At 74.2% G+C, this 110,136-nt stretch carries 97 protein-coding genes and 3 pseudogenes (2 of these 100 only partly in view); 38 read left to right on the top strand and 62 right to left on the bottom strand.

All coding sequences use genetic code 11. The features are described from left to right. The 3 genes from ACZ6I1_RS00995 to ACZ6I1_RS00985 all read right to left on the bottom strand — a co-directional run. A protein-coding gene (locus ACZ6I1_RS00995; RefSeq protein ID WP_469281691.1) for a carbohydrate ABC transporter permease crosses the window boundary here: on the bottom strand, positions 1-394 show its 5' portion. It extends 545 nt beyond the left edge of the window; 394 of the gene's 939 nt are visible here — the first part of the coding sequence; the start codon lies at positions 392-394; the stop codon falls past the left edge of the window. After that, positions 391-1,206: a carbohydrate ABC transporter permease gene (locus ACZ6I1_RS00990; RefSeq protein WP_469282006.1), complete on the bottom strand. Its 816-nt coding sequence runs from the start codon at positions 1,204-1,206 to the stop codon at positions 391-393. The genes ACZ6I1_RS00995 and ACZ6I1_RS00990 overlap by 4 nt, the downstream gene beginning before the upstream one ends. A gap of 246 nt (positions 1,207-1,452) precedes the next feature. Beyond that, positions 1,453-2,781, bottom strand: coding sequence for an ABC transporter substrate-binding protein (locus tag ACZ6I1_RS00985; RefSeq protein ID WP_469281690.1), 1,329 nt, complete (start codon positions 2,779-2,781; stop codon positions 1,453-1,455). Positions 2,782-3,078: 297 nt separating this feature from the next. On the opposite strand from ACZ6I1_RS00985, the gene ACZ6I1_RS00980 reads away from it, so the two are divergent. Together ACZ6I1_RS00980 and ACZ6I1_RS00975 are read left to right on the top strand one after the other, a co-directional pair. Further along, complete coding sequence (locus ACZ6I1_RS00980) at positions 3,079-3,582, top strand: hypothetical protein (protein WP_469281688.1); 504 nt, start codon at positions 3,079-3,081, stop codon at positions 3,580-3,582. A 167-nt stretch (positions 3,583-3,749) separates the two neighbouring features. Further along, positions 3,750-5,033, top strand: coding sequence for a hypothetical protein (locus tag ACZ6I1_RS00975; RefSeq protein WP_469281686.1), 1,284 nt, complete (start codon positions 3,750-3,752; stop codon positions 5,031-5,033). A 55-nt stretch (positions 5,034-5,088) separates the two neighbouring features. Here the strand turns inward: ACZ6I1_RS00975 and ACZ6I1_RS00970 are convergent, their stop codons facing one another. Continuing rightward, positions 5,089-5,388 carry a hypothetical protein gene (locus ACZ6I1_RS00970; RefSeq protein ID WP_469281684.1) on the bottom strand — a complete coding sequence of 100 codons (300 nt, stop codon included), beginning with the start codon at positions 5,386-5,388 and terminating at the stop codon, positions 5,089-5,091. Positions 5,389-6,195: 807 nt separating this feature from the next. Continuing rightward, entirely contained in the window at positions 6,196-6,606 is a 411-nt protein-coding gene (locus ACZ6I1_RS00965; RefSeq protein WP_469282005.1) for a rodlin, read from the bottom strand. 152 nt (positions 6,607-6,758) lie between these two features. Between ACZ6I1_RS00965 and ACZ6I1_RS00960 the strand changes: the two genes are divergently transcribed. Continuing rightward, positions 6,759-8,234, top strand: a complete 1,476-nt coding sequence (locus tag ACZ6I1_RS00960; RefSeq protein WP_469281682.1) for a class I adenylate-forming enzyme family protein — start codon at positions 6,759-6,761, stop codon at positions 8,232-8,234. Between the two features lie 179 nt (positions 8,235-8,413). Further along, positions 8,414-8,749 (top strand): ArsR/SmtB family transcription factor, encoded by a 336-nt coding sequence (locus ACZ6I1_RS00955; protein WP_469281681.1) that lies wholly within the window; start codon positions 8,414-8,416, stop codon positions 8,747-8,749. 58 nt (positions 8,750-8,807) lie between these two features. Here ACZ6I1_RS00955 and ACZ6I1_RS00950 read toward each other — a convergent pair whose 3' ends face one another. The 3 genes from ACZ6I1_RS00950 to ACZ6I1_RS00940 form a co-directional block, all read right to left on the bottom strand. Then, positions 8,808-8,939, bottom strand: coding sequence for a DUF6126 family protein (locus ACZ6I1_RS00950; protein WP_469281679.1), 132 nt, complete (start codon positions 8,937-8,939; stop codon positions 8,808-8,810). Between the two features lie 125 nt (positions 8,940-9,064). After that, a complete protein-coding gene (locus tag ACZ6I1_RS00945) occupies positions 9,065-9,244 on the bottom strand; it encodes a hypothetical protein (RefSeq protein ID WP_469281677.1) in 180 nt (59 codons plus the stop codon). A gap of 71 nt (positions 9,245-9,315) precedes the next feature. Beyond that, a complete protein-coding gene (locus ACZ6I1_RS00940; protein ID WP_469281675.1) occupies positions 9,316-9,756 on the bottom strand; it encodes a YciI family protein in 441 nt (146 codons plus the stop codon). Between the two features lie 200 nt (positions 9,757-9,956). On the opposite strand from ACZ6I1_RS00940, the gene ACZ6I1_RS00935 reads away from it, so the two are divergent. Next, a complete protein-coding gene (locus tag ACZ6I1_RS00935) occupies positions 9,957-10,697 on the top strand; it encodes a hypothetical protein (RefSeq protein WP_469281672.1) in 741 nt (246 codons plus the stop codon). Here ACZ6I1_RS00935 and ACZ6I1_RS00930 read toward each other — a convergent pair. Then, positions 10,633-11,343, bottom strand: a complete 711-nt coding sequence (locus ACZ6I1_RS00930) for a lysophospholipid acyltransferase family protein (protein WP_469281670.1) — start codon at positions 11,341-11,343, stop codon at positions 10,633-10,635. The two genes, ACZ6I1_RS00935 and ACZ6I1_RS00930, sit on opposite strands and share 65 nt — an antisense overlap. A gap of 276 nt (positions 11,344-11,619) precedes the next feature. Between ACZ6I1_RS00930 and ACZ6I1_RS00925 the strand changes: the two genes are divergently transcribed. Further along, positions 11,620-14,268, top strand: coding sequence for a D-alanyl-D-alanine carboxypeptidase family protein (locus tag ACZ6I1_RS00925; protein WP_469281668.1), 2,649 nt, complete (start codon positions 11,620-11,622; stop codon positions 14,266-14,268). 80 nt (positions 14,269-14,348) lie between these two features. Here the strand turns inward: ACZ6I1_RS00925 and ACZ6I1_RS00920 are convergent, their stop codons facing one another. The 4 genes from ACZ6I1_RS00920 to ACZ6I1_RS00905 form a co-directional block, all read right to left on the bottom strand. Continuing rightward, positions 14,349-15,146: a hypothetical protein gene (locus ACZ6I1_RS00920; protein WP_469281667.1), complete on the bottom strand. Its 798-nt coding sequence runs from the start codon at positions 15,144-15,146 to the stop codon at positions 14,349-14,351. Next, positions 15,146-16,423, bottom strand: a complete 1,278-nt coding sequence (locus ACZ6I1_RS00915; protein ID WP_469281665.1) for a VWA domain-containing protein — start codon at positions 16,421-16,423, stop codon at positions 15,146-15,148. The genes ACZ6I1_RS00920 and ACZ6I1_RS00915 overlap by 1 nt, the downstream gene beginning before the upstream one ends. 69 nt (positions 16,424-16,492) lie before the next feature. After that, positions 16,493-18,130, bottom strand: a complete 1,638-nt coding sequence (locus ACZ6I1_RS00910; RefSeq protein ID WP_469281663.1) for an FAD-dependent monooxygenase — start codon at positions 18,128-18,130, stop codon at positions 16,493-16,495. 139 nt (positions 18,131-18,269) lie between these two features. Then, entirely contained in the window at positions 18,270-18,680 is a 411-nt protein-coding gene (locus ACZ6I1_RS00905) for an organic hydroperoxide resistance protein (RefSeq protein ID WP_362301864.1), read from the bottom strand. A gap of 127 nt (positions 18,681-18,807) precedes the next feature. On the opposite strand from ACZ6I1_RS00905, the gene ACZ6I1_RS00900 reads away from it, so the two are divergent. Together ACZ6I1_RS00900 and ACZ6I1_RS00895 are read left to right on the top strand one after the other, a co-directional pair. Then, positions 18,808-19,284, top strand: coding sequence for a MarR family winged helix-turn-helix transcriptional regulator (locus tag ACZ6I1_RS00900; RefSeq protein WP_469281661.1), 477 nt, complete (start codon positions 18,808-18,810; stop codon positions 19,282-19,284). A gap of 47 nt (positions 19,285-19,331) precedes the next feature. After that, complete coding sequence (locus ACZ6I1_RS00895) at positions 19,332-20,366, top strand: PHP domain-containing protein (RefSeq protein ID WP_469282003.1); 1,035 nt, start codon at positions 19,332-19,334, stop codon at positions 20,364-20,366. A 6-nt stretch (positions 20,367-20,372) separates the two neighbouring features. On the opposite strand, the pseudogene ACZ6I1_RS00890 reads toward ACZ6I1_RS00895, so the two are convergent. Then, a pseudogene (locus ACZ6I1_RS00890) lies at positions 20,373-20,636 on the bottom strand (helix-turn-helix domain-containing protein); the annotation flags it as partial. On the opposite strand from ACZ6I1_RS00890, the pseudogene ACZ6I1_RS00885 reads away from it, so the two are divergent. Beyond that, a pseudogene (locus ACZ6I1_RS00885) lies at positions 20,627-20,839 on the top strand (saccharopine dehydrogenase); the annotation flags it as partial. The pseudogenes ACZ6I1_RS00890 and ACZ6I1_RS00885 overlap by 10 nt on opposite strands. A 70-nt stretch (positions 20,840-20,909) precedes the next feature. On the opposite strand, the gene ACZ6I1_RS00880 reads toward ACZ6I1_RS00885, so the two are convergent. Beyond that, positions 20,910-21,806 carry a UbiA family prenyltransferase gene (locus tag ACZ6I1_RS00880; RefSeq protein WP_469281659.1) on the bottom strand — a complete coding sequence of 299 codons (897 nt, stop codon included), beginning with the start codon at positions 21,804-21,806 and terminating at the stop codon, positions 20,910-20,912. A 77-nt stretch (positions 21,807-21,883) separates the two neighbouring features. On the opposite strand from ACZ6I1_RS00880, the gene ACZ6I1_RS00875 reads away from it, so the two are divergent. The 3 genes from ACZ6I1_RS00875 to ACZ6I1_RS00865 all read left to right on the top strand — a co-directional run bounded on the left by ACZ6I1_RS00875 (position 21,884) and on the right by ACZ6I1_RS00865 (position 24,609). After that, positions 21,884-22,945, top strand: a complete 1,062-nt coding sequence (locus tag ACZ6I1_RS00875; protein WP_469281657.1) for a type III polyketide synthase — start codon at positions 21,884-21,886, stop codon at positions 22,943-22,945. A gap of 75 nt (positions 22,946-23,020) precedes the next feature. Then, positions 23,021-23,575, top strand: coding sequence for an isoprenylcysteine carboxyl methyltransferase family protein (locus ACZ6I1_RS00870; protein ID WP_469281655.1), 555 nt, complete (start codon positions 23,021-23,023; stop codon positions 23,573-23,575). Continuing rightward, the gene (locus tag ACZ6I1_RS00865) at positions 23,572-24,609 is read left to right on the top strand and encodes an NAD(P)/FAD-dependent oxidoreductase (RefSeq protein ID WP_469281654.1); all 1,038 of its coding nucleotides are present in this window, start codon (positions 23,572-23,574) and stop codon (positions 24,607-24,609) included. The genes ACZ6I1_RS00870 and ACZ6I1_RS00865 overlap by 4 nt, the downstream gene beginning before the upstream one ends. Positions 24,610-24,770: 161 nt before the next feature. On the opposite strand, the gene ACZ6I1_RS00860 is transcribed toward ACZ6I1_RS00865, so the two are convergent. After that, the gene (locus tag ACZ6I1_RS00860; RefSeq protein ID WP_469281652.1) at positions 24,771-25,766 is read right to left on the bottom strand and encodes a hypothetical protein; all 996 of its coding nucleotides are present in this window, start codon (positions 25,764-25,766) and stop codon (positions 24,771-24,773) included. Between the two features lie 169 nt (positions 25,767-25,935). Between ACZ6I1_RS00860 and ACZ6I1_RS00855 the strand changes: the two genes are divergently transcribed. After that, complete coding sequence (locus tag ACZ6I1_RS00855) at positions 25,936-27,612, top strand: carboxylesterase/lipase family protein (protein ID WP_469281650.1); 1,677 nt, start codon at positions 25,936-25,938, stop codon at positions 27,610-27,612. Here ACZ6I1_RS00855 and ACZ6I1_RS00850 read toward each other — a convergent pair. The 6 genes from ACZ6I1_RS00850 to ACZ6I1_RS00825 all read right to left on the bottom strand — a co-directional run bounded on the left by ACZ6I1_RS00850 (position 27,596) and on the right by ACZ6I1_RS00825 (position 41,394). After that, positions 27,596-28,201: a hypothetical protein gene (locus tag ACZ6I1_RS00850; protein ID WP_469281649.1), complete on the bottom strand. Its 606-nt coding sequence runs from the start codon at positions 28,199-28,201 to the stop codon at positions 27,596-27,598. The two genes, ACZ6I1_RS00855 and ACZ6I1_RS00850, sit on opposite strands and share 17 nt — an antisense overlap. A gap of 109 nt (positions 28,202-28,310) precedes the next feature. After that, complete coding sequence (locus ACZ6I1_RS00845; protein ID WP_469281647.1) at positions 28,311-30,317, bottom strand: hypothetical protein; 2,007 nt, start codon at positions 30,315-30,317, stop codon at positions 28,311-28,313. Continuing rightward, entirely contained in the window at positions 30,314-34,060 is a 3,747-nt protein-coding gene (locus tag ACZ6I1_RS00840; RefSeq protein ID WP_469282001.1) for a vWA domain-containing protein, read from the bottom strand. The genes ACZ6I1_RS00845 and ACZ6I1_RS00840 overlap by 4 nt, the downstream gene beginning before the upstream one ends. Positions 34,061-34,206: 146 nt before the next feature. Continuing rightward, the gene (locus ACZ6I1_RS00835) at positions 34,207-35,361 is read right to left on the bottom strand and encodes an ATP-binding protein (RefSeq protein WP_469281645.1); all 1,155 of its coding nucleotides are present in this window, start codon (positions 35,359-35,361) and stop codon (positions 34,207-34,209) included. Positions 35,362-35,563: 202 nt separating this feature from the next. Beyond that, positions 35,564-40,531 (bottom strand): DNA-binding protein, encoded by a 4,968-nt coding sequence (locus tag ACZ6I1_RS00830; RefSeq protein ID WP_469281643.1) that lies wholly within the window; start codon positions 40,529-40,531, stop codon positions 35,564-35,566. Then, positions 40,528-41,394 (bottom strand): DUF4132 domain-containing protein, encoded by an 867-nt coding sequence (locus tag ACZ6I1_RS00825; RefSeq protein WP_469281641.1) that lies wholly within the window; start codon positions 41,392-41,394, stop codon positions 40,528-40,530. The genes ACZ6I1_RS00830 and ACZ6I1_RS00825 overlap by 4 nt, the downstream gene beginning before the upstream one ends. A 200-nt stretch (positions 41,395-41,594) precedes the next feature. On the opposite strand from ACZ6I1_RS00825, the gene ACZ6I1_RS00820 reads away from it, so the two are divergent. Together ACZ6I1_RS00820 and ACZ6I1_RS00815 are read left to right on the top strand one after the other, a co-directional pair. After that, entirely contained in the window at positions 41,595-42,344 is a 750-nt protein-coding gene (locus tag ACZ6I1_RS00820) for an HNH endonuclease family protein (protein WP_469281639.1), read from the top strand. Continuing rightward, positions 42,341-42,622 carry a hypothetical protein gene (locus ACZ6I1_RS00815; RefSeq protein ID WP_469281637.1) on the top strand — a complete coding sequence of 94 codons (282 nt, stop codon included), beginning with the start codon at positions 42,341-42,343 and terminating at the stop codon, positions 42,620-42,622. The genes ACZ6I1_RS00820 and ACZ6I1_RS00815 overlap by 4 nt, the downstream gene beginning before the upstream one ends. Before the next feature lie 19 nt (positions 42,623-42,641). Here the strand turns inward: ACZ6I1_RS00815 and ACZ6I1_RS00810 are convergent, their stop codons facing one another. Further along, positions 42,642-43,175, bottom strand: a complete 534-nt coding sequence (locus tag ACZ6I1_RS00810) for a GNAT family N-acetyltransferase (protein ID WP_469281635.1) — start codon at positions 43,173-43,175, stop codon at positions 42,642-42,644. Between the two features lie 158 nt (positions 43,176-43,333). On the opposite strand from ACZ6I1_RS00810, the gene ACZ6I1_RS00805 reads away from it, so the two are divergent. Continuing rightward, complete coding sequence (locus tag ACZ6I1_RS00805) at positions 43,334-44,596, top strand: sulfite oxidase (protein ID WP_469281633.1); 1,263 nt, start codon at positions 43,334-43,336, stop codon at positions 44,594-44,596. Positions 44,597-44,638: 42 nt separating this feature from the next. Here the strand turns inward: ACZ6I1_RS00805 and ACZ6I1_RS00800 are convergent, their stop codons facing one another. Both ACZ6I1_RS00800 and ACZ6I1_RS00795 read right to left on the bottom strand, forming a co-directional pair. Then, the gene (locus ACZ6I1_RS00800) at positions 44,639-45,850 is read right to left on the bottom strand and encodes an alpha/beta hydrolase family protein (RefSeq protein WP_469281631.1); all 1,212 of its coding nucleotides are present in this window, start codon (positions 45,848-45,850) and stop codon (positions 44,639-44,641) included. Between the two features lie 81 nt (positions 45,851-45,931). After that, positions 45,932-46,918 carry an isopenicillin N synthase family dioxygenase gene (locus ACZ6I1_RS00795; protein WP_469281630.1) on the bottom strand — a complete coding sequence of 329 codons (987 nt, stop codon included), beginning with the start codon at positions 46,916-46,918 and terminating at the stop codon, positions 45,932-45,934. Between the two features lie 293 nt (positions 46,919-47,211). Here ACZ6I1_RS00795 and ACZ6I1_RS00790 point away from each other — a divergent pair, with 293 nt between their 5' ends. Beyond that, complete coding sequence (locus ACZ6I1_RS00790; RefSeq protein ID WP_469282000.1) at positions 47,212-47,958, top strand: VOC family protein; 747 nt, start codon at positions 47,212-47,214, stop codon at positions 47,956-47,958. 47 nt (positions 47,959-48,005) lie between these two features. Here ACZ6I1_RS00790 and ACZ6I1_RS00785 read toward each other — a convergent pair whose 3' ends face one another. Beyond that, positions 48,006-48,848, bottom strand: coding sequence for a class II glutamine amidotransferase (locus ACZ6I1_RS00785; protein WP_469281998.1), 843 nt, complete (start codon positions 48,846-48,848; stop codon positions 48,006-48,008). A 167-nt stretch (positions 48,849-49,015) separates the two neighbouring features. Here ACZ6I1_RS00785 and ACZ6I1_RS00780 point away from each other — a divergent pair, with 167 nt between their 5' ends. Then, positions 49,016-49,204 carry a DUF6381 family protein gene (locus ACZ6I1_RS00780; protein ID WP_469281628.1) on the top strand — a complete coding sequence of 63 codons (189 nt, stop codon included), beginning with the start codon at positions 49,016-49,018 and terminating at the stop codon, positions 49,202-49,204. 74 nt (positions 49,205-49,278) lie between these two features. Here the strand turns inward: ACZ6I1_RS00780 and ACZ6I1_RS00775 are convergent, their stop codons facing one another. Further along, positions 49,279-50,418, bottom strand: a complete 1,140-nt coding sequence (locus ACZ6I1_RS00775; protein ID WP_469281626.1) for an agmatine deiminase family protein — start codon at positions 50,416-50,418, stop codon at positions 49,279-49,281. Positions 50,419-50,475: 57 nt separating this feature from the next. Beyond that, positions 50,476-51,954, bottom strand: a complete 1,479-nt coding sequence (locus ACZ6I1_RS00770; protein ID WP_469281625.1) for an APC family permease — start codon at positions 51,952-51,954, stop codon at positions 50,476-50,478. Positions 51,955-52,120: 166 nt separating this feature from the next. Between ACZ6I1_RS00770 and ACZ6I1_RS00765 the strand changes: the two genes are divergently transcribed. Next, the gene (locus ACZ6I1_RS00765) at positions 52,121-52,777 is read left to right on the top strand and encodes a TetR/AcrR family transcriptional regulator (RefSeq protein WP_469281624.1); all 657 of its coding nucleotides are present in this window, start codon (positions 52,121-52,123) and stop codon (positions 52,775-52,777) included. 9 nt (positions 52,778-52,786) lie between these two features. Continuing rightward, on the top strand, positions 52,787-53,647 hold the full coding sequence (locus tag ACZ6I1_RS00760; protein ID WP_469281622.1) for a DUF1206 domain-containing protein: 861 nt from the start codon (positions 52,787-52,789) through the stop codon (positions 53,645-53,647). 17 nt (positions 53,648-53,664) lie between these two features. On the opposite strand, the gene ACZ6I1_RS00755 is transcribed toward ACZ6I1_RS00760, so the two are convergent. Then, positions 53,665-55,038 (bottom strand): M64 family metallopeptidase, encoded by a 1,374-nt coding sequence (locus ACZ6I1_RS00755; protein WP_469281621.1) that lies wholly within the window; start codon positions 55,036-55,038, stop codon positions 53,665-53,667. Positions 55,039-55,190: 152 nt separating this feature from the next. Between ACZ6I1_RS00755 and ACZ6I1_RS00750 the strand changes: the two genes are divergently transcribed. Further along, positions 55,191-56,594: a helix-turn-helix domain-containing protein gene (locus tag ACZ6I1_RS00750; RefSeq protein WP_469281617.1), complete on the top strand. Its 1,404-nt coding sequence runs from the start codon at positions 55,191-55,193 to the stop codon at positions 56,592-56,594. On the opposite strand, the gene ACZ6I1_RS00745 is transcribed toward ACZ6I1_RS00750, so the two are convergent. After that, positions 56,557-57,840, bottom strand: coding sequence for an MFS transporter (locus tag ACZ6I1_RS00745; protein ID WP_469281615.1), 1,284 nt, complete (start codon positions 57,838-57,840; stop codon positions 56,557-56,559). The genes ACZ6I1_RS00750 and ACZ6I1_RS00745 overlap by 38 nt on opposite strands. A gap of 466 nt (positions 57,841-58,306) precedes the next feature. Here ACZ6I1_RS00745 and ACZ6I1_RS00740 point away from each other — a divergent pair, with 466 nt between their 5' ends. Continuing rightward, positions 58,307-58,807 carry a DUF6328 family protein gene (locus tag ACZ6I1_RS00740; RefSeq protein WP_469281613.1) on the top strand — a complete coding sequence of 167 codons (501 nt, stop codon included), beginning with the start codon at positions 58,307-58,309 and terminating at the stop codon, positions 58,805-58,807. A gap of 47 nt (positions 58,808-58,854) precedes the next feature. Here ACZ6I1_RS00740 and ACZ6I1_RS00735 read toward each other — a convergent pair whose 3' ends face one another. The 17 genes from ACZ6I1_RS00735 to ACZ6I1_RS00655 form a co-directional block, all read right to left on the bottom strand. Further along, on the bottom strand, positions 58,855-59,115 hold the full coding sequence (locus ACZ6I1_RS00735) for a DUF6158 family protein (RefSeq protein ID WP_469281611.1): 261 nt from the start codon (positions 59,113-59,115) through the stop codon (positions 58,855-58,857). A gap of 80 nt (positions 59,116-59,195) precedes the next feature. After that, entirely contained in the window at positions 59,196-60,185 is a 990-nt protein-coding gene (gene hypE / locus ACZ6I1_RS00730) for a hydrogenase expression/formation protein HypE (RefSeq protein ID WP_469281997.1), read from the bottom strand. 67 nt (positions 60,186-60,252) lie between these two features. Further along, the gene (gene hypD / locus ACZ6I1_RS00725; protein WP_469281609.1) at positions 60,253-61,389 is read right to left on the bottom strand and encodes a hydrogenase formation protein HypD; all 1,137 of its coding nucleotides are present in this window, start codon (positions 61,387-61,389) and stop codon (positions 60,253-60,255) included. Next, positions 61,386-61,721 carry a HypC/HybG/HupF family hydrogenase formation chaperone gene (locus ACZ6I1_RS00720; RefSeq protein WP_469281607.1) on the bottom strand — a complete coding sequence of 112 codons (336 nt, stop codon included), beginning with the start codon at positions 61,719-61,721 and terminating at the stop codon, positions 61,386-61,388. The genes hypD and ACZ6I1_RS00720 overlap by 4 nt, the downstream gene beginning before the upstream one ends. A gap of 14 nt (positions 61,722-61,735) precedes the next feature. Then, positions 61,736-64,114 (bottom strand): carbamoyltransferase HypF, encoded by a 2,379-nt coding sequence (gene hypF, locus ACZ6I1_RS00715; RefSeq protein WP_469281605.1) that lies wholly within the window; start codon positions 64,112-64,114, stop codon positions 61,736-61,738. Then, on the bottom strand, positions 64,114-64,902 hold the full coding sequence (hypB, locus tag ACZ6I1_RS00710; RefSeq protein ID WP_469281603.1) for a hydrogenase nickel incorporation protein HypB: 789 nt from the start codon (positions 64,900-64,902) through the stop codon (positions 64,114-64,116). Before hypB ends, hypF begins: the two co-directional genes overlap by 1 nt. 3 nt (positions 64,903-64,905) lie before the next feature. Further along, complete coding sequence (locus ACZ6I1_RS00705) at positions 64,906-65,310, bottom strand: hydrogenase maturation nickel metallochaperone HypA/HybF (RefSeq protein ID WP_469281601.1); 405 nt, start codon at positions 65,308-65,310, stop codon at positions 64,906-64,908. 112 nt (positions 65,311-65,422) lie between these two features. Beyond that, complete coding sequence (locus ACZ6I1_RS00700; RefSeq protein WP_469281600.1) at positions 65,423-65,527, bottom strand: DUF6893 family small protein; 105 nt, start codon at positions 65,525-65,527, stop codon at positions 65,423-65,425. Next, entirely contained in the window at positions 65,524-66,036 is a 513-nt protein-coding gene (locus ACZ6I1_RS00695; RefSeq protein ID WP_469281598.1) for a hydrogenase maturation protease, read from the bottom strand. The genes ACZ6I1_RS00700 and ACZ6I1_RS00695 overlap by 4 nt, the downstream gene beginning before the upstream one ends. Next, positions 66,033-67,463, bottom strand: coding sequence for a hypothetical protein (locus ACZ6I1_RS00690; protein WP_469281596.1), 1,431 nt, complete (start codon positions 67,461-67,463; stop codon positions 66,033-66,035). The genes ACZ6I1_RS00695 and ACZ6I1_RS00690 overlap by 4 nt, the downstream gene beginning before the upstream one ends. Next, a complete protein-coding gene (locus ACZ6I1_RS00685) occupies positions 67,460-68,197 on the bottom strand; it encodes a DUF6084 family protein (RefSeq protein WP_469281594.1) in 738 nt (245 codons plus the stop codon). The genes ACZ6I1_RS00690 and ACZ6I1_RS00685 overlap by 4 nt, the downstream gene beginning before the upstream one ends. Further along, entirely contained in the window at positions 68,194-68,853 is a 660-nt protein-coding gene (locus ACZ6I1_RS00680) for a DUF5947 family protein (RefSeq protein ID WP_469281593.1), read from the bottom strand. Before ACZ6I1_RS00680 ends, ACZ6I1_RS00685 begins: the two co-directional genes overlap by 4 nt. Next, a complete protein-coding gene (locus ACZ6I1_RS00675) occupies positions 68,850-69,374 on the bottom strand; it encodes a hypothetical protein (RefSeq protein ID WP_469281591.1) in 525 nt (174 codons plus the stop codon). The genes ACZ6I1_RS00680 and ACZ6I1_RS00675 overlap by 4 nt, the downstream gene beginning before the upstream one ends. Next, on the bottom strand, positions 69,371-71,155 hold the full coding sequence (locus ACZ6I1_RS00670; protein ID WP_469281590.1) for a nickel-dependent hydrogenase large subunit: 1,785 nt from the start codon (positions 71,153-71,155) through the stop codon (positions 69,371-69,373). Before ACZ6I1_RS00670 ends, ACZ6I1_RS00675 begins: the two co-directional genes overlap by 4 nt. Before the next feature lie 72 nt (positions 71,156-71,227). Then, on the bottom strand, positions 71,228-72,283 hold the full coding sequence (locus ACZ6I1_RS00665) for an NADH-quinone oxidoreductase subunit B family protein (RefSeq protein WP_469281588.1): 1,056 nt from the start codon (positions 72,281-72,283) through the stop codon (positions 71,228-71,230). Between the two features lie 73 nt (positions 72,284-72,356). Continuing rightward, positions 72,357-74,126 (bottom strand): hydrogenase maturation protein, encoded by a 1,770-nt coding sequence (locus tag ACZ6I1_RS00660; RefSeq protein WP_469281586.1) that lies wholly within the window; start codon positions 74,124-74,126, stop codon positions 72,357-72,359. A 200-nt stretch (positions 74,127-74,326) separates the two neighbouring features. Next, on the bottom strand, positions 74,327-75,232 hold the full coding sequence (locus tag ACZ6I1_RS00655) for a LysR family transcriptional regulator (protein ID WP_469281585.1): 906 nt from the start codon (positions 75,230-75,232) through the stop codon (positions 74,327-74,329). Between the two features lie 182 nt (positions 75,233-75,414). Between ACZ6I1_RS00655 and ACZ6I1_RS00650 the strand changes: the two genes are divergently transcribed. Next, complete coding sequence (locus ACZ6I1_RS00650; protein WP_469281583.1) at positions 75,415-75,945, top strand: DUF6817 domain-containing protein; 531 nt, start codon at positions 75,415-75,417, stop codon at positions 75,943-75,945. Between the two features lie 9 nt (positions 75,946-75,954). Here the strand turns inward: ACZ6I1_RS00650 and ACZ6I1_RS00645 are convergent, their stop codons facing one another. The 5 genes from ACZ6I1_RS00645 to ACZ6I1_RS00625 all read right to left on the bottom strand — a co-directional run bounded on the left by ACZ6I1_RS00645 (position 75,955) and on the right by ACZ6I1_RS00625 (position 83,629). Beyond that, entirely contained in the window at positions 75,955-79,218 is a 3,264-nt protein-coding gene (locus ACZ6I1_RS00645) for a TIM-barrel domain-containing protein (protein ID WP_469281582.1), read from the bottom strand. A 148-nt stretch (positions 79,219-79,366) separates the two neighbouring features. After that, complete coding sequence (locus ACZ6I1_RS00640) at positions 79,367-79,573, bottom strand: hypothetical protein (protein ID WP_469281581.1); 207 nt, start codon at positions 79,571-79,573, stop codon at positions 79,367-79,369. A gap of 201 nt (positions 79,574-79,774) precedes the next feature. Then, on the bottom strand, positions 79,775-81,568 hold the full coding sequence (locus ACZ6I1_RS00635) for an ABC transporter permease/substrate binding protein (protein WP_469281580.1): 1,794 nt from the start codon (positions 81,566-81,568) through the stop codon (positions 79,775-79,777). Then, entirely contained in the window at positions 81,568-82,629 is a 1,062-nt protein-coding gene (locus ACZ6I1_RS00630) for a quaternary amine ABC transporter ATP-binding protein (RefSeq protein WP_469281996.1), read from the bottom strand. Before ACZ6I1_RS00630 ends, ACZ6I1_RS00635 begins: the two co-directional genes overlap by 1 nt. A 172-nt stretch (positions 82,630-82,801) precedes the next feature. Continuing rightward, on the bottom strand, positions 82,802-83,629 hold the full coding sequence (locus ACZ6I1_RS00625) for a SigB/SigF/SigG family RNA polymerase sigma factor (protein WP_469281994.1): 828 nt from the start codon (positions 83,627-83,629) through the stop codon (positions 82,802-82,804). 299 nt (positions 83,630-83,928) lie between these two features. Here ACZ6I1_RS00625 and ACZ6I1_RS00620 point away from each other — a divergent pair, with 299 nt between their 5' ends. After that, positions 83,929-84,318 (top strand): MarR family transcriptional regulator, encoded by a 390-nt coding sequence (locus tag ACZ6I1_RS00620; protein ID WP_469281579.1) that lies wholly within the window; start codon positions 83,929-83,931, stop codon positions 84,316-84,318. 24 nt (positions 84,319-84,342) lie between these two features. Here ACZ6I1_RS00620 and ACZ6I1_RS00615 read toward each other — a convergent pair whose 3' ends face one another. Both ACZ6I1_RS00615 and ACZ6I1_RS00610 read right to left on the bottom strand, forming a co-directional pair. Further along, the gene (locus ACZ6I1_RS00615; RefSeq protein WP_469281577.1) at positions 84,343-85,140 is read right to left on the bottom strand and encodes a GntR family transcriptional regulator; all 798 of its coding nucleotides are present in this window, start codon (positions 85,138-85,140) and stop codon (positions 84,343-84,345) included. A gap of 115 nt (positions 85,141-85,255) precedes the next feature. After that, on the bottom strand, positions 85,256-86,830 hold the full coding sequence (locus tag ACZ6I1_RS00610) for an IucA/IucC family protein (protein WP_469281575.1): 1,575 nt from the start codon (positions 86,828-86,830) through the stop codon (positions 85,256-85,258). Positions 86,831-86,949: 119 nt separating this feature from the next. Here ACZ6I1_RS00610 and ACZ6I1_RS00605 point away from each other — a divergent pair, with 119 nt between their 5' ends. From ACZ6I1_RS00605 to ACZ6I1_RS00585, 5 genes and pseudogenes are all read left to right on the top strand, one after another. Then, on the top strand, positions 86,950-88,473 hold the full coding sequence (locus ACZ6I1_RS00605) for an IucA/IucC family protein (protein ID WP_469281574.1): 1,524 nt from the start codon (positions 86,950-86,952) through the stop codon (positions 88,471-88,473). A gap of 55 nt (positions 88,474-88,528) precedes the next feature. After that, positions 88,529-88,802 (top strand): annotated as a pseudogene (locus ACZ6I1_RS00600) (class I SAM-dependent methyltransferase); the annotation flags it as partial. Positions 88,803-88,865: 63 nt separating this feature from the next. Further along, positions 88,866-90,317 carry an argininosuccinate synthase gene (argG, locus tag ACZ6I1_RS00595; protein ID WP_469281572.1) on the top strand — a complete coding sequence of 484 codons (1,452 nt, stop codon included), beginning with the start codon at positions 88,866-88,868 and terminating at the stop codon, positions 90,315-90,317. A 114-nt stretch (positions 90,318-90,431) separates the two neighbouring features. Further along, positions 90,432-91,943: an FAD-binding oxidoreductase gene (locus ACZ6I1_RS00590; RefSeq protein ID WP_469281571.1), complete on the top strand. Its 1,512-nt coding sequence runs from the start codon at positions 90,432-90,434 to the stop codon at positions 91,941-91,943. A gap of 9 nt (positions 91,944-91,952) precedes the next feature. Beyond that, complete coding sequence (locus tag ACZ6I1_RS00585; RefSeq protein WP_469281569.1) at positions 91,953-93,122, top strand: hypothetical protein; 1,170 nt, start codon at positions 91,953-91,955, stop codon at positions 93,120-93,122. On the opposite strand, the gene ACZ6I1_RS00580 is transcribed toward ACZ6I1_RS00585, so the two are convergent. The 3 genes from ACZ6I1_RS00580 to ACZ6I1_RS00570 all read right to left on the bottom strand — a co-directional run bounded on the left by ACZ6I1_RS00580 (position 93,076) and on the right by ACZ6I1_RS00570 (position 95,065). After that, complete coding sequence (locus ACZ6I1_RS00580) at positions 93,076-93,468, bottom strand: hypothetical protein (RefSeq protein WP_469281568.1); 393 nt, start codon at positions 93,466-93,468, stop codon at positions 93,076-93,078. The genes ACZ6I1_RS00585 and ACZ6I1_RS00580 overlap by 47 nt on opposite strands. A 95-nt stretch (positions 93,469-93,563) precedes the next feature. Then, positions 93,564-94,121: an HXXEE domain-containing protein gene (locus tag ACZ6I1_RS00575; protein ID WP_469281566.1), complete on the bottom strand. Its 558-nt coding sequence runs from the start codon at positions 94,119-94,121 to the stop codon at positions 93,564-93,566. Then, complete coding sequence (locus ACZ6I1_RS00570) at positions 94,121-95,065, bottom strand: AEC family transporter (protein ID WP_469281564.1); 945 nt, start codon at positions 95,063-95,065, stop codon at positions 94,121-94,123. The genes ACZ6I1_RS00575 and ACZ6I1_RS00570 overlap by 1 nt, the downstream gene beginning before the upstream one ends. A gap of 74 nt (positions 95,066-95,139) precedes the next feature. Here ACZ6I1_RS00570 and ACZ6I1_RS00565 point away from each other — a divergent pair, with 74 nt between their 5' ends. After that, the gene (locus tag ACZ6I1_RS00565; protein WP_469281563.1) at positions 95,140-96,498 is read left to right on the top strand and encodes a histidine kinase; all 1,359 of its coding nucleotides are present in this window, start codon (positions 95,140-95,142) and stop codon (positions 96,496-96,498) included. Beyond that, entirely contained in the window at positions 96,495-97,175 is a 681-nt protein-coding gene (locus ACZ6I1_RS00560; protein WP_469281562.1) for a response regulator, read from the top strand. The genes ACZ6I1_RS00565 and ACZ6I1_RS00560 overlap by 4 nt, the downstream gene beginning before the upstream one ends. Before the next feature lie 45 nt (positions 97,176-97,220). On the opposite strand, the gene ACZ6I1_RS00555 is transcribed toward ACZ6I1_RS00560, so the two are convergent. Then, positions 97,221-98,399 (bottom strand): calcium-binding protein, encoded by a 1,179-nt coding sequence (locus ACZ6I1_RS00555; RefSeq protein WP_469281560.1) that lies wholly within the window; start codon positions 98,397-98,399, stop codon positions 97,221-97,223. A 272-nt stretch (positions 98,400-98,671) separates the two neighbouring features. On the opposite strand from ACZ6I1_RS00555, the gene ACZ6I1_RS00550 reads away from it, so the two are divergent. Together ACZ6I1_RS00550 and ACZ6I1_RS00545 are read left to right on the top strand one after the other, a co-directional pair. Next, positions 98,672-99,715 (top strand): alpha/beta hydrolase, encoded by a 1,044-nt coding sequence (locus ACZ6I1_RS00550; RefSeq protein WP_469281558.1) that lies wholly within the window; start codon positions 98,672-98,674, stop codon positions 99,713-99,715. Then, positions 99,712-100,959: an acyltransferase family protein gene (locus tag ACZ6I1_RS00545; RefSeq protein WP_469281557.1), complete on the top strand. Its 1,248-nt coding sequence runs from the start codon at positions 99,712-99,714 to the stop codon at positions 100,957-100,959. The genes ACZ6I1_RS00550 and ACZ6I1_RS00545 overlap by 4 nt, the downstream gene beginning before the upstream one ends. Before the next feature lie 63 nt (positions 100,960-101,022). On the opposite strand, the gene ACZ6I1_RS00540 is transcribed toward ACZ6I1_RS00545, so the two are convergent. Next, complete coding sequence (locus tag ACZ6I1_RS00540; protein WP_469281555.1) at positions 101,023-101,445, bottom strand: DUF350 domain-containing protein; 423 nt, start codon at positions 101,443-101,445, stop codon at positions 101,023-101,025. Between the two features lie 101 nt (positions 101,446-101,546). Here ACZ6I1_RS00540 and ACZ6I1_RS00535 point away from each other — a divergent pair, with 101 nt between their 5' ends. Further along, positions 101,547-103,397 (top strand): GNAT family N-acetyltransferase, encoded by a 1,851-nt coding sequence (locus ACZ6I1_RS00535; protein ID WP_469281992.1) that lies wholly within the window; start codon positions 101,547-101,549, stop codon positions 103,395-103,397. Here the strand turns inward: ACZ6I1_RS00535 and ACZ6I1_RS00530 are convergent. After that, the gene (locus ACZ6I1_RS00530) at positions 103,352-105,382 is read right to left on the bottom strand and encodes an AMP-binding protein (protein ID WP_469281553.1); all 2,031 of its coding nucleotides are present in this window, start codon (positions 105,380-105,382) and stop codon (positions 103,352-103,354) included. The two genes, ACZ6I1_RS00535 and ACZ6I1_RS00530, sit on opposite strands and share 46 nt — an antisense overlap. 137 nt (positions 105,383-105,519) lie before the next feature. Between ACZ6I1_RS00530 and ACZ6I1_RS00525 the strand changes: the two genes are divergently transcribed. Together ACZ6I1_RS00525 and ACZ6I1_RS00520 are read left to right on the top strand one after the other, a co-directional pair. Then, positions 105,520-107,433 (top strand): ABC transporter ATP-binding protein, encoded by a 1,914-nt coding sequence (locus ACZ6I1_RS00525; RefSeq protein ID WP_469281551.1) that lies wholly within the window; start codon positions 105,520-105,522, stop codon positions 107,431-107,433. Between the two features lie 7 nt (positions 107,434-107,440). Then, a complete protein-coding gene (locus ACZ6I1_RS00520) occupies positions 107,441-107,824 on the top strand; it encodes a VOC family protein (protein WP_469281549.1) in 384 nt (127 codons plus the stop codon). Positions 107,825-107,863: 39 nt separating this feature from the next. Here the strand turns inward: ACZ6I1_RS00520 and ACZ6I1_RS00515 are convergent, their stop codons facing one another. Together ACZ6I1_RS00515 and ACZ6I1_RS00510 are read right to left on the bottom strand one after the other, a co-directional pair. Further along, positions 107,864-108,214: a hypothetical protein gene (locus tag ACZ6I1_RS00515; protein WP_469281547.1), complete on the bottom strand. Its 351-nt coding sequence runs from the start codon at positions 108,212-108,214 to the stop codon at positions 107,864-107,866. Positions 108,215-108,328: 114 nt separating this feature from the next. Beyond that, positions 108,329-109,045 (bottom strand): FadR/GntR family transcriptional regulator, encoded by a 717-nt coding sequence (locus ACZ6I1_RS00510; RefSeq protein ID WP_469281545.1) that lies wholly within the window; start codon positions 109,043-109,045, stop codon positions 108,329-108,331. A 107-nt stretch (positions 109,046-109,152) separates the two neighbouring features. On the opposite strand from ACZ6I1_RS00510, the gene ACZ6I1_RS00505 reads away from it, so the two are divergent. After that, positions 109,153-109,713, top strand: coding sequence for a gluconokinase (locus ACZ6I1_RS00505; RefSeq protein WP_469281543.1), 561 nt, complete (start codon positions 109,153-109,155; stop codon positions 109,711-109,713). A 16-nt stretch (positions 109,714-109,729) separates the two neighbouring features. Beyond that, on the top strand, positions 109,730-110,136 hold the start of the coding sequence (locus ACZ6I1_RS00500; protein ID WP_469281541.1) for a GntT/GntP/DsdX family permease. The gene runs 991 nt beyond the window's last position; 407 of the gene's 1,398 nt are visible here — the first part of the coding sequence; the start codon lies at positions 109,730-109,732; its stop codon lies beyond the right edge, outside the window.

Below are 110,136 nucleotides of genomic sequence, written 5' to 3'. Positions count from 1 at the left end.
TGTCGAAGGCGTAGCCGGCGGCGAGGCTCAGCAGGGTCGAGGCGAGCGACCCGAGGACCGAGTAGACGAAGCTGTTGAGCAGCCAGCGTCCGAAGATGCCGTCGCCGTACGTGAACAGGTCGCCGAGGTTCGCGAACAGGCTGAAGTCGCCGAGGGTGAAGCCGGGCTTGCCGAAAAGGTCCGCGTTGTTCTTGGTCGCGGCGAACAGCAGCCAGGTGAGCGGCATCAGGGTGTAGAGGGCGGTCAGGACGAGGAGGCCGTTGACCGCGGCTTTCGAGGCGAGGATGCGGCCGCCGGTGCGCGGGCGGCGGGGCGGGTGCGGGTGGCGGCGGCTGCGGGTGCGGGTGCGGCCGGGCGCTGGGGGCGTGGTCTTGTCCGCGGTGAGGGTGCTCATGCTTCCTTCCAGCGGTTTCCGAGCCTGGTGACGACGAAGGACAGGAGGGCGCCGAGCAGGGCCAGGATGAGGGAGGCCGCGGCGGCGATGCCGTAGTCGTGCTTGGAGAAGGCGGCCTGGTAGATGAACATCGTCGGGGACCACTCGGGCGACAGGGCGGTGGCGTCGTAGCGGAAGGTCTCCGGCTCGGTGAACAGCTGGATGGCGCCGATGCAGGTGAAGAGGGTGGTGAGGACCACCGAGGAGCGGATCATGGGGAGTTTGACGGACAGGGCGGTGCGGAGGGGGCCGGATCCGTCGACGGTGGCGGCCTCCAGCGTTTCGCGGGGGATCGCCTGCAGGGCCGCGTAGAAGATCACCATGTTGTAGCCGATCCACTGCCAGGCGGTGGCGTTGGCCATCGAGAAGAGGATGGCGTCGTCGCCGAAGAAGTCCACCCGGGCGCCGGCCCAGTCGAGGAACTGGTGCACGGGGCTGAGGCCCGGGGTGTAGAGGAACACCCAGATGATCGCGGCGATCAGACCGGGTACCGCGTGCGGCAGGAACGCCGCGAGCTGGAAGAACCGCTTGGCGCGGGCCAGGGACGAGTCGATGAGCAGGGCGAGGGCCAGGGCCCCGCCGATCATGACGGGGATGTAGACGGCGCAGTACGCCGCGATGTTGAGGAAGCCCTTCTGCAGGGCGGGGGCGGTCAGGGCGCGGACGTAGTTGTCGGCACCGCTGAAGAGGGTCTGCGTGCCGCCGAAGCCGAGGCCGGAGGACTGCTCGCGGAAGAGGCTCAGGTAGGCGGCGTACCCGATGGGCACGACCATGACGGCGAGGAAGAGCAGGACGAACGGTCCGATGAGCAGGGCGGCGGCGGTGCGTTGACCGCGCCGGCCGCGGCCTGAGCGCCGCGTGCTGCTGGGGGCGAGTGGTGCTGCCACCGGGGCACCTCCGGGGCCGGGGAAGGACGGGCGGGGGATGGGGCTTGTCGCGAGGGACGGGCGCGGGACGGGGCTTGTCGCGAGGGGCGGGCCCGGCGGCGCGGTGCGCGCGCGCCGGGTCCGGCGGGCGGCCTACTTGGCGAGCTTCAGACCGCGGTCGTTGATCAGCTTCTCGGCCGTGGCCTGCGCCGTGTCGAAGGCGGCGGCGAAGTTGCCGTCCTGGGCCTTGGCCAGGGCGGCGACGAGCTCGACCGAGGTCGCGTTGTGGACCGGGCTCCAGACCCAGCCGGTGGCTATGTGGGGGACCTGCGCGGAGGCGGTGGCGTAGATGTCCTGGCCGCCGTAGAACGTGGTGTCGAAGGAGGCCTTCGCCGTCTCGCGGAGCGTCTCGTCGGCGGGCAGGGCGCTGGAGGTGCCGAGGCTCAGCCGGGCCTTGACGGCCTCGGGGCTCGTGGTGGCCCACTTGATGAACTCGGCGGCGGCCTCGGCCTTCTTGCTGTCCTTGATGACGGCGAAGGAGGAGCCACCGACCATGCCGATCTTGCCGTCACCCCAGCCGGGGAGGGCGACGGAGGCCCACTTGCCCTCCTGCTTGGCCTGCTCGGTCTTCAGGCTGCCCGCGCTCCAGGAGGCGCCGAGGCGGGTGTACACCTTGTTCTCGGAGGCCGCCTTGGTCGACTCGGGGCTCCACGCCTTGTGGTGGAAGACCAGGTCGTTCTTGACGAGGTCGCCCCAGTAGGCGGCGACCTTCTTGGTGGCGGCGTCGTTGATGTTCACCTTCCAGGCGTCGCCCTCGGTGCCGTACCACGTGGCACCGGCCTGCTGGGCCAGGCCCGCCCAGGTCGCCGACTCGTCGCCCCAGAAGGACGTGATGCGCGCCTCGGGGTCGGCCTTCTTGATCTCCTCGGCGGCCGTTCTGAACTCCGCCCAGGTCGTGGGGACGGCGATCTTGTGCTGCTCGAAGAGGTCCTTGCGGTAGTAGAGCATCTGCGGCGCCACGTCGAAGGGAGCGGCCCACTGCTTGCCGCCGAGGGTGACGAGGGCCTGGACCTGCTCGGGCTGCTTCTTGACGGTGGGTCCGAGGAGCTTGGAGGAGTCGGCGAGCAGCCCCTGGGTGACGAGATCGGGGACCGCCTGGTACTCGATGTTCATGACGTCGGGACCGTTGCCGGCCTTCACCGCCGCGGCGAGCTTGTCGTAGCCGCCGGCCAGGCCCGCGGGCACCTCCGCGAACTTGACCTTGATGGTGTCGTGGCTCGCGTTGAACGCCTCGGCCGTCTGCTTCGTGCCCGGCATCCAGGACCAGTACGTGATCTCCACCGGCTGCGCGGCGGTACCGCCGCCCGCGGCCTTGCCGGAACCGTCGCCGTTGCCATCGCCGCAGGCGGTGGCCAGAAGTCCCAGGGCGGCGAGGGAGGCGGTGGCGGCGGCGATGCGGAACGAACGTGAAGTGCGCGACATGGCACGGCTCCTACGGGGCCTCGTACGGAAGGAGTGGGGTGAGCGGCCCCCATCGTTTGTCCGAAACCGATCACAGTCAAGGGTGAACGCACATAACAATCAAACAGACGGGCACTTTCCTTGAGCTATCGATCGAGATGCTCAATACGTTCATTCGCAGCCCAAGGGTCGGCTTCAAGCCAGTAGTTGAGCTGCACCTGACAATTCAAGGTCCTTGTGCCACTCTCCGTGACGCACTCCCGCGAGGCCTCCGGGCTCTCGCATCACCCCCACAAGGACGTGGCAAGGAGGAGCGACATGAGGCACATCCCCACGCTCACAGGACTCGCCGCACTGGCGATCGCGGCAACCGTCGTCGGCACCTCGGCGGCGATCGCGGCGGGACCCGCTGCCGACCAGAAGGTGGACGGGGTCATCGTGGTCGCCGGCAACACCTGCACCTGGACCAACGCGAGCACCAGCGCCGTCCCGCCGAGCGCCCTCACCGTCGACCGCACCACGATCAACAAGCCCGGCGGCAATCTCACCTGCAACGGCGGCATCACCGCCACCCTCAACAACAACCCCGCCTTCACCTTCGACGACGCCGCCGCCGTGGCCAGGACGGACGCCATCGACATCACGGGCCAGCAGAGCTTCATCTCCTGCCGGTACAAGGCGACGAACCTCGTGTGGGACCGGAGCGGGACCACCCGCAAGTACACCAACCGGGCGTTCACGGCCACCAAGACCTCGGGCAGCTTCCTCTGTCCGGGGTCGGTCAACACCGCGGCCGGGGACGCCTCCATGCTGTTCCACTGAGCACCGCCCGCCCGCGTCGGCCCGGCCCCGTCCGCGCACGCGCCGGACGGGGCCGGGTCCGGCTCACGGCTCAGGGGCCCGCGGTAACGCGTCCTCAGCTCTGCTGCGGTGCTCGCCGGTTGGGGAGGTTTGCACGGGTGCATTCGGGCGATCTAGATTCTCGCCCCATGAGCATGTCACGCAGGACGATCATCAAGGGAATGGCCGCCGCTCCGTTCGCCACCGCGGCCGGCGCCGCCCTCGCGCCCGCCACGGCCGAGGCGGCCACCCTCACCCCCGGCCAGTTTACCCTCGCCGAGCGGACCTCCAACGCCTCCGGTCCGTTCGCGGATCACCTCGCGGGTCTGGCACAGCGACTGCCCCGCGCACAGATATCCGACGTACTGGCCGTCGCCAACCGCGAGGCGACCCGCCTCTCGTCGGCCCCCGCGGGGGTGGGCGGCTTCTCGCACGGCTTCACCTGGAACACGGGCGACCAGGACGCGGTCGAGTGGATCCCGCAGGGCATCACCACCAGCGCGGACGCGCTCGGCGCCGGCCTGTGGCCCGCGGGCGGCAAGCGAGTGGTCCTGGTCTCCTGGTACTTCGAGACCGACCCCGACGACAACGGCACCGACGACTTCCCCCTCGACAAGGGCATCCGCGTCAGCTTCGTCGACTACACCTCGGCCGCCGCTCCGGTCTACCGGCACGTACTGCTGGTGGAGCCGGTCCGCGGGGCCGGCGGCACCTTCACCTACGAGCCGGTCCGCAAGCACGCCGGCGGCATCATGTGGTACGGCAACCGGCTGTACGTCGTGGACACCTACAAGGGCCTGCGGGTCTTCGACATGGACAGCATCTTCGAGGTCAGCACCGGCCTCCCGGACGCCTGCGGGCGGCAGGCCGACGGCAGTTACCACGCCTACGACTACCGCTTCGTCCTTCCGCAGTGCGGCGCCTACGACAACACCGGCACGCTGCTGCGCTTCTCGGCGATCGGCCTCGACCGCGCCTCCAGCCCGGACAGCCTCACCGTGAGCGAGTACGCGACCAGCCTCACCAGCCCCGTGGTGGACTACTCGGGGACCGGCTGGAACGGCAACGGCACGAAGGTGGACCTCCCCAAGGTCGTCCGCTGGCCGCTGAACTACACGACCCGCGCGCTCGCCTCCACCACGGCCACCGAGGCCGTCACGGTCAAGCAGGGCAAGATCCAGGGCGTGGTCTCCCGCCAGAGCAGGCACTACCTGTCGCAGAGCAACGGCCCGTCCTCCAACGGCTACCTGAAGACGGTCGTTTCGGGCACCGACGTACCCTCCACCGTCGTCCGCCTGGGTGTCGGCAGCGAGGACCTCAGCTTCCACAGCGGGACCGCCACCGACTGGGCCTACCGCGAGTCCGTGATCTGGAACCTGAGCGAGTACGCGGGCCGGCGCGACGTCTACGCGGTGTTCGCCGACGGCTCCTGAACCGGGTTCCTCCCCCGCCGGTCCGGCGGGGGCCGCCCGGCTGCGCCGGCGGGCCCTACTTCCGCCGTCCGGCCGGCCCCTTGCCGCCCTTCCCCGTCTCGGGGGCGATCAGGGCCGTCATTCCGGGGTCCAGCTCGGCGCCGTCGACGAGTACGGCCTCGACCGTGCGGGTGGCGGGGTCGATGTCGGCCTCCATTCCCTCCCCGACATAGTGCGGGTAACCGGAGGCTCCCTTCTTGCCGGTCGCCGCGACGACCGCCGACCGCAGGGGGTGGTCCGCCTGGGGGGCGCCGGTCCGGTTCTTGACGTGCTCGGGTACCAACAGGATCTCGAAGCGCTGCGGCTCGGTGCTCATGTCCCGACGCTAGCGCCGGGCGCCCCCGGGCGCACGGCCAGCGCCCCGCCAGAGCACCCGGCCCGCGGGCCCGCGGCTACGCGGGGCGGTAGCCCCGGGCCTGCACCAGGCGCCGGACCGGTCCGGTGAAGGCGCGGGCCGCCGCGCTCTCGTACGCGCCCTCCCGGCGCAGCAGCGCGACCGTGCGCGGCGGGAGGGCGGGCCAAGCGGGACGGGCCGCAGGTGCGGATGGTCGTTGGTGACTAGGGGGTGTCTGACGGAGGTCCGCGGCGTCGCGATGCCCGGCACGCACTCTCGCCGCACCGGCCGAAAGCCCAAGTACGTCCAGTACGCGGGCATCCGGCCGGCACGCCGAGAGCACGCACCGGACACCGCTCCTTCACCACGGACCTCCGTCAGACACCCCCTAGTGCCCCGCCGGCGGGCGGGTCGCTCCCACCGGCGCCGCCGGCCGTGACCGGGCCGAGGGTCTCCGTGAACAGCGGGGCCGCGGCGGTGCCCGGCAGGTGCGGCCCGCTCGGCGGCCGCCAGGTCGCGTAGCGCGTCGCGCGCGTGGTGCACGTACGTGGGCCCCGCGTCGCGGCAAGTACCTGCCGACGATGCCCTTCTGACAGGCCCTTCACGCCAGAGAGCCTCTCGCCCGGTCGGCGAGAGGCTCTGTGACGTGAGGACCGGTGCCCGTCCGGCGGTCTCGGGGCCGCCGCACGCCTGTGGAAATTCCGGATCCGCGGATCCGGGTGGAACAAGCCGGGGCCCCGTGGGCACTCGCGCGGGCGTCGGAGGCCCCGGCTCGCAAGGGGAACGGCGTCAGCTGCCGGCCGAGAGGTTGCCCGACAGGATCGGGATGTTGCTGAGGATGTGCGAGAGCGGCTCGTCACCCTTGGCCTGGGTGGAGTTCTCGGTGCACTGCTGGTTCATCGGGTTGGACAGGACGTTGATGTCCTGGACACCGATGTTGAGCGCGGCAAGGATCGACTGGGCGTTGACCTTCGCCGGCAGACCGATGCAGGGCTTGTTCAGCGTGCCCTGAACCAGGCCGAGCTGCGGGCTCAGGTCACCGTGGGTCTTCTGGTTGCCGTAGACCTGCGAGGCACCGTTGCCGTTGACGGTGTTGACGCCGTTGTCGTTGCCAATGGCCATGGCCGGGGCAGCGGCAGCGGCGCCGGCGCCGATCGCGGCGGCGGTGACAGCGGCAGCGGTCATAATCTTCTTGATCATCATGAGGTCCTTCTCTTGCACGAGTGCACGGTGGTGAGCGCCTTGATCAACGTTCGGCCGCACCGCAGGTTGCGCGAGTTCACCCGATCAGCCCCCCGGACGGGGCCAGGAGAGGCAGGTTGAGCAGGGTGGCCGCACGGTATGTCACTGAATTGACGGGCGCGTTGGAGCGGTACGCGGACCGGCCCGCCATCGGTGCCGGGCACGCGGTCATGTCGTACGCGGACGTCCTGGCGGACACCTACCGGCTGGCCGGGGTGCTCGCGGAGGCCGGGGTCGGGCGCGGATCGGGGCTGGCCTGTGTGGCGGGCCGGAACCGGCCCGAGGTCCTGCTGGTGCGGCTGGCCGCGCACCTGCTCGGTGCGCGGCTGACCCAGGTCGTCGCCGGACCGGCGCTGTACGGGCTGGAGTTCATCCTGCGCGACTGCCGGCCCGACCTGGTGCTCCACGACACCCCCGTGCCCCGCACGGGCACGCCCCGGAGGGGACTGGAGGAGGTGCTGCACGCCGCCGCGGGCCGCGAACCGGTGCCGATGGACGTACGCGCGCGGGAGGAGGACGTGGCCCGGGTGACGTACACGGGCGGTACGACGGGACTGCCCAAGGGGGTGGCCTCCACCTTCGGGGCGATGGCCGCGCGCAACACCGTACGGGCGGCGGACTGGGCGGAGCCCGTCTACCTGTCGGTCACCTCGCTGGCGCAGCGCTCCGGCGGGCGTTCCCTGGAGCAGCTGCGGGCCGGGGGGCGGGTGGAGGTCCTCGACCCGTTCACGCCCCGGGAGTTCGCCGCCGCCTGCAAGCGGCTGGGGCGGGTGTCGACGTACCTGACGACCTCGATGGTGTACCGGCTGCTCGACGATCCCGCGACCGCCGCGGGGATCCCGGGGCTGGAGGCGGTGTCGTACGGGGATTCGCCCATTCTCCCCGCCCGGCTGCGCGAGGCGGTGACCCGCTGGGGCGGACGGTGGCAGCAGGGCTACGGCATGAACGAGGCCGCGGTGATCTGCCGCCTCACTCCCGCGGACCACGCCGCGGCGGTGGCCGGCCAGCCGGAGCTGCTGGCCTCCGTGGGGCGGCCCGTGGCCGGGGTGGAGGTCGAGGTGCGCGGGGCGGACGGCACCGCCCTGGCCGCCGGCAGCACGGGGGAGGTCTGGATGCGGTCGGGGGCGATGATGGCCGGGTACTGGGGGCGGCCCGATCTGACGGCGTCGGCGATGCGTGACGGCTGGCTGCGGACGGGGGACCTCGGGCACCTCGGCGCGGACGGCTACCTGTACCTCGACGACCGCGTCAAGGACGTGGTGATGGTCGACGGGGACAACGTCTACTGCGTGCCGGTGGAGGCCGCGCTCGCCCGGCATCCCGCCGTGGCCGAGGCGGTGGTGGTGGGCCGGCACAGCGATCTCACCGGCGAGGAGGTATGCGCCTTCCTGGTGGCGGCGCCGGGGTGCGAGCCGAGCGACGCGATTGCGGACGAGGCCTGTGACCTGGTGGAACGGGAGCTGTCCCGGGCGCACCGGCCGACCGCGGTGTTCTGGGAGCCCGCGATCCCGCTGACCGCCCGGGGCAAGCCGGACAAGCGCCGGCTGCGGGACCTCGCGGCGGGCGCTTCCGGGCCCGCACGGTGACGGGGCGGACCGGTGAGCGTGCGGCGGCCATCCGGACGTCACGGAGGCCGCCCACCGGTCACGCGAGTTGCAGGGATCTGCAATTGTTGAGGTCACAAGGTGTGTGAGGAGGGGCGAACGGCCCCTGTGAAGGAATGGCTCAGGTGGATGAGATGGGCAGTCACGGCAGGGGGACCCAGGTGAGCACACCGCTGTACCAGCTGAAGGCGGAGTTCTTCAAAACGCTGGGACACCCGGTCCGCATCCGCGTCCTGGAACTCCTGTCCGTACGCGAACACGCCGTCGCCGAGATGTTGCCCGTGGTCGGGGTGGAGGCTGCGAGCCTCTCCCAGCAGTTGGCCGTCCTGCGCAAGGCGAATCTGGTGGTCACCCGCCGGGAGGGCTCGAACGTGTACTACAGCCTCACCCACCCGCGGATCGCCGAGCTCCTGCGGGTCGCCCGCGACATCCTCTCCGGCGTCCTGGAGGGCCAGGCCGAACTGCTGGCCGCCCTTCGGGCCAGCCGCCCCGCCTGAACGACGCCCGGCGGGGCCGGGGAGCGAGCACGGTCATGTGGCGCGGCGGGCGGGGAGCTCACTTCTGGGCGTGCTGGCCCAGGTAGAACAGCAGCCAGATGAACCCGGCGAACACGTGCGTGCCGAAGATGTAGAAGAAGGCGCGCAGGGCGACGCCCTTCTCCTTCCACTTCTCCTGGTCCGACGCCACAGCCCACCCTTTCACCGCAGCCAGAACTGCACATTGCATAACTCTGCAAGTCTACTGGTGCCGGCGGACGACCAGCCCGGCGGTCTCCGCCCGCCAGGCCGAACGTTGATTCGGAGGGGCGCGGGCTAGGCGGCGGGTACTACAGAGGCGCGTATCGCCGCGGCCCACTCCGCGAGGAGCATCGCGTGCCGCACCCGCTCGGTGTCGGACAGGCGGCCTTCGGCGCGGGCGAAGAGGCCGCGGATGTCGGCGTTGATCTCGGCGAGGGGACGTTCGGGGGCCGTGTCGTCAGGGGTGGGGCTCACATGATCAAGAATAGGCGGTGCCACTGACAACGGTGACCGCCGTCCGGGATGCGGACGGCGAACGTCCGGGATCAGGACCCGGTGTCCGCCGCCTTCCCCGGCTCCGTCTCCGGGGCTTCGCCCACCGGGTGGACCACGACGGGATAGTTCGGCGCCCCCTCGGGCAACGGGCAGGCGTAAGCGCGCGCGGCGATCTCGGCGGCCCGGGCGAAGTCGGGGACGTCGACGATCCAGTACCCGGCGATGACCGCGCTGGTCTCCCCGTACGGCACGTCCGACACGTGCGGCGTGCCGTCGGCCCCGGCGGTCACCAGGCGGGCCTGGCGCGGTTCGGCCAGCCCCTGGGCGTCGACCCACTCGCCCGACGCGGCCAGCTCGTCGTTCAGCGCTCCCATGTGGTCGAACATCGCCTTGAGGTCGGCCGCCGACCAGGCCGGGCCGTCACCGCCCGCCTTGCCCGCCATGGCGTCGTAATCGGCCTGCTTGCCGAGCACCATCAGCATGTACTTCATGGGGTAGCCACTCCTTCCGCCCGCCGGCAGCGGTCCCTCCCATTCCGACACATCGGCGGGGGCGGCGCGAATCATCGACCTCGGACCCGGCGTCGGGCTCGTGACCGAACCGTCGCCGCCCCGATGCCCGGCCGGCCTCGTCCGACCGGCGCGTGCTTGTTACGTTCCTCCCTCAGCCCACCGGAGGAGAACCGATTCGCATGCCCCCATCCGCCGAACGCCGCCGAGCCCTCACCGCGGCGGCCGCGGCCGCCGTGCTGCTGGCGAGCCTCACCGGCCTGACCGGATGCGGGGACAACGACGGCAGGACCCCGGCCGCCGCCTCCTCCTCCGGATCCGCCCCGGCCTCGGCCTCGGCCTCGGCGGACGCGTCGGCCACGGCGAGCACCCCTGCTTCCCCGTCCGCCTCAGCCACGTCGCCGGTGCCGGGGTCCGCGTCCGCACCGCCGGTCCCGGCCCCTGCCACGGTGCGCGCCACTCCGCCGCCGGTGAGCCCGACCCCGCTGCGGGTGGCGGTCGACACCCGGGGCGGCGGGCTCGCGCTCGTACGGGGCGGCGCCGCCCAGGAGTTCACCGTCACTCTGCGGAACGGAAACTCCACCGCATACCGGCATCTGCTGGTCGCGTTCCAGATGGAGGCCCTCGTGGGCGAACCGGGTGGCCCGCCGGCCATCGGGCCGGGCTTCGTTCTGGAACGCTTCGACGCGGCCTCGGGCACCTGGCGCGCTGCCGAGCTGCGCGTCGCCAACGACCGCATGCCCGAGTCGGTCTACACCGGCGGAGCTGCGCTCGCCCGCGACGGCGTCCGCGTGGAGCGCTACCGGCTGCGGGCGACCGCGGGCGGGCCGGTGGGCAGCAGCCCCCTGATGGTGTCCTTCATCGACACGGACGCCGACCGCCGGGCCGCGGCCCAGGTGCTGCTGCCGCACACCACCCGCTGACGGGCTCGCCCAGGAAGAGCGCCGCGGTGCGCCATGCGGCGGTGACCGCCTGGCGGGCCTGCTCCGTCGCCTCCGGCACCCGGTCGGGGAGGTGGAGCGGCGCGCCGATGTGCACATGGAGGCCGGGCCTGCGCACGGGTGCGGTCAGGGCTCCTGCGAGCTGCTTGGCGAGGCTGCCCGAGCACAGCCGGCGCGCGCCGGCCTGGCCCACGGGTACGACCGGGGCGCCCGTCGCGGCGGCGAGCCGGGCCAGGCCGCTGCGGAAGGGACCCGGTGCGGACTCCCCCGCATCGCGGCGGCCGGGCAGCGCGCCTTCTCCGTAGAGCAGCACGCTGCGGCCCGCGGCGAGGGCGACGGCCGCGGCGTCGAGGGAGTCGGCGGCGCGGTGCGTGCCGCGGTGGACGGCGATGTGCCCTTCGCGCCGCAGCGCGGCCCCGAGCAGCGGCACCCGCCACAGGCCGCCGGTGGCCAGGATGACCGGCTCGATCCCGTACCGGCGGAGCGCGGCGACCACGACCGCGGGATCGGCGAGGGAGGTGTGGTTGGCGACGAGGATGCCGCCCTCGGCGGGCCGCGCCCCGGGGTCGGAGGTGACCGTCAGCGTTCCGAAGGCGGGTACGGCGGCGGCGGCGAATCGGCTGAGCATGGACGGCCCCGTTCGGATGGCGCGGTGGTGTGGTGTCCGGTCCATCGTCGGCCGCTCCCCCGGCACGGTCATGAGTAGCCGTACTCACCGGGCGTAGGCGGCCCGACTCCTCGTCAACACGGCGCGGAATATGACCAAACGGTTACAGGCTGGGCCCGGGGGAACGCGCGGGCCTCCCAGGCCATCTAGCCAGCCGGCGCGGCCCCGCGGTGGGCCGCGCCGGACGTGTTGGCAAGACCGGCGGGAGCCGGGTCCGAGGGGCAAGGCGGGGCTGGGATGAAGGCGACAACGGTGGCGGGCGGTACCCCGGACGATCCGGAGGCCGAGCAGGCCAAGGCCTCGGCACCGGGCCCCGGCCCGGCCGTACCGGCCCCGACGGAAGCGGAGCCGCAGCCCGGCGCCGGCCCCGAGGCGGAGGCCGCCTCTGCGGCCGAGGCCGAACCGGAGGCGGAGGCCGCAGCCCGAGCCGAGAAGGACCCCGCGCCGCAGGCCGAAGCAGAGGCAGGGCCTGAGCCCGAAGCCGATGCCGATGCCTCGGTCGAGCCGGACGTACGAGCAGAGGCCGAAGCCGACGCAGGGGCCGCCCCTGCAACCAAGACCCCGCCGGACCCCAGGACCAAACCCGCCCACGAGACCGACCCCAAGGCCACTGCCGGCCCTGAGGCCGGCCCCAAGGCCGATGCCGGCTCCGAGGCCGGACCCAAGGCCAACGCCGGCTCTGACGCCGGTCCCAAGGCCAACGCCGACTCTGACGCCGGTCTCGAGGCCAATGCCGGGCCTGAGGCCGGGGCCGAACCTGAGGCCGAGGCCGAAACCGGCGCCGGGGCACAGCCCAAGACCGGGACCGAGAACGCCACCGATCCCAAGGCCAACGCCAGGCCCGAGGCCAAAACCGGCTCTGAGACCGGGGCGGAGACCGGCACCGGGGCACAGCCCAAGACCCGGACCGAGAACACGACCGGTCCCAAGGCCAACGCCGGGCCCGAGGCCAAGACCGGCTCTGAGGCCGGGCCTGAGACCGGGGCGGAGACCAGCGCTGGGGCAGGGCCCAAGCCCCGGACCGAGAACACGACCGGTCCCAAGGCCAACGCCGGGCCCGAGGCCAATGGCGCGCCTGAGGCCGGGCCCCAGGCCGACGCCCGGTCTGAGGCCGGGGCCGGTCCCAAGGCCAATGCCGGGTCTGAGGCCGGGGCCACGGCCGATGCCGAGACCGGGGCTGCGGCCAAGAGAGGGACCGGGGCGCAGCCCACTGCCGGGGCCGGGGCCGAATCCGGCGTCGAAGCCGAAGGCAGGAACGCGGCCCTGGCCGACGGCCGGGCCCGGGTAACCAACGGCATCCCCGTGCGCGGCGAGGCCGACGCCGGCGGCGCGGTCGCCGTCGCGTCTGACGGCGAAGGCGCGGCTGCTGCTGGGGCCGGGGCGGAGGGCAAGACCGACGGACCGGCCGGAGCCGAGGTGGGGCGGGCGGGGGCGGCGGGCGCCGGCACGGCCGAGGTCGAGCCCGAGCGGACGAGCCGGTTCGTCGCGCTCAAGCCCCTGGACACCCCGCCACCGGCCCCGGCCCCGGCACCCGTCGCCGAGCCCAACCCGCGCCCGGTCCCGGCCCCCGCATCGGCGGCCCCGGCTCCGCTCGGGCTGCTCGCCGGGCTGACCGACACCGCTCCCCCGCCCGTGACCCCGCGCCGCACCGCCCTGCGCCGCGTCGCGATCTGGACCCCGGTGCTGCTGCTCCTCGCCGGCGGGTTCGCCGGCGCCCAGCTGCTGCGCCCCCTGCCCGCCCCGAAGCTCGTCGCGGCCGCGACCGGCCACACCGTCGACGGGCAGTTCTCCATCCCCTGGCCCGCCAAGGGCCAGGGCGCGGTCCGCGTCGCCGGCTCCGGCGACATCGGCACCTTCGGCGAGCAGAAGCCCGTCCCCACGGCCAGCGTCGCGAAGGTGATGACCGCCTACGTCATCCTCAAGAACCACCCGCTGAAGAAGACGGAGCCCGGCCCCGCGATCAAGGTCGACGCGAAGACCGTGGCGGACGGCACCTCCGAGAACGAGTCCCGCATCACCGGGCTCACCGTCGGGAGCGAGTTCAGCCAGCAGGACATGCTCAAGATGCTGATGATCCCGTCGGGCAACAACGTCGCCCGGCTGCTGGCCCGCTGGGACACCGGCACCGACTCCGAGGCCGCGTTCGTCGAGAAGATGAACGCCGCCGCCAGGGAACTCGGCATGACGAACACGACGTACACCGACCCCAGCGGGCTGGACGCGGGCACCACCAGCACCGCCACCGACCAGCTGAAGCTCGCCGAGGCGGTCATGAAGGACGAGGCGTTCCGCGCGATCGTCGCCTTGCCCAGCGCCACGATCAAGGGGCTGCCCAAGCCGCTCGTCAACAACAACGACCTGCTCACCACCGCCTCGGGCCTGAGCATCAGGGGCATCAAGACGGGCTCCAGCACGCCCGCCGGCGGGGCCCTGATGTGGGCGGCGTACAAGTCGGTCGGCGACGAGACCCCGCTGATCCTCGGCACGCTGATGGAGCAGCGCGTGGACGGCCCGGACCTCAACGCGGAGAAGAGCCTGGAGCTGGTGAAGGCGAACAGCAAGAAGATCATCGAGGCGGTGCGGTCGGCACTGGCGTCGGCGCCGGTCGTCCGCAAGGGCGACACCGTCGGGTACGTGGACGACGGGCTCGGCGGCCGTACGCCGCTGGTCGCCGCCAAGGACCTCAACGTGATCGGTGTCCCGGGCCAGCAGGTGAAGCTCACCCTCGCGGCCGGCGCCCCGGAGCTGCCGCACACCGCCAAGGCCGGCACCGAGGTCGCCGTCCTGACGGCGGGCGAGGGCGCGGGGGCCAGGAGCGTGCCGGTGGCGGTCGGCGGCGAGCTCGCCGAGCCCTCGTTCGGCACCCGGCTCACCCGCCTCGGCTGAGCCGCAACAGTCGGATGACTGAACGGCCGCGGCCCGGGGGATGTCCCGGGCCGCGGCCGTCGGCCGTGGTGGCGCCGCGGTCAGGCGCGCGGCGGCACCCGGGACGGGCGGCCCGAGCCGCGCGTCAGGGAGTGGCCGAGGACGCCCGCGAGGGCGGCCAGTACCCCGCCCGCCGCGGTCCAGATCCAGCGGTCGGACCACCAGCCGCCGGACCAGCCGTCCTCGGGCTCGCGCAGGGAGCCGGTCACGGTGGCGGGGACCAGCGGCGTGGAGAGGGCCCCGTCCACGGCGTGGGCGCCACCGGTCTCCTGGACGGAGGCTTCGACGGCCGCGCGGATCGGCAGACCGAGGTCCTCCTCCGGTACGCCGGCGACGGTCAGGCGTACGTAGTAGCTGCCCGGCAGCGGGTCGTTGGCCCACTGCTCGGCTCCGGCGCGGACCGTGCGCAGGGTGCAGGACAGTTCCACCGAGGCGGCTTCCCGGGCCGCGGCCCGGGTCTGCATGCCGTAGGTGCACGGCTGGCGGCGGCGCAGTCCGTCGTACACGTCGAGCTGCCAGGTGGAGGCGCCGTGCCGGACCTTGGCCTCGGGCAGGGTGACCGTGGCCTTCACGGTCAGGCGCTGCTGCGCGTCCACGGGGAGGACCCAGTAGAGGTAGTCGCCGGTGGACGCGCCCGCCGTGGCCTTCTGGCCGGGGCGGAACGCCGCGGCGGTACGGAAGCCGGTACCCGCCTCGGTCGGGGCGGCCTCGTCCTTGGCGGAGGCCGAGCGGGGGCTCGGGCTCGCCGAGGGGGTGTCGGCCGAGGCCGTCCCGGCCACCACCGTGAGGGCGGCGGCCGCGGCGAGCAGGGCTGCGGTCAGGGTGCGTACGGAACCCATCAGTTGGTCCTCCAGACGGAGATGCGCCAGCGCGAGATCCATCCCCACACCACACCGGCGGCCAGCCCGACGAGGGCCAGGACGGCCAGCAGCCACCAGCCGCGGCCCAGGCCGAAGGCGGCCGCGTCGGACGTCCCGTCCGGTCCGTCCACCACGTCGATGGTCAGCTCGACGGGCATGCCGGGGGTGGTCTTGACGGAGGCGGGGGCGGAGAAGGAATTGCTGACCTGGATGCAGACGGTCTCCGGCGCCTCGTTCGCGGCGTCGTCCGCTCCGTCGATCTCGGCCTTCGGGTAGCGCAGGCCCGTCGAGAGGACGTCGGTGCGGCCGTCACCCGCCTCCGATCCCCGGACGATCTCGCGGCCGTGCACCGTGGTGGCGCGCAGGAGGATGCCGTAGTCGTTGTTGACGGCGCGGTCGGCGGCGATGCTCGCCGAGGCGCGCAGCTCCTGGCCGGGGCGGACCTCGACCCGGTACCAGCGGTGTTCGCCGAAGGTCTCGCGGTCGCTGTAGAGGCCGGGCTTCAGCACGGGCGCGTTCGCGCACTGCTTCGCGCCCTCGGTGGCGACGGGGTTGACGACCGGTTCGGCGGCCCGGTCGACGAGTTGTTTCACCCTGCTGGAGAGTTCGGCGGTGTGCTGCACCGAGGTGTAGGTGCCGCCGGTGGCCTCGGCGATGCAGGTGAGCTGGGCCCGGATCTTGGCGTCCGGGACCAGGCCGAGGGTGTCGATGACCAGGTGGATGCCCTTGGCGGCGATGTCGCGGGCGACTTCACAGGGGTCGAGCGGGGCGCAGGTGTCCTCGCCGTCGGTGATGAGGACGATCCGCTTGGTGCCGTCACCGCCGTCCAGGTCCTGGGCCGCGGCGAGCAGGGCGGGGCCGATGGGGGTCCAGCCGGTGGGGGCGAGGGTCGCGACGGCGGTCTTCGCCTCAGTCCGGTTCAGCGGCCCCACCGGGTACAGCTGCCTGGTGTCCTTGCAGCCGAGCGCCTTGTCCTCGCCGGGGTAGGTGGCGCCCAAGGTGCGTATGCCGAGCCGTACTTCGTCGGGGACCGCGTCGATGACCTCGTTGAAGGCCTGCTTGGCGGCGGCCATCCGGGACTGGCCGTCGATGTCGTTCGCCCGCATCGAGCCGCTGACGTCGAGGACGAGATCGACCTTCGGGGGTTCCTTCGCCGTCGGCCCGTCGGCGGCGGTGGCGCTCGCCGGGAAGAGCCCGACGGCCAGGGCGGCGAGCAGGCCGCACGCCCGGGCCGCAAGCCGTTTTCTTGTGATCATCGCCGGATCGTATTGAGGATCGTCCGGCATTCCAAAACGGGTCGCCGGCCCGGGTCTTCCGGGGTGCGGCTATGGCTGAGGGGGCGGGGCGAAGGTGGTCGCGAGATGGGCGGCGAGCGCTGCGGGGTCGGGTGGGCTGAGGCGGGCGGCGAGGTAGCCGTCCGGGCGGATCACGAAGGCCGTCGGCCCGTCCACCGCGTAGAGGCGGGCGAATTCGCCGCCGGTGTCGCGGTACGCCGGCAGCCCGCTCGGCGCGGAGCCGGCCGGTGCGCCGGGATCGAGGAGCACGCAGGTCTCCATCCGGTCCGCCGAGGACTCCCGTGCCGTCCGCGCCAGTTCGCCGGTCTCCGGCCCGCTGCCGTGGACGAGCAGGACGTGTCCCCGGTCGCGCAGCAGGTCGTACAGGCGCAGCGGGTAGGCGGCGATCTGCCCGGTGAGGCCGCCGCAGTCCGGCGCCCGGTCGCCCGGCCGGGGTCCCGGGCCCTCGCCGGGCGGGTCCACGACCGGGCTGCCCCGGTACGCGACGAGCAGTTGGGCCTCGCGCGACATCACGGTCTGCGGGTCGTCCCGGTCGGCCTGGACGCCCGCGGCGGCGTGCCGCACGGTGCGGCCGACGACCTCCTCGCCGACGGGGCGGCGTTCGGTGTCGTAGCTCGCGAGGAGGCCGGGGTGGGCGCGGCCTTCGACGGCGAGGGCGAGTTTCCAGGCCAGGTTCCAGGCGTCCTGGATGCCGGTGTTCATGCCCTGGGCGCCGGTCGGGGGGTGGATGTGCGCCGCGTCTCCGGCGACGAAGACCCGCCCGTCGGCGTACCGGTCGACGATGCGGTGGCTGATGCGGAACACGGAGGACCAGCGGATGCGGGAAGCGGTGGCCGGTCGCGGCGCCAGCCGGTCCAGGACGGCCTGGACGTCGGGGAGTCCGGGGGCCCGGCCGGCCTGCAGGCCGTGGGCGACGTCGTCGTCGGCGGGGTCGGCCTGCCGGGCGGCCGAGAGTTCGGGCGGTACGAACATCGACATGCGGTAGCGGCCGCGTCCGGGCAGCGGGATGCACACCAGCACGTCGTCGATCGCGCCGTCGGCTCCCCGGTGCATGGCGCGGACGGCGTACTCGTGCGGCAGGTCCCAGTCGGCCTCCACGTCGGCGAGCATGAACTCCTCGGGGAAGGCGCCGCCTTCGTAGCTGAGCCCGAGTCCCTTGCGGACGATGCTGTGCGCGCCGTCGCAGCCCACCAGGAACCGGGTCCGTACCTCTTCCTCCGCGCCGGAGGGGGTGAGCAGCCGGCAGGTCACCCCGTCGGCGTCCTGCGCGAACGACACGAGCTCGGTTCCGCGTTCGACCGCGGTCCCGAAGCGGGCCAGGAACTCGTCGAGGATGCGCTCGGTCTCGTACTGCGGCAGCGCGGCGAACCCGTAGGGCACCTCGGGCGGCAGCCGGAACTCGAGGCGGGGCTGTTCGGCGCCGTCGACGTACGTCAGTTGGCCGCGCAGCGGGACGGCCGCTTCCAGGGCGGAGCGGACCAGTCCCATCCGGTCCCAGAGCTCGAGGGTGCGCGGCTGGATGCCCACCGCCTTGGCGAACGGGAGCCGGGCGGGCAGCCGGTCGACGATCCGGCAGGAGATCCCGCGCCTGCGGAGCTCCACGGCGGCGGTCAGCCCGACCGGGCCGGCGCCCGCGACCAGGACGTCTGTGGTGAAGGTCTGCGCCACTGGCGCCTCCCAGCGTGCGGCCCCCGGCGGGCGGCCCGTGGGGGGCGGGTGCCCCTCCATGGTGGCCGCCCGCCGGGCGTCCGGCATCTTCACCCCGTCGTCGGCCCGACGGGTGCCCGATGCCTCTGCGCGTCTGCGCCTACTCGATGACGAGGTCCACGTCGATGTTGCCGCGCGTGGCACGGGAGTACGGGCAGACCTCGTGCGCCTGCTTGACCAGCAGGGCGCCCGTCTCGCCCGCCAGGGACTCGGGGAGCTCGACGCGCAGGACCGCGGCCAGGCCGAAGCCGGCGCCGTCCTTGCCGATGGAGACCTCGGCCGTGACCGACACCTCGCTGGTGTCGACCTTGGCCTGGCGGCCGACCAGGCCGAGGGCGCTGGCGAAGCAGGCGGCGTAGCCGGCGGCGAAGAGCTGCTCGGGGTTGGTGCCCTGGCCGTTGCCGCCGAGCGCCGGGGGCATGGCGAGGGCGAGGTCGAGCTGTCCGTCGGAGCTGACGGTGCGGCCCTCGCGGCCGTTGGCGGTGGCGACAGCGGTGTACAGCGCGTCCATCGGAGTTCCTCTCGCAGAAATGTCCGTTGCGGCGGCCGCTGGTCGACCGCGCTCCACCATTAGAGCACGCAATTCAGTTGTGCACAATTAAATGCCTTGCACACGCTCCCCGGGTACACTGGCCTCCATGACCGAGAAGCCGACCGCACTCCGCCCCGACCAGGACTTCCTGCGCCTGGACGGCCAGATCTGCTTCGCGCTGAACGCGGCGAGCCGCGCCTTCGGAGGCCTCTACCGGGTGGTCCTCAAGGACCTGGGCCTGACCTACCCCCAGTACCTGGTGATGCTGGTGCTGTGGGAGCACGGCGAACTGCCGGTCAAGGAGATCGGGCAGCACCTGCGCCTGGACTCCGGGACGCTGTCCCCGCTGCTCAAGCGGCTGGAGGCGGCGGGCCTGGTGCGCCGCGAGCGCAGCACCGAGGACGAGCGGTCCGTGCACGCCCACCTCACCGGGGAGGGGGCCGCGCTGCGCGCCCGCGCGGCGGAGGTCCCGCGCCGGATCGCGGCCGCGACCGGCTTCGAGCTGGCGGAGATCGTCGAGCTCCAGACCCGCCTGAACCGCCTCACTGCCGCGCTCGACGCCGCGGTCCCGCAGGAGGCGTAAGCGGGCTCGGCGCCGGACACTGGGTCCGGGAGGCAGGAGGTATGCCGATGGACCCGGTGGCCGCTCTGGACCGGATCGCCTTTCTGCTGGAGCGCGCCCGGGAGCCCACCTACCGGGTCCGGGCCTTCCGCACGGCCGCGGCAGCGGTCGAGCGCATGGGCGAGCGCGAGACGGCCGAACGCGCGGCCGCCGGATCCCTGGAAGCGGTCAAGGGCATCGGTCCCAAGACCGCCCAGGTCGTACGGGAGGCGCTCGGCGGGGCCGTCCCGGGCTATCTGCAAAAGCTCGAGGACGAGGCCGCCGCACACCCCGGGGGCCCGCCGTCCACGCCCGGGGCCGCCGCCCTGCGGGCGGCGCTGCGCGGGGACTGCCACGTGCACTCGGACTGGTCCGACGGAGGCAGCCCGATCGAGGCGATGGGCCGGGCCGCGGCCTCGCTGGGGCACGAGTACGCCGTGCTCACCGACCACTCGCCGCGGCTCACCATCGCCCGGGGGCTGTCCCCGGAGCGGCTGCGCGAACAGCTGCGGGTGGTGGCGGAGCTCAACGAGAGCTGGGCACCGTTCAGGCTGCTGACCGGCATCGAGTGCGACATCCTCGACGACGGTTCGCTCGACCAGGAACCGGACCTCCTCGACCGGCTCGACCTCGTCGTCGGCTCCGTCCACTCGAAGCTGCGGATGGACGCTCCCGCCATGACCCGGCGGATGCTGGCGGCCGTGCGCAACCCCCTCATGGACGTACTGGGCCACTGCACGGGGCGGCTGGTCACCGGCCGGACCAGGCCGCCCTCCCGGTTCGACGCCGAGGCCGTCTTCGCGGCCTGCGCGGAGTCCGGTACCGCGGTGGAGATCAACAGCCGGCCCGAGCGGCTGGACCCGCCCCGGCCGCTGCTGCGCCTCGCCGTGGCCGCCGGGACCTTCTTCGCGATCGACACGGACGCGCACGCCCCCGGTCAGCTGGACTGGCAGCCCCTCGGCTGCGAACGGGCCGTGGAGTGCGGGGTCCCGGCCGAGCGCGTGGTCAACACCTGGACGGCGGACGGGCTCCTGTCCTGGACCCGCACCCGGCAGGCGCCGTAGACGGGATCAGGGGGCGGCTCGCGCGCTGCGGAAGGTGCGGCGGTAGGTGTCCGGGGGTACGCCGACGGTGCGGTTGAAGTGCCGGCGGAGCGTCGTGGCGGTGCCCATGCCGGTCGCCGCCGCGATGGCTTCGACGCTGTCGCCGGTGGCCTCCAGCAGCTCCTGGGCGCGCCGGATCCGCTGGGTCAGCAGCCATTGCAAGGGGGTGGTGCCGGTCACCGACCTGAAGTGGCGGCCGAGGTGGCGTGCGCTCATGTTCTGTGGTCGTGCGTTCCGGCGGGGAGGAGCGGCGCGCCGTGGCGAGCGGCCGGGACATCTACGCCGTCAGCGCGCCCCTCGCGGTGGAGGCGGTCCACCGGGCCCTCACCGGACGGACCAGGACGGTCGGTGTCGCCTCCGCCGGCGCGGCTTTCGACGCGCCCGATTTCCTCCGCGCCCTGTCCGCGCACCTTTCGCTCGACCTGCGCCCGTAAAGCCGCGTCGGCGGCGTGCGGGCGCTCGCTCCCGGCCGGACGCGCGGCCGTCTGCCCGGGTGGCGCACCGTCAGCGGGAGACGGCCGCCTCCCCGCCGAGTTCGACGACCAGCAGCAGGACGTCGGCTCCGGCCACGGCCAGTACGGCCAGGAAGGGCAGCCTCCCGGCCGGACGCAGGCCGGCGAGGAGCAGCGTGGCCGCCGTCCCCGCCAGCAGGGCCCAGCCGTACGCCGTCACCCGTCCCGGCGGCCCCGCCACCAGGGCGGCCGCCGAGCCGAGGACGAGGACCGCGGCCAGCGGACCCGAGCGGCGGGCGCCCAGCCGCTGGGGCAGGCCCACCACCCCGGTGGCCAGGTCGTCGGCGATGTCCGGCAGCACGTTCGCGAAGTGCGCGCCCGCGCCCAGCAGGGCGGCGGCCCCCGTGAGCCAGGCCGGCGGCCATGGCGTGCCGGGCAGGCCGAGGGTGACGAAGGCGGGCAGGAGGCCGAAGGCCAGCGCGTACGGGAGCCAGGACGCGGCCGTGCGCTTCAGCCACAGGTTGTACGCCCAGGCGGCTGCCACCGCGGCGAGATGGACGGCCCCGGCGAGCAGCCCGCAGGCCAGCGAGAGGGGGACGCAGGCCAGCAGGGCCAGGCCCGCCGCGCGGGTCACGGCGGCGGGTGGCACCGCACCCGCCACCAGGGGTTTGTCCCGCCGCCCCACGGCCAGGTCGCGCCGCAGGTCGGCCCGGTCGTTGCACCAGCCGACCGAGAGCTGCCCGGCGGCGACCGCTCCCACCGTGGCGGCCCCTCGCGCGAGGCCGTGCCCCGCGGCGGCCGCGAGCGCCGCGGTGAAGAGGGTGACGGCCGCCGCGGGCAGCGGATGGCAGGCCGCCAGCAGCCCTGCGGCCGCGGCGCCGCGGCTGCGGCGTACGGCGGGGGCGGTCGGCGGGGTGGCGGATCCGGCTTGCGTGGTTCGCGCGGGCACGGCGACACGCTACGCCGCGCCGCGCCCGGTTCGCCTCATTCATTACGATGTGTCAGTTGTTTTCCTATGGTGAACGAATGACGCGTGTCCTGGCAGTGAGCAGCGTGTTCCCGCCCCATCGCCATCCGCAGGCCGAGATCACGGCCGCGCTCGCCCGCTTCCTCCCGCCGGGCTCCGACACCGCCCTGCTGCACCGGGTGCACGCCTCCGTACGCGTGCGCAGCCGGCATCTCGCCCTCCCCCTGGACCGGTACGGGCCGTCGAACGACTTCGGCACGACCAACGCCCTGTTCCTGGACGCGGCCCTCGAGCTCGGCGGCCGGGCCCTCGAGCTGGCCCTCGCCGAGGCCGGTCTGGCGGCGCCGGAGATCGACCTCGTCATGTCGACCACGGTGACCGGGCTCGCGACGCCCTCGCTGGAGGCCCGCCTCGCCACGCGCGCCGGCCTGCGTCCCGACGTACGGCGGGTGCCGCTCTTCGGTCTCGGCTGCGCGGCGGGCGCCGCAGGTGTCGGCCACCTCCACGACCACCTGACGGGCCGGCCCGGCCACGCGGCCCTGCTGCTGTCCACGGAGCTGTGTTCGCTCACCCTGCAGTCCACGGACACCTCGATGGCGAACCTCGTGGCCGGGGCCCTGTTCGGCGACGGGGCGGGCGCGCTCGTCGCGGTGGGCCGCGACCACCCGCTGCACGCCACGGGCGCCGGACCTTCGGTGGTGGCCGCGCGCAGCCGCCTCTACCCGGGCACCGAGCACCTGCTCGGCTGGGACATCGGCCACTGGGGCCTGCGCATGGTCCTGGGCCGCGAACTCCCCGACCTGGTCAGGCTGCACGTGGCCGAGGAGGTGGAGACGTTCCTCGCCGCGCACGACCTCAAGCCCTCGGACGTGGACGCCTGGATCTGCCACCCCGGAGGACCGAAGATCCTCGACGCGCTGGGCGAGGCCCTGACGCTGCCCGAATCGGCCTTCGCGGCGAGCCACCGCTCGCTGGCGGCCGTCGGCAACCTCTCCTCGGCCTCCGTCCTGCACATCCTGGGCGGCATCCAGAGCGCGGGGCCCCCGCCGCCCGGATCGGTCGGGCTGATGCTCGCCTTCGGGCCGGGCTTCGCCTCCGAACTCGTCCTGCTCCGCTGGTGACCCTGCCGCTCAGGCCCCCGCCTCCCTTGATCCCCCACACACCTGGCTGGTGACTCCATGGCCCTCACTCCGTCCATGACCTGGTATCTGCTGCTCATCGGCCTGGTCGCAGCCGAGCGGCTCGCCGAACTGGCCACGGCCCGCCGCCACGCGGCATGGAGCCTGGCCCGGGGCGGCCGCGAGTACGGCCGCGGCCACTACCCCGCGATGGTCGCCCTGCACATCGCGCTGCTGGCGGGCTGCGCGGTGGAACCCTGGGCCGCCGGGCGCCCGTTCCTGCCCGCGCTCGGCTGGACGGCCCTCGCCCTGGCCCTCGCGGCGCAAGCCCTGCGCTGGTGGTGCATCGCGACCCTCGGACCGCGCTGGAACACGCGGGTGCTGGTCGTACCGGGGCTGCCGCTCGTGGCGGCCGGGCCGTACCGGTGGATGCGCCATCCCAACTACGTGGCGGTAGTCGTGGAGGGCGCCGCCCTGCCGCTGGTGCACACCGCCTGGCTGACCGCCCTCGGCTTCACGGCGCTCAACCTGCTGCTCCTGCGCGTGCGGATCGGCTGCGAGGACGCCGCGCTGACGGACGGCGGACGGCTGCGCGCCCCCGCCTCCGTCCCGACGGCCGGCTCCCCCTCGTGATCGACCTGCTGATCGCGGGCGGCGGCCCGGCCGGTCTGGCGACGGCCATCCACGGCGCTCTGGCGGGCCTGGAGGTCGTGGTCGTCGAACCCCGCCCCACTCCCGTCGACAAGGCCTGCGGCGAAGGGCTGATGCCCGGGGCGGTCGCCCGGCTGCGGGAGCTGGGCGTCGGCGTGGCCGGGCAGCCGTTCCACGGCATCCGCTACGTGGACGGCGTGAGCGGGCGGCACGCGGACGGGCTGTTCCACTCCGGTCCCGGTCTCGGCGTCCGGCGGACCGTCCTCCAGGCGGCGCTGGCGGAACGGGCCGCGCAGCTGGGCGTACGGGTGCTCCGGCAGCGCGTCGACGGGGTCAGCCAGGCCGGCGACACCGTCAACGCCGCCGGGCTCACGGCCCGTTACCTCGTCGCCGCGGACGGGCTGCACTCCCCCGTCCGGCGCGCTCTCGGCCTGTCCGTGCCGCCCGCGCCGGGCCGGCCCGCGCGGTACGGCCTGCGCCGCCACTACACCGTCGAACCGTGGAGCGATCTGGTCGAGGTGCACTGGTCGGCGCATTGCGAGGCGTACGTCACCCCGCTCGCGCCCGACCGGATCGGCGTGGCCGTCCTGACCACGGAGCAGGCCCCGTTCGACGTACAGCTCGCCCGGTTCCCGCTGCTGGCGGCGCGGCTGCCCGCCTCCCCCGGGGCGCCGGTGCGCGGCGCCGGGCCGCTGCGCCAAGGGGCCCGCGTACGGGTGGCGGGGCGCGTGCTGTTCGTCGGGGACGCCGCCGGGTACGTGGACGCGCTGACCGGCGAGGGCCTCACCCTGGCCGTGACGGCGGCGGGCGAACTGGTGCGCTGCGTACGGGCGGGGCGGCCACAGGCGTACGAACAGGCCTGGCGGGAGCTGTCGCGCAGCTACCGCACACTCACCGAGTCCCTGCTGTGGGCACGGCACCGGCCGCCGCTCGCCCGGCGGATCGTCCCGCTGGCGGCCCGCCTCCCGCGCGTCTTCACGCGAGCCGTGAACCTGCTGGCGCAACCGGGGCCGTGAACCTGTCGGCGCAACCTGCCGGCGCAACCTGCCGGCGCAACCTGCCTGGCATGAAGCGGCACCCCGTGCGGTGTGCGCACGGGGTGCCGCTCGTCCGACCGCGGCTTACCGCTCGGCGGGTGCCGTTGCCGGGTTGCCGGGTTGCCGGGGTTGCCGCCGGATCAGGCCGGGTTCTCCCGGCTGTTCCTCAGCGCAAGTCCCGCGAGGACGGCGCCGGCCGCCGCACTGAGCATCACGGCGCTGCCCGCCCAGGCGAGGGTCCCGCCGACCGCCCCGGACAGGGGGTCGAAGGCCGCCGCGCCGCCGAACACGTGCAGGGCCACGACACCGACGGCCGTGGCCGCCGCGGCCCGCCACGCCATCGTGGTGTCCCGCACCGCCAGCAGCGCGCCGAAGCCGACGCACAGCAGGGTGACGAGGAGCGGCAGGAAGTCCACGGGCGCCGCCGTCGGCAGCGCCGCCGGGTCGACGGGCAGGTGCAGCGCACCGCTGACCAGCAGGGCGACCGCCACCGGCCAGCGCAGGGCGTGCCGCAGGACCGGCGGGCCGGAGGGGGCCGGTGCGGGGGCCGGTCCGGTGGTCCGGCGCTGCTTCGCGTACGGGGCGTCGTACAGCTCACGGTACGGGGGCTCGAACGGCTCCTCCACGTACGGCTCCTCTGCCGGTTCGGGCCACCCCGGCGGTTCGGCCCGCTCGCCGCCGTCCCTGGACACCGCGGACGGCGTGGACGGCGTGGGCTCTGCGGACCCGTCCGCATCGACGGGTGGTTCGGACGGGGTGGGCTCCTCGGTGCCGAGGATGGTCACCAGCAGGGCCACGTCCTCGATGGGCCGGCCGACGGCGGCGGCGCGCAGCGTGATGTCCGCCGCGTCCACCTCGTGCGGGGGCTCGCCCAGGAGGGCGACCATCTCCCGCACTTCGTGCACGGGACGGGTCACGGCGGCCGTGCGCAGCGCCTCGTGTCCGGGATTGGGCAGCTGGCCGGTGTCCTTCAGGAGGCTCACCAGGGCGGTGACCTCCTCCAGCGGGCGGCAGGTGGCCGCCGTGTCCAGCAGGGTGCGTACGGGCTGGGTGCCCGGCGCGCCCGGAGGGGTGGTGTCGGGGATCTCACGGCGGTCTTCTCGGTCCGTCGCCGCGAGGGTGATGGGGTCATTCATGGAAAGCTCCGTTCGCCGACACGCGGGTCTACACGTCGCGCGCCGGTCATCGTGCGTCATGGGAAGCGCACGCTTTGTTACATTGAGTGCCAGATTCGCCCACTGCGCCATTCGGGGCGCGCAAACGGGGCGCCGGGCGCGCCGCCGCGGCCCCGGGAAAGGCGTGAGCGTGACCTGTGTGCGGAGTTTCTGGCGCCGGTGCGCAAGGCCGCTGACCCTGACCCTGACCCTGCCGGCCGTACTGCTGCTGGCGGGCGCTGCGCCGGATCCGGAGCGGCACGGGCCCGACCGGGCAGTCGCGGACCTGTCCGTTGTGGACCGGCCCGTCGTGGACACCGACCGGGGGCGGGTCCGCGGCCTGGACCACGGGGACCACCGCTCCTTCCAGGGACTCCCGTACGCCGCTCCCCCGACGGGAGCGCTGCGCTGGCGGCTTCCGCAACCCGCGCCCCGATGGGAGGGGGTGCGCGAGGCGGCGGCCCCCGGCTCGCGCTGTGTGCAGCTGCCGGCGCTCGGGCCCGGCGCTCCGATCGGCTCCGAGGACTGCCTGTACGTGAACGTCACCGTGCCCGCGGGCGCCGCCGCCCGCGGCGCGCCGCGGCGGCCGGTCATGGTCTGGTTCCACGGCGGGGGCTTCCTCAACGGCGCGGGGGACCTGTACCGGCCCGAGCGGCTCGCGGTCCGCGGCGGCGTGATCGTGGTGACCGTCAACTACCGGCTGGGCGTCTTCGGCCTGTTCGGCCATCCGGAGCTGGGCGGGGCGCCCGGCTTCGCCCTCGCCGACCAGCAGGCCGCGCTGCGCTGGGTGCGGGAGAACGCCGGGCGGTTCGGCGGCGACCCGGGCAACGTCACGGTGTTCGGGGAGTCGGCCGGCGCCCTCAGCGTCTGTGCGCACCTCACCTCGCCCGCCTCGGACGGCCTCTTCCACCGGGCGGTCGTGCAGAGCGGCTCGTGCTCGGCCACGATCCCGCCGTGGTCGCTGCTGCCCACGCTCGGTACGTACGAACCCTTCGTGCCCGAGCGGCGCACGGTCGCGGACGGCGTCCTGGCGGCGGCCCGGCTCGGCTGCGAGGGCCCCGCCGCAGTCCTGGACTGCCTGCGCCGGCTGGACGTCCGCGAGCTGGCGACCCCGGACCTCATGCAGGCCTTCTCCACGCTGTCCTACGGCGGCGCCCTGTTGCCGGCGGAGCCCCGACGGGCGCTGGAGAACGGGCACTTCGCCCGGGTGCCGGTGATGCAGGGCACCACGCGGGACGAGATGCGGCTGTTCGTCGGAGCGACCCTGGCGGCGTACCCGCTGCCCGACGGGGACGCCTACCGGGCCCGGCTGGCACGGTCGTTCGGGGCTTCGACGGCCCGCGCGGCCGAGGCGGAGTACCCCGTCGCCGCCTACCCGACCCCGGCGACGGCCTGGGCGACCCTGCTGTCCGACGCCGCGTTCATCTGCCCGGCGCTGCGGGACAGCGGTGCGCTGGCCCGTCACGTGCCGACGTACGGCTACCGGTTCTCCGACCGCCAGGCGCCCAACTTCACCGGCGTGCCCGAGGTGCCGGGGCTGCCGTTCGGGGCCTCGCACGGCTTCGAGCTGCCCTACCTCTTCGATCTGGCGCCCCTGCCCGCCGCGCAGCGCGAGCTGTCGGACCGGATGACCGACTACTGGACCGGCTTCGCACGCGGCGGAGTCCCCCGCGCCACGCAAGCCCCACCGTGGCCGCGCTACCGCACCCCGGCCTCGGTCCTGTCCCTGGCGCCCGGGCCGGACGGAATCCACCCGGTCGATGCCCGGACGGAACACCACTGCGCCCTGTGGGACGCCCACTGGCCCGGGGTCACCAGGTCTCGGTGACGACCACTCCGCTGTCGGCGGTGCGGATCTGCACCGTTCCCCCGTCTCCGTAGACCTCGTGCCGCCACGTGGCGAACAGCGTGGCCAGCCGGCGGGCGTCGTCGCCAAGGCCCTTGCCCACGGAGCGGGTCACGAAGCTGATCTGCGCCTCTCCGACTTCGTGTACCTTGCGGACGCGCACTTCCCTGACCGCGTCGGCAAGCATGAAGTGGTCTTCGCTGGTGCGGTGCTCGGTGAAGTAGGCCTGGAAGTCCCGGGTCATGTCGAACCAGTCGGCCGGGCCGCAGGGACCGCCGCCGTTGGTCATCGCGCCGTCGGTCGTCTCGCCGTCGGTCGGCGGACCGGCATGGCCGCCGGTCTCCCCGTCCGTCGGCGGACCCGCGTAGCCGCCCGTCTCCTCGTCCGTCGGCGGACCCGCGTAGCCGCCCGTCTGTTCCTCCGTCGGCACATCGAGCGCGCACTTCTGCGGCGGGAGGCTCGGGACGGGCGCCGGCCCCGCGGCCTGCCCCGCCCCCTTGGTCCCGCATGCCGCGAGGACCGCACACAGCAGCCCCGCCGCCAGCACGCGCCCGACCGTCTTCGTTGTCATGGTCATCACCCTTTTTGGACCTCAAGAGGCGTGGAAACCGGCCCTGGTTCCACCCCGGCGGAAAGAGGTGCGCCACCCGGGTGCGCCCACGCCCGTGCGGATCGGCGGATCAGTCGGCCGGGGACGGCGCCCAGGACGCGGCGACCAGGGCGCGTTCCGCCGCTGCCAGGTGGGTGGCCGCGGACAGCCAGGCGTGGGCGTAGGCCTCGGAGGAGGGATCGGCCAGGCGTCCGAAGGCGTCGCGGGGGCGGCGGTCGGCCTCCGCGGCGAGGGCGGCGGCCAGCTCCGCCGCCCCGGTGAACCCGGCCCGGCGCAACGGGCCGTACGCGGCGAGGGGTTCGGTGCCGCGGGCCGCCTCGGCCACGGCGCGGCGGCCGCCCGCGACCCCCGTCTCCAGGAGGCGGCGTACGCGCCACAGCGGGGAGTCGGCCAGCGGGTCCGGGGCGGCGGGAGCGGGCTCGGGAACGGGCTCGGTGGTGGGCTCGGTGGTGGCCGGCGGCGGGAAATGGGCGCCCTGGAGGCGGTCGTAGCCGAGGTCCGCCCGGCCCAGCCACTCCTCCGGGAGCCGCAGGGTGTATGCCGCGCCGGGCACGGGGCCTACGGCGAGGGGGCGCAGGGTCGCGGCCCGGTCCAGGTCGGGGCGGCCCAGGACACGCATCAGCAGACCGGGGTACGAGCCGAGGCGGCGCAGGTTCGCCGTGTGCGCCAGCTCGGGGTGGGGGTGCGCGGGCCGCAGCCGCAGCAGGGGCGCGCCCGGCCTCGTCTCGCGGACCAGGAGGTGTTCGCCGGCCGAGCCCACGACGGCGACCTCGCAGCCGAGCAGGGCCGGTTCGGCGCCCTCGGGGTCCGCGGGCCGGTCGGCGACCGCCTCGGCCGCGGGCCGGGCGAAGAGCGCCGCGGCGGGCTCCTCGGTCCAGCGGATGCCGCGCAGCGGGGTCGCCTTGACCCCGCCTCCGGCGCCGAGCCGGCCTTCCGGGGAGACGGTCGCACCGACGATGCGCAGGCCGCCGCGGGCCAGCCCGGCGTGGTCGAGGACGGCGCCGCCGAGGGCGACGGAGGCCGAGGCCGCGCCGCGGGCCCGGGCGAGTCCGCCGGGCCGCACGTCGGAGAGCGAGTACGCGGCGCCGTCCGGTGCCAACAGGTGGGTGACCACTCCGCCGTAGCCGGTGGCGGAGAGCACGGGCTCCCGGCACAAGCCGTACACCTGGAGGCTGCCGCCGGGCGTGTAGGCGCGGCGGGCGGTGCCGGTCAGGGCGGGCTCGGAGCGGCCGGCGGCCAGCAGGGCGGCGGTGCGCAGGAGTTCGCGGAAGGCGTCGGTGAGCGCGCCCATGCGCTGCCCGGCCTGCTGCGCCCGGGCGGCGCGCAGGCCTCGTACGACGCGCAGGGCGGCCGCCTCGGCCCGCGGCAGCCCGGCGAGGCGGGCGGTGTGCGCGGCGCGCAGCAACTCGGCCTGGACGACGGCTCCTCCGGCGGTGACCCCGGCGGCGAGGACATCGGCGGCGACCCGCCAGAGCGCGGCCGATGCCCGCAGCTGGGCATCGGTGAGCGGCGCGGGCGGCGCGCCCGCCGGGTCCGGTCCCCCGGCCACGCCCGTGGCCGGGCCCACTCCCCCGGCCATGGTCGGGGCCGTGGCCGCGCCCGTGGCCGTGGCCGTGGTTGTGGCCGTGGCTGTGGCCGTGTCCGCGCTCGGCCCTGCGGCCGGGTCCAGGACCGGGCCCGGGCCGGGGCCCGTGGGGCCCGCGTCGGCGCCCGTGGGGCCCGCGTCGGGGCCCGTACCGGGGCCAGGCGGGGCCGCTTCCGCATCCGGGGCCGTGGCCGGGGGCGGGTCGGCGAGCGGGGCAGCGCCCAGCGCCGCGGCGCGGTGGAGGCAGCGGGGGGCCAGCAGGCAGGTGCAGACCGCCTGGCCGGGCTCGGTGACCGCCCCTCCCGGGCCGGGTCGCAGGGTGACGACGGCGTCCTCACCGAAGCCGAGGACGACGGCGCCGTCCGCCCCGCTCGCGGCGAGCGCACCGCAGCTCGCGATGGCGGCGTCCAGCTTCTTGCGCAGCCGCGCGCTGAGCTGCTCGACGGCTTCGGCGAGCACCTCGGGTGCGACGGGCGGCAGTGAGGTGGTCAACGGGCTTCTCCACGGAGTCGGTCGCCCACCCAGCGGGCGAGGGCGAGCGGGCTGAGGGCGGCCACCGGCATGCCGGCGGCGACGAGTTGCCGGGCCACCGGGACCGAGTACCGCGGCGTGCCCGTGTCGTCGAGCGCGGCGCAGCCCAGCAGGTGGGCGCCGGAGGCGGCGAGCGCGCGGACCTCTCCGAGCAGCCCGCCGACCGGGGCGCCCTCCTCGAAGTCGCTGACCACGACGACGAGGGTGCGGCTCGGGACGGTCATCAGCGTGCGGGCGTGCGCGAGGCCCGCCGCGATGTGCGTACCGCCGCCGACCCGGACCTCCAGCAGCAGCGAGAGCGGGTCCTCGACCCGGTCGGTGAGGTCCAGGACCTGGGTGGAGAAGGCGAGGAAGTGGGTGGACAGGGTCGGTACCCCGCCCAGCACGGCCGCGGTCAGCGCCGACCAGATGACGGAGGCCTCCATCGATCCGGACACGTCGACGACCAGGATCAGCCGCCAGTCGCTCTCGCGGCGGGCCCGGGTGCTGAACACGGGCCGCTCGGGGACCACGGCCACGCTGCCGTCGGGCCGCCGCCGGGCGTGCGCGAGGTTGGCCCGCAGGGTGCGGGCCAGGTCGAGCGTGCCCCCGGGGCGGCGGGTGGGGCGCGGGGTGGCGAGGCCGGACAGGGCCGGGCGCAGCCGGGTGGCCAGCTCCCTGGCCAGTTCGTCGACCAGCCGCCTGACCAGCCGCCTGACCAGCGGCCGCAGCCGGGCGAGTTGGGCCTCGGGCATCCCTCCGGCGAGGGACAGGACGGAGCTCAGCAGCTCCACGGAGGGCCGTACGGACGCCGGGTCGAGCTGGGCGAGGACGTCGGTGCGGCCCGCCTCGGCCGCTCCGCCCAGCACCTCTTCCCGTACCTCGGGGCCGAACAGCGCCTCCAGCTCCTGCGACCACTCCCGGGCGGTGGGAAAGGAGGCGCCCTGGCCACCGCCCTGGCCACCGCCCTGGCCGCCCTGGCCGCCGTCGAGGTCGGCGGAGCCTTCGCCGCGGCCGGCGCCGTACAGCTCGTCGAGGGCGTGGGCGTAGCGGCGGGCCGCCGCGGGGAGCCGGTCGCGTTCGCGGCCGAGCAGCAGCCGCCAGCGGTCGGCGGCAGCGAGCCGCCGCCCGCCGGTCTCGGCGGGCGGGCGCGGGCACGGGGGTGACGCCTCGGCGGTATCCGGCGCCGCGGAGACCACCGGGGCCTGCGGCCCGGCCTGGACCGGAGCCGGTACGGGCGCCCCGGGCAGCGGGAGTTTCGTGAGCGCGGCGCGTCCGGCGGCGTCGGCGGCCGCCCAGAGGGCGAGCAGCGCGGGCGGCGCGTCCAGCGCCACGTCGATCCGGTCGCCGATCCGCTCGCCCACGGTGTCCAGCAGCCGGTCGCGGGCGGCGGGCGACAGGGTGTCGAAGCCGCCCCGCAGGGCGGGGAGGCGGTCGAGGAAGTCCTGGTCGGTGAGGTGCTCGACGCGTTCCAGGAGCGGGGTGAGCGCGGCCGGGGAGGACTGCAGGAGCGGTCCCGCGGCGGTCAGGACTCCGCCGAGCCGGCGGGTCAGGGCGCGGCGGGCGCCGGGAGTGGTCGCGCCGTCGATCCAGCCCGCGGCGCGGTCGCCGAGCCGGGCGGCCGGATCGAGGTCGAGGAGGACCCGTACGGCCAGGGCCGCGCCCTGGATCAGCGGGGAGGCGGAGGCGGCCAGGGCGGCGAGGGCCTCGTCGGTGCGCAGCCCGAGGTGGTGGGCGGCGGCGCGGTCGGCGAGGGACACCAGGGCTGCGGCGTCGGCGGCGTCCTCGCTGCCGGCGAGGCCGGGCAGCGAGCGGACGGCCGCTTCGAGCAGCTCGCCGGTGAGCGCGGCGGCGGTGGCGCGGGACGCGGCACCGGTGCCGGGGAGATGGCCGCGGTGGAGGGCCTCCAGGAGGTCGAGGGCATCGAGGAGTTCGGGCAGGGTCGCGGTCTGCGGCAGGAGGCCGGCCGCCTCCTGGAGGCGTACGTCGACCAGCTCGGGCAGATCGCAGCGCGCGGCGGCGGCCAGCCCGGCGAGGATCTGGGCCGGGGTCGGTCCGCCGTCGGCGGCGGCGCGGCGGGCGGTGTCGCGGAGCGTGCCCGCGGCGGCCTGGGCGGCGGTGACACCGCGCACCCCGGCGAGGTCGAGGCGGGCCGGGACCGAAGGAGTCCAGGACAGCCGCCACTTGGTGCCGAGCGCGGTGCCGTCGCCGGTGGTGGCGACGGTGAGGGGTTCGCCGTAGGAGGCCCCGCAGACCAGGAGCCGCTGGAGGAGTACCTCGCGGCGGCCGTCGAGGGCGGAGCGCAGCGGGTCCAGGCGGACCTCGCGGGAGGCGGGGTCGTCGGGGCCGGGCAGCCGCAGCTCGGCCAGCTCGGCCTCGACGGAGGGGCCGAGGCCGGAGCGGGGGGCGTGCGGGGTGATCCGGCCGCGGGCGGTGCCGACGAGTACCGCCTCGAGCGCGCGGGCCAGCGCCCGGCCGCGGCCGAGCGGTTCGCCCTGGCCGAGGACGGTGCCGACGGCCTCGAGGAGTTCGCCCCGGCCGGGCGCGGGGAGCCCGCGCAGGACGGCCAGGTCGCAGGCGAGCCGCAGGGTCTCGGCGGCCTCGCCGGTCCCGGCGGTGTGCCCGGCGCGGCGCAGTTCCCGGCACAGGCCGGTGACGGCCACGGAGGCCGCCTCCCGGACCAGGCCGGGCTCCCCACCGGCCGCCAGAACGGCCTGCTGCCAGAGCGGATCCCGGATCCCGGCGGGGTAGCCGGAGCGGGAGTCGAGCAGGTCGAAGGAGTAGGGCACGAGCGAGGTGACGGCCTGTGCGCCGGCCGCGCCCGCGGCGGCGTCGTGCACGCGGCGGGCGCCGGGCTCCGCGCCGGACGGGGTGCCGAATGGGGCGCCGGACGGGCTACGGCCTTCCGCCCCTGCCGCGGGGACGGCCCCGGCACCGGCACCGGCCCCGAGCCTGTGCCTGAGCCCAGGCTCCTTCGCCCCGTCCTCGGTGGCTCCGTCGCCCGGAGCGCTCCGTACGCCGGAGTCCGGGATCGTCTCGGCCGCCGTGGCGGAGGGAGCGGTTACGGGGGCTGCGCCCAGGAGGGCCGGGGCGTGGAAGGCGCCGATCACGGCGGCCACGCGGTGGCCTGCGGCGAGGGCGCCCGCGATGACCTCCCGCATGTGGGACTCGCGTGCCAGGTCGGCCGCCGGGACGGTGGCGGCGTCCGCGCGCAGCGCCCAACCGACGCCGAGCGCGGCGCGCCGTACGGCTTCCGGGGAGCAGCCGGGCGCGAGCACCTCGACGGCCCGGTCCCACATGTCCTCCCCGTCCCGTCCGGTCCCGGCGGCAGCGAGCGCGTCGGCGAAGCTGCGTCCGCGCGCAGGGACCGGGTCCGGGGCCGGGGCCGTGCCCGGCTCCCGGTCCGGAGTGGTGTCGGCCGGTGGGGTCCAGGCGGGGGCGGACAGGGGGAGGTCGCAGCACAGGACGGTCGCGCCGCGCGCCGCGGCCCAGCGGATCGCGGCGAGTTCCGGGGAGAAGTCGGCGAAGGGGTAGAAGGCCAGGCGGCCGTCCCGGCCCGTGCCGGCCAGGGCGACGGGGGCGACGGTCTCCGGGTCGGCCAGGTGCTCCAGCCAGGGCTGGAAGTCCGCCGGGAGCTCGACGCAGAGCAGGTCCGCGCCGGAGGCGTCCAGCAGGTCGGGGACCAGCGCCGCCAGGGCGGGGCTGTGGTGGCGTACGCCCAGCAGGTACGGCTCGCGCGACGCGGCGAGCGCCTCGACGGCCGCCCGCGGGTCGACGGCCGCCCGCGGGTCGGCGGACGCGCCCTCGGCCGGACGCCGGGCGGCCCCGGGTTCCTGCGCCGTACCCGGATCGGCGGGTGCCGCGGTCGTGGTCAACGCAGGCTCCCGCGCAGGTCCCAGAGGCGGCGCCACATCGCCGAGCCGTCCTCGGCCCGGCGGCGGACCGGGCCGTCCCAGTAGCCGAGGAGGCGTCCGTGGTCCGCCGGGTCGTCCTTGCGGACCACGCCCAGCAGATGTCCCGGAAGCAGGTCCAGGACGTCTCCGCCCGGCAGGTACGCGGCCGCGACCCCCAGCGAAGCCGCCACCTGCACGGCCTCGGCGGTGGACATGACCGTACCGGGGCGCTCCACGTCCCAGCCCTCGGCGGAACGCCCGGAGCGCAGGTCGCGGAAGACGGTGACGAGCGCGTCGAGCACGGCGTCGTCGACCCCGAAGGCGGCGCCGGCCCGCTGCACGGCGGCGACCGCCTGGCGGCGGATGAGGGTGGCCTCGGCGTCCGCGTCGGCGATGGGGGCGACGGTCTCGAAGTTGAAGCGCCGCTTGAGGGCGGCGGACATCTCGGAGACGCCGCGGTCGCGGAGGTTCGCGGTGGCGATGACGGTGAAGCCGGGGGCCGCGCTGACCACCGCGTCCTGCGTGGCGGTCAGTTCGGGCACGGTGACCCGCCGGTCGGACAGGATCGACACCAGCGCGTCCTGGACCTCCGGCAGACAGCGGGTGATCTCCTCGACGCGTACCACCCGCCCGGTCCGCATGGCGGAGAGCACCGGTGAGTCGACGAGGGCTCCCGCGCTCGGTCCTTGGGCCAGCAGCAGCGCGTAGTTCCAGCCGTACCGGAAGGCGTCCTCGGTGGTTCCGGCCGTGCCCTGGACGGTGAGGGAGCTGGTGCCGCAGACGGCGGCGGCCAGCAGCTCGCTGAGCATGGACTTGGCCGTGCCCGGCTCGCCGGTGAGCAGCAGTCCGCGCTCCCCGGCGAGGGTGACCACGCAGCGCTCCACGAGGGCGCGTTCGCCGACGAACTTGGGGGCGATGACCCGCTTGGCGCCGCCCTGGGGCGGGGCCAGCTCGGCTCCGTCGCTGCCGCAGACGAAGGTGACGACGGCGCGCGGGGTCAGCGCCCAGCCTGGCGGGCGGGGGCCGGGGTCCTGGGCGGCCAGGAACGCGAGTTCGGCGGCGTACCGCTCCTCGGCGGGCTGTACCTGCCGGGCGGGCGCCGGCGCTGCGGCGGCCTGGTCGGTCAGGGTCATGGGAGTCCTCCTGGGTGGTGCGGGAAACGAAGGGGGCGGGCCCGGGATCAGGGGCGGGGTCAGGGCGCGGCCGGGATCAGGGGCCGGGGGCGGGTTCAGGGGGCGCGGCGCGGCCCGCGCCCCCGGCGGACGCGAGCGCGCGGGTGGGAGCGCGAGCGAACGCAGGGGCGGGGGGACGCGCCGCGCCGGGTTCAGCGGGGTGTCATGGCCGGCGGGCGCGGCCGCGCGTGCGCTTCACCTTGAGTTCCTCGAAGCGCGGGACGTCGCCCTCGCGGACCCGCTGCCAGGCCCGGCGGTAGAGGTCCGCGGCCGGTTCGGCCGGCACCAGCGGCCCCCGCAGGGCGGCGCCGTACATCGGGAGCTTCCACTGCTCGACCGGCAGCACCGGGGAGGCCATGTCCGCCCACCCGCCCGGCAGGAAGAGCGAGCGTCCGGCCCGGCTCCGGCCGGCCGACACCACCAGGTCGGTCGCGGCCAGTTCGGCGCGGGCGGCCTTCAGCCTGGCGGGCTTCCAGCCGGTCCAGCGCGCCGTGTTGCGGTCGGTGGGGTCGGGCATGGCGAGCAGCATGAGGTACAGGACCGCCGCGTCCGCGCCGAGTCCGTACGCGTCGGCGGCCTCCGCCACCAGCTCGGGGACCGACCGGCCGGGGTCCTGCGGCCACCAGGTGCCGTCCTTGTCGACGGCGCCCGCCGCCGGGGCGCCCGGGTCGGCGAGCAGGGCGGCGAAACGCGGGTCGTGAGCGGCCCGCAGGGCGGTCTCGACCGCGTTGGGCTGCCGGTCGTCACCGCGCAGGACGGCCAGGTACGGGTCGGATCCGGTGGAGTCCAGCAGCGCCGGGCGCAGCGCGGACCGGGGCCGGTTGTCCTGGGTGGCCATGACCACCGCGCCGTACCGCTCGAAGCCCTCACCGGTCTCGGTGGGTGTGCCGGCCGCCTTCCGGAAGTCGGCGAGGTCGGTGTAGTGCCCGCTGTCGAGCAGGAGTTCGGGGGCGGCGAGCCGCTGCCGTACGGCCGTCAGCGCGGGCGGCAGGGCCGCTCGTACGGGGTCGCCGGCGGGCAGCCGGTGGGCGAGCCAGGCCATCGTGGCCATGGCGGCGGTCAGGACGGCCGAGGTGAACGGGCGGTTGGCCGGCTCGCGGGGCTCCGCGTGGTCGCCGCGTACCGTCCAGGCCACGTCGGCGGACAGCTCCGGGGAGAGGGCCGGGTCGAGGATCGCGGACAGGGCGCGGGGCACGGCCCACCCGGTGCGCAGTGCCCGCGAGGCTTCGGTGAGCAGCCAGTCGGGCACCGGCGTGCGGCGGCCGACGCGCTGGTTCCACACCTCGGCGGCGGCGGCCGCGTCGGGGCCCTCGGTCCACAGGAGTGCGGGGTCGGCGGGCAGCAGCGCGGCGACGACGGCCCGCCGGACCACGACGTCGAGGCTCTTGAGCTCGTCGCGGGCGTGCGCCCCGTCGGTGGCCTTGATGCCGAGGAGGGTGCGCAGGTCGGCGGGCAGGAAGCTGTTCCCCCAGCTCTCCACGGCGGGCATGCCCGCGATGACCAGCCGTGCCAGGGCGCCGGAGACTCCGGTCAGGCGGGCGAACTCCTCGGCGGCTTCGGGGAAGAAGGGCGCGGGGCCCCGGTCGTCGGCCTCGGTGAGGAAGCGGGCCAGCCAGTCCGGGCCGCGCCGGGGGTCGCCCAGCGGGGCGTCGCCGCGCAGGGTGTAGGGCCCCGGGACGGTGAAGCGGCCGGTGGGATCGTGGAGCAGGGCGCCGAACTCGTGGCCGTCGGGGACGGATTCGCTGTGCTCGGTCGTGGCGAGGACGGCTCCGCCGCCGAGCGGGAGCACGGCGCGCCGGTTCGTGTTCCGGTCGGCTCCGTCGGGCGTGCGCAGGTGGCGCTGGTCGAGGTGGACCACGACCCGGCGCCAGTGGGGTGCGGAGCCTTCGGCGGAGGCCAGTCCCAGCGCGTCGATCCCGCGGAGCAGGGTGACGAGGGCGGCGCGCTCCTCGTCGGTGGTCCCGGCGGCGGCCGCCCGGTAGGCGACGGCGGCGGGCTGGTCGATCAGCGGGGTCCAGGGCAGCCCGGAGTAGGGCAGTTCGGGCACGTCGAAGTGCAGCCTGCCCGGTACCGCGGCCGCCGCGCCGTCGCTGCGGGCGGCGGCGATCTGGCGCAGGAAGCGGTGGGCCACGTCGCTTTCGGCGGCCCAGTGGTAGTAGCCGGTGCCGGCGAGTCCGTTCAGCGCCCGGGCGATCAGCTGGTCGGCGGGGCCCTCGGGCTCGGCCTCGGCGGCTTCCGCGTCGGGACGGAGCCGGGCGGCGACCCCGTCGAGGGCCTTCTGCTGCACGAGGGTGAAGCGCAGGACCTCGATGATCCCGCCGATCAGCTCGGGGGCGGTGACCCGGGGCAGGGCCGCGGCCACCAGTGCGGGCAGGTCGTCGGCCTTCTCCGCGGCGGCGGCCGACTTCAGCAGGGCGGCGACGGTTTCCCGGTCGGCGGTGCGCAGCGCGGCCGAACCCTCGGGGTCGCGGGGGCGCAGCGCGTACCAGTGGGATAGCGGGGGCAGGTTCACGCTGCCGGTCGCGAACGGGACCCGGCGCTCGTCGTCGCGCGACGTGGCGGTGATCACCCCGTCGGGGTCGCCGATGCTCAGTTCGCGGTAGCGGTTCGACAGGGTGCGCGGGCGGTCGTCGCCGGGGAAGGTGAGCGCCGCGAGCGGCATGGTGCCGCCTTCGGGGACGGTGACGGTGCGCCCGCCGGTGTCGGCCCCCCGCCAGCCCTGGCCGAGGACGCGGGTGGCGCGCCAGCCGAGCAGGCCGTCGACCGGTGCGCCCAGTACCGAACCCGGCACGGTGGGCGCGGGTCGCAGCCAGCAGGAGTACCCGGCGGAGTTGCCGTGCACCCCGTGCCCGGCCGGGGTGTCGGCGAGGAAGCCGGGCACGGAGAACCGGCCGAGGTCGCCCGTGGCGGGCTGGTATTCGCGCCAGCCCCGCTCGGTGGCCGTGTCGCGCTGCTGCCACACCCAGTACGAGGTGCCGTCGGACAGCAACGCCCGCTCGGCCGGCAGCTTCGTGTCGCCGCGGTGCAGGATGCCGCCGCCGGTGGCGCGGCCGCCGTCCGGGAGCGGCAGGCTGAGGTGTTCGGAGCGCAGCTGCCAGTGCGGGCGGTCGGAGTCCAGGGTGAGCACGGCGCCGGGCGAGGTGTGCCAGTAGCCGTGTGTCTCGTTGGTGCTCCAGGAGTGCCAGAAGACGAGCAACTCGCCGTCGACGTAGTGGAAGCCGTAGCGGTACTGGTTGCCGGTGGGGACCCGCAGGTCGTGCGTGAGGACGGTCGAGTCGGCGTCGATGACCCGGACCTGGGTGGCGTTGGCGACGATCAGGAAGGGCCAGGCCTCGACGACGGTCAGGCCGCGCCGGTCCTGGGCGGGTGCCAGTTCGGCCACGGCGTTCTCCCAGGAGGGCCAGGCCAGCTCCTCGAAGAGGCCGCCGCGCAGGGTGCGGGCGAGGGTTTCGGCGAGGTCGGCGGCGGCCGCTTCGGCCACCTCCTCGGGGGCGAGTGCGAGGGCTTCGACCGGCAGCCAGGTCAGGCGCCGGATGGCGTCGGGCACGCCGGGCAGCCCGGCGGCGGTGGAGGCGCGGGCGACGCCGCGCACCCACTCGGTGAGCACGGGGCGGCCGCCGGGCGCGGCTGCGACGCGCCGGATGATGTCGTGGGAACCGTCGCCGAGGCTGTTCAGCGCACGGTGGAAGGCGGGGTGGAAACGCTGGTCGGCGGCGAGGGCGAGCAGGTCGCGGCGCTGGTCGGCGCGGGCCCAGTCCTCCAGGTTGAGCCGGGCGTTGCGGTACGTGCCGTGCTCGGCGTCGGGGTCGGCGACCGGGATGTCCAGGGTGAGCAGCAGGTCGAGGAAGTCGGCGTCGTGGACACCGACCCGCAGGCCCGCTTCGCGGCCGGGCCGGGCGAGTTCGGCGCGCAGCTGCCGCGCGCAGCGCTCGACGAGGTCGAGGAGCACGGGCGGCGTGGGGCGCGGGCCCCAGCCGGTGTGGCGGGCCGCGTGGAAGCGCTCCAGCCAGCCGGCGGTGCCGTCGGCGCAGCGCTGGTCGGCGGGCAGGTCCTCGGATGCGAGCCCGGCGGTGGCGCCGGATTCCTCCAGGACGTCCAGCCACAGGCCGCTGAGTTCGACGCTGTCGCCGCCGGGCGGGGTCAGCCCGAGGAGCGTGCCGCGGACGGAGGGGACGCGGCGGGCGAGCGCGACGAGGGCGCCGCGGTGGGCCTTCCACCAGCCGACGGGGGCGCGCAGGGTGGCGGGCAGCGGCAGCAGTTCGGCGAGGTAGTCCTGCTCGGGCTCGGTGCCGGGCAGGCCCGCGGCGCGGGCGAGGCGGCGCAGTTCGCCGGCGGCCTGCGCGGAGGGCGGCAGCCCGCCGGCGGTGCGGCGGACGCACAGGCGGCGGAAGCGCCGGTAGGCCTCGGCGGGGCTGACGCGGACGGCGAGCTCCTTGCCGTAGCCGGTGAGGACCTTCACCGGGAGGGCGCCGGCCAGGGCGAATTCGAGGAAGACGGCGTCGAGGCGGTCCTCGTCGACGCGCAGGCCGTGCTGGGCCTCGGCGGTGCGGGCGCGGCCGAACAGCTGGGCGGCGTAGGTGGTGTTCTCGACGGCCAGGAAGGTCCGGGCGGCCTGCTCGAGGAAGACCGGCAGGAAGTGCGGGACGGACGCGGCGAGCCGGCCGGCGAGTTCCGTGCAGGCGTCGAGGGCGGCCTTGGGCTTGGTCTTGGCCTGGCGGGTGATGCGGTCGAGTTCGGGTACGACGGCGAGGGCGTGGTGGCCGTCCTCGGGGTGGTGGACGAGGACCCATTCGGGGAAACCGAGCGACTGCCGGTGGCCGAGGCCGACGACGGGCGGCTCGGCCTCTTCGGGTACGAGGCCCAGGAACCCGGCGGCGAGGTCCTCGGCCGCGCCCAGCTCGGCGGCGGCGAGCCGGACGACGACGCGGTCGTCGCCGAGGGCGGGATGCCGGTAGGAGCGGGCCGTCAGGTCGACGGCGGTGGGGCCCGCGTCGGGGGTGCCGTGCGGCAGTACCGCACCGGCCCTGAGCAGCAGTTCGGCCTCGCTCACGGACGCGCCGTCCTTCCCCGTGGTGTGGGTGTTGGTGTCACTGTGGGTGTTGGTGTTGGTGTTGCCGGCCGTGGTGCTCATGCGTCCCCGCCCTCCTCGATCTTGCGCCCGGCGTACAGTGCCGCGGCCATCCGCATCCCCTCGGACCAGGCCACCGGTCCGACCTCGGTCAGGCGCACCACCCGGCCTTCTCCGTCGTGCCAGGTCAGTGCGCCGGTGGTGGTTTCCGCGTCGTAGTAGGGCTCGCCGATCCACACCGCCGCCTCCGCGGCCCGGCCGGTGTCGCGCACCTTGCAGGTGGCGTAGCCGCCGGAGACCCGGTAGCCGAGGCCGGCCGCCCGCGCGGCGAGGCTGAACCGGGTGGGGAAGACCCCGCCCGCGTAGTCCTTCACCTCGGTGGCGGTGGCGGCGAGCGCGTCGGGCTTCTGCCAGGTGGCCCGGTGGATCTGCTCGACCCGCTGCACGATGCCCAGTTCGGCCGCGAAGTCCCGTACGTCGTCCAGGTCGGGCAGGAGCACGGGGTGCGGCAGGGTCACCGTGCGCGGGGAGAGCCGTACGGTCTCGCCGTCGAGGTTGACCACCTTCAGCTCACCGGACGCGGTGGCGTCCCGCAGGAAGCCCACCTCGTCCGGGTCGTCACCGACGACGGCCAGGTCGCGCAGGGCGCTCTGCCAGGCCTCGTCCGGCCAGACCCGGGCGAGCAGCTCGGTCGGCACGGGCAGCGAGGACACCATCCAGGTGTCGACCTGCGCGACGCACGCCGCCGCGTGCCGGTCGAGCCATTCGGCGAGGCGGCGCAGCCGGTCCACCTCCGGATGGTCCTTCAGCGCCTTGGGCAGGGTCTTCAACTGCCGTCCCGCGGAGCGGCCCGTGACGGACCGCGCCGCCACCCGCCCTTCCACGAGGGAGATCTCGTACCCCTCGCCCGCTGCCACCCATGCCATCAGCCCGTGTCCCTCCGCCTGTGCCGGCCCTGTCCGCGCAGCCCGGACAGGGGGGGTGGAACCCCCCTTGAGCTGCGGTATGCGGGGAGACTAGCGAGCGGCACTGACAACGCCCGCCGGAGGGTGGACGATCGGTTCTTTGTCCGGTTCTGGGTAGTGTTCAGGGGACGTTGACGCGGAGTCGGTTTGGGGTGGGGTCCATGGTTCGTCAGATACGCGTGCCGGGTGCGGTGCTGGCGGCTTCGCTGCTGCTGGTCCTGGCCGGCTGCTCGGCCCCGGCCGCGCCGGGCGCGGGTACGGGCGCGGACAAGGGCGCGGGTACGGGCGCGGAACCCGGGCCTTCGGCCACCCGCGCCGTGCCGCCCGGCCCGGACGGCAAGCCCGCCGGCGGGGACGTACTGCCCGGTATGGTCACCGCGGCCGTGGCCCGGACGCAGTTGGCCGCGCTGAAGGTGGCACCGGTCGGCACCATGGCCGGGTACAGCCGGGAGAAGTTCACGCACTGGGCGCAGCAGGGCGACAAGTGCGACACCCGTGAGGTCGTCCTCGGGCGGGACGGCACCGACGTGAAGCGGGACGCCGAATGCCGGGCCGTGTCCGGCTCGTGGAGGAGCCTCTACGACGGGGTGGCCGTCACCGACGCGGCGAAGATGGACATCGACCACATGGTGCCCCTGGCCGAGGGCTGGCGCTCCGGCGCGGCAGGCTGGGACGCCGCCCAGCGCAAGGCCTTCGCCAACGACCTGGCCAACCCCCAGCTGCTCGCCGTGACCGCCGCCTCGAACCGGTCGAAGGGCGACCAGAGCCCCGACCTGTGGCAGCCGCCGGACAAGTCCAGCTGGTGCCTTTACGGGCGGGCCTGGACCATCGTCAAATCCGCCTACGGACTGACCGTCACCGAACCGGAGAAGAAGATGCTCACGACCATGCTGGACACCTGCGCGTCATGACCGGCGCACAGCAGTGGCAGGACGAGGTGCTCGCCGGACCGGGCGGCGCGATGACCGACGAGGTCGGCGTCATCACCGGCCCTCTCACCCTGCGCACCACGGCGGTGGCCGGGGGCCTGGCCCGGTTCGACATCCAGTACAAGGACGCCGACGAGTGGTACACGCTCACCGGCAGCCCCCGGCCCCACCACGGCGACCCCGCGGCCCTGCACGCGGCGGCCCTCGCCGCCGTCGGCGCGGGGCACGCGGCCCGGGCCCCGGGCAGCGCGCCGGCCTGATCCGCGGCCTGATCCGCTCTCAGGCCTCGTACTCGGTGAGGTCGATGGCGTGGATCCGCAGGAGGTGGCCGTACTCGGGGTGCGTGGTGTCCCGCTCCGCGACCATGCCCAGCTTGCGGATCACGTTCTCGGACTCTTCGTTGCCGACCCGGTTGACGGCGACCACCTTGTCCAGGCCCCGGTCCTGGAGGGCGAACTCCAAGGTCGCGTGGGCCGCCTCGGAGGCATAGCCCTGACCCCAGAACTGGCGGCCGAGGCGCCAGCTGATCTCGACGGCCGGGAGCACCTCGGGCAGGTACTCGGGCACCGAGAGGCCGACGACGCCGATGAGCTCGCCGGATCCGAGGAGCTCGACGGCGAAGAGGCCGAAGCCCTCCTCGTCCCACTCCTCCTCCCAGCGCTCGATGTCCTCGGCGGTCTCCTCCAGGTCACGGACCGATCCGTCGCCGATCCAGCGCATCACCTCCGGATCCCCGTTGATCTCGGAGAGGGGGACGAGGTCGTCGTCGGTCCAGCGGCGCAGGATGAGGCGGGGGGTCATGATCTCGGTCATGCGGCCCATCCTGCCGAACACTGCTGGCCAGCGGTAATCGGGTCCCGGCCATTGCGTCCGTGTCGCGGGTTCGTGGCCATGACGGCGGGTAGCTTCCGGCGGCTCACCGCGGGCCCCTACGGTCCGTGGGAACCACGACCCATAAGGAGTGTCCCCGCATGCCGCTCGACCTGTCGGACGAGAGCCAGTACGACCGGACCCGCCTGCGCCAGTGGGCGGACGGCCGGGCCCGCTCCGCCGGAGTGGACCGCCGCGACCTGCTCAGGCTATTCGCCGCGGGGGCGGCGGCCGGGGCGGTGGGCCTGGGAGCGGCGGGCACGGCGGCCGCCGCCGCACCGCAGGCGGTGCCCGGTACCGTCAAACCGCTGCCGCCCGAGCTGTTCACGATCCGGGGCACCAACGCGGAGACGAACTTCGCCGCGCTGCGCGGGACCGGACCGCTCACCCCCGTCGACCGGTTCTTCGTACGCAACCACACCTCCACCCCGCGGATCGCTGCGGACGACTGGAGGCTCACGGTGTGGGGCGACGGCCTGGCGGGCGCGCCGGTGGAGTTCTCGTACGACCGGCTGCGCGACCTGCCGGCGGTCCGGCGGACGCTGTTCATCGAGTGCGCCGGCAACGGCCGCAGCTTCTACGCCACGCAGCAGGGCGAGCCGGTCAGCGGCACCCCCTGGACCCTGGGCGCGATCGGTGTCGCCCGCTGGCGCGGCGCACGGCTCTCGGACGTACTGCGGCTGGCGGGAGTGACGCCCGGCGCCGTGGACGTCCTGCCCCGGGGGCTGGACGACGAGGTGGTCACGGGCGGGGTGAACCTGGGGCGGGTGCGGCGCCCCCTGCCCGTCTCGAAGGCGCTGGACGACGTCCTGCTCGCCTACGAGATGAACGGGGAGCCGCTGCCGCCCGACCACGGCGGCCCGGTCCGCCTCGTCGTACCCGATTGGATCGGGATCTCCTCGATCAAATGGGTCGGGGACATCGAGGTCAGCGCAGCGCCGCTGTACTCGCCGTGGAACACCGACACGTACCGGCTGTTCGGACCCGGATACGGGGCGCAGGGGGCCCCGCTGGACCGGCAGACCCTCAAGAGCGCCTTCGAGCTCGAGCTGGGGGCCACCCTCCCCGTGCACCGGACGCGGCTGCTGACGGGGCGTTCCTGGTCGGGCGCCGCCCCCGTGGAGCGGGTGGAGGTCAGCACCGACGGCGGTGTCCACTGGCAGCGGGCCCGGCTGCACGACGCGCCGCGCCGGGGCAGCTGGGTGCGGTGGTCTCTGCCGTGGACCCCGCGGGCCACGGGCGCCACCGCACTGCTGGCCCGGGCGACCGACGCCACCGGGCGTACGCAGCCCGCGACGAGCCCCCACAACACGCAGGGCTATCTGTTCGACGCGGTGGTGCGGCACCCGGTGACGGTGGTCTGAGCCGCAGGCGGCCGTTCAGGGAGCTCCAGGAGCGCAGGGAGCTCATGGGGTGTGGAAGCGGGCCTCCGGCGTCTCGGGGGACGGACCGTCCAGGAGGGGCTGGGGCACACCCTTGAGGTGCTGGTCGAAGAAGGCGCCGACGTAGCGCCGGGTCAGCTCGACCGAGCGGGCGCCGGGCAGCGGAGCCTCGGGGTCGGGCAGGCCCAGCTGGTCGGCGATCGCCGGGAAGTCGCTGAAGGTGAAGTGGCCGGAGTCCGCGAAGGTGATCCAGCGCTTCCAGCCGTCGAACGCGGGCCAGTCGCGTTCCCAGGTCGGGCTGCCCCCGGGTCCGCGGTTCTGCGCGCCGAGCAGCATGAAGGGGCGCCCGCCGAGCCCGGCCCCGGGGGCCGGTGTCGCGTGCCCGCCGTCCATGTTGATCCCGGCACGGACCCTCGGGTCGGTCGCCATCGCCGCGAGTGCCGAGGCGCCGCCGATGGAGTGGCCCGCCATGGCGATGCGGCTCTGGTCGATGAGGCCGGCGTGGCGCCAGGCGGGGCGGGGTCCGCCGAGCCGGTCCAGGAGGAAGGACACGTCGCGGGCCCGGTTGTCGCTGACGGCCCGCATGGGGGTGCCCGCTTCGACCTTGTCGCAGGCCAGGCACTCCAGGACGCGCCCGCCGGGGAAGGCGGTGCCCACGCTCTCGTACGCGTGGTCGACCGAGGCGACGACGTATCCGCGGGAGGCGAGGTCCTCGGCGAGCGCGGTGAGGGTGGAGCGGTGGACGGTGAAGCCCGGGGAGAGGACGATCAGCGGGTACCGCCCGGCGAGGGGCCGGGCGTGGGACCGGGAGTACGCGGCCGTGCCGGCCAGGGTCTCGACCGGGATCGCCTGCTCCAGCCCCCGGTCGGCGATCAGCAGCCGGGCCTCCTCGCTCGTGAGGTACCGGACGGGACCGCCGGTCCCGGCCCGCGCCGGATAGCGCATGGTGACCATCAGCTCGCGCGGCCCCGACGGTGCCCACGGATCCGTTCGGCTGCGGTCCACGAGGTGCAGCGTCTCCTGCCCGACGGAGAAGCGGCCGGTGGGGCGCGGGAGTTCCACCGCCGTACGGTGGCTCTCGCCCGCCGCGGACGGAGCACCGGTGACCGCGGACGGGGCACTGGCGACCGCGGACGGGGCGCCGGCGGCCGCGGATGACGTGCCGGCGGCGGCGAGCGGGAGCGGCAGGACGAGGGCGAATAAGGCGGCGGCGGAGGCCGTTCGGCGTCGGTTCATGCCCTCGAAGCTACTGAGCGCCGCCGGTCGGATCGTCACCTCACAGGAGGATGCGCCCTCCCACCCGGGACGGGCTCCGGATCACCCTGAAGTCGCACTCCCGTCGCCGACGCTGATGGCCCGGAGCTTCTCCCGCAGGTACGCGTGGGAGTCGACCGGGTCGTGCACCACGCGCCCGAGGGGCGCGGGCAGGGATTCCACGCGGGTGTGCGGGTCGCATTCGTAGAAGTAGACGAGCGAGATCAGTTCCTCGGCGGGTGCGTCGGCAGGCGGCGGCAGGACGCGGTGGCGGCCCGCGCGCCAGCGGTCACCGGTCCAACGGGCCATCAGGTCGCCGATGTTGACGGTCAGCGCGGCCGGGTCGTACGGGGCGTCCTGCCAGCCCTCGGCGTCGGTGTGGATCTGGAGCCCGCCCGCGCCCTGCTGGCGGTCCAGGACCGTGACCGTACCGAAGTCGGTGTGGGCCCCGATGCGGAACTGACCGGGCAGCGGCGGTCCGACGAGCTCGGCGCCCGGGTACCAGTTGACGTTGAACCCCCAGGTGGGATGCGAGGTGTGGCGGGTGAAGTGGTCCTCGTCGAGGCCGAGTGCGGTGGCCAGCAGCCGCAGCAGGTCGTCGGAGAGGGCCCGCATGAGGCTCAGGTACTCGGTGACCAGCGGGCGCAGCGAGGGCACCTCCGCGGGCCACGCATTGGGCCGGAACCACTCGGCGTCCACGGCGGGCACGCCGGTGGGGTCCTCCGCCGCCCAGGACCACGACTCCTTCAGGTCGGGCGGCGAGGCCTTCCCCTCCGCGTAGCTGTTGGCCTCCGCGCCGGGGCCGAGCCATCCGCGACCGCCGACCGGCACCGCGTACGGCGCCTTGGCGGGGGCCGGCAGCAGGAAGAACTCGCGCGCGGCCGCCCGGATCCGGGCGGGCAGGGCCGGATCCACACCGTGTCCGGTCACCAGCAGGAATCCGGCGGCCCGCAGGGCCTCGTCGACGCGGGCCGCCGTACGCGCCCGGGCGCCGGGACCACCCGACCGCCACGGCTCGAGATCGATGACCGGGACTTGGGAGCTCGCCATGGGAGACCTGCCTTCCGAGCCTGCACGGGTGGTGTCCGGACCACGGGCTTCCGAGGTTATCGCCGCCCGCCGCTCACGGGTAGTGACGGCGTGCTGACGGCATCGACGCCCGCCGGTCGAGAGGTTCCTCCCGGAAAGGACCAGAATGGGACGGTGGGACGGTGAGATGTGGCCGGTGGAGGGTGGCCTGTGGACGGTGGACGGCGGGACCGGCCGGGGGTTCACGAAGGGCGGAGCGAGCGGTGGAGATTTCGACGAAAGAGGTCTTCGGAGCCCCCTGCTGGGTGAGCCTGATGGCCCGCGACCTCGAAACGGCGCAGCACTTCTACGGTGCGGTCGCGGGCTGGACCTTCCGGCGGGCCCGTCTCGGCGAGGCGTTCTCGGTCGCCGAACTGGACCACGTGCCGGTGGCGGGCATCGGAGCGCTCGCCTCCGATCTGGGGGTCGCGGTGGCCTGGACCCCGTACTTCGCCGTCGACGACGCCGACGCCGCGGTGGACCGCATCCGGGAGCGCAGCGGCACCATCGCGGTCGGGCCGGTCTCCTTCGCCACCGGTGGCCGTGCGGCGCTGGTCGCCGACCCCGACGGGGCCGTCTTCGGCATCTGGCAGGGCGCCGTCTCCGCCCACTGGCGGGTGGGCCGGGGGCGGGCGCCGGCCTGGCTGGAGCTGCGGACCAGGAACGCCTTCGACGCGGCGATCTTCTACGGCGGGGTGCTGGAGTGGGCCACCGGCCGCATCGGCTGCTGCGAGGTGTCGTACGAGGAGGACCAGGTCGTCCTGAGGCAGGGCGGCGAGCCCGTCGCGCGTCTCAACAGCGGCCCCGTGGAGCTGGCTTCCTACTCCTCGCACACCCGGCCGCGCTGGCACGTCCACTTCCGCGTCCCGCGGCTGCGGCCGGCGATCGAGGCCGCCGTGGCGCTGGGAGGGCGTACCGTCTCGGACATCACGTCGAACGCCACGGAGCGGTGGGTGGCGCTGCGCGATCCGGACGGGGCCCTCTTCACCCTGACGACCGCGCTGGCGGCGGACATGGGCTAGGGGGTGTCTGGTCCTGCGGACGGGAGGATTTCCGCCCGACCGCAGTCCTAGAGTTCGGGGACGAAGGGCAGGTAATCCTCGCCGGGGGCGGCGGGGACCACCGTGTAGCTGGCTTCCGGCAGTTCGTTCCACACGCCGGGCAGGTAGCCCAGGGGCTCGGAGACCACCAGCCGGGTCGCGTCGGACACCTCCGCGAGGAAGGGCAGCTCGGGGTGGAGGTGGCGCACGGTCTCGGCCGCGCTGCTGTAGAACAGCGTCCTTGACCGGCCCTGGCTGGAGTAGCGGAACGCCCACAGGCGCTCGCCGTCGCTCACCGCGACGGTCATCTGGAGCGGGTCGTTGACACCGTGCTCCTTGCCGAGCCGCTCGACCAGGCCGACCATCCGGGCGACGGCGCCGGGCACGTCCTGGTCGAGGCCGTAGGTGACGGCCAGGTAGAACATCACCTCGGAGTCGGTGGACCCCTCGATGCACGGGAAGAGGGCCGGGTCCACGGCCATGCAGAGGTCCCGCTGCAGCCGCCGGAAGTCGGCGATGGCCCCGTTGTGCATCCACAGCCACCGCCCGTGCCGGAAGGGGTGGCAGTTGGTCTGCTGGATCGCGGATCCGGTGGAGGCGCGGACGTGCGCGAAGAACAGCGGCGAGCGGACGTGCCCGGCCAGCTCCCGCAGGTTGCGGTTGTTCCAGGCCGGTGCGATGTCCTTGAAGACGGCGGGGGTGCCGTCACCGCTGCCGTCGGCGCTGTACCAGCCGATGCCGAACCCGTCCCCGTTGGTCGATTCGACGCCCATCCGCGCGTTCAGGCTCTGGTTGATCAGGGAGTGCTCAGGACGGTAGAGCACCGCGTCGAGCAGCAGCGGTGAACCGGAGTAGGCGAGCCAGCGACACATGAACACCATCCCCTTCTCCGCCTGGTCCGAGCCTAAGCCCGTCGGCGGGGTGCGGCGCGCCCGGACGTCCGGACGGGTCACGCTCGGTGACGGTTCGAGATGCGGGCGCGCAGTGCGGCTGCTTCGCTGGTTCCGCCCGCTCTTCCCCCACTGATCAAGGAGCGATCATGAGCGTTTCAGGCGAGTCCCGCGGCCGGTCCCAGCAGATGCGCGCGAAGGCCCAGGAATTGATGGATGCGGCCGACCGCTCGCAGGACCCCGACGAGCGGCAGCGGCTGCGCGACAAGGCACGCCGCCTCCAGGAGCAGAGCGACCAGGAGGGCCGCATGGACGACCGGGGCATGGATCCCATGTAGCGGTTCCGCCGTTCTCCGCAGCCCGGCCGGTGGCTGCCGCGCTCCCCGTCGCGGCGGCCACCGGCCGTGCGCCGTCAGGAGGAGCCGGCCGGGACGTGCTGGGTGACGCAGTGGACTCCGCCGCCGCCCCAGGCGAGGACGCGCGCCGGGGCGGCGACCACCTCGCGGCCGGGGAAGAGCGCGGCGAACTGCGCGAGGGCGGGGGCGTCCGCCGGTTCGCCCGCGGTGGGTACGACGACGCTGCCCGCGGTCGGGTAGTAGTTCGTGTAGCTGAAGGTCTCCACGGTGCGCCCGCCGTGGCGGAACTGCGGCTGGTGGTGCATCTCCACCACCTGGAAGGGGCGCCCGCGGGCATCGGTCGCGGCGTCGAGGACCGCCTTGTTGGCCGCCATCCGGGCGTGGTTGGGGTGGCCGGGGTCGGGCTGGGTGTGGAGCAGGAGCCGGGCCGGGCCCAGGTAGGCGGCGACGAGATCCACGTGCCCGTTGGTGATGTCGTCGTGGTGGAGTCCGTACGGGAGCCAGATGACCTTGCTCGCTCCGTACGAGGCGAGCAGCGCGGCCTCGATCTGCGCCCGGGTCATGCCGGGGTTCCGGTTGGGGTGCAGCAGGCATTCCTCGGTGGTGACGAGGGTGCCCTGCCCGTCGGTGAGGACGGAGCCGCCTTCGAGGACCATGCCGACGGGGGTGCGGGGCAGGCCCAGATGTGCGCACACGCCGACGGGCAGCAGGTCGTCCTTGTCGTAGGGGAACTTCTCGCCCCATCCGTTGAAGGCGAAGTCGAGGCCGGTCCGGTGGGTGCGCTCCTGGTTCACCGCGAAGACCGGTCCGGTGTCCCGGGTCCAGCAGTCGTTGACGGGGTACTCGATGACCGTCACCGAGCTCCCGCACAGGTCGCGCGCCTGCTGCGCCGTGCCCGGCTCGGCGACCATGAGCACCGGTTCGAAGCGGGCGACGGCCCTGGCGATGCCGGCGATCTCGGCCTGGACGTCGGGGAGCTGGCCGCCCCAGCCGATGGTCCGGTCCCAGGGCCAGGCCATCACACAGCCGGCGTGCGGCTCCCATTCGGCCGGTGCGTGGAGGGGGTCGCCGGAGGCCGAGCGCGTGGCCTCGGGAAGGGGGCGGGCGGCGAAGGCGGGGCTGCCGAGCAGGGGGAGGACGGCGGCCGAGAGGGCGGCGGCGCCGAAGCCGCGCCGCGTCATGCGTGGCAGGTCCATGTCACTACTCCTTCTGTGGGAGGGGGTTGAGAGAGGGAGGAGGGGCGGGGCCGGGAGTCAGGACCGCAGTGCGTTCTGCGGCTTCTTGACCAACAGGTAGACCAGCCCCGCCGTGATCACCGCGCCGGTGCCCAGCAAGCCCGCCCAGACCTGGTACCAAGGGGCTCCGGGCGGAGCCAGGATGGCGCGCGGCCAGCACACGTTGACGACTTCGAAGGCGGTCCACAGCACGGCCAGCACGTTCAGCAAGGTGCCCTTGCGTCCCAGCCGGATATGACCGGAGGGCACCCAGCTGCCGCGCAGCCGGGCGATGAGTGCGGCCAGGGTGACCAGGAAGAACGGCAGGAACGTGGCTGCGGTGCCGAAGGCGATGAGGCTGCCGATCGCCGTGGCGTTCAGCCCGAGCAGCAGGCCGGTGCAGCTGACGAGGGTCGAGGCGACGAGCCCGCCGATCGGTGCCTGCCGGCGGTTGACCCGGCGCACCTGGCGGGAGAAGGGGAACACCCCGTCGCGGGCGAGGGAGTACACCCCGCGCGCGGCCCCGCCCTGGGAGGCCATGGCGCAGGCGAGGAACCCGACCAGGACGACGGCCACGAAGGGCTTGTCGGACCACGAACCGAACGCGGTGACGACGGCGGTGGTCACCGGGTCCAGGTCCTCCCCGGCGACGACGGCCTGCGGCGCGGGGTGGGCGAGGGCGACCGCCATCGCGTTGAGGATGACCACGAGCCCGACGCTGAGCAGGGCCCACCACATGGCGCGCGGTACCTGCCGGCCGGCGTCCTTGGTCTCCTCCGCGGTCGAGACGCAGGCGTCGAAGCCGATGAAGCCCCAGCCGGCGACGGCCAGCACGGCGAGGAAGGCCATCGCGGTCGACCCGCCGGAGAGCTCTTCGGCGCCCAGGGTCTCGGTGAACAGCGCGAACCCGTGTTCACGGAAGAACAGCAGCAGGGCGAAGCCGACCAGCACGGAGGCGATGGCCTCCGCGGCGATGCCCAGTGAGACGAACCAGCTCAGGATCCTGATCCCGTACGCGTTGACCAGCATGCACGCGATCAGGATCCCGGCGGCCACCGCGACCATGGACCCCGGTGTGGGCGTGGCGCCGACGAGGGCGAAGACCCAGGGGGCGGCCAGGTAGGCGACGGTGGTGTTGCCGAACATCACGGCGAACTGCCACACCCAGCCGCTCATCCAGCCGAAGGAGGGGCCGAGCAGCCGCCGGCCCCACTGGTACGGGCCGCCGGCCAGCGGCCACTGCGAGGCCAGCTCGGAGTAGACGTTCACCACCAGGCACTGGCCCAGGAGCACGATCGGCAGCGCCCAGACCCAGGCGGGCCCGCCGATCATCGTGCCGACCATCGAGACCGCGTACAGGGCGACGACGGGCGAGACGACGGCGAAGCCCATCGCGATGTTCCCGAGGATGCCGAGGCTGCGGCTCAGCTCCTGGGTGTAGCCCAGATCGGTCAGCCGGGCGGCGTCGGCGTCGCCGACGCCGTCCGTTTCAGGGCGTGCGGGGGCAAGGTCTGTCATGCGCACCTCTCAGAGGGGGAGGACGCGCCGGGGCGCCCGGCGCGTCCCGAACGTTAAATCTAACGTTGTTAGGTATCGGGAATGCGGGGACCTTAACCCGGCTCGAACCCCTTGGGAAGACCCTGCCAACGGGTAACCTGGCCGCCGGGAACGAGGGGGATCACACGTGGGCCGACCGAACCAGCCGCTGCTCAGCCGGGGGAACATCGCCCGCGCGGCCCTCGAACTCCTCGACGAGGAGGGCCCGCAGGCCCTCAAGATGCGCACGCTCGCCGACCGCCTCGGGGTCAAAGGGGCATCCCTCTACCACCACGTCGCGTCCAAGGAGGACGTCCTCGACGCGGTCTCGGAACTGATCAACGAGGAGATCGACCTGAGCCCGCTCGACGGGCCCGACTGGCGCGAGGGGATCGCCGCGTACGCGCGCGGCTACCGCCGCGTGTACCTGCGCCATCCGAACGCCATCGCCCCGGCCGCCCGGCGCAGGGTCGAGGCGGACCGCGCCCTGCGCGGCTACGACGCACTGCTCGGCGCCCTGATCCGGGCGGGCTGCACCCCGGCGCGGGCGGCCGAGGCCGCCGCCGCCATCGACTACCTGGTCCTGGGCTCCGCACTGGAGACCTTCACCGCGGGCTTCACCCGCGCGGCGGGCGACTACCGCCCCGCCTACCCGGCCCTCGCCGACTCCCTCACCGGTGCCGCGGCCACCGGCGCGGGCCTGGCCGAGCTCGACGACCGCGGGTTCGAGCTGGGCCTCGGCCTCGTCCTCGACGGGATCGCCGCGGGCCCGGCCCGTGGGCATGGAGCGGCCGGCCGCGGGTAGCCGCGTGGCATGACCAGCGGCGACAGCACAGGCACGGGCGCAGGCGCAGGCGCAGGGGTACGGCGCGAGGGGGCGCGGACCGCGGCCCCGGGCGGCACGGGCCGCGAGGTCCTGGCCCGGTGCGGACTGGCGGCACGCGGCGTGCTGTACGTGCTCCTCGGTGTGCTCGCCCTCCGTGTGGCGTTGGGCGACAGCGGCCGGGAGGCGGACCGCAAGGGCGCGCTCGAGGCGCTGACAGAACAGCCCTTCGGCGGCTTCCTCGTCTGGGCGGTCGGCATCGGCCTGGTGTGCATGATGCTGTGGCGGCTGTCCGAGGCGGTGTTCGGTGCCGCGGGCCCGGACGGCGGCAAGGCGGGCAAGCGGCTGGCATCGGCGGCCCGGGCGGTGTTCTACGGGGTCGTCGCCTTCTCGGTGCTGTCCTTCGCCGCCGGGTCCGGCGGGGGCCCGTCCAGCGACGAGCAGTCGCGCGACATGACGGCCCGGGCGATGGAGCTGCCGGGCGGCCCGTGGTGGGTCGGCGCGGCCGGCGCGGCGATCCTCGTCGGGGGCGGCGTGATCGCCGTACGGGCGGCCATGCGCACGTTCTGCAAGGACCTGGCCGTGGAACGGATGTCCGCAGGGGCCCGCAAGGCGGTCGAGTTCCTCGGCGTCACCGGCGGCGTCGCCCGCGGCGCCGTCTTCGCCGCGGCGGGCGCCTTCGTCGTGTACGCGGCGCTGCGCTACGACCCGGCGGAGGCGAAGGGCGTCGACGACACCCTCCGCGCCTTCACCCAGACCCCGGCGGGACCGTGGCTCCTGGTCCTGATCGCCGCCGGGCTCGTGCTGTTCGGGCTGTTCTCCTGGGCGATGGCCGTCTGGCGCCGGGTCTGAGGACCCGGCGCCGCACGTCAGAGCCGGACCGTCCACTCCGCCGAGGAGCGCAGGGTACGGGCGATCCCGGGGTCGCGCACCGAGGCCGTGCGGTCCTCCGCCGTGACCTTGAGGCGGTGCGGGCGGAAGTCGAAGAGCCACAGGTCCGCCACCGCCACTTCGGTCCGGCCCTCGAAACGCTTCAGCTCCCTGCCGTCGAGGTACCACTTGACCACCAGCTGGCGCCCGTCCGCTCCGGCCAGCCGCGGCACGGCCGCCGCCGCCGTGTCGCGCATCCGCAGGGTGCGGTCGGTCGGCGTCAGCGGGGTGACGGTCTTCGCGTGCCGGTGGAATCCGCCGATCATCGCCTCGACACCGGGCAGGTTGAACGGCTTGCCCAGCACCCGCATGAGCGAGTTGTCCGTGGGCCGGTACAGCCCGGTGGTGAAGTAGCCGCCGCCCTCGTACGCGCCGACCGTGCCGCCGTCCGGTGAGGGCTCGCCGAGCCAGCGGTACCACTTGGCCCGCTGGGTGGCCATCCGGTCCTCGGGCAGGGCGGAGCTGTTGGACTCGGCGGGCTCGGGGCCGGTGTACTTCTCGTACTCCGGGACGCCGGAGTAGAAGTACTCGTCGGCGAGCTTGCCGAGCGAGTGGCCGGTCTCGTGGATGGCCACCTGACCGGACTTCGAGTGGCCCGCCGAGGCCGTCGATATCCCCTCGTAACCGAGGGTGGGGCTGGGCTCGTTGTAGCCCGCGCCGCCGTACTTGGCGCTGTTGGCGAGGACGATGACCAGGTCGGCCTCCGGCGCCTTCGCCACGTACGCGTCGACCTTGGGCTGGTCCACGCAGAGCAGCCGCTCGATCTCCTCGCACCAGAAGTACGAGCCGAGGGCGGTGTCGCGGACGGTGGCCGGGGTGGGGTCGCCGGAGACTCCGGACTCCCGGGAGACGGCGTCGACCGTCCACACGTTGAACAGGTTCCGGTAGGTGGTGTACGGCTCGACGGCCGTCACCTCGTCCCATTTCAGGCGGGCGTCGGAACGGAAGCGCTCCAGCTCGGCGGAGGTGTAGCCGTCACCGATGACGACGACGTCGAGGCGGTCGGCGGTGGGCCCGTTGTCGATCATCTTGACGACCTCGCCGTCGGCGGCCCGCTCGGCCGGGGACAGCCCGCCCGGGGTCTTCGCCCGGGCTCCGGTGGCCGGTACCCGGATGTGGCCGGATCCGGCGTCGCCGCCGTGCTCCGGCCCCGGTATCTCGACCTCCACCCCCGCCTCCGCCCCCACTGTGGCCTCCGGCGGCGCGTCGGCCGCCCCCGCCGGTGCGGCCGCCACCAGCACGGCGGCCGCGCAGGCCGCCGCGAGGGCGGCCCGCAGCACCGGACCGCCGGCCCGGCTTCTGACTGGACGCATGAAGTCCTCCCCCTGGAAAGGAAGTCGAGCACGGAAGTTAAGCAAGGAGATAAGCCTGCTGAATCGGTTGCTTAAACTAGGTGGCGCGCGGGGAGTGCGCAATGGCCTGGTCCCCCTGAATACTGGGGAGTTCGAGCAACCAGGGGGATTCCATGGACGAACCGGCCCGGATCGGCAGCAGGGTTCAGCGGATGCGCACCGAACTCGGCTTGACCCAGAGACAGTTGGCGGAGCCCAGCTATACCCCCGCGTACATCTCCACGCTGGAGTCGGGCCGGGTCCGCCCCTCCGAGACCGCGCTGCGCTTCCTCGCCGGGCGCCTGGGCACCTCGTACGAGGAGCTGGCCACCGGCCGCCCCGCCCACCTGGCCACCGAGCTGCGCCTGGCCCTGGCCGACGCGCAGCAGACGCTCGCCACCGGCGCGGCCGACGAGGCCGCCGTGCGCTACCGGCGGCTGCTCGACGAGGCGGAGGAGCTCGCGCTGGTCCCCGAGCAGGCGGAAGCGCTGCTCGGACTGGGCGACTGCGCCCTGGAGGCCGGGGAACTCGACCATGCGATCAGCCGCTTCGAGGCGGCCGAGCGCCTGCTGGCCGATGAGCCGCTCCCCCGCCGGGCCCGCCCCATCCGCGGCCGCGCCGTGGCCCATCTGCTCGCAGGAGAGCTGCGCTACGCCTGCTACCTGCTGGAATCGACCATCGACGAGCTGGGCGCGAGCGGGCTGGCCGATCCCGAGGCGCTGGTCCTGCTGTACGCCGCCGTGATCGGGCCGTACATCGACATGGGCGCACACGCCCGCGCCGCCCACGCGGCGGAACTCGCCCTCGCGCTGGCCCCCCAGGTCAGCGATCCGGCGCTGGTGGCGGGGATGCACCGGCAGGTGGCCCGGACCTTCCTGGCCGAGGGCCGGGTGGCCGACGCCGACGCCTCGCTCGCCAAGGCGCAGGCGATCTACGGGCAGCTGCGGCTGCGGACCGACCTGGCGCACTGCCACTGGATGCGCGGGTACGTACAGGCGCAGAACGGCGAACTCGAGGCTGCGGAGCGGGAGTTGCGGACGGCCCGGGAGATGCTGGCGGCCCGCCGCGCAGCCTTGTACACGGCTCAGGTGGAGGTGGAGCTGGCCGACGTACTGCGCCGGCTCGGCCGGTACGAGGAGGCCGCGGAGCTGCTCTCGGCGCTGCTGGACCTGGGCGACAGCCATGGCGCGGTGCACGCGGGAGGCGCGCACCGGCTCCTCGGCCTGATGGCCGAGGAGCGGGGCGAGCCGGAGACCGCGGAGGAGCACTACGTGCAGGCGCTGGCGCTGCTGGAGCGCAGCGGCGCCACCGGCGACCTCGCGGACCTGTGCCGGATGCTGGGCGATCTGCTGCGCCGGACGGGCCGGACCGAGGCGGCCATGGACGCGTACCGCACGGGCCTGGGGCACCGGGCGGCGCCGGGCACCACCACCCTGGGCCCGGCGCCCGGCGCGCCCTCGTCCGCGGCCGGCTGGGCCGTGTCTTTCGGGCCGGCCCGGATCAGTGGTTCTCGGTGGGCTGGAGATCGCGCGGAATGAGCGCCCAGGAGGTGGCCGCCGCGGCGATCGCGAGGCCGCCGGCCATGAGGAACGCCGGGGTGATCGCGAGGGTGTAGGCGTGCGCGGCGGCGTCGGCCAGGGCCTGGCCGACGGTGCCGCCGAGCCGTTCGGCGATGTGCGCGGCCTCGCCCACGGAGTCCCGGACCGCGGCGGCGCTGGGGCCGTCCAGGTCCAAGGCGGGCAGGTTGCCCCGGTAGAGGGCGGCCGCGGTGGAGCCGAGGACGGCCACGCCCATGGCCGAGCCCAGTTCGTAGCAGGTCTCCTCGATGGCGGCGGCGCTGGAGACCTCGTCGGCGGGCGCCGCGGAGATCAGCGTGACCGAGGCGACCGTCGTGGCGGTGCCGGCGCCGAGGCCCATGACGGTCAGGGCGGCCGCGAAGGCCGGGTAGCCGAGGCCGGTGAACTGCTGGAGGGTCCACGGCAGGGCCATGCCGGCCGCCAGGACGACCAGGCCGGCGCCCAGCACGTGCCGGATCGCGAAGCGGTGCATCAGGGCGGGGGTCACCATCGAGGCGCAGATCAGCGCGAGCGGGGCCGGCAGCAGGCGCAGGCCGGCCTCGAGCGGGGTGTAGCCCTGGCCGTACTGGAACCACTGGGTGACGAGGAAGAGGATCGCGCCCATGCCCACCATGGGCAGGAAGATCGCGGTCGCCGCGACGCTGAAGGCCGGTTTCGCGAACAGCCGTACCTGGAGCAGCGGGTTGTCCCGGCGCAGCTGGCGGCGTACGAAAACGGTCAGTGCGATGGCGGCCACGGCCAGCAGGGCCCACGGCATCGGGTCGGTGACGCCGCTCTTGCCGAGCTGCTTGATGCCGCCCGCGAGCGCGAGCATGCCGACGATGGACTGGCCGACGCCCCACCAGTCCCAGGCGCCGGTGCTGCGCGGGGCGCGGGACTCGGGGAGGTAGCGCAGGCCTGCCGCGACGATGAGGGCGGCGACGGGCAGGTTGAGGAGGAAGGCGGAGTGCCAGCCGTAGTCCTGGACGAGCAGCCCGCCGATGACCGGGCCGAAGGCCATGCCGCCGCCGAAGACGGCCGCCCAGACGGCGAGGGCGAAGGCGCGCTCCTTGGCGTCGGTGAAGACGCTGCGCAGGATCGACAGGGTGGAGGGCATGATGGCCGCGCCGCCCACGCCGAGGAGGGCGCGGGCGGCGATGACGTGCCAGGCCTCGGTGGAGAAGACGGCGATGAGCGAGGCCAGCGAGAAGATCCCGAAGCCCGCCATGAGCAGCCGCTTGCCCCCAGCGGTCGCCGAGCGCGCCCGCCGTGACCAGCAGCCCGGACAGCGCGAGCGCGTAGACGTCGATGATCCACAGTTGCTGGACGGCGCCGGGCCGGAGGTCGCCGACCAGCGAGGGGAAGGCCACGTTGAGGATCGTGGTGTCCATGGAGATCAGCAGGAGGCTGCCGGAGAGGATCGCCAGGACGATCCACCGGCGGGCGTCGGGCGCGGCGGGGTGCATGAGGTTCCGTTCGGGGCTGTGCACGGGTGGAGCGGGCGGGTCTCCGCCAGATCCGTACGGGGGCAGCTCGGGCGCAGCCACGGTGAGCCCCCTTCGCCTCGAATGATACAAATACGTCTCATCCGAGGCAAGCATGCCCCACTCTGCCGCCGCGCGTGCCCTTCGCTACCGTGGGAGGACCATGGACGAGCAGGCCCAGAAGTGACGTGACACTCACCGGGAGACGGCATGCGGGAAGAGGGCGGCGACGCCGAACGGGGTGACGGCCGGAACGAGAGCGAGGAAGAACGCGCGGACCGGCGGTGGCAGGAGCTGGTACAGGAGATCAGGGTCGCCCAGACGGGCGTGCAGATCCTCTTCGGCTTCCTGCTGACCGTCGTGTTCACCCCGCACTTCCAGGGGCTGCCCCAGACGGACAAGACCCTCTACATCGTGACCGTCGTCCTGGGGTCCCTGGCGACCGGCGCGCTCATCGGCCCGGTCGCCTTCCACCGCATCGTCTCGGGCCGCCGGATCAAGCCGCAGGCCGTCGTCTGGGCCTCACGGCTCACCTTCGCGGGGATCGTCCTGCTGCTGGCCACCCTCACCGCCGCGCTCTTCCTGGTGCTGCGGGTGGCCACGCACAACGCCTTCGTGCCGTGGCTGGTGGCGGGCGTGCTGGGGTGGTACCTGCTGTGCTGGTTCGCCCTTCCGCTGTGGGCGCGCACGCGCTACACGCACACGGACTGACCCCGGGCACGTGCCTTCGGGCCCGCCCGGCCCGCGCCGGCGAGCCGCTACTCCGAGCCCTCCGCGGCCTCCGGGCCGGTCCGGGCCCGGGCGCCCGAGCGGGTGCGGCCGGCGGTCTGGGCCCGCTGCGGGTGGCGGCGTACGTATTCGTGCTCCAGCTCGTTCATCCGCTGCGTGTGGGTGACCAGGGCGTCGTCCGACCCGTGCAGCAGGGTCTCGTGGCGCGTGCGGTGGATGGCCTCCAGCTCCTTGAGCAGTCGGCCTTCCTCCAGATTCCGCGCCGACGGACCGCCGTCGTGCTCCGTCATGGCACGCACACCTCCTCCGCGCTCGGTCCGGCCCTCGCAGAAGCGGCCCTCCGCTTCCATCATCTCCTGCCCGGCCCGCGTCAGCAGATGCGCGGCAGTTGCTCCCCGATGGGCAGGTCGACCACCCGGGTGCCGCCGAGGGCGGTGCGGGCCACGACCATGCCGGGGTGGTCGGCGACCGCTTCTCCGATCACCGCCGCCCGGCGCCCCAGCGGGTGGGCGCGCATGGCGTCGAGGACGGCGTCCGCGTGCTGCCGCGGGACGAAGGCGACCAGCTTGCCCTCGTTGGCCACGTACAGCGGGTCGAGGCCGAGGATCGCGCACGCGTTCGCGACGGCGTCGGGGACCGGCACGCGGCCCTCCTGGATGACGACGCCGGTCCCGGAGGCGGCCGCGATCTCGTTGAGGGAGGCCGCCAGCCCGCCGCGGGTGGGGTCGCGCAGGACGTGGAGGTCCGGGGTGACGGCGAGCATGGCCTGGACGAGACCGCCCAGGGCCGCGCAGTCGCTCTGGATGTCCACGCCGAACTCCAGGCCGTCCCGGACGCTCAGGATGGCCACCCCGTGCAGGCCGATCTCGCCGCTGACGATCACCACGTCGCCGGGGACCACCCGCTGGGGACGCAGGTCCACCCCGTCGGGGATCAGCCCGATGCCCGCGGTGTTCACGTACACGCCGTCGCCGTGGCCCGCCTCGACGACCTTGGTGTCGCCGGTCGCCACTTCCACCCCGGCGGCGCGCGCGGCCGCCCCGAGATCCTCGGCCACCCGCGCCACGACGGACATCTCGACGCCCTCCTCGAGGATGAACCCGCAGGAGAGGTAGGCGGCCCGGGCCCCGCTCATGGCCAGGTCGTTGACCGTGCCGTTGACCGCCAGGCCGCCGATGCCGCCCCCGGGGAAGAACAGCGGACGCACGACGTACGAGTCGGTCGAGAAGGCCAGCCGGACACCGCCCAGGGAGAGGGCGGCGGAGTCCCCGAGCTGGGCCAGGGCCTCGCCGCCGAAGGCGGGGGCGAAGAGGTGCTGGACGAGTTCGGCCGAGAGCGCGCCGCCCCCGCCGTGGCCCATCACCACACGGGGACGGTCGCGCAGGGGGGCCGGGCAGGTCCAGCCGGCGATGTCGAGGGGTACGGTCTCAGGCAACGGGGCTCGCCTCCGGCGAAACGGCGGTCCGGGCCGGAGTGAGTTCCAGCCGGCGGTAGAGGTAGTACGCGGCGCACGCGCCCTCGCTGGACACCATCGTGGCGCCGAGCGGGCTGCGCGGGGTGCACAGGGTGCCGAAGGCCTCGCACTCGTGCGGCTTGAGCAGCCCCTGGAGGACTTCACCGCTGCGGCACTCCGCGGGCTCCCGGGTGGCGATGCCGGTCACCGAGAAGCGGTGCTCCGCGTCGTACTCCCGGTAGCGGGACGACAGCCGCCAGCCGCTGTCCGGGATGACTCCGATGCCCCGCCACGCACGGTCGGTGACCTCGAAGACGTCCTCGAGCATGGCGAGGGCGGCCGGGTTGCCCTCCGGGCGCACGGCGCGCGCGTAGGCGTTGTCGACGGTGTGCTCGCCGCGCTCCAGCTGCCGTACGGCCCGGCGCACGCCTTCGAGGATGTCCAGCGGCTCGAAACCGGTCACGACGATCGGTACCCGGTGGCGGGCCGCCAGTTCCGGGTACTCCCCCACGCCCATCACGCTGCACACGTGCCCGGCCGCCAGGAAGCCCTGGACCCGGCAGCTCGGGGAGCGCATGATCGCCTCGATGGCCGGGGGGACGCGGACGTGCGAGACCAGCAGGCTGAAGTTCGGGATGCCCAGCTTCCTGGCCTGGTACACCGTCATGGCGTTGGGCGGCGCCGTGGTCTCGAAGCCGATGCCGAAGAACACCACCTCGCGCCCCGGGTTCTGCTGCGCGATCCGCAGCGCGTCGAGCGGGGAGTAGACCACCCGTACGTCTCCCCCCTCGCTGCGCACCTGGAAGAGGTCGCGGCCGGTGCCCGGCACGCGCAGCATGTCGCCGAAGGAGCAGAAGATCACGTCCGGCCGGGAGGCGATCTCCAGGGCCTTGTCGATGACCTCCAGCGGGGTGACGCACACCGGGCACCCCGGTCCGTGGATCAACTCCACTTGCTCGGGGAGGAGTTGGTCGATGCCGTGCCGGATGATGGTGTGCGTCTGACCCCCGCAGACCTCCATCAGCGCCCAGGGGCGGGTCACGGTGGCATGGATGTCGTCGAGCAGCCTGCGGGCGAGCTCGGGGTCCTGGAACTCGTCGATGTACTTCACTTCCGGGCTTCCTCCTGCGCTGCGGCTTCGTCCGGATCGTCGGTGAAGGGCCACGGGGAGCCGCCCGCCGCCGCGGCCTGTTCCCACGGGTCGCCGAACTCCTCCTGCAACATGCCGAGCTGCGCGAAGAGTTCGAGGGTCTGCCGGGCGGACTCCTCGTCCAGGCGCTGCAGGGCGAATCCCACGTGGACGATGGCGTACTCGCCCACCTGGAGGTCCGGCAGGTACTCCAGGCACACCTCCTTCTGCACGCCGCCGAAGTCGACGGTCGCCATGCGGGTGCCGTCCCGCTCCCCGATGTCGAGCACTCGGCCGGGTACCGCCAGGCACATGGGCTTCTCCTTCGCTAGGGATGGTGATCCGTGGCGCGGACCGCTGCCGCCACCATGAGCTGGCCCAGCGCGAGGCCGCCGTCGTTCGGCGGGATCCCGGCGTGGCGCAGGACGGTGAAGTCCCGTCCGCGCAGGATGCGGGCACAGGCCGAGGAGAGCAGGGTGTTGGCGAAGACCCCGCCGGTCAGGGCGACGGTGTCCAGGCCGTGCCGTTCGCGGGCCAGTTCACAGAGCGCGCCGACCAGTTCGGCCACCGCGGTGTGGAACCGGGCGGCGATCCGGGCCGGCTCCGTGCCCGCGCGCACGTCGGCCGCCACGGCGGCCAGCAGCGGCGCCGGATCGGCGGTCACCGGCCCCTCGGCGCCGTCCGGGGGCGGGCGCAGGGCGAAGGCGTACCCCGGTCCGGATCGGGCGGTCGTGAGGTCGTCCATGTCGGCGAGGTCGGCGAGGGCCGCCGACTCCAGCTCGATCGCGGCCTGCGCCTCGTACCCGGAGCGGTGGCAGATCCCCGCCAGGGAGGACACGGCGTCGAAGAGGCGGCCCATGCTGGAGGTGGGGGCACAGTTCAGGTTCCGCTCCAACTGGGTGCGCAGCACCCGCAGTTCGCCGGAGGGGCAGGCGGCGGCACAGGGCAGGTCCGGGGTCCATTCGATGCCCGCGGCCCACAGCTGCGACAGGGCCATGCGGTACGGGCGGCGTACGGCCGCGTCGCCGCCCGGCAGCGGCACGTACGCGAGGTGGGCGAAGCGCGTGTAGCCGGCGTAGCCGGCCAGGAGGAACTCCCCGCCCCACACCGCGCCGTCGTCGCCGTAGCCGGTGCCGTCGAAGGCGACACCGATCACCGTCCGGCCACCGTCCAGGCCGTGTTCGGCCATCGTGGAGGCGATGTGGGCGTGGTGGTGCTGTACGCGGACCAGCGGCCGGCCGGCGGCGTCGCGCCGGGCCCGCTGCCCGGAGTGGTAGCCGGGGTGCAGGTCGGCCGCGAGGAGGGCGGGGGTGACGCCGGTGACGGCCTCCAGCTGCCGCTGGGCGCGTGCGCAGGCGTACTGGGTGGCGAGGTCGTCCATGTCGCCGATGTGAGCGGACAGCCAGGCCCGGCGTCCTTCGCCGAGGCAGAAGGTGTTCTTCAGGTCTCCCCCGGCGGCGAGGATCCCGGGGACCGGCAGCGGGAGCGTCACGGGCAGCGGGGCGTAACCGCGGGAGCGTCGTACGGTCAGCGGCTCGCCGTCGCAGACGCGCACCACGGAGTCGTCGCAGGGCACGTGGATCGGGCGGTCGTGGGTGAGCCATGCGTCGGCCAGCCGGGCGAGCCGGTCCAGGGCCTCGTCGTCGTCGGTGACGATGGGCTCTCCGGAGAGGTTTCCGCTGGTCATGACGAGCATCCGGGCACCCGGCGGGTCGCCGGGCAGTCCGAGCAGCAGATGGTGCACGGGCGTGTACGGGAGCATCGCGCCCAGGTCGGGGCAGCGCGGGGCGACCCCGTCGGCCACCGCGCCGGCGGCGACCGCGGACCCGAACGCCCGGCGGCGGCGCAGCAGCACGATCGGCCGTGCCGTCCCGGTGAGCAGGGCGCGCTCCTGGGGGCCGATGTGCACGAGGTGTTCGAGGTCGGCGAGGTCGCGTGCCATCAGGGCGAACGGCTTGTCCCCGCGGGCCTTGCGGCGGCGCAGTTCGGCCACCGCCACGGGGTCGGCCGCGTCGCAGGCGAGGTGGTAGCCGCCGATCCCCTTGACGGCGACGATCGCGCCGGCGGCGAGGAGCCGGCGGGCTTCGGCGATCGGGTCCACGTCGGGCACCTCGCGGGGAGGGCGCCCGGCGAGCAGCCGCAGCCGTGGCCCGCAGGCCGGGCAGGCGACGGGCTGTGCGTGGAAGCGGCGGTCGGCGGTGTCGGCGTACTCGCGGGCGCAGTCGGGGCACATCGGGAAGCCCGCCATCGTGGTGTGGGCGCGGTCGTAGGGCAGCCCGGTGACGATGGTGAAGCGCGGTCCGCAGTGCGTGCAGGTGATGAAGGGGTGGCGGTGGCGGCGGTCGGCGGGGTCCGCCAGTTCGGCGAGACAGTCCGCGCAGGTCGCCACGTCCGGGGGGACCAGGGTGCGGGCGGGGCCGCCGGTCCGGGAGGCGACGATGGCGAATCCGGTGCCGCCCGCGACGGGCACCCGCCGGTGGTGGACCGCGTCCACCACCGCCAGCGGGGGCGCGTCCGCCGCGAGCCGCTCGCAGAACTCGGTGACGGCGGCCGGTGCGCCCTCCACCTCCGCGACGACGCCCTCCGGGGTGTTGGTGACGTGCCCGGCCAGGCCGAGGCCGGTGGCGCGGGCGTACACGTAGGGCCGGAAGCCGACACCCTGCACCACGCCCCGGACGATGATCCGGCGCCGCTCGACGGCCTCCATCAGTGCGTCTGCACCACTTCGTGCGACGTCCCGTGCCCGTGGTGCCCAGGCCCGTGGCCGTGCCCAGCCCCGTGGTCGTGGTCGTCCCGCTGCCCGTGGGGCCGGCGCGCCATGACCGGCGTGTGCGCCCCGGCGCCCGCGCCCACCGCCAGCGCCCGGTCCAGCAGCACACCCACGCCCTCACCCGCGCGGGCGGACGTCAGCGCCACCTCCACACCGGGGTTGACCCGCTGGACGTTGGCGCGGAAGGCCGCCTCGTCGAACGCGACGGCCCCCGCGATGTCGGTCTTGGTCACCACCACCAGCTGCGCCAGCCCGAAGGCCGTCGGGTACTTCAGCGGCTTGTCCTCGCCCTCGGTGACCGAGGCCAGGACCACGCGCAGGGTCTCCCCGAGGTCGTAGGAGGCCGGGCAGACCAGGTTGCCCACGTTCTCCACGAAGAGGACCCGGGTGTCCTCGGGAAGCCAGCCGTCCAGGTGCCGGCCCAGCATCCCGGCCTCCAGGTGGCACAGCCCGTCGGTGAGCACCTGCTTGACCGGTGCTCCGGAACGGGCCAGCCGCCGTGCGTCGTTCTCGGTGGCGAGGTCGGCGGTCAGTGCGGCCACCGGCACCCCCCGTTCCCGGGCGAGGAGCAGCTCGCGCTCGAGCAGTTCCGTCTTCCCGCTGCCCGGACTGGAGAGCAGGTTGACGACCACGGTTCCCCGTGCGGTGAGTTCGGCGCGCAGGGTGTGCGCCGCCTCGTCGTTCTTGGCGAGTACCGCCTGCCGTAGATCGACCACTCGGCACATGGTTCAGGCCTCCTCGGAGATCGGTTCGCGGGTGGGGGCGGCGGCGCGGGCGGCGGGACCGTCCTCCCACTCCACGGTGAGGATCCGCAGCTCGCGGCCCGCGACCAGCTCGACGTCGGTGGCCCGCGCGCAGCCGGGGCAGCACAGTTCGGGCGGCATGCCGGTCGGCCATTGACGAGTGCAGGAGCCGCACCGGGCGCGGCCGGCCACCGTCTCGGTGACGAGGCCGGCGCCTTCCAGTACGGTTCCGGCGCAGGCCAGTTCGAAGCAGAAGGCCAGGGCGTCGGGGACCACGCCCGCCAGTTCTCCGACCTGGAGCCGCACGGCCGTCACGGCGCTCGCACCACCGGCCCCGGCCGCTTCCTCCACCTGACCGACGACGGCCATGGCGATCGACATCTCGTGCATCGGACTCCGTCCTGCCGGGGCTCATTACACCGGCAGGACGGAGGCGTGGCGGGCGGGCACGCCGACGCGCGACACGCCCCGTAAGCCGTTCGGGCGCCGGGGCGGCCGGGGCTCACATCCTGACCATGCGCAGGTAGCGCCTGATGTCGGGAAAGACCTGCGCCAGTACGGCGAGCAGTGCGGCGGTGGCGGCCCCGCAGACGACGGCCTTCTTCATGGGGTTCTCCTCAGTGCGCGGGAAGGCGTTGCGGTCTCGTCGTGGAGCAGGTCCAGCACCATGCGGACGGCCTGCGGCACGGCCGCGGCCACCGGTGGGCTCAGGCCGATGCCCTCCTCGACCGAGGCCGGTTCGCAGCCGACGACCAGCGTCCGGCGGGGCGGAGCGGTTCCGGTGCCGGCGCACAGGGTGTCCAGCAGCGCGAGGACCGCGTCGGGGGACATGTGGTGGCCGTCGAGGACGGCGCCGCCCGGCCCGGCGCTCCCGTCGGGCTCGATGAGGTAGAGCGTGCCCGGCTCTCCGCCGCGTGCGGTGGCGTCGACCAGCAGAAGCGTGTCGTAGCCGTCGAGGAGCTGGTAGGCGAGGTGCACTCCGCGTACGCCGAAGTCCACCGCCTCCACCGCGTCGGGCAGTGGGTGCGCGGACAGGGCCCGCACGGTCTCGACGCCGAAGCCGTCGTCTCCGAGGAAGACGTTGCCGATGCCGGCGACCAGCGTTCTGCGGCTCACGCGTCCTCCAGGGGGGTGACCTCGTCGGGCTGGAAGTAGAGGAAGCGGCCCTGCTCCCGCCGGATGTCCGCACCGGGGTCGCCCTCGACGGTCACGGCGAGGTGCACTCCCCCGTCGACGTCGTGCAGCACCGCCTCGACCCGGGCGGCCATGCCCTGGAGGAACAGGTCCTGGGCGTCGGTGCGGCGCAGGCCGGGGCGGAGCAGGACGCGGCTGCCCGCGCCCACGGGGGCGCCGTCGACGAGGATCCGGTCGCGCACCGGGTCGGCGGTGTCCTCCCGGGCCGGGTCCCACCAGGGGGTGTCGGGCCGGAACACCCCGTCCCCGTCCGGGGGTTCGGTGCCGGTTCCGGGGAGGTCCCGGTGCGCTGCGCCCGGGTCGGTGATCTCGCGCAGGGCGCGCACCGCCCCGTGCAGCCGTTCCAGTACCTCGGGCGGCATGGTGTCGGCCAGGTCGATCACGGCGGCGGCGCGGGCGTCCGTACCGCGTGCCTCGCGCTTCTCCCGGTCGGTGAGGGCCGCCGTGCGCAGGGCGAGGATCTCGTCGATCTCGGTGGCGTCGTACATGGCCCCGGCGCTTTCGGGGGCGATGGCCGGGTGGTCCTCCAGGATGATCGGGGAGGACAGGACCACGTCGGCGCGGCCGCGTTCGCCGGCCAGGACGGGCCAGGTGTGGCGGTTGACGCAGGAGGCGACGGGTTCCCGGGCCCATTCGGGCGGGTCGGTCATGGAAAGGAAGGAGCCGGCGCTGAGGCCCAGGAGGAGGTGCGCGGCGACCAGCGAGCGGGGCAGGGCCGCGTCGCGGCCGGCCGCCGCGTCCGGCGGGGTCGACGGGCTGGTGTTCTCCACGACCGCGGTGAGCTTGAACACGCGGTAGGCGCCTTCGAGTTCGGTGGCGCGCAGGCGTACCACGCCCTCGACCTCCTCGGTGCGCCGCACCAGGCGGCCGACGCGGCGGCCGTCGGCGTCGAGGACGGGCTCGGTGGTCTCGCGGGCGGGGCGGCGGAAGGGGAGCGCGACTCCTTCCCCGGCCAGTTCGGCCACGCCGGCGGAGAGCTCGACCCGCTCCTCGGCCCCCTCGTCCCAGGGGACGAGGACCCGGTCCGCCAGGTGCAGTTCGGCCACGTCCGTGAACGTGCCGTCGGGCAGGGCCTGTTGGACGGTGCGGCGCTGTGCGTGCAGGAAGCGCAGCTCGACGGCGAGGTGCGCGGCGCCCTTGGGCTCCATGAGGATCTCGGTCTGCTGGTGCGCGTGCTCCCCGTGCGCCGGCCCCCACGCGGGCGGGACCAGGACGCCGAACTGCCAGCGCAGCCGGTTCTTGGCCGCCGAGGCCCGGTACGGGTAGAGCACGTAGCCCTCGAAGAGGACGGCGTCGGCCACCTGCCGCGCGGTGGCGAAGCGGGAGTCCGGCGCGGCGGTGGTGGTCATGGCGCCGTCCTCTCGGCGGAACGGGGCAGGACGGAGCCGAACCGGAGGGGCGGCGGGTCCGGCGGGTCCGGCGCGGGCGGCGGGTCCGGCGCGGGCGGCGGGTCCGCGGCGGCGGCCGTGTCGAGGAGGGTGCGTACGGTGGCCTCCCAGGAGGCGAGGGCGTGCCGCGAGCGGAAGGCCAGCAGCTCGGCCATGGTGTCGCGGGGCAGCCGCAGCCAGCCGGAGCCCGGGAAGTGCTGCTCGATCATCTCCCGCCACACGGATACGGGCAGGCGGTACGGGGCTTCCCGGTCCCAGGGCACGGGCTCGACCCGGAAGCCGCCGGCGCCGGTGAAGGCGGTGCCGGAGAACAGCATCAGCAGTGGCGCCTCGCCCTCCCGCAGGGCGTGGAAGTAGCGGGTCGCCGCGATGTCCATGTCGTAGGTGCAGGGGACGGCCAGGTCGGTCTCGGTCTCCCCGGTGAAGCCGGGCACCATGAGCGCGACCTGGGCGAACTGCACGGGCTGGAGGGTGCTGCCCCAGCGGCTGCGCTCGCCGAACAGGTCGGCCAGGCCCTCGGCCTCGGCGGGGCCGTAGCCGCGCCGGGCCGGTTCGATGCGGATCTGGCAGCGCAGGGCGAGTGCGTGCACCCGGGCGTTGCCGGCGGCGGTGATCCGCAGCCGGAAGACGAGGGTGGGGCCGGCGGCGTGGGCGTCGGCGCGCACTCCGGTGCAGGTGAAGCGGAGGTCGGTCATCGCGGCGGCCCCCCGGCTGCGCCGGCCGGGACCTTGGACCGGCGCTCCACCTGGTCGAAGAAGGCGTCGAGGGCGGCGCGGGCCTCGGCTCCGCCGTCGAAGCCCTGCCACAGCAGCCTCATGCGGCCCACCAGTTCGTAGCAGATGTCGATGGGCACGAGGTAGCAGGCGGTGCGGCCCTCCGAGCGGCGCAGCAGGAGGGCTTCCACATCGGGCTCGAGCAGCGCGGCCAGGCGTCCGCGGCCGAGTACGTTCTGCCAGGTCTGCGGGTCGAGCTCGCTCTCGGTGGCTCCGGCCGGGCTCGGGTAGAGCGCGACCAGGCGGTCGAGGGCGGCGTTGCGGAAGAAGAAGGCGACGCCGACCGGGATCCCGAGCAGCTCCCAGGCTCCCTCGTCGAGCGGATGGCCGGGGTCGGTGAGGTAGCGGTCGGGGACCGCGCGGTACCGCCCGGTGGGGGTGCCCGGCCGGTCGAACAGCAGGGCGCAGGCGGTGCAGGCGCAGACCAGGACCCGCTTCTCGGTCTCCACGAGGTGGCGGTGGGCGTCCTCGGGCACCACTGCCGCGCACAGTTCGCAGGTTTCGGGCCGCGGCGGGCGCGGGCCGGCGAACCGCCGCAGGCCGCGCGGTGCGCCCGTACGCTCCGGGTGCCGGTTCACGGCACCCGCGCCGGGTCGTGCGGGCGGGCGGAGATCTGGAGCAGGGCGGGCTGCGGGGGCGCCTGCTCCACGTCCACCCGGGTGACCTCGGGGGCGAAGGAGGCGAGCACGTCCTCGAGGGTCTGCCGGGCGCCCGGCCCGCCGGCGCCGCCGCACCCGCAGCCGGCGCCCTCGGAGGCGGAGCGCAGCCGCAGCACCCCGGTGCTCTCGTCGAAGCCCAGCACCTCCACCGGCTCGCCGGCGGCGGCCAGGGCGCGGGAGATGCGGGTGTGCACGTCCTCGGGGTGGAGGTCGTGCAGGGCCAGCAGGCTCGCGATGAGTTCGTCGTCGAGCAGCGGGCGCAGCGGCGCGTCGCCGAGCCGCCCGACGAGCCGGCCGAGGCCCGCCCCGTAGAAGTCCATGAGGACGCGCACGAGTTCCTCGGCGGCCGCGCACGCCTCCCGGTCGCCGGTGGCGGCGAGCCGGTCGAGCACCTCCTCGACGCGGCGGCCCGCCTCGCGGGCGTCGACGGCCGGGCTCATCCGCCCAGTCCGCTCAGACCGGTGGGCACGTGCATGGTCTTCACCGTCTTGCCGCCGCCCACGTACATGTGGACCCCGCACGGCAGACAGGGGTCGAAACTGCGCACGGCGCGCATGATGTCGATCCCCTTGAAGTTCTCCGGGGGGTTCTCCTCGAAGATCGGCGTGTTCTGGACGGCGTCCTCGTACGGTCCGGGGGTGCCGAAGGTGTCGCGGGTGCTGGCGTTCCACGGGGTCGGCGGGTACGGGTGGTAGTTGGCGATCTTGCCGTCGCGGATCACCATGTGGTGCGAGAGCACGCCCCGTACGGCCTCGGTGAAGCCGACGCCGATGGACTCGTCCGGCACCTCGAACTTCTCCCAGGTCTGGGTGCGTCCGGCGCGGACCTCGGCCAGCCCCTTCTCGGCGCAGTGCAGGGCGATGGCGGCGGCGTACGCCTGGAAGTAGGTGCGGGCCCGGTTGCGTTCCAGGGCGTTGCTCCACTTCGGGATCTGCCACTCGAAGCGCGTTTCGGGCTTGGTCATCGTCTTTGGCAGGTTGATGACCACGCTGTGCCCGGTGGCCTTGACGTAGCCGACGTCGACGAGCCCGGACAGGGCCGTGGACCACAGGCGCGCGATGGGACCGCCGCCGGTGTCGAGCGCGAGGTGGTCCTTGCCGTCGAACCAGCGGGGCGACATCACCCAGCTGTACTTGTCGTCGAAGTCCCGCTTCTGCGGGGCGGGGATGGTGTGCTGGTTCCAGGGGTGGCGGGGGTCGACGGGGTTGCCGAGCGGGTCGTGGGTGACGAACTGCTCCTGGCCCGCCCAGTCGTCGTAGTACGAGCTGCCGAGCAGGATGCGGATGCCGAGGTTGATCTCGGTGAGGTCGTTGGTCACCAGCTTGCCGTCGACGACGACGCCCGGGGTGACGAACATCTTCCGGCCCCAGTCGGACATGTTGGCGTACGTGAAGTCGCAGTACTCGGGGTCGTTGAGCGCGCCCCAGCAGCCGAGCAGCACACGGCGCCGGCCGACCTCCTCGTACCCGGGCAGGGCCTCGTAGAAGAAGTCGAAGAGGTCGTCGTGGAGCGGGACGACGCGCTTCATGAACTCCACGTACCGCATGAGGCGGCTCATGTAGTCGGTGAAGAGCTGCACGGAGGCGATGGTGCCGACGCCGCCCGGGTAGAGGGTGGAGGGGTGCACGTGGCGGCCCTCCATCAGGCAGAACATCTCCCGGGTGTAGCGGCTGACCTGGAGGGCCTCGCGGTAGAACTCGCCCTCGATGGGGTTGAGGGAGCGCATGATGTCGGCGATGGTCTTGTAGCCGTGGTCACCGGCGTGCGGGGCCTCGGTGCGCTCGGCCAGCTCCAGGACCCCGGGGTTGGTCTCGCGGACCATCTTCTCGCAGTAGTCGACCCCGACCAGGTTCTCCTGGAAGATGTTGTGGTCGAACATGTACTCCGCCGACTCGCCCAGGTTGATGATCCACTCGGCGAGGTGGGGCGGCTTCACCCCGTAGGCCATGTTCTGCGTGTAGACGGAGCAGGTGGCGTGGTTGTCGCCGCAGATCCCGCAGATGCGGCTGGTGATGAAGTGCGCGTCGCGGGGGTCCTTGCCGCGCATGAAGACGCTGTAGCCGCGAAAGACCGACGAGGTGCTGTAGCACTCCGCGACCCGCTTCTGCTTGAAGTCGATCTTCGTGTGGATGCCGAGGCTGCCGACGATCCGCGTGATCGGATCCCAGGCCATCTCCACCAGGCCGCTGCCGTCACCGGCCGCTTTCGTCTTCGGTGCCATCGTGTCTGCCGTGACCCTTCTCGCTGCTGTGCTGCGCGGAGTGCGTGGACGGAGTGAGGACGTGCGGGGCGGTCACCAGGGCGGGCGGTAGCCGGTGGTCAGTTTCCGGCCGGTGCGGCGCCACTTCGGCTCCTGGTCCACGGTGTGCGCCGTGACCGCGCGGAGCCTGCGGACCACCGCCCCGTAGGCACCGCTCGCCTTGCTGGACACCTTGGCGCCCGGGGGTTCGTCCATGAACGGCATGAACTTGTCGGGGAAGCCGGGCATCGTGCACGCGATGCAGATGCCGCCGACGTTGGGGCAGCCGCCGATGCCGTTCATCCAGCCGCGTTTGGGCACGTTGCACTTGACGACGGGACCCCAGCAGCCCAGCTTGACCAGGCACTGGGGCGAGTCGTAGGTGTGCGCGAACTGGCCCTGCTCGTAGTAGCCGGCCCGGTCGCAGCCCTCGTGGACGGTGGCGCCGAACAGCCAGGTGGGGCGCAGTTTGTCGTCGAGCGGGATCATCGGGGCCGCGCCGGCCGCCTGGTAGAGCAGGTAGGTCAGGGTCTCGGAGAAGTTGTCCGGCTGGATGGGGCAGCCCGGCACGCACACGATCGGGATGCCGGCCTTCGAGGTCCAGTTCCAGCCCAGGTAGTCGGGCACGCCCATGGCTCCGGTGGGATTGCCCTCCATGGCGTGGATGCCGCCGTACGTGGCGCAGGTGCCGATGGCGACGACGGCGAGGGCCTTGGGGGCCAGCCGGTCGATCCACTCGCTGGTGGTGATGGGCTGCCCGGTCTCGGGGTCGTCGCCGAAGCCGCACCAGTAGCCCTCGGGCTTGATCTTCTCGTTGGGAATGGAGCCTTCCACGACGAGCACGAACGGGTCGATCTCGCCCCGCTCCCCCTTGAAGAACCACTCGATGAACGTGTCGGAACCACCGACCGGGCCGCATTCGAAATCGATCAGCGGCCAGTGCACCGCGATCTTGGGCAGCCCCGGCAGGGCGCCCGTCACGATCTCCTCGATGCTGGGCTGCATGGCGGCGGTCAGGGAGACGGAGTCGCCGTCGCAGCTCAGTCCCGCGTTGATCCAGAGGATGTGGATCGGGGGGTCTTCGACCGTGGCCGACGTCGCTGGATCCATGGGGATGCCTCCTCGGGGAGGTGCTCGGGGCGGGGTGCGGGGCGGGGCCGCCGCGGCGGCCCCACCCTTCTTGCTAGCAGCCGGGCACCCGGCGCGCCGCGTCGTGCGCGGCCAGTCCAGTGACCTGGCGCTGCCGCGAGGGCAGCGGGGCCGTGTGCCGGCCGGGCACGGCGCGCGCGAGGTGGGGTGGTGTGGCCGTCGCGGGCTCCTTGCGGACGAAGGCGCGGCGCAGGGCGTGGTACGGGGCGTGCGGGTCGAAGAAGGTCTGCCGCATCAGGGCCAGCTCCGCCTCCCGGTAGGCGGCCAGCGGCTGCTCGGCCTCGTCGCGGTCACGCAGCGCCTTCTTGGCGGCGATCCGGGAGGCCGTGGCCGGCAGGGCTGCCAGTCGCGCCGCGAGCCGCGCCGTCTCGCCGGCGAAGGCCTGGGGCGCGCAGGGCACCGTACGGTCGGCCAGCCCCAGCCGCCGTGCGGCCTCCGCGCTCAGCGGCAGGGCCTCGGTGGTGAGGCGCTCGGCGACGCCGGTGCCGACGCGGCGCGGCAGGGTGTACGTCCAGAACTCGGAGCCGTGCAGTCCCATCAGCCGGTAGTGCGGGTTCAGGACCACGCCGGAGCGGCACCAGACCTCGTCGGCGGCCAGGGCGAGCATGGCGCCGCCGGCGGCCGCGTTGCCGGCGAGCGCGGCGACGACCAGGCGGTCGGTGGTGGTGAGCACGGCCTCGACCAGGTCGTCCATGGCGTTGATGTTGGCCCAGGACTCCTCGGCCGGGTCGTCGGCCGCCTCGATGACGCCCAGGTGGATGCCGTTGGAGAAGAAGTCGCGGCCGCCGCCGAGGACGAGGACGGTGGTGGGGCGGGCGCAGGCGATCCGGTAGGCGTCCAGCAGGCGCCGGCAGTGGTCGGTGCTCATCGCGCCGCCGGGGAAGGAGAAGGACAGGAAGCCGGTCTGCCCCTCCTCCCGGTAACCGATGTCGGACCAGGTGCGCCGGCGCACGTCGGTGTGCAGCGGGGCGGGATGCTCCCGCAGCGTGGGCAGCCGGCCGGCGAGGGCGACGGTGGCGGGCAGCTTCGGGGCGGCGGGCCCGCCGGGGGTGCGGGGGGCGCGCAGTTCGGGGATCCAGACGGCGCCGTCGGCGGTGGCCCGGCAGAGGGCGCCCGCCCGGGTGGCGAGCAGGTCCCCGGGCCGGCCGCGCAGGCGGTCCTCGGGGTGGCCACCGTGCAGGAACCAGGGGGCGCCGAGCAGTTCGTCCCGTACGCCGGGCTGTGAATCGGCGGCACGCAGGGTGCGCAGGACACCCGCGGTGGAGTCCGTCTCCCAGTCGATCCGGCGGTGCTCCTGGCGCATCGCGGGGCGCGGGTGTCCGGTGGTCTGCGGCTGCGGGGTGTACGTACCGGAGGCGAAGCGGCGGACGGCGAGGAGGACGGCCTCCAGGGCGGCGTCGGCGATCTCTCCGCGGTAGAGGTCGCTCTTGCCCACCGGCGGCAGGGGGCAGTCGGCGTGGGCCCAGACGGGTCCGGCGTCCATCTCGGCCTCGGCCTGCAGGACGGTGACGCCCCATCGGGCGGCCTGTGCGTGGAGGGCCCAGTCGAGCGAGGCGGGGCCGCGGTCGCCGACCGGTCCGGGGTGGACGATCAGGCAGGTGTACGCGGCCCACACCTCCTCCGGGAGGGCGGTGCGCAGTATCGGCGCGATGACGAGGTCGGGCCGGTGCCGGTGGACGGCAGGGGCCAGGGGCACGTGGGGCAGGGCGAGTTCGACCGCCACGCTGTGGCCGTGGTCGCGCAGCTCGGCGTGGACCCGCTGGGTGAGGCTGTTGAAGGCGCTCGCGACGAGCAGGACGTGCACGTGATCTCCCAGCGGCGGCCCGGAGCCGCGACGCCGAAGCGCCTCGGCGGATCATGGCCGGAGCCCGACGCGCACGTCATGACCGGCCGCCTGAGATGGTCGGGCACCCCGGCGGCGGCGCGCCCGGCGCCGAGCGGGGGTGTCACCCGAAAGCGCAGCCTGCGGGCGCCACTCGGCCTAGGGTCGTGTGCCGCCCGGGGTCAGCGGGCGGCGGCGCGGGCGGTGCAGCTGCGGGCCACCTCGGCGGCGAAGGCCCGGGCCGGCGGGGCGAGGGCGGACCAGCGGCGGACCGCCCAGCCGACGGCGAGGGGCGGCAGTCCGGGGACGGGGACCAGGCGCAGCGGGCCGTCGGTCCCGGGGACCCGCCAGCCGGGCAGCGCGGGTACGACGGCGTGGCCGAGCCCCAGTTCGGAAAGGAGCAGGGCGGTGTCCCAGTCCGCGACGCTGGTGTCGGAGCGGACGCGGATGCCGGCGTCGGCGAAGGCGGCGTCGAGGCGGGCGCGGGAGGCGGAGTTCTCGGGCAGCCGGATGTGGCGGATCCCGGAGAGATCGGCGAGTTCGATGTGCGGGCGGGCGGCGAGGGGGTCGTCGGCCCCGACCGCGAGCACCCAGGGGAGTTCCATCACGGGGCGTTGCTCGATGCCGCGGACCGGGGCGCCGATGGTGATCCAGGCGAGGTCGAGGTCGTCGGCGGCGAGGGCGTCGAAGCAGCTGCGGCTGGAGTTCTCGGTCTGGAACTCCAGGCTCACCCCGGGGTGCCGGCTGCGGAAGGTGACGACGGCCTCGGACATGAAGTGGCGGACGGTGGTCGCGCCGGTGGTGACCCGCACCGAGCCGCCGCCTCCCCGTACGAGGTCGTCCAGGCGGCGCAGGGCGCCGTCGAGGCCGGCGATGCCGTCGGCGGCGGCCGCCTGCAGGATGCGGCCGGCTTCGGTGGGCACCACCCCGCGGGCGTGGCGCTCGAGCAGGCTCGTGCCGGTCTCCTTTTCGAGGCGGCGGACGTGCTGGCTGACGGCGGACTGGGTACGGCCGAGGTCGCGGGCCACGGAGCTGAGGCTTCCGGCGCGGCAGACGGCCACGAACACGCGGAGGTCGTCGAGGGTCATGAGCTCCAAGCTATCGCTTGGGTACGGGGAGCAAATCGGTGGATTGACTTGGGTGTCGGGCCGGACCAAGATCGAGGCAGGGCCCGGGCGGCAACCCGTCCCGCGTCGGCGCCACGGGGTCCGGACCCCCGGCGCGGAGGTCGGACGGGTGCCGACCCACCACTTCGCGGAAGGACGCGCCCGTGCCGGATGAAGTCGTCGCATGGCTGCGGGAACTCGGCGCCGAGCGCGTCCCGCATCCCGGCGGAACCCTGCTCGTCCACCTGGTGCGGGTACGGCAGCTGCTCGCCTCGTGGGGAGCGCGGCCCGAACTCCGGCAGGCGGGGCTGTGCCACGCCTTCTACGGGACGGACGGCTTCGCGACCGCCCTGCTCCCGCTCTCGCGGCGGCCGGAGCTGGCCGCGGTGATAGGCGCCGGGGCCGAGGAGATCGTCTACTTCTACGCGTCCTGCGACCGGGCGGCGTCCTATCCGACGCTCGGCGGGGCGCAGGCGGCCTTCCGGGACCGGTTCACCGGCCGGGTCCACTCCCCCGCCCTGGAGCTGCGCCGGGACTTCGCCGAACTGTCGGCGGCCAACGAGCTCGATCTGGCGCGCACCGATCCCGCCTTCCGGGCGAGGTGGGGCGCGGAACTGCTGTCGCTGTTCGGCGGGTTCCGCGAACTGCTGAGCGAGCCGGCCTGGCGGGAGTGCCAGGCCGTGCTCGGCGGCTGACGCGTGCGGTCAGGGGGTGAAGGTCCAGCGTTGGGCAGCGGTGTCGTTGCAGGCGGCGCGGGCGAGGAGGGTGCCGTTGGCGGTGCCGGATCCGGCCGGGGCGAGGCATTGGCCGCCGGTGCGCAGGGTGCTCTGGGGGCCCGCCTGCCAGGTCTGGCCGGCGCTGCCGTCGCAGGTCTGGATGGTCACGCGGGCGGCGGAGCCGTCCAGGCAGACCCCGGCGAGGCCGGTGAGGCGGCCGTCGCCGTGCAGGGTCCAGCGCTGGTTCGGGCCGCCGTGGCAGGTGTAGAGGGTGGGCTCGGTCCCGGGGGTGGTGGCGCTGTGCGGCAGGTCGATACAGGTGGCCGAGGCCGCGTTGACGAGGGTGGCGTCGGCCGGCAGCGGGGCCGGGCGTCCGGTGAGGGTGATTTCGGCGGCGCTGGTCCAGGGGCCGCGTCCGCCGGCCTCGGTGAGGGCCTTCAGCTTCAGGTAGCGGCCGCTCTTCACGGACAGGGCGGCGCTCTTGGCGGCCGCGGTGTCGGCGAAGGAGCCGCTCGCCACGGGTGAGCCCCAGTCGGCGGTGGTGTCGGAGACGTAGACCTCGTAGTCGCCGATGCGGCCGTTGACCCCGCCGTCCTGGCGGGGCAGGTAGCCGAGGCCGTCGACCGCGTAGCGGGCGCCGAGGTCGAGCTGGATCTCGTGCGGGAGCGCGGCCGGCTTCCCGGAGGACCAGGCGGTGTGCCACAGCGTGGCCGGGTCGCCGTCGAAGGCGTTGACGGCGGCGCCGTCCTCGGCGGCGGTCTCCTGGCTGTCGGCCGAGACCAGGGACCAGCCCGACTGCGCGATGGGGCTGGAGGACGGCAGGGCTCCGGCCGCCGGAACGGTGGTGCCCGCCGCCGAGACGCTGAACGCGCCCGACTTCGCACCCGTCTTGACCCACAGGATTCCGGAGCGGTCCGCCGGGTCGAAGAACCAGCCCGTGGCGGCCGTGTCGTAAGCGGCCTTGGAGGTCAGTCGGGGCAGGGCGGCTCCGTCCGCCGTGAGGGCGGTGGGCGCGGAGGCCACGTGGAGGGTGAACTCGTAGCCCCGGGAGGCCGGCTTGCCGGTGTAGCTGCCGGTGGGGGCCCCGACGGAGACGGTGACCGTGCCGGAGCCCGAGGCGGGGGCGGTGACGTCGACCCGCTGGCGGGCGTAGGCCCCGGACTGGTGGGCGCGGGTGAGGCCGTCGTCCTCGTACAGGCTGAAGGAGGAGCTGCCGCGCGGGTGGATGTCGTAGGTGAGGGTGGAGACGGGCTTCTCGCCGGTGTGGTTCATCTGCGGCCACATCGGCACGATGGCGCCGCCCTTGACGAAGAGCGGCAGGGTGTCGAGCGGCGCCTGGTAGCCGTTCAGCCATCCCGGGCCCGCGTAGGTGCGGCCCGTCCAGTAGTCCGTCCAGGTGCCTGCGGGCAGGTAGATCCCGTCGCGGACGGAGGTGTCGGAGACGACGGGCGCGACGAGGAGGGAGTCGCCGGCCATGAACTGCCCGCTGGTGAGGTTCCCGCGGGCCACCGGGTCCTCGGGGTACTCGAGGACCATCGCGCGGGTGCTGGGCACGCCGGTCTCGTGCGCCGTCCGGCTCATCGTGTAGAGGTACGGCATCAGCCGCATCTTGAGCTGGAGGTATTTGCGGTTGATGGAGAGGTACGGCTCCGCGAAGCGCCAGGGCTGCTTGTCCTGGTAGCCGGCTGACGGGTTGGTCGCGCCCCAGCCGGACATGGTCATGAAGGCGGGGGTGAAGGCCTTCCACTGGAGGTCGCGGGTGTACGTCTTGGGGCTGCCGCCGAAGATTCCGTCGACGTCGCCGGCGGCGTAGTTCAGGGCGGACAGGCCGGCGCCGGCGATGGCGGGGACGTGCCAGCGCATGTCGTCCCAGGTGCCGTGGGTGTCGCCCGTCCAGACGACGGCGTTGCGCTGGGTGCCGGCCCAGCCGTCGACGGTCCAGACGAAGCGCCGGGCGTCGGAGTTCCGCTCGATCCCGTCGACGGCCTGCTGCACGCCGTCGAAGGCGTATTCGTAGCCGCTGCCGATCCAGGCCACGTCCGTCTTCACGCCGCGGGAGCCGGCGTTTCCGACTTCGTCGGCGATGGAGCCGAGCCCGGTGGAGGTCCACAGTCCGGTCTGGAAGCCCTTGGCCTTCAGCGCGTCCACCGTCGACTTGAGGGGCGCGGTGTAGCCGCAGCCGTAGCCGTCGTTGGGCAGGAACCAGCCCGAGGGCATGTCGGCGGCGCGGGCGTCGGCCGCGTACCCGACGACGTCCGGGGTGGTCTGGTGGCGGAGGCGGCCGTGGTCGCCCTGGTAGTCGGGGTTGGAGGCGTTGAAGCAGTCGGCGTTGCCCAGCTCGAAGCCCCACATCGGTGCCATGAACGGTTTGCCGCTGACGTCGGTGTACGCGTCGAGCACGGACTTGAGGGAGTCGCCGGTGAAGTACCAGGCGTCGAAGCGCTTCTCGTCGTGGGTCAGCGCGGTGGGCGCGTTGAAGGCGTACGAGCCGGGGGCCCAGGTGTTGCGCATGACGCCGTAGCCGTTGGTCGACATGTAGAAGGGAGCGGGGCTGGCGTTGTTGTTCTCGCGCCACTTGTTGTCGACCGCGACGGGGACGGTCTTGCCGCGCAGCGCCCACTCGCCCAGGCGCAGGCCGGTGCCGTAGAACTGCTCGTCCGCGCCCCGGGCCAGGTACTGGGTGGTCTGGCTGCCGGTCCAGCTGGTGGGCTGGGTCTCCTGCCAGACGGGTGTGGTGTTGTCGGCCCGGTAGACGGAGAACCGCAGGGGCGACTTGTTGACCCGGATGGACAGGGCTCCGGTGGTGATCCGGTAGTACGCGCCCGCGTCGGTCCAGCTCGTCGTGACGGGGCCGAAGTCGGTGGTCGGGGCGAGGTCGGTGCCGGCCGGGTCGTGGGTGAAGGCGCCGTCGGGCGAGAGCCAGAGCCGGAAGATGTCGGCCCGGGCGACGACCACGCGGGCCTTCGCGCCGCTGGAGGCCGTGACGGTGAAGGTGTTGCCGGCCTGGCTGAAGCCGGTGGCGTTGCCGGCGGTGGCCGTGGCACCGGCGGGCGCCGCGGCCGCGGGCGAGGCGACCGGCCCGGCGGCGGCCAGGCCCGCGACGGCGAGAGCGGCGGCGAGGAGCGCGGACCGGGTCCGCCGCAGCCGGGGCGGGCGGTGGGGCGGAATCCCGCCCCACGCCCTGGTGCCGGCCCCGGCACTGGTCCTGGTCCTGGTCCTGATCCTGGTCCTGTGGATGCCTGGCAGTCTCATGGGGCAGCTCCTCGTGCGGTCCGGGTCGCGGACACACCTCTTTGGCATGCGCCTGACAAGATAGCGCTCGACAGGGCCCCACTGAAGGATGATGCTCGAAATCTCTTCCTACCGCGCAACTTTGAGCATCAAAGGTGCACGGCGTTCCTCAGGGGGTGACCGCCAGCACCGGCGGGACCGGGGAGGACCACCGGTGACCGCAGGGGTCGAAGACCAGGACCACGGGGCGGCCGGGCCGCTGCCGCCAGGAGATGCGCTCCGCGGCGCCGTCGCACACCGGACAGCGGGGCAGCGGGCCGGGCTCCGGCGGGCACTCGGGGGCCGCCGTGAGCGGCGTGCGGTGCGGATCGCGCATGGAGGCTCCCTGGTCGTGCGGTTGGACTGATCGCACTGTGCCATGGCGGAGCCTTCGGCCGCATGGGCGAATCGTCCAGTGTTCCGGCTGGTCAGAGGTGTGGCCCACAGGAGGTTTTCGGTCCTCTTGCGGGCACTTGGTGACCAACCGCGCGCACCGCCGCCCCGGGGCCCGCCCCGCGCGGACCCCGGGGTTGCCGGGTCACACCGGCGCGTCGACCTCGGGGTGCTCGGCCAGCCAGGCGCGGACCGCCTGCTGCTCCTTGCCCTTGCCGGTGTCCTGGATCTCGGCTTCCAGGCTGGTCAGCTGCTGCTCGGTGAGCTTGAAGGAGCTCAGCCACCGCGCCACGTCCGGCTCGTCGGCGGCGAAGCCCTTGCGGGCCAGGGTGTGGATGCCGTCGCCCGTACCCCAGACCCCCTTCGGGTCCTGCAGCTTGGTCAGCTCGTACGAGGAGTACGCCCAGTGCGGGGACCACAGCACGGCCACGACGGGCTCCTTCTTGTCGTAGGCCCGCTTGAGCTCGGCGAGCATGCCCGGGGTGGACCCGTCGACGACCTGGTACTCGCCCTCCAGCCCGTACTCCTTGAGGACCTTGTCCTTCAGGATCGACATGACGCCCGCGCTCGGCTCGATGCCGATGATGCGCCCCTTGAACTGCGCCGACTTGCCCTTCAGGTCGGCGAGCGAGCGCACGTCCTTCACGTACGAGGGCACGGACAGCTCCAGCGAGGTGGGGCCGTACCAGGAGCCGAGGTCCTCCAGTTCGTTCCCGTACTTCTCCCAGTACCGGGCGTGGGTGACGGGCAGCCAGGCGTCGGTCTGGAAGTCCAGCTGGCCGCCGGCCAGGCCGGTGTAGAGGGCGCCGGCCTCCAGCTGGCGGGCGTCGACCTTGAAGCCGCGCCGCTCCAGGAGCTCCTTCCACAGGAAGGTGGAGGCGATGCCCTCGTCCCAGGGGATGTAGCCGACGGAGAGCGTGCGGCCCTTCCCGATGTCCGCGGCGCCGGCCGGTCCGTCCTGGGTGCCCGGGCCGCCGAAGGCGCCCAGCCCTCCCGCGACGAGGGCGAGGACGACGGCCCCGGTGAGGGCGTGGGCGGGCCGGGGGCGGTGGTTCCACGCCCGGGCCGCACCGGAGGCGGCGGACCGCGCCGTGGCGAGGGCGCGCCGGCCGAGCGGGGAGACCTGGCGGCCGAGCGCCCCGGTCATCCGGTCGAGGTACATGGCCAGGATGACGATCGAGATGCCCGCCTCGAACCCGAGGCCGATGTCGACGTTGCCGATGGCCCGGTAGACGGCGCCGCCGAGGCCGCCGCCGCCGACCATGCCCGCGATGACCACCATGGACAGGCCGAGCATGATGACCTGGTTGACCCCGGCCATGATGGTCGGCAGGGCCAGCGGCAGCTGGACGCGGACGAGGGTGTCGCGCGGCGCGGTGCCGAAGGCGTCGGCGGCCTCGACCAGCTCCGGGTCGACCTGGCGGATGCCGAGCTCGGTCATCCGTACGCCCGGCGGCAGCGAGAAGATGATGGTCGCGATGATGCCGGGCACCACGCCCACCCCGAAGAAGATGATGCCGGGGATCAGGTAGACCATGGCCGGCATGGTCTGCATGAAGTCCAGGACCGGCCGCAGCACGGCGCTGACCCGGTCGGAGCGCGAGGCCCAGATGCCGAGGGGGACGGCGAAGAACAGCGTGACGAGGGTGGCGACCAGGACCAGGGACAGCGTGGACATGGCCTCGGACCACAGATCCACGGAGTCGACGAGGGCGAAGCCCGCGAAGGCGGCCAGGCCCGCGAGGAGCCCGCGCAGCCACCAGGCGCCGATGGCGAGGATGCCCGCGAACAGCAGCGGTGCGGGGGCGGACAGGACGGCGTCGATGCCGTCGTAGAGGCCGGTGACGAGCGCGCTGATCGCGTCGAACAGCCAGGACAGATGGCTCTGGAGGAAGTCGACACCGCTGTCGACCCAGGCTCCGAGGTGCAGGCGGGGCATCAGGCGGTCACCTGCGCGCAGGCCATCGGCGGCCGCGGTTCGTCGCCGATGAAGGCGATGAGGCGGTCCTGCGGGACGGAGCCGATGACCGCGCCGTCCGCGTCGGTCACGGCGACCGGGTGCGGGACCCGGGCGCTGACGGCGCACAGGTCGGCGAGCGGGGTGCCGGCGTGGACGGTGGGGCAGGCGCAGGCGTCCGCGCCGGCGGGGGCGTCGTCCATGACGGCTCCGGCCGTGAGCACGCGCGAGCGGTCCACGTCCTGGATGAAGGAGGCCACGTAGTCGTCGGCGGGCCGGGTGAGGATGTCCTCGGCGGTGCCCTGCTGGACGATGCGCCCGTCCCGCATGACGGCGATGCCGTCGCCCAGGCGCATCGCCTCGTTGAGGTCGTGGGTGATGAAGACGATGGTCTTCTTCAGCCGCCGCTGCAGGGTCAGGAGCTGGTCCTGCATGTCGCGGCGGATCAGCGGGTCGAGGGCGCTGAAGGACTCGTCCATCAGCAGCAGGTCGGCGTCGGTGGCCAGGGCGCGGGCCAGGCCCACGCGCTGCTGCATGCCGCCGGAGAGCTCGTCGGGCCAGGACTTCTCCCAGCCGCCGAGCCCGCACAGCGCCAGGGCCTCGCCGGCCCGGCGTTCGCGCTCGGCCCGGGGGACGCCCTGGACCTCCAGGCCGTACGCGGCGTTCTCGAGGACGTCGCGGTGCGGGAACAGCGCGAAGTGCTGGAACACCATGCTGATCTTGGTGGAGCGCACCCGGCGCAGCTCGCGCGCCCCGAGCGCGGTGAGGTCCTCACCGTCGAAGAGGATGCGTCCCGCGCTGGGCTCCAGCAGTCCGTTGAGCATGCGCAGCAGTGTGGACTTGCCGGATCCGGACAGTCCCATGACGACGAAGATCTGGCCGGGCTCGACGCGGAACGATGCGTCGATGACCGCGGCCGTCGTCCCGGCGGCGCGCAGCTCCTCGCGGCCGGCCCCGTTCCGGAGCGCGCGGACCGCCGCCGCCTCCTCGTCGGGGTGTCTGGCGAACACCTTGTGGACGTGCTCGGCCTGGAGCGTGGACACATGCACCTCGCGGGTCGTACCGGGTACGGCGCGCGCCGGTCGGGCCGGCGGGCCGTGGAGCGGGACGGGATCTGCCCGCGTGCGCCACCCTCCGGCGGATTGGGCCGGAGTAGGTGGTTCCACTCCAGCCCCGCCCGTGCCCGGCATTCACCTGCGCAAACGCAAAGGTGATCTACCTCACGGTTGTGGCCCGGTGCGGGTCCTCCGGTTCGTCCTCGAGCATGGATGCGCGCAGGTGCCCGAGGATCCGGTTCAGCAGTCGCGAGACCTGCATCTGCGAGATGCCGAGCACGGCGCCTATCTGGGCCTGGGTCAGCTCCTCGCCGAAGCGCATCCGCAGCATCCGGCGCTCGCGCTCGCTCAGCCGTTCCAGCAGCGGTGCCAAGGTCTGGATGTCCTCGACCAGTTCCATGGCCGGCTCGTCGCCGCCGATGACCTCGGCGAGCGTGTGCCCCTCGGCCTGACCGCCGCCGTACTCGGACGGAGCCATCTGCGGGGCGTCCAGGGAGCCGCTGGTGTGGCCGTTCGCGGCGAAGAGGCCTTCGATCACCTCTTCCTCCGAGAGGCCGAGGCGCTCGGCGAGGTCCGCGACGGTGGGCGACCTGTCGAGCTCGCTCGTCAGCGCCTCCTTCGCCTTCGCGATGTCGATGCGGAGCTCCTGGAGCCGGCGCGGGACACGGACGGCCCAGGTGGTGTCGCGGAAGTGCCGCTTGATCTCGCCGGTGATGTACGGCATGGCGAGCGTGGAGAACTCGTTCTCGCGGGCCGGGTCGAACCGGTCGATGGCCTTGATCAGGCCGATGGTGCCCACCTGGACGATGTCCTCGATGTCACCGCCCTCGCCGCGGTTGCGGAAGCGGCGCACCGCGTACTGGACGAGTGAGGCATTCATCTCAATGAGGGTGTTGCGGACGTACTGGTACTCCGGGGTGCCCTCGGACAGTTCGCGCAGCCGCCGGAAGAAGACCTTCGAGAGCTCCCTCGCGTCCGCCGGGGCCATCTCCCGGGGCTCGTCGATCCGCGGCACTCCGGCACTGCGCGCCGCCGAATCGGCGCTGCGGCGCGGGCTGGGGACAGTGGCGCGGGCGGCAGCGGGGGCGGGAACGCCGTCACGGACGGCGTCGGTATGGGAGGACGGGGCAGGGACCGGCATGGGGTTCGCTCCTTGGGCTGGTCGGCTTGCGGCGCGGGACCTTGACTGCCGTAGATGGTGGACCTCTTCTTCTCTCCCGTCAAGAATTACCGGAAATCTGTTTCACGTCTTGCGCCACGCGAATCACCCATCGCATCATGACGGGCATGGGGAGCATGTCTCGGCGTAATAACTGGACATTCCTGACGAATCATGCCCGCGTCCTGGTGACCATCGCCCGGGACCCGGCCGTGCGGCTCAGGGATGTGGCCGCCGTGTGCGGACTGACGGAACGCACCGTCCAGGCGATCGTCACCGACCTGGAGACGGACGGGTACCTGCGGCGCGTCCGCGACGGGAGGCGCAACCGGTACGAGATCTCCCCAGGCGCGGTCTTCCGGCATCCCGCCGAGGCGGGCGTCCAGGTGGCCGGCCTGCTCGCCCTGCTGACGGGAGCCGCCGCCGACCCGGACGCCCCGCCCCCGACCCCGGACATGACCGGCCCGGAGGCCACCGAGCTCCTCGGCATGACGCCGGCCCTCGATCCCTCCGGCTGACGCGCCCTCCGCCTGACGCGTCCTCTACGTGACGCGGAAGCCGCCGACCGGGCGGTGGTCACGGCGGTCGGGGCCATCGGGGCGGTCACGGTGGAAGGTCAGCCGGTCCCAGGTGGGAAAGGCCAGGTCGGTGACGGCCAGCAGCCGGCCGGAGGGGGCGTGCAGGGTGCGGCGCACGGTCAGGCCGCAGGTCCGGGCGGCGTCCGGCGGCTGGATGGTGCGCGTCATGGTGAGGGTCTCGGCGACCCGGCCGGTCGCCTCGGCCCGGTCGAGCCAGCGGTGCAGGGGGGCCAGGTCCACATCGCGGACCGCCGCCGAGGGGTCGCGGTAGCGGGCGAGTTCGGGGTTCCCGGCGACGGCCTCGCGGCTGAGGTAGGTGACGGCGTGCCGCAGGGTCTCGCCCGCCGGGCCGCGTTCGCGGCGATGGTGGACGAGGGTCCGCTCACCGCCGCTCATGCCGAGCAGCTCGGCGAGCGAGGGCGCCACGGTGACCAGCGTGAGCCAGCTCTGCGTGCACCCGCGTACGGGCGCCGCCGCGGGCCCCGGCACGGAAGCCGGTGCGGGCGCGGGCGCGGGCACGGCCGCCGCGACGACGCGCGTGCCACGGCGGCCGGTGACGACGAGGCCGTCCTCGCGCAGGTGCTGGAGCGCGGCCCTGATGGTCTGCCGGTTGACCTGGTAGCGGGCGGCCAGGCTGCGCTCGGAGGGCAGCCTGCCGCCGGGGGCGTGCGCGGCGCGGTCGAGTTCGTCCCGCAGCGCTGCGGCGATCCGCTGGTACTTGGGCATGGCGGCCGGGCCGCCGCCCCGCGAAGGGGAGGACATGGCTTCTCCTCTGACGGGTGGTCAAGGACTGCGCGGTCTGCCCGACCAACCTAGCATTGGTCTATACCTTTGGGTGAGGGGGCTTCGCGGACCGCGCACCACCTTGGCCGGTTTCCTACCCCCTCAGCGGGTTCGCAAGCGGCAGATAGCGGGCGTCCGCGCCGTCCGCGCGGGTCCAGCGCAGCAGCAGGTTGGTCTTGGCCGGCAGGGCGGGAGCGGCGAGCAGTTCCGCGATCTCGGGAAGCCCGCGCTCGGCGTCGTAGCGCAGGAGCTCCTCCCGTACGGCCGGCCACACCAGCTCCGAGATGTCCGGATGCCGCTCCTCCAGCGCCCCGGCCATCTCCGCCAGGTGGTTGACGACCAGGCAGTAGACCAGCCGCTGCCAGGCCGCCGCGCGCTCGAGGTCGGGCAGGAGTTTGACGCCCTCCGCATCGCGGAAGAGGGCCTGGACCGGCATGCCCGCCGCGTCGACGGCGACCAGGGTGTTCTGCAGGTGCGCCTCCAGCACGATGCCGTGACGGTCGAACAACTCCAGTACCGGGGGCACCACCTGGCGCAGATACGCCCGCCACCAGGCGGCCGGGTCGGCGGCGAGCGCGAGGGGGCTTCCGGGGTAGCCCTCGGCGAGCGCGGCGGCCAGCAGCGGAGTGGCCCCGGGCACGGCGTGCGCGTGCCCGTGCCCGGGGCCCTGCCCGTCCCGCGTGCCGAAGCCGTCGCGGATCAGTACGGCGAGCTCCTCGAAGGCGAAGGCCGCGGTGCGGTAGCCGCGGTCGGCGAGCCAGGCCGCGCCCGAACCGGCCCGGTGCAGCGCGGCGAAGCCGGCTTCGACCGCCGCGTCGGTGCGGCGCAGTTTCAGCAGGTCGTGGCGCCACAGCCGGCGTACGTCATTGGTGATCCGCACGTCGAGGCTGAACTTCACGAACAGGTCGGCCGCGCCGCCGGGTACGTACAGGGTCCGGATCGAGGCGGTCGGCCAGACGGGCAGGCGGCTCTCGCCGAGCCGCAGCAGCCGCCCGTCGGCGAAGGCCTCGCGCACCGCCGGCCGGGAGCCGACGAGCTCCAGCTGCCAGGGGTGGGCGGGCAGCAGCCGGTATCCGGCGGGCGGGCGGGGCCCGTCGAGGGCGTCGGCGAGGGAGTCGATCGCCCCGGCCGCGGCCGGCCCGCCCTCCTCGGCTGCCTGGTCCTCGCGGAGCCCGAGGAAGACGAGCGGGAAGCGGGCGTGGGCCTCCGGCGCGTACGGCAGCCAGCTCCCGGCCGGGGCCCCGCCCCGCGCCTTCGGCGCGGGATGGTGCGGGTGGCCCATGACCAGGGACTGTTCGGAGAGGAGGTACGGGTCGGCCGGGGGTTCGGCGACGGAGCGGGCGGCCAGCAGCGCGGCGACGGTGTCCCGGCTGTCGTTGATCTCGACCGGCAGTTCGTCGTTCGGGACGCCGGTGTACCGGCCCAGTTCGTCGGAGGTGAGTTTGACCAGCTCCGTGTGGCTGAGCGGATGCCAGCCGTCCGCCGTGCGCAGTTCGGGGCTGCCGGGCCGGCGGGCGCCCCGCACCCGGAGCAGCCGGCCGCTGCCGCGGAGCCGGTGGACCCCCGTGCCGTGCCCGCCGGCCGGCTCGGCGGCCTCCCGGAGCAGGCAGTTCAGGAGCGGGGTGGCCGCGTAGGCATCGGCGGCGGCGTTGAAGTCCAACGGTTCCATTCGGTCCCATCCGGTGCGCCGGGGGCTCGCGGAGACGTCCACCGGCCGTGATCATCAGTATCCGCGATGATGACGTGATCATCCTGAAAAGCGATATCCCGATGTGCGGAGCTTCCAGCATGTACTTTCCCGCTTCCCCCGCCGAAGAGGCCGTCGCAGCCGAGCTGGCCTCGGTGCGCCCGGCGCTCGAGCCGGCGTACACCGGCGCGCTCGGCGGAGCGCGGGCCGCCGTACTGACCCGGCTGTGGCGGGCCCTGGCCTTCGAACCGCTGCCGTGGGTGGCGGGCCGGGAGCGCGGCTCCGGGAGCCTGACGCTGCGGCTGGCAGGGGGCAGCCGCCTGGAGGGCCCGCTGCCGGACCCTTACGCCACGGATGCGTACGTACGGGAGCTGCTGCTCGACGGCAAGCCCCACCGGCAGGCCGCGCGGCTGATGGATGCTCTGGGCGTGCCGCACGGGGCGGAGTTCGCCGCCGAGCTGGACGGCAGCACGGCCTCCCTCGCGCTCTCCCGTGCCGGGCAGCCGGCCGAGGGGCCGGACGGCCTCGCGCCGCGCAGCACCCGGGAGTGGGAGCAGCGGGTGGTCGACGGACATCCGTACCACCCCAACTGCCGTTCCCGGCCCGGTTTCTCGGTGGCCGAGCAGCTGGCGTACGCGCCCGAGCACCGGCCGGTCGTCGAGCTCGGGCTGATCGCCGTACGGGCCGAGGAGTGCCTGGTCACCGGCGGCTGGCCGGCGGAGCTGCGGGACGGGGAGCGGATCCTGGTCCCGGTGCACCCGTGGCAGGCGGAGCACGTACTGGGCGGCGGGCGCCCGCGGCCCGGGTTCGCGGGGCATCCGCTGATGGCGCTGCGGACGCTGGCTCCGGTGGCGGGCGGGGCGCACGTCAAGACGGCGCTGAGCACACGGCTGACCTCTTCCGTGCGGGACATCTCCGGCTACTCGATCGAGACGGCGGCGGCCGTGTCCGCCTTCGCCCAGTCGCTGTCGGAGCGGCTCGACGGCCGGCTGCACGTCACCCGCACACTGGGCGCGGCCACCGCTCACAGCCCGGACCTCGCGGCCGTGCTGCGCGAGCCGCCGGAGGTGTACGCGGACGCCGCCGCCGGTGAGCGGGTGCTGCCGGTGGCCGCGCTGGCCTGGTTCCCCCCGGCCCGCTCGGCGGCGTGGCTGGCCGAGTTCGCCGGTCTCGCGCTCTCGGTGTGCCTGCGCGTGCTGGAACTCGGCGTGGCGCTGGAGGCCCACGGCCAGAACCTGCTGGTGGTGGTGTCCGCCGACGGCGCCCCGCTGCGGCTGGTCTACCGCGATCTCGCCGACATCCGGATCAGCCCGGCCCGGCTGGTCCGGCACGGGCTGCCGGTGCCGCCCCTGGCGGGGCGGCTGATCACCGACGACGCGGCCCTCCTGCGGCGCAAGCTGTTCGGGTCCCTGCTGACGGGGGCCCTGGGCGCCACGGCGGGCTCGGCCCGTGCCTTCGCCGAGGCCTTCGCCTCCGCCGGGGCGGCCGGACTGCCGGCCACCGCCGACACCGGGGCCCTGCTCACCGGCGCGCTGCCCACGAAGGCGCTGACCCTGATGCGGCTGAGCCCCGGCGTGCCGGGCGACCGGTGGGCGGAGCTGCCCAATCCGCTGACCGGGGGGTGAGGCGCGGCGCCGATCGGGCTACCGCCCAGGAGCAGGACAGAGACGTCGAACCCGAGTGCCGTGCCGGCCGCCTTGGCCGAGTACGTGCGCGGGGCCGGGGCCGGGGCGGGCGGGGGGCCGCGCGGTCGCGGATCTCGGCTGCGGTCCCGGACGCATGACGGCGCACCTGGACGGGCTCGGCGTACGGGCCTTCGGCGTCGGCCCGTCCCCGTGCGGACGGCGTGCTCGGCGGGGTCCTCGCCTGGTACTGCACGGTGCACATCCCGCCGGCGGAGCTGTCGGCCGTGTTCGCCGAGTTCGCCGAGTTCGAGCGGGTGCCGGCGCCGGGGCGGTCACGTACTGATCGCGAAACCCACGTTGCATGATCATGCATGATGACGCATACTCTTCCTATGTCTAAGGTTCTCACCTCCCTGCCCACCGGCGAGCGCGTCGGCATCGCCTTCTCCGGCGGACTCGACACCTCCGTCGCGGTCGCGTGGATGCGCGACAAGGGTGCCGTCCCGTGCACCTACACCGCCGACATCGGCCAGTACGACGAGCCCGACATCGCGTCGGTGCCCGGCCGTGCGACGGCGTACGGCGCGGAGATCGCGCGCCTGGTCGACTGCCGCGCCGCGCTGGTCGAGGAGGGCCTGGCCGCGCTCACCTGCGGCGCGTTCCACATCCGGTCCGGCGGCCGCGCCTACTTCAACACGACGCCGCTCGGCCGCGCCGTCACCGGCACCCTGCTGGTCCGGGCGATGCTCGAGGACGACGTGCAGATCTGGGGCGACGGCTCCACGTTCAAGGGCAACGACATCGAGCGGTTCTACCGCTACGGCCTGCTCGCCAACCCGCACCTGCGCATCTACAAGCCGTGGCTCGACGCGGACTTCGTCACCGAGCTCGGCGGCCGCAAGGAGATGTCGGAGTGGCTGCTCGCCCACGACCTCCCCTACCGCGACAGCACCGAGAAGGCGTACTCCACCGACGCCAACATCTGGGGCGCCACCCACGAGGCCAAGACCCTGGAGCACCTCGACACCGGCGTCGAGACCGTCGACCCGATCATGGGCGTGCGGTTCTGGGACCCGTCGGTCGAGATCGCGGCCGAGGACGTGACGATCGGCTTCGACCAGGGCCGCCCGGTGACGATCAACGGCAAGGAGTTCGCCGGCCCGGTCGACCTGGTGATGGAGGCCAACGCCATCGGCGGGCGCCACGGCCTGGGCATGTCGGACCAGATCGAGAACCGCATCATCGAGGCCAAGAGCCGCGGCATCTACGAGGCCCCGGGCATGGCCCTGCTCCACGCCGCCTACGAGCGCCTCGTCAACGCGATCCACAACGAGGACACCCTCGCGCAGTACCACAACGAGGGCCGGCGCCTCGGCCGCCTCATGTACGAGGGCCGCTGGCTCGACCCGCAGGCGCTGATGATCCGCGAGTCGCTGCAGCGCTGGGTCGGCGCGGCCGTCACCGGCGAGGTGACCCTGCGGCTGCGCCGCGGCGAGGACTACTCGATCCTCGACACCACCGGCCCGGCGTTCAGCTACCACCCGGACAAGCTGTCCATGGAGCGCACCGAGGACTCGGCCTTCGGCCCGGTGGACCGGATCGGCCAGCTCACCATGCGCAACCTCGACATCGCCGACTCCCGCGCCAAGCTGGAGCAGTACGCCGCTCTCGGCATCGTCGGCAACACGCACGAGACGCTCATCGGCGCCGCCCAGGCCGCCTCGACGGGGCTGATCGGCGCGATGCCGGAGGGCGGCGCCGAGGTCATCGCCTCCCGCGGCCAGGCCGAGGGCCACGACGAGCAGATGCTCGACCGCGCCGCGATGGAGTCCGGCACCGACTAACGGCACCACGGAACCGGGCTGACCCCCGACCGGCCATGGGCCGTTCGGGGGTCAGCCCGGTGTGTGGCGCCCCGCCTGCACGCCGATCGGTGCGGGCGGTGGCAGGAAAGGGGCATGAGCCTCCGACGGCGCCAGGTCCTGGGCACCGCGGCCGCGGCCGCCCTCGCTTCCGTGGGCGCGGCCGGCCGTGGCCCTGGCTTCGACGCGCTCGCCCGCGGGATCGACGGGCGGGTGGTGCTCCCGGGCGACGGGGAGTACGCCGAGGCCCGGCAGCTGTTCCAGCCCCGGTACGACTCCGTGGCGCCGGGCGCGGTGGCCTACCCCGCGCACGCCGGCGACGTGGCCGTCTGCCTGGACTTCGCCCGCCGCGCGGCCGTACCGGTGGTCGCCCGGGGCGGCGGGCACGGCTACGCCGGCTGGTCGACGCGCGCCGGCGGTCTGGTGGTCGACGTCGGGGCCATGGCCGCGGTCGCGGTCGGGGCGGACGGCGTACGGATCGGCGCGGGGGCCCGGCTCGGCGACGTGAACGCGGCCCTCGCCGGGCAGGGGCTCGCCGTCCCGACCGGGCTGTGCCCGTCCGTCGGCATCGCGGGACTCACCCTCGGCGGCGGCCTGGGCTTGGCCTCCCGGGCCTACGGCGCGACCTCCGACCGGCTCACCGCCGCCGAGGTGGTCACCCCCGACGGCGCCGTGCGCGAGGTGTCCGCCGGCCGGGACGCGGAGCTGTTCTGGGCCCTGCGGGGCGGCGGGGGCGGCAACTTCGGGGTGGTCACCGCGTTCCGGTTCGACACGCACCCGGCGGGCGACTGCGCCTTCGCCGAACTGCACTGGCCTGAAGCCGACTCGGCGGCGGTCCTGCGCGGCTGGCAGCGCTGGCTGACGGCGCTCCCGGACCCGTTCTGGAGCCAGGTCGAGTTCACGGTCGAGGCGGGATCCGCCGCGCCGCCCCCGGCAGTACGCGTGGTGTGCCTCGACGGCCGCCCCGAACTGGACCGGCAGCTGACCCGGCTCTCGGACCTGGTCGGCCGGCCGGTGCGGGACAGCTGGAGCGTCGTACGGAGCTACGGGGACACCGTACGGGCCCTGTCGGGCTGTCTGGAGCGGAGCCCCGAGCAGTGCCGGCTGCCGGGGACACTGCCCGGCCGCGGTCCCCGCGGCCTGCTGGGCCGGGAATCGTATGCGGCGCGCTCCGACTTCTGGGCGGGCGCCGGGCTGCCGGACGCGGCGGTCGGCGCGGTGCTGGCCGCGGTCCGGCGGTACGGCTCCGCGGTTCCCCCCGGCGGCCTCGGGGTGGTGCAGTTCGACGGGGTCTGCGGCGGCGCCCTGAACCGGGTCCCGGCCGCCGACACCGCTTTCGTGCACCGCGACAGCGCCTTCCTCGCCCAGTACCTCGCCTACTGGCCCCGGTCGGCGACGGCCGCCGAGGTGGCCCGGCACCAGGCCTGGCTCGACGGGCTCTGGCAGGACCTGCGCCCCTGGGCGAGCGGCCGGGCGTACCAGAACTACACCGATCCGCGGCTCGGCGGCTGGCGCGAGGCCTACTACGGGCCGAACCTCTCCCGGCTGGAAGACGTCCGCCGCGCCTACGACCCCGACCGGTTGTTCCGCTTCCCCCAGGCCGTCTAGGAGCTGCGCATGCGACGACTGTTGACCTTGGCCATGGCTGCGGCGGCTGTGCTGGCCGCCGCGGGGCCGCTGCCCGTCGCCGAGGCCGGGAGCGCCGCCGCCGGAGCGGCCGGGCACTGGTCAGCCCGGGCGGCGGAGTCCTTCTGGACCGCCGAACGGATGGCCGCCGCCGCCCCTCTGCCCCCGGATCCGGTCCCGGGCGCGGCCGCGGGACCCGAACCGGAGACGGCTCCGGTGCCGCTGCCGCTGCCCCTTCCCCTGCCCCTTCCCCTGCCGGAGCCGGCCCTGACTCCCGCGCCCGCTGCACCGAGCCCGGACCCGGCCGCGGTCCCGGTGACCGCGCCGACCGCGCGTCCGGGCCCCGTACTCAGCCCGCCTCCGGCACCCGCACCGGGACCGGCCGTACCTCCCACCCGCCCGGTCCGGCCCGCCCCCGTACGCCTCCCCGCCACCACCCCCGGGGTCGGGCGGGACTTCGACGGCATCCCGGTCGCCGGCCGCATGTTCCTGGTCAAAGGGGGCGGCTCGTACTTCTGCACGGCGAGCGTGGTCGCCTCCCCGGGCCGGAACCTGGTGCTCAGCGCCGCGCACTGCCTGACCGGCGCCGACACCCGGCAGGTGGCCTTCGTACCGCGGTACACGCGCGCGAAGCCGCAGCCGTACGGAATGTTCCCGGTCCTGCGGGACGCGGCGGGCCGCTCCCGGATCTGGATCGACCCGCGCTACCGGTCGCAGGGCCCCGACCGCGCGGCCGCGCTCGACGCGGCCTTCGCGCACGTGGGACCGGACGCCCGCGGCCGCCCGGTGCAGGACGTGGTCGGCGGGAACCGACTGGTCACGGGCGCCGCGTACGCGCATCCGCGGGTCACGCTGATCGGCCACCCGTCCTCCGCGGCCCGCCCGCGCCTGTGCGTCAACCGGACGACGAAGTTCACCAGCAGGGACGCGCGGATCCCGGGCTCGTTCCTGCGGATCCACTGCACGGGCTATCCCGGCGGGACCAGCGGTGGCCCGTTCCTGGTCCGGTACGACGCGCGGACCGGGACCGGTGACGTGGTCGGGGTGATCGGCGGTTGGAAGACCGGCGGGGACACCGCCGACACCTCCTACAGCTCGTACTTCGGCAAGGACATCAGGAAGTTGTACGAGAAGGCGGTTGCCGGGGCGAAGGCGGGGTGAGCACCCGGACCCAACGGGTCCGGCGCGGGTTGCCGACCGTGCGCGGGGTCGCCGGGAGCCCGGCGGCGATCAGCGGGTCGGCGGGCGCCAGGCCCAGCCTGCGGCGCAGGTCGGCGAGGGCGGCGTGGACCGGGGCGAGGACCACCTCGGCCCCCGGGTCGATGTGCGCGAGGGCGTGCGCCGTGGTCTCGATGGCCTCGGCGGCGTCCTCGGCGGCGGTCCGGCTCCACCCTGCGGGCGCGCCGGTCCGCCAGGGCGCGACGGTGTCGTAGAGGTGGCAGGCGGCATCGGCCACGGCGTCGGCCCGTTCCTCGACGCCCGGCGCCGCGATGGTCGGCAGTTCCATGCCCGGTCAACGAGCCGGTTCCCTCCGGGGGTACGAGTCGATGCCCTGGAGCGGCGCGCCGCGGCCGGCCGGCGTGCCCCGCCGGCTCCCCCGCCTTACCGCGCCGACGCCGCCCGGAGGATCCGCCGGGAGACCGCGTGGGCCGCGGCGGTGGCCGCACCCGCCAAGGCCAGTCCGGTCACCGCGTCCCGGGCCCGCGCGGGCCGCAAGACCCCGGCGCGGCGCAGCCGGCCCCGCGCCCAGAGGGTGAAGGGGACGACGACGAGCGGCGAGGTGACCACGCCGGGGGTGTATCCGCGGGTGGCGGCGGCCTGTCCGAGGTGCACGAGACCGTGCAGGCCGAAGCCGGTGAGGGCGCCCTGGTAGAAGCCCGAACGCCCGCCGGTGCGCAGGCCGTCGGCGGACGCGGCGGCCACCACGACCCCCATGACGCCGACGGCGGCGGCGAACTCGCGTCCGTCGACGGCTTCGAGGCGCTTCCACAGTGGGGCCGGGACGCGGGGGTGGCGCTCGCGCAGGACGGGGACCCGCCTGCGCGACCAGCGCGCCATGGTGGCCACTTCCTCCAGGTCGTGCACGGCCCAGGCCGCCAGCAGACCGAGCGTGGCGAGGACGGGCGGGGAGCCGGGGGCGTGGCGCTTCGGTTCGTTCATCAGTGCACAGTCTGCAGCCAGAGCGGCAGCAGCAGGAGCGACGCCAGCGAGGTCTTGATCACTATCGAGGCGGAGAGCTGGACGCCCACGTCGTAGCGCTGGGCGAAGACGAACAGGTTCTGCGGGGTGGGCATCGCGGCGAGCAGGACGAGGTACGCGAGCCACTCGCCGCGCACGCCGACCAGCCCCCCGCACACCGCCCAGGTCAGCAGTGGGAAGGCCACGCACTTGAAGGCGATGAGGGCCAGCTCCTCGCGCGTGGTGCCCCGCAGGTCCAGGCCGGCGCCCCCGAGGTGCAGGCCCAGCGCGAACAGTGCCACCGGCGAGGCGCTGCCGCCGACGAAGGCGGCTGCGTCCAGGACCACGGCCGGGACGTGCACGGACAGCAGGTTGAGCACGATGCCCGCGTTGCAGGCCAGGACCAGCGGTGTGGCGAGCGAGGCGCCGAGCGCCCGGGCCAGACGCCGTCCGGGGCCGCCCGCGCCGGGGCCCGCCCGGCCCAGCTCCATGAGGGAGATGACGGCCAGGGACAGGACGCACACCTGGAACAGCAGGATCGGGAAGATCGGGGCGGCCGTCCCGAACACGGTGATGAAGACGGGGACGGCGAAGTAGGCGGTGTTCACCTGGACCCCCGCCATGACCCGCAGGGCCACGGCCCGGGGTTCGCGGATCCCGCGGGCCGCGGACGCCACCGCGACCGCGGCCACCGCGAGGGCGGCCGCGCCGGCGTAGCCGCCGATCGCCTGCCAGTCGAACAGGGCCGCCAGGTCACCGGCGTAGGTGGTGCCGAAGAGGTAGCAGGGCACGGCGAAGAGGAAGGCGTAGTCGGAGAAGGCCTTGGCGGCCTCGGCGGGGACGGCCTTGCGGCGGGCGAGCAGCACCCCGCCGCCGAAGGCCAGCAGCACCGGCACCAGCTTCTCCAGCGCGGCTGCCCCACCCATGCGTACCGGCTCCCCCGTGATCGTCCGGCGAGCAGCCTATCCCCCGGCCCCGTTGCGCATAGGCTGGGCCGATCATGAGCGACAAAGCCCGCTTCCGGCTGTTCGGCCGGACCCGCGCACGCGACCGTGCCGTCTCACCCTCGCCCTCGCCCGGCTCCCGGGTGCCCGGGGCGCTGGCGCAGCTGGCCGTGGTGCTGCGCACGCCCGCCCGGGCGACGCAGCCGCTGTTCGGGCGGGCGCCCAAGATGTGGCAGCGGATGCTGCCGTTCGCCGTCGTCGGCGTGTTCGTGGTGACGCTGCTGCCGGTGACCATCGCCGTGCTGACCAACGACTACGGGCTCAGCGGGGGCTGGTCGGGCGCGCTGGGCGTGGCGCAGACCGTGCCGCTGCTGCTCGCCGTGACCCGGCCGCTGCACGCCTGGGGCGTGGTCCTGCTCGCCGACACGATCGGCGCGGTGCTGCTGATCCACGCCGACCGGGTGGCCGCGCACGCCTGGCCGTGGACGCCGATGGCCATCGTCGGCTACCTGCTGCTGATGGCGTGTCTGGGGCTGCGCGAGTCCATCCGGACGCTGGTCGGGGTGTGGCTGGCGACCGGGGCGGTCGGGGCGGTGCTGGGCTTCTTCCAGCCGGCGGGCTCCATGAACACCGCCGCGCTGCTGTTCGTGCTGGGCGGGGTGATGCTGGCGCTGACGGGCGCACTGCGCGGGCTGGGCGACGCGCAGCAGCGGATCGCGGAGCAGGAGAGCATCAGCGAGGCGGAGCGGGCCCGGCGGACCCTGCTCGAGGAACGGGCCCGGATCGCGCGGGAGTTGCACGACGTGGTGGCCCACCATATGTCGGTGATCACCGTGCAGGCCGATTCCGCCCCGTACCGGCTGCCGGGCATGCCGGAGCCGGTTCGGGAGGAGTTCGCGGCGATCGCGGCGAGCGCCCGGGAGTCGCTGGGCGAGATGCGGCGGCTGCTGACCGTGCTGCGCGGGGACGGTACGGAGCGCGCCGAGGGCGAGAAGGCCCCGCAGCCCGGGATCGACCGGCTCCAGCAGCTGGTGGAGGCGACCGTACGGGCCGGGCAGCCGGTGGAGTTGTCCCTGCAGGCCGGCGCGGCCGGGGCGGCTCCGCCGGCCGTGGACCTGTCGGCGTACCGGATCGTGCAGGAGGCGCTCGCCAACGTGGTCCGGCACGCGCCGGGGGCGCCGACCCGGGTCTCGGTCACCGTCGACGAGGACGAGGTCCTGGTGCTCGTGGTCAACGGCCCGGCCCGGGACACCGTGGTGGCGCTGGAGAGTTCGGGCACGGGGCACGGTCTGGTGGGGATGCGGGAGCGCGTACGGTTGACCGGCGGGACGCTGGACACCGGTCCGCTGCCCGACGGCGGCTTCCGGGTCGCCGCCCGCCTGCCCCTGAACTCCGCGAACGAGGACTCGAGTTGACCATCCGCGTGATCATCGTCGACGACCAGGCCATGGTGCGGGCGGGGTTCGCCGCGCTGTTGTCGGCGCAGGCCGACATCGATGTGGTGGGCGAGGCGCCCGACGGCCGGCAGGGCGTTCAGGTCTCCCGCTCCACGCACCCCGACGTGGTGCTGATGGACGTGCGGATGCCGGAGATGGACGGGCTCACGGCGGCCCGCGAGCTCCTCGATCCCCCGCCCGGGGTGGTGCACCGGCCGAAGGTGCTGATGCTGACCACCTTCGACATCGACGACTACGTGTACGAGGCGCTGCGCGCGGGCGCCTCCGGGTTCCTGCTGAAGGACGCGCCGCCCGCCGACCTGATCGCGGCGGTACGGGTCGTGGCGTCGGGCGAAGCGCTGCTGGCGCCCTCGGTGACCCGCAGGCTGATCGCGGACTTCGTGCAGCAGCGTCCGGCGCCGCGCAAGGATCCGGCGCTGCGGCTGAACGGTCTCACGCCGCGGGAGACCGAGGTACTGGAACTCATCGCGCGCGGGTTGTCGAACCAGGAGATCGCGGCTCATCTGGTGCTCGCGGAGCAGACGGTCAAGACGCACATCGGCCGGGTGCTGGCCAAGCTCGACCTGCGGGACCGGGCGCAGGCGGTGATCTTCGCGTACGAGGCGGGAGTGGTGCGGCCGGGCGGCTCCACCTGAGTTCCCGACCGCCCGGCCTGCCGTCTTCGGCCTGTCGCCTGCCCGCTACGGCACGTTGGCCACGGTTTCGCAGCGCGTCGCGAAGTCGGTTCCGCTTTCGCCGTCGCAGTCGTCCGGATTGCCCGGGCCGCCGTCGAGGAAGTCGCTGGCGGGGCCTGCCTTGATCGTGTCGATCCCGTCGCCGCCGTCGAGGAAGTCGCTGCCGCCGGCGGTCCCCGCACTCGCCGTGCCGGAGAAGTTGATGTTGTCGCCGAAGAGGCGGTCGCTGCCGCCGCGGCCGCTGATCGTGTCGTTGCCCGCGAAGGTCACCGAAGCGTCGGCGGGACCGCTGTCGCCGACGAGGAACTCGTCGGCGCTGCCGCCGATGATGCGGTCGTTGCCGGCCCCGTTCGCGCGGCCTCCGCCGGGGTCGGAGATGTTGTGGTCGCCGGCCGCGAAGACGCCGCCGTCGACGCCCAGGTCGAGGAGGTCGTTGCCGCCGCTGCCGAACGCGTTGCCCGCGGCTTCGCTGTCCCCGGTCATGACCTCGGCGCCGGGCCCGCCGAGGAGCACGTCGCTGCCGGCACCCGTGGCGTCGCCGACGAAGGCTCCGGAGTCGCCGACCATGGCGTCGTCGCCGGGGCCGCCGTCGATCCGGTCGACTCCGCCGCCGGACGCGGTGAGCCCTCTGCTGTCCCCCGTCATCCGGTCGTCGCCGTTGCCGCCGATGAGCTGGTCGTTGCCGCCGCCGGTGGCTTCGCCTCCAGGGGCGAAGCTGTCGCCGGTGAAGAGGTCGTTCCCGTCACCGCCGATGAGCCGGTCGTTGCCGCCGCCGGTGGTGTCGCCGGTCGGGCTGTAGCCGTCGCCGCGCAGCTGGTCGTCGCCCGCGGCGCCGTCGATCTGGTCGTTGCCGTCGCCTCCGATGAGGAGGTCGTCGCCGGCCAGCCCGCAGATCAGGTCGTTGCCGCCCTGGCCGTGGATCGTGTCCGGACCCGCGGTTCCGACGATCACGTCGACGCCCGGGGTGCCGTCGGTGGTCGTGCCGGGGGTGCTGACGACGATGGTCGCGGGCACGCCGAAACACGTCGCCGGGGTCGCGCCGGCGTTCGCGCTCCCGAGGAGGACGAGGGATCCGGCGGCCATGGCGCAGGCGACGGCGGCGGCCGTGCGCCGCGGGCGGCGCGCCCCGCGGGGCGGCGTCACCCCGCTCGGATCAACGGCACGCTGACGTTCACGATCGGTCATCGCCTGTACTCCCTCTGCCTCACGATTAGTCGGACTATCACCAGAACTAGTCGTGGCCGAGGATCTCGGAGCCGCCGACACACAGGCGGCTCTGGCAGACGGCTGACGCGGATCGCACGCATGGCGCAAGGCCCCGCGACGGGCCGGGGCGGCGCCGCGGGTCTCCTCCTCCCCCTACCCGGGTATGACATCCGGCTTGGCTCCACGGTCCGATGTTCGCAGCGGTACCCGCTCCCTACCTTCCACCTCGTCACGAGGAGAGGAGAAGGGGCATGGGCCGCTTCGGAAGGACGATGGTCACGGCCGCGCTGGCGGTGGCCGTCGTCGGGGGGACCGCGGGCTGGGCCTCCGGCGACAGCCAGCGGGCGGTCACCGGGCCGCCGCCCGGCAGCGGCGCCTGGCGGGCCGACACGGTGTCGGGCCGGGCGCTGCCCGATCCGGCCGGCGCGACGCCCCACGAGGTGGCCCGGTTCTTCGCCGGGCTCGACGAGGCGGCGCGCCGAGAGCTCGTACGGTCCCACCCGCTGGTCGTCGGGAACCTGGACGGGGCTCCGCTCCCCCTGCGGTACGAGGCCAACCGGATCGCGATCGCCGCCACGGGTGAGGCCCGCTACGCCAAGCTCGGTGCGCCGGACCGGCAAATCCTGGCCTTCGACCCGCGCGGCCGCGGCCAGGTCGCCGAGGTGTTCGGGGACGTGGAGCGCGCGGCGCACGTCTCGGTGGTGGTGCCGGGGTCGGACAACGACGCCACTCGCTATGACGCCGGGCGCCGGCCCGCCAGCGGACCGGCCGGGATGGCCCGTTCGCTGCGCGCGGCGACCGGCGGATCCACCGCGGTCATCGCCTGGGTCGGGTACACCACCCCGGTCGGGGTGGGCCTGGACGCCGCCGACGGCCGGCTGGCCGAGGCCGGGGCGGTCCGCCTGGCCCGCTTCACGGCCGGGCTGGGCGCGGTCGGCGCACCCGACCCGGTGCTGTTCTGCCACAGCTACGGCTCGGTGGTCTGCGGCCTGGCGGCCCGTCACACCGCCGCCACCGACATCGTGGCCTTCGGCTCCCCCGGCATGCGCGCCGACACCGCGGCCGGACTGCGCACCGGCGCCCGGGTGTGGGCGGCACGCGGCCCCTCCGACTGGATCGCCGACGTTCCGAACGTCGAGTTCGCCGGGATCGGCCACGGCGCCGACCCCACCTCCGCACGCTTCGGCGCCCGCCGGGTGCCCGCCGCCGACGTGCAGGGCCACACCGGCTACTTCGCGCCCGGCACCCAGTCACTGGCGGCGTTCGCCGCGATCGCGAAGGGAGAAGTCCGGTGAGCACCCTCACGAAGCCGGCCAAGCCGGCGAACCTGGCGAAGCTGAACAGGACGGCCGAGCGGATCGACCGGCAGACTCCCGCCCACCGCGACCGGGCGATCGACGGACTGCGCGCCCTGGCGCTGCTGGCCGTGCCGACGGGCCACTGGCTGCTCGGCGGGTTCACCCTCGACTCCGGCGGCGGCCTGCACAACGCCAGCCCGCTGTCGGCCTTCGGCGGGCTGGCCCCGGCGAGCTGGGTGCTCCAGATGCTCGGCATCTTCTTCCTGGTCGGCGGCTACGCCTCGGCGCTCTCCTTCCGGCGCCACACGGGCCCGACGGGCGCGTGGCTGAAGGGGCGGATCGTCCGGCTGGGGCGGCCGGTCCTCGGGGTCACGGCGGTGTGGGCGCTGGCCGCGCCGGTGCTGTACGCGGCCGGGGTGCCGGAGGCGACCCTGCGGACCGGGGCGACGCTGGTGATCCAGCCGCTGTGGTTCGTCGGGGTGTACGTGGTCATCACCGCGCTGACCCCGTACTGCGTGCGGGCGGCGGGCCGGCTCGGCGGCTGGGCGGCGGCACCGCTGCTCGCCTCGGTCGCCGTGGTGGACTTCCTGCGCTACGGGCCGCTCTCCGGCTCGGTGCCGGGCTGGGTGTCGCTGCTGAACATCCTGCCGGGCTGGCTGTTCGCGTACCAGCTGGGCGTCGGCTGGGGCGAGGGGCGGATCGGGCGGCGCGGGGGCTGGCTGCTGCTGGCGGGCGGGACGCTGCTGTTCGCGGCGCTGCTCGCGGTCTTCCACTACCCGGCGTCGATGGTGGGTGTGCCGGGTGCGGAGCGGACCAACTCCCACCCGCCGTCGCTGCTCGTACTGGCCCTGGCGGCGGCCCAGTCGGGCGCGGCGGTGCTGCTGCGCGACCGGCTGGCGAGGCTGCTGGCCCGGCCGGCCCTGTGGGCGCCGGTGGTCGTGGTCAACCTGTGTGCGATGACGATCCTGTGCTGGCACCAGACGGCCATGCTGGCCGCGGCCGTTCCCGGTTCGTTCCTGGGCGGGGTGGCGGGGCTGACGACGGCGCCCGACAGCCTGGGCTGGATCGCGGCGCGGCTGGCGTGGATGCCGGTGTTCGCGGTGCTGCTGGTGGCCATCGCCCGGTACGCGAAGCGGTTCGAGGGCCCGGCACGGGAAGGGCGCACGGCACCCGCGGTCCGCCGGACCGTGGCGGGGCTGCTGGCGGCGGGGTTCGCGGTGTTCGCGCTGGGCCTGGCGTAGGACGACAAGAGCGCCGCTCCCCACCGGGAGCGGCGCTCTCTCATCGTGTCGTGTGCGGGCCCGTCAGGCGATCGAGGCGGCGACGATGGCGGCCACGGCCAGGTTGCAGGAGGCCGTGACCCAGACCGCGGGGTGGGGCTCCGGGTCGACCACTATGGCGCCGAGCTTGCCGGGGGTCACCAGGTCGAGGACGAGGAACGCCACCGCCATCAGGACCAGACCGAGCACGCCGAAGGCCGCGGTCGACAGCAGGCCCTTGCCGAAGTCCTCGTAGGTGGTCCAGATCGAGGTGAAGACGATGCCGCCGATGCCCAGGAGCGCGGAACTCAGCAGGAGGGCGGCATTGCGGTTGCGCTCCTCCCAGATCTGCTTCGGGAGCTTCCCGGGCGTCAGCACGTCCACGAGGACGATGCCGAGGATCAGCAGTACCAGGCCGAGGGCGCCGTAGGCGCTGGTGCGGCCAAGTCCGTTGATGATGTCGCTCATTGAGAAGCCTGTCTCCGCGTGGGTGGGAAATGATGTGCCGTGGGGAGGCCGAATCTATCGCACGGGCAGGTCGCGGACCATGGGGAGGTCGGGAATTGGCAGTGGTCAGGGCCGCGCGGGCGGCCGAGGCGGAGGCCCTGACGGGGCTGGTGATGCGGTCCAAGGCGTACTGGGGGTACCCGCCGGAGGTCCTGGCCGCGTGCGAGCGGGAACTGCGGATTCACCCCGCTGACGTGACGGCCCGGCGAGTCGTGGTGGCCGAGGACCACCGGGGGACGGTGCTCGGGCTGGCCGCCCTGGACGGGGCGGCCCCGCTCGCCTCGCTGGGGCTGCTGTTCGTGGAGCCCTCGGCCATCGGGCAGGGGGTGGGGCGGCTGCTGTACCGGGACGCGCTGCGCCGGGCGGCGGAGCTGGGGGTGCGCCGGATGGTGGTGGACTCCGATCCGCACGCGGCCGGCTTCTACCGGGCGATGGGGGCGGTGGCCGCGCCGGGCGGCCCCGGCGGGCTGGTGCGGTTCGAGGTGTCCCCCGCCCCGCTCGCCCCCTGGGCGCGGGCGTGGACCGGGGGCGGGCGCGCCGTCCACGTCGGCAATGTGGCCGAGTTCAACACCCAGTTCGCCGACGCCTCCCTGGACCGGGACCAGGCGGCCGCGCACCACTACGCCTGCCTGGCCGCCTTCTACAGCCCCTGCCCGGCGGCACTGGTGCTGCCCCGGACCGTGCCGCGGGGCTGGGCCGACCTGGTCTGCCGGCAGTTGGGATGGTCCGGGGTGGAGGTGTACGACGGGCTGGCGGAGGGCGGTCCCGGCTGTCTGTCGGATGCCGTACGGGCCCGGCCGGCGCTGGCCGCGCTGCTGACCGGGGCCGGGCTGCCGCTCGTACCGTGGGGGCGGACCCGGCAGTTCGGGCTGCTGGCAGGGCGGCCGTGGCGGGCGGGCGAGCTGCGGTACGAGTCCAAGTCGCAGGCGCACGGCCTGTTCGCCCGGATCCTGTCGGGCGGCGGGCATCCCGGGATCGTGCTGCCCGCGCAGTGGCGGGCGGGCTCCCGGCGGGCGGCGGTCCGCCTCGTCGCGGCCCGGGCGAAGGCGGGCGAGAGCACGGTACTGAAATCGGAGCACGGTGTGGGCGGTTCGGGCACCACCGTGCTCACCCCCGCGGGGGTCCGGGCCGCGGGCGGGGCCCGCGCGGTGCTGAGGCGGCTGCCGCGCGGGCCGCTGCTGGTGGAGGAGTTCATCGGCAGCGAGGGCGACGGGCGGGCGCAGGGCGGCGGCACGGCGCAGGGCGGCGGCACGGCGCAGGGCGGCGGCGCGCGGGACCTCACGTACGACGGCTTCGTGGACGCCGGAGGCCGGTTGCACGAGGCCGGCGCGGGGCTCATGGACGTCCGGGACGGCTGCTACCGGGGCGCGACGGTGGGCCCGGGGGCGGTGCCCGGGTGGGCGCTGGAGCCGCTGCTGGCCTTCGGGGCGGCGGTGGGCCGGGAGTTGGCGTCCACGGGCTACCGGGGCTGGTTCGACGTGGACTTCGTCACCGACGGCGCGGGCCGGCTCGCGCCGACCGAGACGAACCTGCGGCTGACGGGGCCGTCGATCGCCTTCATGGTGGCGGCCCGGCTCGACGCGCTGCGGGGCGCGGGCCACCTCGTACGGATCGTGGACCGGGTGGAGCTGGGCGCCCGGCTGCCGGACGCCCAGCTGGACGAACTGTGCGCCGCCCTGGTGCAGGGCTGCGCGGACCTCGGGGCGGTGTTCGTCCCCGCGATCCCGACGGCCGCGTTCGACCCGCAGCCCTGGCTCGGCGTGCTGGTGGCCGCGCGCAGCCGGGAGGTGCTGGACGCGGCCGAGGCGCTGGTGCGCAACCTGGCCCTGGCGGTCGGGGCGGGCTTCAACGGCCCGCCGGGGCCGGATCAGCCGTCGGTGTCTAAGTGGGAGGCCGGCCTGCGGGCGACGTAGAAGGCCAGGATGCCGGCCGCGATCATCAGCGGGATGTTGAAGGTGTAGACGAGGCCGGCCTGGCGCGGCCAGTCCTGTTTGGCCGCCAGCCGGTAGAGGTTGTCCTGCGGCCACCAGGCGACCAGCAGGTACACGACGGCCAGGTGGGCGGCGGTGGTCAGGGCGCGGCCCCGGCCGTGGGCCCGCATCCGGGAGCGTCCCGAGAAGAGGAACATCACGCCGAGGCCGAAGGCCGCGCACTCGAAGAGGTAGAGGAGGCCGAAGAGGAACGCCCACGGGCCCGGCACTCCGGTGAGGTCGGTCGATCCGGGCCAGATGAAGGGGGTGAGCACCCGGGCGGCACCGCCCAGGACCAGCGCGCCGCAGCCGATGCCGAGCGCGGTGAAGACCGCTGCGTCAGCGGCCCCGGCGGCGGGCCCGTACTTGCTGCCGCCGCCGGCCGTTCGCCCGGTGGCGTGCGCGCGGGCCGGTTGCGGCTGTTGCGGCAGACCCGCCCGGTCCTCCTGGCCGGCCCGGCCGCGGGGCAGGGTCCGCAGCCGCACCACGGCGCGGGGCCGGTCCTCGGGGGGCACCTTGCCGGCCAGGTGCTCGCGGAGCTCGTCGACGTCCGGCAGCCCGGAGCCCGGGGGCCATGACGGGTCGGCGGCCGGCGGGGCGGTGTAGGCGACCAGGCGCGGAACTCCCTGGAAACCGGGCACCGCCGCCACCATCACCGATCCGATGCCCTCGTGGCCGCGGATCACCGATTCCAGCGGGTGCGGGTCGAGGGTGCGCCCGTCGACGGTGATCCGGTCGCGGATCCGGCCGCCGAACTCCAGCAGCCCGTCGTCGCGCAGCCGCGCGAGGTCGCCGGTGGGGATCGCGTCGCCGCCGTCGGGCGGGGTGAGGCGCAGCTCCCCGTCGCGGAGGTCGACGCGGCAGCCCGGGAAGGGGGTGCCGATGAGGGAGAACCGCTCCGGGTCGTCGACCGGGCCGGGCAGCTGCGGCAGTTCGAACCAGGTGCCGGTGCCCGCGGTTTCGGTGAGCCCGTAGACGTTGAGCAGTCGGACGCCGGTGCGCAGCCGGTCCTGCAGGGCGGCCTGTTCGTCGAGGTAGAGCCGGGCTCCGGTGACCACGAGCAGCCGCAGCGAACGCAGCTCGGCTTCGCGGCGGGCTCGGGGGACGGCCGGCGGTGCGGCGGCTGCCGGCCCGGGATCCCGCCGGAGCAGTGCGGTCGCGCCGGCCGGGTCGGTGTGGACGACGGTGACCTGCTCGGATTCGACCGCGCGGCGGATCCGGTCCGGTGTCCAGGGGGCCTGCTCGGGCAGTACGAGGGCTCCGCCCGAGCACAGGGCCCGGGTCCAGCCCGCCGCGAACGCCATGAGGGCCGGTCCGGCGGTGGTCAGGTGGCGGTCCTCCGCGGTCGGCCGGAGCACCTGCGCCCAGCTGTCGTGGGCGGCGAGCAGCCGGGCGTGGCTGACGGGCACGGCGCGCGGTACCGCTCCCCCGGTGAAGAGGAGCGCCGCGGTCCGTCCTTCCGCCGTGCGGGCGGGCGCAGTGGCGGGCCGGCCGGCGATCTCCCTCGCTTCCGCCCCGAGGCGGATCACCCGCAGGCCGCTGCCGTCGTCGAGGCGGGCCTGGTGCGCGGCGTGCGTGAGCAACGCGAAGGGCGGAGCGGCGGCCAGTTGCTGCTGTCCGGTGCGCGGCACGTCGACGTCGAGGACGGCGTAGGTCCCGCCGGCCTTGAGAACGGCCAGGACCGCGACCAGGAGTTCGGCCTGGCGGTCGGTGCCGATCGCCACGAGGCCGCCGGCGGGCAGCCCGGCGGCCTGCAGGTGGTGTGCCAGCTGGTTGGCCCGGGCGTCGAGCTGCCCGTAGGTGAGGCTCTCCGGGCCGGCCATGACGGCGCGGGCGGCGGGTGCGTCCCGGGCCCACTGCTCGAAGCGGTGCAGGACGGTGTCGGTGGTGTGCTGACCGGAGCGTACGGACTCGGATCCCTGCGTCATGGACCGATGATGCCACCGGGTACCGACAGCGGGCGGGGGAGGCGGATTTCCGCCGCTCGAGCCGCAGTTGACCCGCGTCGGAGCGGACGGCCCGCATGCTTGACCTCGACTTCGGTTGAGGTCCTAACGTTCTGGCCATGGACATGGAAGTCACCGCCTGGACCTCGCTGCACAGTGCGATCAACGCCCAGGAGGACCGCCGCCCGGTCTCCCGGGCCAGTCTGCGCCGGGTCGCCGCCTTCGCCCGCCCGCACCGCCGCGGGCTCACCCTCTTCCTGCTGCTCAGCGTCGTCACGGCGCTGCTCGCGGTGGCAACGCCGGTGCTCGCCAGCCGGATCGTCGACGCCATCGTGGGCGGACGGGACAGCGGCACCGTCACCCGCCTCGCCCTCCTCATCGCGCTGATCGCGGTGGCGGAGGCGGGCCTGGGTCTGCTGACCCGCCGGCTCTCCGCCACCCTCGGCGAGGGGCTGATCCTCGATCTGCGGACGGCGGTTTTCGACCACGTGCAGCGGATGCCGGTCGCCTTCTTCACCCGGACCCGGACGGGGGCCCTGGTCAGCCGGCTCAACAACGATGTGATCGGCGCCCAGCGGGCGTTCAGCAACACCCTGTCCGGGGTGGTCGGCAACACCGTGACCCTGCTCCTGACCCTCGTCGTGATGCTGAGCATCTCCTGGCAGATCACGGTGCTGGCCCTGGTGCTGCTGCCGGTGTTCGTGCTGCCGGCCCGCCGGATGGGGGCGCGGATGGCGGCCATGCAGCGGGAGGCCGCGGCGCTGAACGCCGCGATGGGCACCCAGATGACCGAGCGGTTCTCCGCGCCGGGCGCGACGCTCGTCAAACTGTTCGGGCGGCCGGCCGACGAGTCCGCGGAGTTCGCGGCCCGCGCGGCGCGGGTGCGGGACATCGGGATCCGCACGGCGATGGCCCAGTCCGCCTTCATCACCGCCCTCACCCTGGTCTCGGCGCTGGCCCTCGCCCTCGTCTACGGGCTGGGCGGGTTCTACGCCCTGCGCGGGAGCCTGGACGCCGGTTCCGTCGTGGCCCTCGCCCTGCTGCTGACGCGGCTGTACGCCCCGCTGACCGCGCTCGCCGGTGCCCGCGTCGAGGTGATGAGCGCGCTGGTGAGCTTCGAGCGGGTCTTCGAGATCCTCGACCTGAAGCCGCTCATCACGCAGAAGCCGGACGCCCGCACGGTGCCGGACGGGCCGGTGTCCGTGGAGTTCGACCGGGTCTCCTTCGGCTACCCGTCCCCCGACAAGGTCTCGCTCGCGTCCCTGGAGGAGGTCGCCACCCTCGACGACCGGGGCGGCACGCGGGTCCTGCACGAGGTCTCCTTCCGCGCCGAGCCCGGCCGGATGATCGCCCTGGTCGGCTCGTCCGGCGCCGGCAAGTCGACCATCGCGCAGTTGCTGCCCCGGCTGTACGACGCGGACGAGGGCGCGGTGCGCCTCGGCGGGGTCGACGTACGGGACCTGACGGCGGACTCGATCCGCGAGACGCTCGGCATGGTCACCCAGGACGGGCACCTCTTCCACGAGTCGGTGCGGGCCAACCTGCTGCTGGCCCGGCCGGAGGCCTCCGAGGAGGAGATCTGGGAGGCCCTGCGCCGCTCCCGGCTGGAGGGCCTCGTGGCCTCCCTGCCGGACGGTCTGGACACGGTCGTCGGGGAGCGCGGCTACCGCCTCTCGGGCGGGGAGCGGCAACGGCTGACGATCGCGCGGCTGCTGCTGGCCCGGCAGCGGGTGGTGATCCTCGACGAGGCCACCGCGCACCTGGACTCCACCTCGGAGGCGGCGGTGCAGGAGGCACTGGGCGAGGCCCTGGCGGGCCGGACCGCGGTGGTGATCGCGCACCGGTTGTCGACCGTGCAGGCGGCCGATCTGATCCTGGTCGTGGAGGACGGGCGGATCGTGGAACGGGGCGCGCACGCCGAGCTGCTGGCGGCGGGCGGCCGCTACGAGGAGCTGTACCGGACCCAGTTCGCGACGGGGGACACGCCCGCCTGCGTGGCGCCGGAGGGTGCGAAGACCGCCTCTGGAGCATGATGCCGGTATGGACATCAAACTGGAGTTGGTGGCCGTGCCCGTCACCGATGTCGACCGGGCCAAGGCCTTCTACGAGAAGATCGGCTTCATCGCGAACCACGACCATACCGTCAGCGAGGACGTCCGCTTCGTGCAGCTGACCCCGCCCGGGTCGGCCTGTTCGATCGCGATCGGCAAGGGACTGACCAGGATGGCCCCGGGGTCGCTGGACAACATGCAGGTCGTCGTGGCCGACATCGAGGAGGCGTACGAGGACCTGCGCGGCCGCGGTGTCGAGGTGACGGAGATCCAGGACCTGCCCTGGGGCTCCTTCGTCTACTTCTCCGACCCGGACGGCAACGGCTGGGCGGTGCAGCAGACCACGCCCCGCAACACCGCGGGCCAGGCCTGACCGTCAGGTGAATGGGGCTGACCCCCGCCGGGGCCGGGGTCAGCTCTCCACGGCGGCGTGGTGGTGGTGGTCGAGTTCCCACGCGTGGTGCTTGAACTCGTGGCGGAAGTCGGCGTGGTCCTCCCACTGGCGGGCGATGCCGCGCAGCACGTCCCAGTTGTGCTCGACCGACTGGTCGATGACGCGGCGCATGGCCGGGTCCGCCGCATCCCGCTGCGCGATGAGGCCCTTGATGGCGGAGGCCTCGAGGACGGCGTTGCGCAGTGCGCGCAGCGCGCGGGACGTGTCGTCCATCCCGAAGCCGTACTCGCTTCCGGTCTCCGCGTCGAACAGCGGGGTGAGCCGCGCCTCGATGAAGGCGGTGATCCGCTCGAAGTGCTGCACGTCCATCGGGGCTCCTTCTCCTGCCGGACCACCACGTGTTCCCGGCGTCTTCTGATGCTTCTGCTGCTCACCGCCATTATTCAGCAGCGGCTTTCGCCTTCCGGGACGGGGCAACGGTCCTTACGGGGCGAGTACGTCCAGCTCCTCGAGGGCGCCCACGGCGATCTGCCGGGTCAGTGCCTCGGCGCGCGCCGCGTCGCCCTCCCGTACCGCTTCGGCCACCCGCACGTGCAGGGTGACGGCCGCAGGGTCGGGGTCGTGGAACATCACCGCGTGTTCGGTGCGGCCGGTCAGCACTTCGGCGACGACGTCGCCGAGGCGGGCGAACATCTCGTTGCCGGAGGCGTTCAGCACGACGCGGTGGAAGGCGATGTCGTGGCGCAGGTAGCCGTCGAGCTGGTGGCCGCGCGAGGTGCGGACCATGCCGAGGGCGGCTTCGGTCAGCTCGGCGCACTGCTCGGGGGTGGCCCGGGCCGCGGCGAGCCCGGCCGCGACGGGCTCGATCGCGGACCGCAGCACGGTGAGGGAGCGCAGCTGCCGGGGCCGGTCGGTGCCGGCCAGCCGCCAGCGGATGACCCTCGGGTCGTAGACGTTCCACTCTTCGGTGGGGCGCACGGTGACCCCGACCCGGCGGCGGGACTCGACCAGGCTCATCGACTCCAGGACCCGGACGACCTCCCGCACCACGGTGCGCGAGGCGTCGAAGCGTTCGGCGATCTCGTCCGTGCGCAGCACGCTGCCGGGCGGGTACTCCCCCGCCGTGATGGCGAGCCCGAGGGTGTCCAGTACGTGGGAGTGGAGCCCCTGTCCCGGTCCAGGACTGCCTTCGGTGGTCATGGCGTAAGCGTACGATGACGCCCCGGCGAACAAAAGATGCGATGTTTTACCGATCACCACTTGAATAAGTACTACTTAATGAGCTTCAGTGGTGCCCACGCGGACCGATGTCGACGAGGACAGCGAGGTACGACGTGAGCTCCCAGCGCGTCATTGTGGTGATGGGCGTGGCCGGCACGGGCAAGACGACCGTGGGCCGGCTCCTCGCCGAGGCACTGGCCCTTCCGTACGCGGAGGGCGACGCCTTCCACCCCGCGGCCAACGTCGCGAAGATGTCGGCCGGCATCCCGCTGGACGACGCCGACCGGTGGCCCTGGCTCGACGCCATCGGCGACTGGATCCGCGGCCGGGCCGGGACCGGCGGCAGCGGCGGGGTGGTCGCGGCCTCGGCGCTCAAGCGCTCCTACCGCGACCGGTTGCGGGCCGCGGCCCCGGCCCCCGGGGCGGTCTTCGTCCACCTGACCGGTGAACGCCCGCTGATCGAGCGGCGGATGGCGGCCCGCACGGGCCACTTCATGCCCGCCGTCCTGCTGGATTCGCAGTTCGCCACCCTGGAGCCCCTCCAGGATGACGAACTCGGCCTCGCCGTCGACGTCTCCGGCTCCCCGGAAGACATCACCGCACGGGCGCTGGCCGCCCTGCGCGAGCTCCCCACACCCGAGAACTAACGAAGGAAGCGTCACCGTGACCGGTCTCAGCGCCGAGACACTGGCAGCGGCGGGCACCGGACCGATCACCTCGGCCGGGAACACCCAGCTCGGCATCGCCGTGCTCGCGGGCATCGCCGTCATCGTCCTGCTCATCACCCGCCTCAAACTGCACGCCTTCCTGGCACTGACGGTCGGCTCACTGGCCCTCGGGGCGTTCGCGGGCGCGCCGTGGGCGAAGACCATCGCCGGCTTCACCGCCGGACTCGGCTCGACGGTCGCGGGCGTGGGCGTCCTGATCGCCCTCGGTGCGATCCTCGGCAGACTGCTCGCGGACTCGGGCGGCGCGGACGAGATCGTCGACACGATCCTGGCCAGGGCCAAGGGCCGGGCCATGCCGTGGGCCATGGTGCTGATCGCCTCGGTGATCGGGCTGCCGCTGTT

This window comes from Streptomyces sp. NPDC046303 (assembly GCF_055588085.1).
This window is presented reverse-complemented; position numbering and strand designations above follow the sequence as displayed.

Coding starts and splice junctions, on each gene's coding strand:
- ACZ6I1_RS00525 (WP_469281551.1), top strand. CDS start 105,520: ATGGACATGGAAGTCACCGCCTGGACCTCGCTGCACAGTGCGATCAAC.
- ACZ6I1_RS00970 (WP_469281684.1), bottom strand. CDS start 5,388: ATGAGCACCGAGCCGCAGCGCTTCGAGATCCTGTTGGTACCCGAGCAC.
- ACZ6I1_RS00750 (WP_469281617.1), top strand. CDS start 55,191: ATGGACGAACCGGCCCGGATCGGCAGCAGGGTTCAGCGGATGCGCACC.
- ACZ6I1_RS00825 (WP_469281641.1), bottom strand. CDS start 41,394: ATGGCATGGGTGGCAGCGGGCGAGGGGTACGAGATCTCCCTCGTGGAA.
- ACZ6I1_RS00930 (WP_469281670.1), bottom strand. CDS start 11,343: ATGCTCAGCCGATTCGCCGCCGCCGCCGTACCCGCCTTCGGAACGCTG.
- ACZ6I1_RS00670 (WP_469281590.1), bottom strand. CDS start 71,155: ATGGCACCGAAGACGAAAGCGGCCGGTGACGGCAGCGGCCTGGTGGAG.
- ACZ6I1_RS00810 (WP_469281635.1), bottom strand. CDS start 43,175: ATGACCGAGATCATGACCCCCCGCCTCATCCTGCGCCGCTGGACCGAC.
- ACZ6I1_RS00570 (WP_469281564.1), bottom strand. CDS start 95,065: ATGGGTGGGGCAGCCGCGCTGGAGAAGCTGGTGCCGGTGCTGCTGGCC.
- ACZ6I1_RS00835 (WP_469281645.1), bottom strand. CDS start 35,361: ATGACCCTGACCGACCAGGCCGCCGCAGCGCCGGCGCCCGCCCGGCAG.
- ACZ6I1_RS00610 (WP_469281575.1), bottom strand. CDS start 86,830: ATGGAACCGTTGGACTTCAACGCCGCCGCCGATGCCTACGCGGCCACC.
- ACZ6I1_RS00510 (WP_469281545.1), bottom strand. CDS start 109,045: ATGACCACCGAAGGCAGTCCTGGACCGGGACAGGGGCTCCACTCCCAC.
- ACZ6I1_RS00665 (WP_469281588.1), bottom strand. CDS start 72,283: ATGGATCCAGCGACGTCGGCCACGGTCGAAGACCCCCCGATCCACATC.
- ACZ6I1_RS00705 (WP_469281601.1), bottom strand. CDS start 65,310: ATGCACGAGATGTCGATCGCCATGGCCGTCGTCGGTCAGGTGGAGGAA.
- ACZ6I1_RS00940 (WP_469281675.1), bottom strand. CDS start 9,756: ATGAAGTACATGCTGATGGTGCTCGGCAAGCAGGCCGATTACGACGCC.
- ACZ6I1_RS00870 (WP_469281655.1), top strand. CDS start 23,021: ATGACCTGGTATCTGCTGCTCATCGGCCTGGTCGCAGCCGAGCGGCTC.
- ACZ6I1_RS00820 (WP_469281639.1), top strand. CDS start 41,595: ATGGTTCGTCAGATACGCGTGCCGGGTGCGGTGCTGGCGGCTTCGCTG.
- ACZ6I1_RS00980 (WP_469281688.1), top strand. CDS start 3,079: ATGAGGCACATCCCCACGCTCACAGGACTCGCCGCACTGGCGATCGCG.
- ACZ6I1_RS00585 (WP_469281569.1), top strand. CDS start 91,953: ATGCGACGACTGTTGACCTTGGCCATGGCTGCGGCGGCTGTGCTGGCC.
- ACZ6I1_RS00615 (WP_469281577.1), bottom strand. CDS start 85,140: ATGTCCTCCCCTTCGCGGGGCGGCGGCCCGGCCGCCATGCCCAAGTAC.
- ACZ6I1_RS00915 (WP_469281665.1), bottom strand. CDS start 16,423: ATGATCACAAGAAAACGGCTTGCGGCCCGGGCGTGCGGCCTGCTCGCC.
- ACZ6I1_RS00550 (WP_469281558.1), top strand. CDS start 98,672: ATGGGCCGCTTCGGAAGGACGATGGTCACGGCCGCGCTGGCGGTGGCC.
- ACZ6I1_RS00900 (WP_469281661.1), top strand. CDS start 18,808: ATGACCGAGAAGCCGACCGCACTCCGCCCCGACCAGGACTTCCTGCGC.
- ACZ6I1_RS00520 (WP_469281549.1), top strand. CDS start 107,441: ATGGACATCAAACTGGAGTTGGTGGCCGTGCCCGTCACCGATGTCGAC.
- ACZ6I1_RS00800 (WP_469281631.1), bottom strand. CDS start 45,850: ATGAACCGACGCCGAACGGCCTCCGCCGCCGCCTTATTCGCCCTCGTC.
- ACZ6I1_RS00935 (WP_469281672.1), top strand. CDS start 9,957: ATGCCCCCATCCGCCGAACGCCGCCGAGCCCTCACCGCGGCGGCCGCG.
- ACZ6I1_RS00735 (WP_469281611.1), bottom strand. CDS start 59,115: ATGACGGAGCACGACGGCGGTCCGTCGGCGCGGAATCTGGAGGAAGGC.
- ACZ6I1_RS00905 (WP_362301864.1), bottom strand. CDS start 18,680: ATGGACGCGCTGTACACCGCTGTCGCCACCGCCAACGGCCGCGAGGGC.
- ACZ6I1_RS00990 (WP_469282006.1), bottom strand. CDS start 1,206: ATGGTCGTGCCCATCGGGTACGCCGCCTACCTGAGCCTCTTCCGCGAG.
- ACZ6I1_RS00605 (WP_469281574.1), top strand. CDS start 86,950: ATGTACTTTCCCGCTTCCCCCGCCGAAGAGGCCGTCGCAGCCGAGCTG.
- ACZ6I1_RS00925 (WP_469281668.1), top strand. CDS start 11,620: ATGAAGGCGACAACGGTGGCGGGCGGTACCCCGGACGATCCGGAGGCC.
- ACZ6I1_RS00860 (WP_469281652.1), bottom strand. CDS start 25,766: ATGAATGACCCCATCACCCTCGCGGCGACGGACCGAGAAGACCGCCGT.
- ACZ6I1_RS00920 (WP_469281667.1), bottom strand. CDS start 15,146: ATGGGTTCCGTACGCACCCTGACCGCAGCCCTGCTCGCCGCGGCCGCC.
- ACZ6I1_RS00540 (WP_469281555.1), bottom strand. CDS start 101,445: ATGAGCGACATCATCAACGGACTTGGCCGCACCAGCGCCTACGGCGCC.
- ACZ6I1_RS00685 (WP_469281594.1), bottom strand. CDS start 68,197: ATGACCGACCTCCGCTTCACCTGCACCGGAGTGCGCGCCGACGCCCAC.
- ACZ6I1_RS00965 (WP_469282005.1), bottom strand. CDS start 6,606: ATGATCAAGAAGATTATGACCGCTGCCGCTGTCACCGCCGCCGCGATC.
- ACZ6I1_RS00985 (WP_469281690.1), bottom strand. CDS start 2,781: ATGTCGCGCACTTCACGTTCGTTCCGCATCGCCGCCGCCACCGCCTCC.
- ACZ6I1_RS00895 (WP_469282003.1), top strand. CDS start 19,332: ATGGACCCGGTGGCCGCTCTGGACCGGATCGCCTTTCTGCTGGAGCGC.
- argG (WP_469281572.1), top strand. CDS start 88,866: ATGTCTAAGGTTCTCACCTCCCTGCCCACCGGCGAGCGCGTCGGCATC.
- ACZ6I1_RS00590 (WP_469281571.1), top strand. CDS start 90,432: ATGAGCCTCCGACGGCGCCAGGTCCTGGGCACCGCGGCCGCGGCCGCC.
- ACZ6I1_RS00815 (WP_469281637.1), top strand. CDS start 42,341: ATGACCGGCGCACAGCAGTGGCAGGACGAGGTGCTCGCCGGACCGGGC.
- hypF (WP_469281605.1), bottom strand. CDS start 64,114: ATGGAGGCCGTCGAGCGGCGCCGGATCATCGTCCGGGGCGTGGTGCAG.
- ACZ6I1_RS00690 (WP_469281596.1), bottom strand. CDS start 67,463: ATGACCACCACCGCCGCGCCGGACTCCCGCTTCGCCACCGCGCGGCAG.
- ACZ6I1_RS00790 (WP_469282000.1), top strand. CDS start 47,212: ATGGCCCGCGACCTCGAAACGGCGCAGCACTTCTACGGTGCGGTCGCG.
- ACZ6I1_RS00620 (WP_469281579.1), top strand. CDS start 83,929: ATGGGGAGCATGTCTCGGCGTAATAACTGGACATTCCTGACGAATCAT.
- ACZ6I1_RS00805 (WP_469281633.1), top strand. CDS start 43,334: ATGCCGCTCGACCTGTCGGACGAGAGCCAGTACGACCGGACCCGCCTG.
- ACZ6I1_RS00875 (WP_469281657.1), top strand. CDS start 21,884: ATGACGCGTGTCCTGGCAGTGAGCAGCGTGTTCCCGCCCCATCGCCAT.
- ACZ6I1_RS00760 (WP_469281622.1), top strand. CDS start 52,787: ATGACCAGCGGCGACAGCACAGGCACGGGCGCAGGCGCAGGCGCAGGG.
- ACZ6I1_RS00830 (WP_469281643.1), bottom strand. CDS start 40,531: ATGAGCACCACGGCCGGCAACACCAACACCAACACCCACAGTGACACC.
- ACZ6I1_RS00515 (WP_469281547.1), bottom strand. CDS start 108,214: ATGGACGTGCAGCACTTCGAGCGGATCACCGCCTTCATCGAGGCGCGG.
- ACZ6I1_RS00780 (WP_469281628.1), top strand. CDS start 49,016: ATGAGCGTTTCAGGCGAGTCCCGCGGCCGGTCCCAGCAGATGCGCGCG.
- ACZ6I1_RS00795 (WP_469281630.1), bottom strand. CDS start 46,918: ATGGCGAGCTCCCAAGTCCCGGTCATCGATCTCGAGCCGTGGCGGTCG.
- ACZ6I1_RS00655 (WP_469281585.1), bottom strand. CDS start 75,232: ATGACCCTCGACGACCTCCGCGTGTTCGTGGCCGTCTGCCGCGCCGGA.
- ACZ6I1_RS00505 (WP_469281543.1), top strand. CDS start 109,153: ATGTCGACGAGGACAGCGAGGTACGACGTGAGCTCCCAGCGCGTCATT.
- ACZ6I1_RS00775 (WP_469281626.1), bottom strand. CDS start 50,418: ATGGACCTGCCACGCATGACGCGGCGCGGCTTCGGCGCCGCCGCCCTC.
- ACZ6I1_RS00625 (WP_469281994.1), bottom strand. CDS start 83,629: ATGGCCCCGGCGGACGCGAGGGAGCTCTCGAAGGTCTTCTTCCGGCGG.
- ACZ6I1_RS00975 (WP_469281686.1), top strand. CDS start 3,750: ATGAGCATGTCACGCAGGACGATCATCAAGGGAATGGCCGCCGCTCCG.
- ACZ6I1_RS00575 (WP_469281566.1), bottom strand. CDS start 94,121: ATGAACGAACCGAAGCGCCACGCCCCCGGCTCCCCGCCCGTCCTCGCC.
- ACZ6I1_RS00530 (WP_469281553.1), bottom strand. CDS start 105,382: ATGACGCAGGGATCCGAGTCCGTACGCTCCGGTCAGCACACCACCGAC.
- ACZ6I1_RS00700 (WP_469281600.1), bottom strand. CDS start 65,527: ATGAAGAAGGCCGTCGTCTGCGGGGCCGCCACCGCCGCACTGCTCGCC.
- ACZ6I1_RS00635 (WP_469281580.1), bottom strand. CDS start 81,568: ATGCCCCGCCTGCACCTCGGAGCCTGGGTCGACAGCGGTGTCGACTTC.
- ACZ6I1_RS00580 (WP_469281568.1), bottom strand. CDS start 93,468: ATGGAACTGCCGACCATCGCGGCGCCGGGCGTCGAGGAACGGGCCGAC.
- ACZ6I1_RS00745 (WP_469281615.1), bottom strand. CDS start 57,840: ATGGCGGGCTTCGGGATCTTCTCGCTGGCCTCGCTCATCGCCGTCTTC.
- ACZ6I1_RS00555 (WP_469281560.1), bottom strand. CDS start 98,399: ATGACCGATCGTGAACGTCAGCGTGCCGTTGATCCGAGCGGGGTGACG.
- ACZ6I1_RS00770 (WP_469281625.1), bottom strand. CDS start 51,954: ATGACAGACCTTGCCCCCGCACGCCCTGAAACGGACGGCGTCGGCGAC.
- ACZ6I1_RS00850 (WP_469281649.1), bottom strand. CDS start 28,201: ATGACAACGAAGACGGTCGGGCGCGTGCTGGCGGCGGGGCTGCTGTGT.
- ACZ6I1_RS00565 (WP_469281563.1), top strand. CDS start 95,140: ATGAGCGACAAAGCCCGCTTCCGGCTGTTCGGCCGGACCCGCGCACGC.
- ACZ6I1_RS00645 (WP_469281582.1), bottom strand. CDS start 79,218: ATGAGACTGCCAGGCATCCACAGGACCAGGATCAGGACCAGGACCAGG.
- ACZ6I1_RS00675 (WP_469281591.1), bottom strand. CDS start 69,374: ATGAGCCCGGCCGTCGACGCCCGCGAGGCGGGCCGCCGCGTCGAGGAG.
- ACZ6I1_RS00640 (WP_469281581.1), bottom strand. CDS start 79,573: ATGCGCGATCCGCACCGCACGCCGCTCACGGCGGCCCCCGAGTGCCCG.
- hypB (WP_469281603.1), bottom strand. CDS start 64,902: ATGTGCCGAGTGGTCGATCTACGGCAGGCGGTACTCGCCAAGAACGAC.
- ACZ6I1_RS00785 (WP_469281998.1), bottom strand. CDS start 48,848: ATGTGTCGCTGGCTCGCCTACTCCGGTTCACCGCTGCTGCTCGACGCG.
- ACZ6I1_RS00755 (WP_469281621.1), bottom strand. CDS start 55,038: ATGCGTCCAGTCAGAAGCCGGGCCGGCGGTCCGGTGCTGCGGGCCGCC.
- ACZ6I1_RS00720 (WP_469281607.1), bottom strand. CDS start 61,721: ATGTGCCTGGCGGTACCCGGCCGAGTGCTCGACATCGGGGAGCGGGAC.
- hypE (WP_469281997.1), bottom strand. CDS start 60,185: ATGGGCCACGGCGGGGGCGGCGCGCTCTCGGCCGAACTCGTCCAGCAC.
- ACZ6I1_RS00740 (WP_469281613.1), top strand. CDS start 58,307: ATGCGGGAAGAGGGCGGCGACGCCGAACGGGGTGACGGCCGGAACGAG.